This is a genomic window from Pedobacter sp. PF22-3 (assembly GCF_026239555.1).
Classification (GTDB): Bacteria; Bacteroidota; Bacteroidia; order Sphingobacteriales; family Sphingobacteriaceae; genus Pedobacter.
The window spans coordinates 57,672-148,474 of the sequence record NZ_JAPIVP010000014.1; the positions used below are offsets into that span (position 1 = coordinate 57,672).

The 90,803-nt window shown below is 39.1% G+C and carries 75 protein-coding genes and 1 tRNA gene (1 of these 76 only partly in view); 36 read left to right on the forward strand and 40 right to left on the reverse strand.

The annotated features are described in order from the left end of the window. On the forward strand, window positions 1-89 hold the final stretch of the coding sequence (locus tag OQX63_RS17120) for a tetratricopeptide repeat protein (RefSeq protein WP_265852039.1). It extends 2,005 nt beyond the left edge of the window; 89 of the gene's 2,094 nt are visible here — the last part of the coding sequence; its start codon lies off the left edge, out of view; the stop codon is at window positions 87-89. A gap of 1 nt (window position 90) precedes the next feature. Here OQX63_RS17120 and OQX63_RS17125 read toward each other — a convergent pair whose 3' ends face one another. From OQX63_RS17125 to OQX63_RS17165, 9 genes are all read right to left on the reverse strand, one after another. Then, window positions 91-846: a LytR/AlgR family response regulator transcription factor gene (locus tag OQX63_RS17125; RefSeq protein WP_265852040.1), complete on the reverse strand. Its 756-nt coding sequence runs from the start codon at window positions 844-846 to the stop codon at window positions 91-93. A 115-nt stretch (window positions 847-961) separates the two neighbouring features. Beyond that, window positions 962-1,570 carry a DUF1684 domain-containing protein gene (locus OQX63_RS17130; RefSeq protein ID WP_265852041.1) on the reverse strand — a complete coding sequence of 203 codons (609 nt, stop codon included), beginning with the start codon at window positions 1,568-1,570 and terminating at the stop codon, window positions 962-964. A gap of 10 nt (window positions 1,571-1,580) precedes the next feature. Next, complete coding sequence (gene aroC / locus OQX63_RS17135; protein ID WP_265852042.1) at window positions 1,581-2,678, reverse strand: chorismate synthase; 1,098 nt, start codon at window positions 2,676-2,678, stop codon at window positions 1,581-1,583. Between the two features lie 149 nt (window positions 2,679-2,827). Continuing rightward, window positions 2,828-4,117, reverse strand: coding sequence for a 3-phosphoshikimate 1-carboxyvinyltransferase (gene aroA, locus OQX63_RS17140; protein WP_265852043.1), 1,290 nt, complete (start codon window positions 4,115-4,117; stop codon window positions 2,828-2,830). A 134-nt stretch (window positions 4,118-4,251) separates the two neighbouring features. Next, the gene (locus OQX63_RS17145) at window positions 4,252-5,391 is read right to left on the reverse strand and encodes a chorismate mutase (RefSeq protein WP_265852044.1); all 1,140 of its coding nucleotides are present in this window, start codon (window positions 5,389-5,391) and stop codon (window positions 4,252-4,254) included. Window positions 5,392-5,510: 119 nt separating this feature from the next. Then, complete coding sequence (locus OQX63_RS17150) at window positions 5,511-6,344, reverse strand: prephenate dehydratase (protein WP_265852045.1); 834 nt, start codon at window positions 6,342-6,344, stop codon at window positions 5,511-5,513. A 556-nt stretch (window positions 6,345-6,900) separates the two neighbouring features. Then, window positions 6,901-7,863: a sterol desaturase family protein gene (locus tag OQX63_RS17155; protein ID WP_265852046.1), complete on the reverse strand. Its 963-nt coding sequence runs from the start codon at window positions 7,861-7,863 to the stop codon at window positions 6,901-6,903. A 1-nt stretch (window position 7,864) separates the two neighbouring features. After that, entirely contained in the window at window positions 7,865-8,920 is a 1,056-nt protein-coding gene (aroB, locus tag OQX63_RS17160) for a 3-dehydroquinate synthase (RefSeq protein WP_265852047.1), read from the reverse strand. Further along, window positions 8,920-9,126 (reverse strand): RNA-binding S4 domain-containing protein, encoded by a 207-nt coding sequence (locus OQX63_RS17165; RefSeq protein WP_265852048.1) that lies wholly within the window; start codon window positions 9,124-9,126, stop codon window positions 8,920-8,922. The genes aroB and OQX63_RS17165 overlap by 1 nt, the downstream gene beginning before the upstream one ends. 94 nt (window positions 9,127-9,220) lie before the next feature. Here OQX63_RS17165 and OQX63_RS17170 point away from each other — a divergent pair, with 94 nt between their 5' ends. Beyond that, complete coding sequence (locus tag OQX63_RS17170) at window positions 9,221-10,405, forward strand: proline dehydrogenase family protein (protein ID WP_265852049.1); 1,185 nt, start codon at window positions 9,221-9,223, stop codon at window positions 10,403-10,405. A gap of 355 nt (window positions 10,406-10,760) precedes the next feature. Here OQX63_RS17170 and OQX63_RS17175 read toward each other — a convergent pair whose 3' ends face one another. From OQX63_RS17175 to OQX63_RS17185, 3 genes are all read right to left on the reverse strand, one after another. Next, the gene (locus OQX63_RS17175) at window positions 10,761-11,081 is read right to left on the reverse strand and encodes a DUF962 domain-containing protein (RefSeq protein ID WP_265852050.1); all 321 of its coding nucleotides are present in this window, start codon (window positions 11,079-11,081) and stop codon (window positions 10,761-10,763) included. A gap of 8 nt (window positions 11,082-11,089) precedes the next feature. After that, window positions 11,090-11,725 carry an HAD family hydrolase gene (locus OQX63_RS17180; RefSeq protein ID WP_265852051.1) on the reverse strand — a complete coding sequence of 212 codons (636 nt, stop codon included), beginning with the start codon at window positions 11,723-11,725 and terminating at the stop codon, window positions 11,090-11,092. A gap of 731 nt (window positions 11,726-12,456) precedes the next feature. Beyond that, window positions 12,457-15,165, reverse strand: coding sequence for a PQQ-dependent sugar dehydrogenase (locus OQX63_RS17185; RefSeq protein ID WP_265852052.1), 2,709 nt, complete (start codon window positions 15,163-15,165; stop codon window positions 12,457-12,459). Between the two features lie 678 nt (window positions 15,166-15,843). Between OQX63_RS17185 and OQX63_RS17190 the strand changes: the two genes are divergently transcribed. The 3 genes from OQX63_RS17190 (at window position 15,844) to OQX63_RS17200 (ending at window position 17,289) form a co-directional block, all read left to right on the forward strand. Further along, the gene (locus OQX63_RS17190) at window positions 15,844-16,032 is read left to right on the forward strand and encodes a cold-shock protein (protein ID WP_265852053.1); all 189 of its coding nucleotides are present in this window, start codon (window positions 15,844-15,846) and stop codon (window positions 16,030-16,032) included. Further along, on the forward strand, window positions 16,013-16,234 hold the full coding sequence (locus OQX63_RS17195; protein ID WP_265852054.1) for a cold shock domain-containing protein: 222 nt from the start codon (window positions 16,013-16,015) through the stop codon (window positions 16,232-16,234). The genes OQX63_RS17190 and OQX63_RS17195 overlap by 20 nt, the downstream gene beginning before the upstream one ends. Before the next feature lie 278 nt (window positions 16,235-16,512). After that, complete coding sequence (locus OQX63_RS17200; RefSeq protein WP_265852055.1) at window positions 16,513-17,289, forward strand: helix-turn-helix domain-containing protein; 777 nt, start codon at window positions 16,513-16,515, stop codon at window positions 17,287-17,289. A gap of 702 nt (window positions 17,290-17,991) precedes the next feature. Here OQX63_RS17200 and OQX63_RS17205 read toward each other — a convergent pair. Then, complete coding sequence (locus tag OQX63_RS17205) at window positions 17,992-19,260, reverse strand: Hsp70 family protein (RefSeq protein ID WP_265852056.1); 1,269 nt, start codon at window positions 19,258-19,260, stop codon at window positions 17,992-17,994. 77 nt (window positions 19,261-19,337) lie between these two features. Next, a complete protein-coding gene (locus OQX63_RS17210; protein ID WP_265852057.1) occupies window positions 19,338-21,431 on the reverse strand; it encodes an HRDC domain-containing protein in 2,094 nt (697 codons plus the stop codon). Between the two features lie 226 nt (window positions 21,432-21,657). Here OQX63_RS17210 and OQX63_RS17215 point away from each other — a divergent pair. Beyond that, window positions 21,658-21,731 (forward strand) — tRNA-Ile (locus tag OQX63_RS17215). Window positions 21,732-21,856: 125 nt separating this feature from the next. Here the strand turns inward: OQX63_RS17215 and OQX63_RS17220 are convergent. Further along, window positions 21,857-22,993, reverse strand: a complete 1,137-nt coding sequence (locus OQX63_RS17220) for a hypothetical protein (RefSeq protein WP_265852058.1) — start codon at window positions 22,991-22,993, stop codon at window positions 21,857-21,859. A gap of 165 nt (window positions 22,994-23,158) precedes the next feature. Beyond that, a complete protein-coding gene (locus tag OQX63_RS17225) occupies window positions 23,159-23,470 on the reverse strand; it encodes a hypothetical protein (protein ID WP_265852059.1) in 312 nt (103 codons plus the stop codon). A gap of 269 nt (window positions 23,471-23,739) precedes the next feature. Here OQX63_RS17225 and OQX63_RS17230 point away from each other — a divergent pair, with 269 nt between their 5' ends. From OQX63_RS17230 to OQX63_RS17255, 6 genes are all read left to right on the forward strand, one after another. After that, window positions 23,740-24,024 (forward strand): DNA-binding protein, encoded by a 285-nt coding sequence (locus OQX63_RS17230; protein WP_265852060.1) that lies wholly within the window; start codon window positions 23,740-23,742, stop codon window positions 24,022-24,024. 257 nt (window positions 24,025-24,281) lie between these two features. Continuing rightward, the gene (locus OQX63_RS17235) at window positions 24,282-25,790 is read left to right on the forward strand and encodes a hypothetical protein (protein WP_265852061.1); all 1,509 of its coding nucleotides are present in this window, start codon (window positions 24,282-24,284) and stop codon (window positions 25,788-25,790) included. 42 nt (window positions 25,791-25,832) lie between these two features. After that, window positions 25,833-26,597 (forward strand): hypothetical protein, encoded by a 765-nt coding sequence (locus OQX63_RS17240; RefSeq protein ID WP_265852062.1) that lies wholly within the window; start codon window positions 25,833-25,835, stop codon window positions 26,595-26,597. 127 nt (window positions 26,598-26,724) lie between these two features. Then, window positions 26,725-27,093, forward strand: coding sequence for a hypothetical protein (locus OQX63_RS17245; protein WP_265852063.1), 369 nt, complete (start codon window positions 26,725-26,727; stop codon window positions 27,091-27,093). Between the two features lie 67 nt (window positions 27,094-27,160). Further along, complete coding sequence (gene mobF, locus OQX63_RS17250; RefSeq protein ID WP_265852064.1) at window positions 27,161-29,875, forward strand: MobF family relaxase; 2,715 nt, start codon at window positions 27,161-27,163, stop codon at window positions 29,873-29,875. Next, window positions 29,859-30,236, forward strand: coding sequence for a hypothetical protein (locus OQX63_RS17255; RefSeq protein WP_265852065.1), 378 nt, complete (start codon window positions 29,859-29,861; stop codon window positions 30,234-30,236). Before mobF ends, OQX63_RS17255 begins: the two co-directional genes overlap by 17 nt. 143 nt (window positions 30,237-30,379) lie before the next feature. Here OQX63_RS17255 and OQX63_RS17260 read toward each other — a convergent pair whose 3' ends face one another. From OQX63_RS17260 to OQX63_RS17280, 5 genes are all read right to left on the reverse strand, one after another. After that, window positions 30,380-30,931 (reverse strand): JAB domain-containing protein, encoded by a 552-nt coding sequence (locus OQX63_RS17260; protein WP_265852066.1) that lies wholly within the window; start codon window positions 30,929-30,931, stop codon window positions 30,380-30,382. 44 nt (window positions 30,932-30,975) lie between these two features. Then, window positions 30,976-33,114 (reverse strand): hypothetical protein, encoded by a 2,139-nt coding sequence (locus tag OQX63_RS17265; RefSeq protein WP_265852067.1) that lies wholly within the window; start codon window positions 33,112-33,114, stop codon window positions 30,976-30,978. Window positions 33,115-33,261: 147 nt separating this feature from the next. Continuing rightward, window positions 33,262-33,630 (reverse strand): DUF2958 domain-containing protein, encoded by a 369-nt coding sequence (locus OQX63_RS17270; RefSeq protein ID WP_265852068.1) that lies wholly within the window; start codon window positions 33,628-33,630, stop codon window positions 33,262-33,264. Window positions 33,631-33,877: 247 nt separating this feature from the next. Then, on the reverse strand, window positions 33,878-34,339 hold the full coding sequence (locus tag OQX63_RS17275; RefSeq protein WP_265852069.1) for a JAB domain-containing protein: 462 nt from the start codon (window positions 34,337-34,339) through the stop codon (window positions 33,878-33,880). Further along, window positions 34,339-35,268 carry a toprim domain-containing protein gene (locus OQX63_RS17280; protein ID WP_265852070.1) on the reverse strand — a complete coding sequence of 310 codons (930 nt, stop codon included), beginning with the start codon at window positions 35,266-35,268 and terminating at the stop codon, window positions 34,339-34,341. Before OQX63_RS17280 ends, OQX63_RS17275 begins: the two co-directional genes overlap by 1 nt. Window positions 35,269-36,289: 1,021 nt before the next feature. On the opposite strand from OQX63_RS17280, the gene OQX63_RS17285 reads away from it, so the two are divergent. Continuing rightward, entirely contained in the window at window positions 36,290-37,588 is a 1,299-nt protein-coding gene (locus OQX63_RS17285) for a DUF6538 domain-containing protein (protein WP_265852071.1), read from the forward strand. Between the two features lie 126 nt (window positions 37,589-37,714). On the opposite strand, the gene OQX63_RS17290 is transcribed toward OQX63_RS17285, so the two are convergent. The 5 genes from OQX63_RS17290 to OQX63_RS17310 all read right to left on the reverse strand — a co-directional run bounded on the left by OQX63_RS17290 (window position 37,715) and on the right by OQX63_RS17310 (window position 41,710). Next, the gene (locus OQX63_RS17290) at window positions 37,715-38,059 is read right to left on the reverse strand and encodes a hypothetical protein (RefSeq protein WP_265852072.1); all 345 of its coding nucleotides are present in this window, start codon (window positions 38,057-38,059) and stop codon (window positions 37,715-37,717) included. Next, window positions 38,056-38,433 carry a hypothetical protein gene (locus OQX63_RS17295; RefSeq protein WP_265852073.1) on the reverse strand — a complete coding sequence of 126 codons (378 nt, stop codon included), beginning with the start codon at window positions 38,431-38,433 and terminating at the stop codon, window positions 38,056-38,058. The genes OQX63_RS17290 and OQX63_RS17295 overlap by 4 nt, the downstream gene beginning before the upstream one ends. 9 nt (window positions 38,434-38,442) lie before the next feature. Next, window positions 38,443-39,813 (reverse strand): hypothetical protein, encoded by a 1,371-nt coding sequence (locus tag OQX63_RS17300; protein WP_265852074.1) that lies wholly within the window; start codon window positions 39,811-39,813, stop codon window positions 38,443-38,445. After that, window positions 39,800-40,276, reverse strand: a complete 477-nt coding sequence (locus OQX63_RS17305; RefSeq protein ID WP_265852075.1) for a hypothetical protein — start codon at window positions 40,274-40,276, stop codon at window positions 39,800-39,802. Before OQX63_RS17305 ends, OQX63_RS17300 begins: the two co-directional genes overlap by 14 nt. 408 nt (window positions 40,277-40,684) lie before the next feature. After that, entirely contained in the window at window positions 40,685-41,710 is a 1,026-nt protein-coding gene (locus tag OQX63_RS17310) for a PIN domain-containing protein (RefSeq protein WP_265852076.1), read from the reverse strand. Window positions 41,711-41,981: 271 nt separating this feature from the next. On the opposite strand from OQX63_RS17310, the gene OQX63_RS17315 reads away from it, so the two are divergent. Then, the gene (locus OQX63_RS17315; protein WP_265852112.1) at window positions 41,982-42,656 is read left to right on the forward strand and encodes an SOS response-associated peptidase; all 675 of its coding nucleotides are present in this window, start codon (window positions 41,982-41,984) and stop codon (window positions 42,654-42,656) included. Window positions 42,657-42,658: 2 nt separating this feature from the next. Here the strand turns inward: OQX63_RS17315 and OQX63_RS17320 are convergent, their stop codons facing one another. From OQX63_RS17320 to OQX63_RS17335, 4 genes are all read right to left on the reverse strand, one after another. Continuing rightward, window positions 42,659-45,844 (reverse strand): error-prone DNA polymerase, encoded by a 3,186-nt coding sequence (locus OQX63_RS17320; RefSeq protein ID WP_265852077.1) that lies wholly within the window; start codon window positions 45,842-45,844, stop codon window positions 42,659-42,661. Between the two features lie 5 nt (window positions 45,845-45,849). After that, entirely contained in the window at window positions 45,850-47,313 is a 1,464-nt protein-coding gene (locus OQX63_RS17325; protein ID WP_265852078.1) for a Y-family DNA polymerase, read from the reverse strand. Between the two features lie 25 nt (window positions 47,314-47,338). Next, window positions 47,339-48,076 carry an ImuA family protein gene (locus OQX63_RS17330; RefSeq protein ID WP_265852079.1) on the reverse strand — a complete coding sequence of 246 codons (738 nt, stop codon included), beginning with the start codon at window positions 48,074-48,076 and terminating at the stop codon, window positions 47,339-47,341. Window positions 48,077-48,500: 424 nt separating this feature from the next. Then, window positions 48,501-48,776, reverse strand: a complete 276-nt coding sequence (locus OQX63_RS17335; RefSeq protein ID WP_265852080.1) for a hypothetical protein — start codon at window positions 48,774-48,776, stop codon at window positions 48,501-48,503. A 772-nt stretch (window positions 48,777-49,548) separates the two neighbouring features. Between OQX63_RS17335 and OQX63_RS17340 the strand changes: the two genes are divergently transcribed. From OQX63_RS17340 to OQX63_RS17390, 11 genes are all read left to right on the forward strand, one after another. Next, window positions 49,549-50,304 carry a hypothetical protein gene (locus tag OQX63_RS17340; protein WP_265852081.1) on the forward strand — a complete coding sequence of 252 codons (756 nt, stop codon included), beginning with the start codon at window positions 49,549-49,551 and terminating at the stop codon, window positions 50,302-50,304. A 37-nt stretch (window positions 50,305-50,341) separates the two neighbouring features. Then, on the forward strand, window positions 50,342-50,701 hold the full coding sequence (locus OQX63_RS17345; protein WP_265852082.1) for a DUF6804 family protein: 360 nt from the start codon (window positions 50,342-50,344) through the stop codon (window positions 50,699-50,701). Between the two features lie 165 nt (window positions 50,702-50,866). Then, window positions 50,867-51,088: a hypothetical protein gene (locus OQX63_RS17350; protein ID WP_265852083.1), complete on the forward strand. Its 222-nt coding sequence runs from the start codon at window positions 50,867-50,869 to the stop codon at window positions 51,086-51,088. A gap of 10 nt (window positions 51,089-51,098) precedes the next feature. Next, window positions 51,099-51,773, forward strand: a complete 675-nt coding sequence (locus OQX63_RS17355; protein ID WP_265852084.1) for a hypothetical protein — start codon at window positions 51,099-51,101, stop codon at window positions 51,771-51,773. 672 nt (window positions 51,774-52,445) lie between these two features. Then, window positions 52,446-52,841 (forward strand): type VI secretion system tube protein TssD, encoded by a 396-nt coding sequence (gene tssD, locus OQX63_RS17360; RefSeq protein WP_121288057.1) that lies wholly within the window; start codon window positions 52,446-52,448, stop codon window positions 52,839-52,841. Window positions 52,842-52,903: 62 nt separating this feature from the next. Next, complete coding sequence (gene tssD, locus OQX63_RS17365) at window positions 52,904-53,299, forward strand: type VI secretion system tube protein TssD (RefSeq protein WP_265852085.1); 396 nt, start codon at window positions 52,904-52,906, stop codon at window positions 53,297-53,299. A gap of 154 nt (window positions 53,300-53,453) precedes the next feature. Further along, on the forward strand, window positions 53,454-55,337 hold the full coding sequence (locus OQX63_RS17370) for a type VI secretion system Vgr family protein (RefSeq protein WP_265852086.1): 1,884 nt from the start codon (window positions 53,454-53,456) through the stop codon (window positions 55,335-55,337). Between the two features lie 2 nt (window positions 55,338-55,339). Further along, window positions 55,340-56,200 carry a hypothetical protein gene (locus OQX63_RS17375; protein WP_265852087.1) on the forward strand — a complete coding sequence of 287 codons (861 nt, stop codon included), beginning with the start codon at window positions 55,340-55,342 and terminating at the stop codon, window positions 56,198-56,200. A gap of 2 nt (window positions 56,201-56,202) precedes the next feature. Further along, window positions 56,203-57,798 carry a DNA/RNA non-specific endonuclease gene (locus tag OQX63_RS17380; protein ID WP_265852088.1) on the forward strand — a complete coding sequence of 532 codons (1,596 nt, stop codon included), beginning with the start codon at window positions 56,203-56,205 and terminating at the stop codon, window positions 57,796-57,798. Window positions 57,799-57,810: 12 nt separating this feature from the next. Then, window positions 57,811-58,239 carry an immunity protein YezG family protein gene (locus OQX63_RS17385; RefSeq protein ID WP_265852089.1) on the forward strand — a complete coding sequence of 143 codons (429 nt, stop codon included), beginning with the start codon at window positions 57,811-57,813 and terminating at the stop codon, window positions 58,237-58,239. A gap of 37 nt (window positions 58,240-58,276) precedes the next feature. Next, a complete protein-coding gene (locus OQX63_RS17390; protein WP_265852090.1) occupies window positions 58,277-58,618 on the forward strand; it encodes an immunity protein YezG family protein in 342 nt (113 codons plus the stop codon). Between the two features lie 89 nt (window positions 58,619-58,707). On the opposite strand, the gene OQX63_RS17395 is transcribed toward OQX63_RS17390, so the two are convergent. Next, window positions 58,708-59,976, reverse strand: a complete 1,269-nt coding sequence (locus OQX63_RS17395) for a site-specific integrase (protein WP_265852091.1) — start codon at window positions 59,974-59,976, stop codon at window positions 58,708-58,710. 619 nt (window positions 59,977-60,595) lie between these two features. Here OQX63_RS17395 and OQX63_RS17400 point away from each other — a divergent pair. The 3 genes from OQX63_RS17400 to OQX63_RS17410 are packed head-to-tail and all read left to right on the forward strand — an operon-like array spanning window position 60,596 to window position 62,110. Then, window positions 60,596-61,099: an RNA polymerase sigma factor gene (locus OQX63_RS17400; RefSeq protein ID WP_265852092.1), complete on the forward strand. Its 504-nt coding sequence runs from the start codon at window positions 60,596-60,598 to the stop codon at window positions 61,097-61,099. Next, entirely contained in the window at window positions 61,099-61,701 is a 603-nt protein-coding gene (locus OQX63_RS17405; RefSeq protein ID WP_265852093.1) for a hypothetical protein, read from the forward strand. The genes OQX63_RS17400 and OQX63_RS17405 overlap by 1 nt, the downstream gene beginning before the upstream one ends. Window positions 61,702-61,723: 22 nt before the next feature. Further along, a complete protein-coding gene (locus OQX63_RS17410) occupies window positions 61,724-62,110 on the forward strand; it encodes a hypothetical protein (RefSeq protein WP_265852094.1) in 387 nt (128 codons plus the stop codon). Window positions 62,111-62,937: 827 nt separating this feature from the next. Here OQX63_RS17410 and galB read toward each other — a convergent pair. Beyond that, window positions 62,938-65,358 carry a beta-galactosidase GalB gene (galB, locus tag OQX63_RS17415; RefSeq protein ID WP_265852095.1) on the reverse strand — a complete coding sequence of 807 codons (2,421 nt, stop codon included), beginning with the start codon at window positions 65,356-65,358 and terminating at the stop codon, window positions 62,938-62,940. A gap of 341 nt (window positions 65,359-65,699) precedes the next feature. On the opposite strand from galB, the gene OQX63_RS17420 reads away from it, so the two are divergent. Together OQX63_RS17420 and OQX63_RS17425 are read left to right on the forward strand one after the other, a co-directional pair. After that, the gene (locus tag OQX63_RS17420) at window positions 65,700-66,494 is read left to right on the forward strand and encodes an AraC family transcriptional regulator (protein ID WP_265852096.1); all 795 of its coding nucleotides are present in this window, start codon (window positions 65,700-65,702) and stop codon (window positions 66,492-66,494) included. 59 nt (window positions 66,495-66,553) lie between these two features. Next, window positions 66,554-67,660: a serine hydrolase domain-containing protein gene (locus tag OQX63_RS17425; protein WP_265852097.1), complete on the forward strand. Its 1,107-nt coding sequence runs from the start codon at window positions 66,554-66,556 to the stop codon at window positions 67,658-67,660. A 404-nt stretch (window positions 67,661-68,064) separates the two neighbouring features. On the opposite strand, the gene OQX63_RS17430 is transcribed toward OQX63_RS17425, so the two are convergent. The 8 genes from OQX63_RS17430 to OQX63_RS17465 all read right to left on the reverse strand — a co-directional run bounded on the left by OQX63_RS17430 (window position 68,065) and on the right by OQX63_RS17465 (window position 79,649). Then, the gene (locus OQX63_RS17430; RefSeq protein WP_265852098.1) at window positions 68,065-69,171 is read right to left on the reverse strand and encodes a TlpA disulfide reductase family protein; all 1,107 of its coding nucleotides are present in this window, start codon (window positions 69,169-69,171) and stop codon (window positions 68,065-68,067) included. A 14-nt stretch (window positions 69,172-69,185) separates the two neighbouring features. Further along, complete coding sequence (locus OQX63_RS17435) at window positions 69,186-70,304, reverse strand: TlpA disulfide reductase family protein (protein WP_265852099.1); 1,119 nt, start codon at window positions 70,302-70,304, stop codon at window positions 69,186-69,188. A 28-nt stretch (window positions 70,305-70,332) separates the two neighbouring features. After that, window positions 70,333-70,878 (reverse strand): TlpA family protein disulfide reductase, encoded by a 546-nt coding sequence (locus OQX63_RS17440; protein ID WP_265852100.1) that lies wholly within the window; start codon window positions 70,876-70,878, stop codon window positions 70,333-70,335. A gap of 40 nt (window positions 70,879-70,918) precedes the next feature. Continuing rightward, the gene (locus OQX63_RS17445) at window positions 70,919-71,929 is read right to left on the reverse strand and encodes a DUF1735 domain-containing protein (protein WP_265852101.1); all 1,011 of its coding nucleotides are present in this window, start codon (window positions 71,927-71,929) and stop codon (window positions 70,919-70,921) included. A gap of 34 nt (window positions 71,930-71,963) precedes the next feature. Further along, window positions 71,964-73,370 carry a RagB/SusD family nutrient uptake outer membrane protein gene (locus OQX63_RS17450; RefSeq protein ID WP_265852102.1) on the reverse strand — a complete coding sequence of 469 codons (1,407 nt, stop codon included), beginning with the start codon at window positions 73,368-73,370 and terminating at the stop codon, window positions 71,964-71,966. Window positions 73,371-73,373: 3 nt separating this feature from the next. Continuing rightward, window positions 73,374-77,444: a SusC/RagA family TonB-linked outer membrane protein gene (locus tag OQX63_RS17455; RefSeq protein WP_265852103.1), complete on the reverse strand. Its 4,071-nt coding sequence runs from the start codon at window positions 77,442-77,444 to the stop codon at window positions 73,374-73,376. Between the two features lie 329 nt (window positions 77,445-77,773). Continuing rightward, the gene (locus OQX63_RS17460) at window positions 77,774-78,967 is read right to left on the reverse strand and encodes a FecR family protein (protein ID WP_265852104.1); all 1,194 of its coding nucleotides are present in this window, start codon (window positions 78,965-78,967) and stop codon (window positions 77,774-77,776) included. 88 nt (window positions 78,968-79,055) lie between these two features. Continuing rightward, the gene (locus tag OQX63_RS17465) at window positions 79,056-79,649 is read right to left on the reverse strand and encodes an RNA polymerase sigma-70 factor (RefSeq protein WP_265852105.1); all 594 of its coding nucleotides are present in this window, start codon (window positions 79,647-79,649) and stop codon (window positions 79,056-79,058) included. 445 nt (window positions 79,650-80,094) lie between these two features. On the opposite strand from OQX63_RS17465, the gene OQX63_RS17470 reads away from it, so the two are divergent. The 6 genes from OQX63_RS17470 to OQX63_RS17495 form a co-directional block, all read left to right on the forward strand. After that, window positions 80,095-80,685, forward strand: a complete 591-nt coding sequence (locus OQX63_RS17470) for a Crp/Fnr family transcriptional regulator (RefSeq protein ID WP_265852106.1) — start codon at window positions 80,095-80,097, stop codon at window positions 80,683-80,685. 92 nt (window positions 80,686-80,777) lie between these two features. Then, the gene (locus OQX63_RS17475; protein WP_265852107.1) at window positions 80,778-81,512 is read left to right on the forward strand and encodes an SDR family oxidoreductase; all 735 of its coding nucleotides are present in this window, start codon (window positions 80,778-80,780) and stop codon (window positions 81,510-81,512) included. A gap of 683 nt (window positions 81,513-82,195) precedes the next feature. After that, a complete protein-coding gene (locus OQX63_RS17480; RefSeq protein ID WP_265852108.1) occupies window positions 82,196-83,020 on the forward strand; it encodes a transporter in 825 nt (274 codons plus the stop codon). A gap of 289 nt (window positions 83,021-83,309) precedes the next feature. After that, window positions 83,310-84,314, forward strand: coding sequence for a helix-turn-helix domain-containing protein (locus tag OQX63_RS17485; protein WP_265852109.1), 1,005 nt, complete (start codon window positions 83,310-83,312; stop codon window positions 84,312-84,314). A 5-nt stretch (window positions 84,315-84,319) separates the two neighbouring features. Continuing rightward, entirely contained in the window at window positions 84,320-85,441 is a 1,122-nt protein-coding gene (locus OQX63_RS17490) for an AraC family transcriptional regulator (protein WP_265852110.1), read from the forward strand. 118 nt (window positions 85,442-85,559) lie between these two features. Further along, window positions 85,560-90,803, forward strand: a 5,244-nt coding sequence (locus tag OQX63_RS17495; RefSeq protein WP_265852111.1) for a CshA/CshB family fibrillar adhesin-related protein, incomplete at its 3' end; no start/stop codon positions are given.

The window sequence follows — 90,803 nt, forward strand, 5'->3', positions numbered from 1 at the left end:
GAACCTTTACCAGCTTAATGGATGGAGAAATTAGTGCAGGCAGTAATCCAGCAGCTGGCAGTTATTTTAAAATAATCCTGAAGAAATAACTTATTTTAAAAATCTCGACAGAATTTTCTTATCGATTGATTTTTCCAATAATTCCTGCCGGTTGGAAGCGCTTATGGGAACCAAAAAGTTATTTTCTAAATGAACTTCGTGATTAGTTAAAGTTACAATATGGTTTACATTAATGATGTACTGTTTATGTACCCTGGAGAAAATTTTAGAAGGTAATTGTTTTTCTAAATTTTTTAAGCTTACTAAAATAATATGTTTATCTATACGGGTAAACAGTTTTGAGAAATCGCCCATGCTTTCGATATAAATCACATCATTATATTTCAGCTTCGTTATACCTTTAGTCTCTCTAAAAAAGAAATAATCGTCATCTGTTTTATCGTCAATGTTTAAGTTTTCTACAGGAAGTTTATTGACCTGTTTCCTTAACACAATATATTCTATTGCTTTGTTGGTGGCCTTTAATATACGTTCAAAAGTCGCGGGCTTAACAATAAAATCCAGGGCATCCAGGTTAAAGCTTTCTGCTGCGTACTCGCTAAATGAAGTAATAAAGATAAATAAAGGTTGTTTTTTTAAGCTCTTTAATAAATCCATACCAGAAAGTTCTGGCATATCAATATCAGAATAAACAATATCTATGGCAGTGGTTGATAAAATTTGTGAGGCCTCTATGCCATTACTACAAACAGCAACAATATTTAATGATGGAATTTTTTTTAGATGCATTTCTACGGCATCTCTTTCAATTTCATTATCATCAACAATTAAGCAGCTGTATGTCATTTAGATATTAGGATATGTAATTTATTTACAGAACAGTATTTCCAGTTAAAGTTACATTAAAATATGGATTATAATATAATTTGGCTAGTGCTCTATTGAAAACGTAAAGTTAACTTTAATTTTGGTGTTTTTTTTCTCCCGTATATAATTTCTCCCCAGCTTTTACAGGCAATTGTAAGTCGTTTTCTTCTGGTGGTACAGGGCAGCGGTAGCCGTCACTATAAGCGCAGTAAGGGTTATAGGCTTTATTAAAATCGATTTCGATATGATTATCCACAATTTCTTTCGTATCCAGATCAATGTACCTGCCACCGCCGTAAGTTTCCTTGTTGTTGGTTTCGTCTGTAAAGGGCAAAAAGAGGTGGTCTTTATAAATAGGATTAGTAGATAAAGAAACACTTTTATACAAAGTCATCTGGATTTTCTCGTTATGGAGAACGAAGTTTACATGAGCATATTTATAGTAATCGCTGCTAGTGCCATTAAATGTAGGCATTTTGAAAACTTTTTCGTTTTTTAATAATTCTACAGCAGCCAAAATTTTATAAGTACTGTCTGCATCATAAAAGTGTAGATTTTGCAGGTCGCTATTCTTAAGCGGCGACCGATTATCTTTAATGAAATCCTGTTTATAAGCTTCACGGTGTTTAGCAATCTGTTTAGCGTAACTTTGGGCAAAGCTATTCATGCTGAACAATAGTAATAAGAAGGTGATGGTTTTCATTGGCGGAATATTAAATAACACAGGCTTTGTTCCTTAAAAACTGATCGGCTAAAACCAGGGCAGCCATAGCCTCAACAATGACTACTGCTCTTGGTACCACACAAGGATCATGTCGGCCTTTGCCTTTAATCTCCGAAGCTTCGCCAGCTGCATTGATGGTTTGTTGGTTATGCATAATGGTTGCTACTGGTTTAAACGCTACTTTAAAGGTAATATCCATTCCATTAGAAATGCCTCCTAAAATACCACCTGCATAATTGGTGGTGGTTTTAAATACTTTAGAATCTGCAGCTTTGGGTTGAGGGATATCATTGTGCTGCGATCCGCGTAATTCGCTTCCGGCAAAACCCGAGCCATATTCGAAACCATGAACGGCATTAATGCTGAGCATGGCCTTGCCTAAATCTGCATGCAGTTTATCAAAAACAGGTTCGCCTAAGCCTGCAGGACAGCCTTTTACGATGCAGCCAATTTTTCCGCCAACGGTATCGCCATCTTTTCTAACTGCATCAATAAATTCGATCATTTCATGAGCGGTTGCGGGGTCTGCACAGCGCACAATATTCTCTTCTCTGATTTGCAATAAGGCAGATAAATCATTGCTTTCTAAATTAGGCGCTTCAATTGTTCCTACTGAAGTTACATGGGCAAAAATTTCGATACCTTGTTGTTTTAAAAACAATTTTGCAATTGCTCCGGCTGCTACACGGGCTGCAGTTTCGCGTGCTGAAGAACGCCCTCCACCTCGGTGATCACGGATCCCATACTTTGCATCGTAAACATAATCAGCATGGCTCGGACGGTAAACATCAACATTATGTCCATAATCTTTTGAACGCTGATCTTCATTAGGGATTAAAAGCGCAATCGGTGTACCGGTACTTTTTCCTTCAAATACACCCGATAAAATTTGAACGGTATCGCTTTCTTTTCTTTGCGTGGTGATCTTGGATTGGCCTGGTTTACGTTTGTCTAGTTCTGATTGGATAAAATCCAGATCAATATCCAATTGCGCCGGACAGCCATCAATAATTACCCCAATGGCTACGCCATGAGATTCGCCAAAAGTAGTGATGCGAAAAAGTTGTCCGAATGAGTTGCCTGCCATATTTGATTTTAGATGTGAGAAGCCAGATATGAGATTTGAGCAGTACCCATTCTATCTAAACTTCAGATTTTAATTTTAATTATTTTACGTTAAGAGGTTAGCATTGAGCTATGTGATTTGAGAATTTCAGCTGTCTCAAATCTAGTGTATCAAATCTCACTGACCTCAAACCCTGCTTTTTTCAAATCTTCCCAATAATAAGGATAAGATTTTTCTACTACCTGCATTTCTTCAATTTCAACTTCGTTAATCAATAGTGCAAGAGGAGCAAAAGCCATTGCCATACGGTGGTCCTCGTAGGTTGCAAAAGTAACTTTATCAGGAAAATGAAGGTTATCTGTATTTAAAGTATAAACGAGATTATTTTCAGTTAAAGTAACGCCAATTTTGGCCAATTCGTTCTGAAGGGCTGCAATACGGTCTGTTTCTTTAATTTTTAAGGTTTCTAAACCTGTAAAAGCCATATTTTTACCTAAGGCTGCAGCAATAACGATAATTGTTTGTGCTAAATCCGGACAGGTTTTTAAGTCTAAAACTTGCTTTGTATCTAAAGAAAGGCCTAAGTTGCTAACCGCTATTCCATTATCGGTTTTGCTGGTGGCTATACCAAAAATCTTCATGATATTTTTGATCTGGCTATCACCCTGTAAACTTTTTTCTTTTAAGGCAGGCAAACTAATTTCTGCCTCATCAGCTAAAGCTGCAATGCTATACCAATAGGAAGCTGCACTCCAATCGGGCTCAACAACTAAGGTACCTGGTTTAAAAGCCTGCGGTTTAATGGAAATTGAATTTCCATCCCAGTGATGTTCGATACCAACTTCTGCAAGCATATCCAGGGTCATATCTACATATGGCTTAGAGGTAAGCTCCCCCTCAATTTCTAAAGTTAAACCTTGAGGTAGGATAGGGGCAATCATCAGCAAGGCTGAAATATATTGACTACTGATATCACCTTTAATTTTTACCTGGTTCGTTTTCTGGTCCAACGGGCCATTAATGTTTAGTGGTGGAAAACCTTCAGCCTCCGCATAGGAAATGTCAGCGCCTATGGTTTTTAATGCTTCAGCCAGAATACCGATAGGGCGTTGTTTCATACGCTCGGTTCCGGTAAGTAAGAAATTCCCGTTTTTGGCCGAAAGATAAGCAGATAAGAAGCGCATAGCGGTTCCTGCAGGACCAACGTCAACCAGTTCGGAGTTTTCAGTTTTCAGTTTGGAGTCTGCTCCCAACTCACTGGTTTCAATTCCCAACTTGTTTAGGATACCATTTAATGTTATTGTATCAGCTGCATTGGAGAGATTTTCAACTTTAACCAATTTCTTGCTTAAAGCGCTAATAATAAGTGCTCTGTTGCATTCGCTTTTCGAGCCTGTTAATTGGATTTCCGTATTAATATTCTTGGTTCCTTTAAAAGAAACTAAGGCATTTTTAGACATTTTATTCTGTTTTATGCTTAAATGTAAGTGTCAGATGGAAACATCTGACACCACATCAATAATGTTATATGTAGAGGATTTCTTTTTTAGGATTTTGTTTTTACCCTCCACCTTAAACCCCTCAACCCTTTACCTTATTTACTAACTTCAGTATGTTGTTCAGCAGCAATGCCTTTTTCAGCTTTGCCAGCATTCATAATTTCAGTTTGCTTACGGATAGATTCACCGTGCATTAATTCTAAGAATTTCTCTGTAAAGTTTAAATCTAATTTTAAAGCTTTTGCAAAAGCATGACCTTTTTTGATGATGGCATCCCAACGGTTAACCTGTAAAATCGTTACCTGGTTATCACGCTTAAATTCACCGATTTTCTCTACAATAGCCATACGCTCACCCAATTTTTGTAATAAGATATCATCAATTTTATCGATTGATTTACGTAGTTCAGCTAATTTATCGGCAGATGCTTCGTTTGGTGCTTCTGGTTCACGCACAGTTAAACGCTCTACCAATTCTGCTAAAGCAGCTGGTGTAACTTGTTGTTTAGCATCTGTCCAGGCAACTGAAGGATCTACGTGAGATTCGATCATTAAACCTTGCATATCTAAATCTAGTGCTTTTTGAGAAACATAAGGGATCAACTCACGGTTACCGCAGATATGGCTTGGATCGTTGATGATTGGAAGTTCAGGGCATAAAGTTTTTAACTGGATAGCCATTTCCCACATCGGTTCGTTACGGAAAGAACTTTTTTCGAACGAGGAGAAACCGCGGTGGATAGCACCGATTTTAGTAATGCCCGCACCATTGATCCGCTCAATTGCACCGATCCATAACTGTAAATCCGGGTTTACCGGGTTTTTGATCAATACCGGAACATCATGGCCTTTTAAAGCATCAGCAATTTCCTGAACAGTGAAAGGATTTACCGTAGAACGTGCGCCGATCCAAAGGATATCAACACCAGCTGCTAAAGCCTCTTCAACATGTTTTGCATTGGCAACCTCAACAGCCGTTGGCAAACCTGTTTCTGCTTTAGCGCGCTTTAACCATTCTAAACCAATACTTCCGATTCCTTCAAATTCTCCCGGACGGGTACGTGGTTTCCAGATACCTGCTCTCAATACAGATACTTTACCGGTAGCGGCTAATAAATGCGCTGTAGTTAATAATTGTTCTTCAGTTTCTGCACTGCAAGGACCAGAAATGATTAATGGTTCGTTGTTTACGTTTAACCAGGTGTTTAAAGGCTGAATGTTTAAATTAAGTTTCATGATGACGGGTTTATTTAAAGTCCAGAGTCCCTTGGCGGAAGTCCGGTTTATATTTTATATTGTTTATTTGTGATGTTGTTGGATTGAATTGCCAACTGAAAATTGTTTACTGCTGGCTGTTACACTTTATCGTTCTTTTGATACTCGCCTAATATGTTAAAGTTCGATGTATATTTTAGTGCCTTTCTAATGGCTTTATCATACTTTTCGGTACTTGGCCATTCTAAATCAACGTAAAAGTAATATTCGTTTCTTTTACCTAGAACAGGCATAGATTGTATTTTTGTTAAGCTTACCTCTTGTTCAGCAAAAATATTTAACACAGTTGCCAATGAGCCGGCTTTGTGTCCAACCTGAAAGCAAATGGAGGCTTTATTTATTTTCTTTCCTTCGTCTGTTTTGTCTTTTTTAAGAATCAAAAAACGCGTGTAATTTTTTTTGTTTGATTCTACACGGCGTTCTAAAATATTTAAGCCGTAAAGTTCTGCAGCTAAGTTATTTGCGATAGCCATGGTGTCTGTTAGTTGCTCTTGCTGGATGCGTTTTGCACATGCAGCAGTATCGTTGCTTTCTACAATTTTAATGTGTGGATAATCGTAAAAGAAATCGATGCATTGACGAATGGCAATAGGGTGTGAAGTAACTACTTTAATATCTTCAAACTTTACGCCTGGTAGCGCCATTAAGTGCAATTGGATAGCTAAATAGACCTCGCCCACAACAGAAAAACCAAAATCCCTGATCAGTGTATAGTTTGGCAACAAACTGCCGGCAATAGAGTTTTCTATAGCCATTACTACGAAATCGGCTTCGTTTTTCTCTAGCTTATCGCAAGTCTCTTTAAAAGAATTACACTCCACAGTTTCAATGTCTTTACCAAAGAATTTGTATGCAGCTTCTTCGTGGAAAGATGCTTTAATACCCTGAATTGCTACTCGTTTTGTCGTTTCCATTTTTGCGTTAAAACAAAAAAGTCCCGGCTGTTTGCCGGGACTTTTTTATACATTTTAATATTGTTATATATCTTTTTGCATATTAGCCCCGGCTCTCACTAAAATAGTAAAAGTAACCAAAGTAATATGTGTTTGTATTTTGCATTTCTTTTTTTGTTGAGCCAAATGTAATAACAAAATTTAATTTGTCAATAGGAAATTGAAAATATTTTTAATAAAATTTAATTTTGTTAAAAATGGGCTGGTTTGTTTATTGGTCTTTTTGTGCTTTAAAATGGCTTAAAAGCGGATTTTTATTTGGTTGGAGGCCGGTTACTATCGAAAGCGTTCAATAAAGTCGTCGTCATCTCGATCCGATAGCTATCGGATCGAGATGACGGTAGCTAGTAAGTAAACTTCTTATTTGAATTATTTCTATGAAATCATTGATCCACCGAATATCCGTCTTTTCGAATGCGAAAACATCATCTGTGAGCATCTGTGACTAAAAAGATAGCTAAGTTGTATAGTAAAAAAGGTCTGAGGAAGCACAGATCTTTAGTGAATAATTATTTTCTTACCCTGTAGAACTTAACTCTCCCCGATCGTTAAGACCTTTTACTTTTTGGTATTGCAGTTCTTCGTATTTTCTTTTTTCCTCGTCACGTAACTCCTGCTGCATAATTTTTGCAATCTTAGTGCTTCCATCATGGCTCCATCCCGGCGGATTGAAAATGTATTTTACTTTATCCATAAATGTCGGGGCCTTTTTAACGTCTGCTGTTAGCGCAATAAATTCGTGGAAAACAATGTTTACAGGTCCGGTATCGGTAGGTTGGGTGGTTAATCCATATTTAACTTCATCTTCTGGTAATTCGGCTTGGAAGGTTCCGAACCACCTATCCCAAAGAATTAATACCATACCCATATTTTTATCAAGGTAGCGCACATTGCTGGCATGGTGTACCCGGTGATGAGATGGCGTTACAAAAATATACTCATACCATTTCGGGAATTTAATGTTGTATTGGGTATGAACCAGATTGCCATAAATTTGAGTAACCAGATAGGCAAAAAGAATATCAACTGCTGTAAAGCCCATAAAGGCCAGGGGCAGGTAAAAGAAAACACGGTACAACGGCTCGAAAACAGTTGAACGGAAACCCGTGGTTAAGTTAAAGTGTTCAGAGGAGTGATGTGTAACATGCATGGCCCAGAAAAAGCGTACGTAATGCCCCACGGTGTGCAAAAACCAGTATAAAAAATCCTGCGCTAAAATAAGCACTATCCAATAGATCCAAACATTTGAAATCTGGAACAAGCGGAACTGATAACAATAGGCTAATAAGAAGAAAGTAAATGTTTTGGTGCCTAAATTAATCACCACGGCTGCAGTCATCAGGTAGATGTTCGTCCAGGTATCACGTTTTGTGTATAATTTTCTGTCATGCTGATAGCTAAAATACATTTCAACCAGGGTTAAAACGATTACGAAGCTAAATAGCCCGATAACAGAAATATCACTTCCGGTATATTTCATTTTATAAACTGTTATAATAATCTAAACTGCTTAAAATATCTGTTGTACTTACACGGCAGTTAAACGTGCATTTACCTATGCTTTCCAAAAGTGAGAAAAGGATGTTTCCATCTTCGTTCTTTTTATCACTTTTCATTAAATCCAAAAGGGTATTGTAGCTTTCTTTTTTGATTTGATATTTAGGATATAACAATAAGATATATCTGCTGATATCTTCCAGCTCCTCTGTGCTCAGCGTACTGTTGTTGATTGAAAGTGCTGCTTCGCATACAAAACCAATGGCAATAGCTTCACCGTGTGTTAACGGATTTTCGTCATTTGCCAAAGAATAACCTTCAATGGCATGACCAATGGTATGCCCGAAGTTTAAAATCTTACGCAGGTTTTTCTCTTGTGGATCGATGGTGACCACCTCATTTTTAATTTCTACCGAGCGGTAAATATCTTCTGCCGCTGGCGTTAAATAGTTGCTCACCTTTAATTTTTCATAATATGGTTTGTCGTAAATTAAACCATGTTTAATCATTTCGGCAAAACCCGACAAAAGTTCGCGCTCTGGCAGCGTTTTTAAAAATGCAGTTTCAATAAAAACCATTTGTGGGAGGGTAAAGGTGCCTACCATGTTTTTTACATTGTCGATATCAATTCCTGTTTTACCGCCTACAGAGGCATCAACCTGCGAAAGGAGGCTAGTAGGAATATTAATAAAATCGATTCCACGTTTATAGGTAGAAGCAATAAAACCACCCATATCGGTAATTACACCTCCGCCCAAATTGATCATCAGGCTTTTACGGTCGGCTTCAAAATCCAGTAAGGTTTTCCAGATGCCGATACAGAAATCGATGTTTTTATTTTCTTCGCCTGCTGAAGTTTCAATCAGGTCAAATTCAGAAAAATCTAAGATGGATTGAAAAAGCGGTAAGCATATTTCACTTGTATGTTCATCAGCCAATACAAAAACTTTGCTGTATTTGTTGCTGGCTAAAAGTGCTTTTAAAGCGGCTAAATTGCTTTCGAAATAAAGGGTGTGGCCTGCGCTGGTAAGTGGTTCCATTAAATAATTTCTATTTTATTTTCCCCAAAAGTAATAATATCACCAACTCTAACCTTGTAGCGTTTGCGAAATTCGACCTCGCCGTTGGCTTTTACTAAACCATCTTCAACAACGGTTTGGGCATCACCGCCACTGCCAACCAATCCGCTTGCTTTTAGCAGTTGGATCAATGGAATAAATTCGCCCTCTAATTTGAATTGTATCATTTTATGCAAAAATACGATTATTTAGAGGTTTTTAGTTTTAACAACCAATGCTTTTTATAATTTTGCACCAATCTGACTTATTATATCGTAAAAAATGGATTTATCCACTAAGAAACAGCCAAATTTCGATAACACGGAAATTGCTTTCCGTCAAAAATCTAATCATGAGCTGAAAAAGGCGTACTGGCTTTTTAAAATGATCGGAAATAATTTCCTGACCAAAGTCGGTCCGGCTATTACAAATTTCTTTTTAAATATCGGTTTGCCTATTCAGGGCGCTATCAAAGCAACCATCTTTCAGCAGTTTTGTGGCGGCGAAACCATTGCAGAATGTAATAAAGCTATTGAGCAATTAGATAAAGGTGGGGTAGGTACCATTTTAGATTATTCTGTAGAGGGAGAAGAAGAAGAGCTGGTGTTTGACGAAACCTGTGCCGAAATTATCCGCACCATCGTAAGGGCAGATGGCGATGCTAAAATTCCGATTACAGTTTTCAAAATAACGGGTATAGGCCGCTTTGCATTATTACAGAAGCTGGATGCAAAAGAAACTTTAACTGCAGCAGAACAGGCAGAATATGAAAAAGTGAAACTGCGTTGCGAAATGATCTGCAAAACAGCTTATGATAAAGGTGTGCCCATCATGATTGATGCAGAAGAAACCTGGATTCAGGATACCATTGATGAGTTGGCGCTGGATATGATGCGTAAATTTAACCGTGAGCGGATTATTGTATACAATACTTACCAGATGTACCGTCATGATAAACTAGCTGATATGAAAGCTGACCATTTAATAGCTAAAGCAGATGGCTTTATTTTGGGCGTAAAAATGGTTCGTGGCGCTTATATGGAAAAGGAACGTAAACGTGCCGCTGAAATGGGCTATCCTTCGCCTATTCAGCCTGATAAAGCAGCTTCAGACCGTGATTACAATGAGTCTTTACGCTATTGTGTAGATCACATTAACGATATTGCCATTGTTGCTGGAACACATAATGAAGACAGCAGTCGTTTATTGACTTACCTTTTAGACGAAAAAAATATCACGCACAATCATCCTCATGTATATTTCGCCCAGTTATTGGGCATGAGTGATAACTTAAGTTTTAATCTTGCCGATTCGAATTATAATGTAGCAAAATATGTTCCTTATGGACCAATTAAAGCGGTAATGCCTTATCTGTTCAGAAGAGCCCAGGAAAATACGTCGGTGGCAGGGCAAACAGGGCGTGAGTTAGGTTTGATTGAAAGAGAATTGAAAAGAAGAAAACTGTAGTTCGGTTTTCAGTTGGCAATTCGCAGTTTTCAGTTAAGCAAGATCGTCATTTCGAGCGGAGTGCAACGCAGTCGAGAACCCGAAGGCTCAGCGAAGCTAAATCTATCTCGAGATAGATCTCTCCATTCCGCGGTGCTTCAGTCGAGATGACGATTTTCTTTTAGTTCAGCATCTTTCATTTCATTTCTTATAGTTTTTTCATTGTTTTTGGAAATGAGCGTGCAGTAGTCCTTCGTAACATGCAGCCTCGCTTTGCGCTGTATCTTTTTGGCTGCCCTTCGACTTCGCTCAGGGTGACAGCCAAAAAGGATGCCGCTTCAATCGAGTTTAAGTTGAAAGGCTTTCCAGAACCAAATTACTTCCTTACTACAAAAGATTGTTTGCCCGTTAGCAAATCATAAAAAAGGATAAAATCGCTGGCTAAACTATAAAGCGGGTATTGAAAAGTAGCAGGTTTATTTTTCTCAAAAAAGAAATGTCCAATCCATGCAAATCCATAACCCAGCACAGGCATGGCCAAAAAGAAATGCCAATTGTGAAAAAGAAATCCGGTAAAGAACGCGAGGCAAACCAATCCGGTGCCGATAAAATGTAAAATACGCGATGTGGTATTAAGATGTTCTGATAAATAAAATGGGTAGAACGCTTTTAGCGACTTATACTTTTTTTCTGACATCTGTTAATTTACAAAATTCCGTTCGCTTTTAGGAAGGCACCTAACTGTGCCGGTTTTTCGGTCATTAATAATGCGTTTAATCCCACTTTTTTAGCGCCTTCAATATGTTGTGGACTATCGTCAATAAATAGGGTTTCGGCAGGATCGAGGTTATTTTCTTTTAATACCTGTTCAAAAATATTGGTATTGGGCTTACGCAATTTCATGTGTTGTGAGAAATAAGCTTTCTCAAAATAAGCATCATAATTATTAATCTGAAAGGTTGTTTTCAGGTAATTGATAATCCAATCGTAGTGGATTTCATTGTTGTTACTTAAAAGAAAAGTACGGTACTTTTCTTTTACCTCCAGTAGTAAATCGTGGTTTTCCTGTATGGTTCCAATTAGCAGGCTATTCCATGCCTCATCAATCTGTTCGTCAGTTAATTCTGGCTTGCCTGCAGCATTTCTAATTCCTTCCCTAAATTCGGATGGCGAAATGGCACCCGTTTCAAAATCATCAAATAACTGGTTGTGCGCTTTGTGTGCAAAGAAATTTTCGATATCTGTAATGCCCAATTTTTGAAAAGAAGCCTGGGCAATTCTGAAATCGATATCAAATATTACGTTTCCGTAATCAAAAATAATGTTTTTAATATTTTGCATGGTATCTTCTGAATTTGGTGCAAAGATATTATTGCTGATTTAACAGGAGGTATTAAACGATATTTTTTTTGAAATAATCGAATTACAATAGTTTAATTGTTGAGTAATGTTTTGAAGATGCGTCATTCCCGTGCAGACCCTATCGTGTGGACACATTTCTATTAGCTGCATTTGTTTTTTATAGCACATATCCCTAAGGCGATCGTCATGCTGAATTTATTTCAGCATCTTTCCCGCCATTAACTGGTCCTCATTCCTTAAGAAGCATAGTTTTGGGGACAAATGTTAATTTTTTCCGCTCTTTGCCGCGGGGCATGGTACTTTGGAGCGCAAAAGTACCCCAAGCGCTTTGTCAATCCAGCAATGTGGCTTCTCACCGCCCACGCTCATCAAAAAAACAGTGGCACTTCGTTTTGTGTTCAATTTATATTAAATTTTGAATTCAACGCTAATGAACACAAAACCACTGCGTTTCAGGTTTGGCAATGCTATTTGGGCCATTGTGCACCTGTTTTTTTGATTCTCCCGCCACTTGGGATTGACGGCGTCCTTCGGTAAAGACTGTGGTTTATTAAGGTCAGCTAGCATGCTACCCAAAACATTCTTAAAAAAGATGTGTCCACACGATAGGTGCAGACCGGAATCTTAAAACACATACAAATAACCTCATTGTGCATTAAGATTCCCATCTCGGATCAAGTTGGGAATGACGCCAAATTTTATCTCCAGGCCTATTTAGGCTCCACCGTAATTGATTGGATGATGGTCCGTTTCTTTTTATCGCCCGTTTTTAGGGTTTTAAACACAAAATAAATATCGTGGGTCTTCCCGTCAGAAATCATTTGTATTGGTACACTTTTCCTGAACCCTGACTTTCCAATCATGATCCCTTTACTATCGTCCAATCTGATTTCGATTTCTCCATCCGATTCAGGATCAAGATTCAGGAACGAATAGCTAAAACCCGAGATGCCAGTTAAATCAACATGTTTTAGAGCGATCCAACCGTTGTCTTTGGTGAGTATGAGTTTTTCGCCACCATAAATATCTTTACGTTCAAAACCGTCAAAGTCTTTAATGTCTTCAGCATCAATGATATTGCTTTTCAGGTTGATTACGTTTGTAGTGGTTAAAGGTTTTAAACCTGCAGCTCCTGCATCGGTATATGTTGCTTTTAAAGTAAATACCGTTTTCTTTTTATCTGCAGTTGCTGCAGGAACGATTTTTCCTGAGGTTGGCAAAGAAGCTTTAACTGCCTCTTTGTTACCTAAAGTCATAATCCATTCTGTAATTTTTTTCACTTCAGCTTCTTTCATCGCAGGATGCGCCGGCATTGGTACTTCTCCCCAAACACCATGGCTACCACCAATTACTTTTGAGGCCAGGTAATCAACTGCTTTACTGTCATTTTTATATTTTGCTGCAATTTTTTCAAAAGCCGGTCCAATGGAAACGGCTGATTCTTTGTGGCAGGTGCTGCAATCAGATTTCAGCATGAGCGATTTGCCAACTAGCGTTTGTGCTGCCTGTTGGTGCCCTAATTGTGCGCCGGCTAAATCAGTTCCTTCTGTATAAGTATTTGAAATATAAATTCGGTTAGTGTTCACTTTCGCGCCTTTATCACTCACTAAAACTTTATAATCAATTGCTTTATTTGGGAAATAAAAGCTCTTGTTACCAGCTAAGTTTATGGCTACAGTTGGGTATTCATTGCCTGCATAAACAGGTATCACCTGGCTTTTTGCCGAAGCTTTGCTGTTATCGATCACGGTAACGCTTACCAGATATTCGCCTTTTTTAGTAAAAGTATAAGTTAATGTTGGTGTATTGGTAGTTTTTGTAATCCCTTTCCCTAAATTCCATACATATTTTAGTGGGTCGCCATCTGGATCTTTAGCTGCAACGGTTGCCGTCATTTTATAAGGTAATAAACCACTGGGTTTTTCAATAATAAGGCGTTCAATAGCTGGTGGACGGTTGCCTTTCAGGTAATCAATTCTGGTAATTGCAGCATCAGGGTTTTTGGTAAACCAGCCTTTGCCATATTCGAGGATGTATAGTTTTCCATCAGGTCCTAATTCCATATCAATAGGTGCGGCTAAAGAAACTTTAGCCATAAGCGGCTCCATACTTACGTAATCTCCCTGGGCATTCATGGTTACCGCTTTAACCCATCCCCGTACCCATTCATAAATGATGAGCTTTCCGTTATAATAAGCTGGGTATGGTGAGTTTGCTGTGGCATAATACACGGGACCGGCCATTGCTGTTCGGCCACCTGCACCAACCTGTGGAAATTCTTTTGATTCACCGTAAGGATACCAGATATAGGCTGGCTGTGCGGGTGGAAGTTTTTCTAAACCGGTATTGTTTGGCGAGTTGTTTATTGGCGATTCAGGATCGAACGCATTCCCGTTTGCACCATTGGTATAATCATAGGCCTTGTAAGGGTAGTTATTGCCTATAAATAGTGGCCAGCCAAAATTACCTGCTTTACGGGCTTGATTTACTTCATCATAACCCCTAGGGCCCCTTAGCGGATCATCGTTGGGGGCATCGGGGCCAACTTCACCCCAGTATAAAAAGTTGGTTTTCTGATCAACCGAAATGCGATAAGGATTTCTATTGCCCATTACATAAATTTCAGGTCTGGTTTTCGGATTGTCTTTAGAGAAAAGGTTACCTTCAGGTATGCTGTAGGTACCATCTTCATTCACCTTAATCCTCAGTATCTTTCCCCTTAAATCGTTGGTGTTGCCAGCCGATCTTCTGGAGTCATATTGTTCAAATCCTTTCCTGTTATCAAGCGGGGCATAACCTTTGTTTACATATTGCTGTTTCGGCGCATCAAACGGGGTAGAGTTATCGCCTGTTGATACATAGAGCAGGTTATCTGATCCGAAAGCAATGGATCCGCCGGTATGGCAGCATATTTCGCGCTGAGAATAGAATTCGAGCACAATTTTTTCTGATTCTTTAACAATCTGATCGTTAACCAGCTTAAATCTCGAAAGTCGGTTAACAGATTTGTCAAATGGACTATAAAAAAGATAAATGTATTTATTTACAGCAAATTTTGGGTCTGCGGCCATACCCAATAAGCCTTCTTCTGCATTTACATTTGGGGTATTGGTTTTAAAATAAACATCAAGTTTACCAGCTTCTTTAATTTTTTTAGTCTGGTTTTTATAGATCAACACTTCGCCTCTGCGTTGGGCAACCAAAATATCCAGGTTTGGGAGTATTGTCATTTCGGTAGGCTCTGTAAATTCTCCCTGCGCTAGGGTAACTTTAACAAAGCGGTCTTGGTCTGGCGTATCTATTTTATGTTTTGGAAAAAAATTGAAAGCTTTGCTTTCATAAACTTTTTTGTTTAGTGTAGTTGCCGATATAAATATAAGCGCAATGGCAGATAACAATAGGGTAAATGTTGTTTTCATCTATTTGGTTGAATGATTTCCAATAAATATAGGCTATACTTTTATAGATTGGGGTATTGTATCAAAATTTATGCGAAGCTTAATAGATTAAATTTTGATGAATTATGGAAGGATACATTTAGGTGTATTTATTTTAATTTATAATAAATTAACAGTCAACTTGTTGTGTTTTGTAATTCTTCTTTTATTCTTCAAAAAGAACTAATTACATTTTAAAATCGTACAACTAATAGTTGTTTTTTTAGTTTGTTTTATGTCAGCCTATTGTCATTGTGATTTTAATCTGTAAATTACGGTATGAACGATAAAGTAAATTTGATTCTTGGAATAGTTTTCCTCTTAGGTGGTTTTAGTGTTTTCTTTGTGATTTTTAGCGGGAAAAAGAGTTAGTCAATTTTGAAAAATATCCTTCTCCTTTAATAAGTCGTTAATTCGGTACGCAATAAAATTGGATTCATTTTCTGGCCATGCAGTATTCTATATATGTAGGATTACTGAATAATGTCGAAATGAATACCAACACTCTTTTATATACCAATTATTGGCGCTAGCTTGGTAAAGTCTTATCGCTAAATCATCATCATTTATTGCTTGATCTATTGATCTGGTATGAAAATCTATTTAATGGCTAAACCTTTTTTGCTTTTTGTATGTTTATGGATTAAATTCTAAATAAAAATGCAAGGAACAGTAAAATTTTATAATGAATCTAAAGGATTTGGTTTCATCATAACAGAAAACGGAGAGGAAATTTTTGTTCACGTTACTGGCTTAGTTGGTAAAATAGGCCAGAATGATCGGGTAGAATTTGAGGTAGCGCAAGGCAAAAAAGGTCCTAATGCTGTTAATGTTAAAAAGATTCAGTAATTCGATGAGATTAGGTACAGTAAAGTTTTATAATCAGGAAGAAGGGATTGGGAGTATCATACCTTCAAATGGAGGGAGAGAAGTGAGCGTTTTTGCGCATGGTGTGGTTGACCCCATAAAAACCAGCAACATTGTTCAGTTTGATCTTGAATTTACATCACATGGCATTGAAGCCACCAAGGTAATTGTGTTATCTGCCTAAATAGCAATTGAGGAATATTTTTTCTATTTTATTTGTAAGGTATATTATCTAATAATAAGCGGCTTTAAAGTCTCATAAAATAGGATGACTAAGGAAGTGGCTTAGGAAATAAAAGGCGATCTTGGTGAATAAGTTTTGACCTGACTAAACCACTTAATAATTGGATGTAGTTTAACCGTCACAACTCAAGATTGTTAGCTCACAATAATAATTTATTTTAGCAACTTGTAACCAAATCGGATAAATTTGGTCTCACGGTTGTTTATCCTTAAATTTTTATGATACAGCTAGAATCAATTAAAGGTTTTTTTCGCAGAGAGCGTGCGTTACAGGCAATATATCCCATGCGAATGCTTATTTTGGGTGAGGGAAAGGGCTTTTTATGTATGAATTCTGGCGATTATGCGCTGCTAAAAGGTCGGATTTTTTTTATTCCTGAAGAAGGTTTGGTTAGGCTAGATGGCGAAATAACTTCAGGCTATTGGCTGAGTTTTAGTAGTTTGTTATATGCAGAATTTTTATTGCAACATTTGGATCCCCAAGCTAAAAATCTTTTTTTAAATTTATCTTTCAGGGATCTTGATCCGCAAAAATCAATAAAAACTTATAGTTTACTCGATCAGCTAAAAAAAGAAATTGATCATAAAAAAGATATGTCTTTTTTGTCACAATATTTATCACTCTTTTTGGGTTTTACGGCTGGTTTAGATGGCTATCTTGCAGCATTAACTTTGGATGATTTACAGCAGGTATTGAGATTTCGGGCAATTTTAGAACAATTTTATAAGCGGGAAAGATCCATTCAGTTCTATGCTGAGGGTATGGGTATCAGTCCGGGCAGATTGAATAAATTTTTAGGCCGGGCGCTTGGTAAAAGCTTAACCGTGCTCATTAAAGATCGTATTATGCGCGAAGCGGAAGAATTATTGCTTCATAGTGATTATACGATTGATGAAATAGCAGAATTATTGGGTTTTGAACAGACTACAAATTTTAGCACCAGTTTTAAAAGGCATAAAGGCGTGTCGGTATTGCAATTTAGCCGTCTAAGCTAAAATTCAACGAAAAAAATTGGTGCGTCTGCCAAAGAAATGTTCACCAAGTTGATTTCATCCCTTCTAGAAAACAGCTATTCCAGACCTCACCACATTAATTGTTTCTCGCCTAACGCGTAAAGCTTTGCTCACTGTTTCTATTTTATCAGCCGCACCAATTTTATGGCTGCTAAATTATGAAATCTTCATCTAAAGAAAAAGAATATTCCTAAATATATTACATATTTGTATTTTAGTATTTACAATTGAGGATGCTGCTATTTTACAAGGCTAAAAATATGGATTTAGTTAACTGCAGTCTGTTAAAAAACGGCTATTCAGTTTGGACCCGTAGAAATATTCTGAGAAGTTATAACACGAAGTACCGTGATAGGCCGAAATGAAAATTCTATTTTAACTACAAAATAAAATTTGTTTTAGCCTAAATGCTGCTTTGGCAAATTGGCCCATGTTGAAGCGTTACCCAAATGTTATAAAGTTAAGCGTCACAGTTGTCAGTCTGAGCGTACTCGAAGACTTCCTGGCTTGATAAATTGCAAGTAAATACCCTCCGACTCCGCTACCATTGACAGACTCCACCAGGTTGGGCGTCATCCGATAGTTATCAGATCTCGCACATGCGGGAACCACGAAGTGCTCAGCGAAGCTAATCTTAAAGCGCTTGCATTAAGATTATTCATAAGAGTTTGCTTTAGCCTGTAATTAATTTTCAAACAGATAACCGCTGTAAGCCAGTCCTTTGGCTACACTTTTAAAATTATCGCCAGAATTTAACGGAATGTGCGGAAATTTCGATTTAAATAAATTTTGTACGGCCGATACCATTGATGTTCCTCCGGTTAAAAACAAACAGTCTATGTCTGCCGGATTGATTTTGTATGTTTCCATAAACTGATCCAGATAAGCATCTATTTTATTAATATCTTTTTCGATGATGGAATTATACTGTTCCAGCGAAATGTTTTCATCGATTTCGATTTCCATATTATTATAGGCGAAGGTAGAATTAAGTTGATCGGAAAGTTCAATCTTGGTTTTCTCTATCGATCTGAATAGCGAATAACCCAGGTTATTTTCGATCAAGGTAATCAGGTTTTTGAACTTGGGATCGTTTCCAGAGTAATAATAATATTCTTCAATCTCTTTCTGGATTTTTAAACCGTTAAAGAAATTCATTTTATCCCAGGTGCAGATATTTGCAAAAAGCGATTTGGGCACATTTAAAACCTTACCTGGTGTGGCCTCGTAAAGCGTGTTTTTTCCAAAATATGGTGTGCCTCTATCCCACATAAATGCCGAATCCAGACTATCTCCACCAATATAGATGCCACCAGAAGCAATCATGTCGTTTTTGCGGTCCTTGCTGCCAACCTTATCGGGATCGAGAATAAGGTAGGTGAAATCTGTTGTTCCGCCACCCAGATCGGCTACCAAAACACGTTCTTTTTTGGTAATGGTTTTTTCGTATGCAAAAGCAGCGCCAATCGGTTCAAACTGAAAACGTACATCGGTAAAACCTGTACTTTCTGCTGCCTTTTTTAACCTGGTTTGCGCCAGGGTATCTTTCATGGTATTATCATCATCAAAAAACACCGGTCGACCTATAATGGCCTTGTGGCAGTTTTCACCAATAATCTCATCCGCCTTCGCTTTTAAATTTTTAAGAATTAAAGTAACCAGATCAGAAGCGGTATATCTTTTATTATGGATCCGTGTTTCTGTAAAAGTAGTTCTGGAGAGGATCTGTTTGATGGATTTGATAAAACGGCCTTTCATGCCATCGCTTAAATAAGCATCTATTGCTTTTTCGCCAACGATATGACTTTCGCCATCAACAAGACTTTTTACTTCTGTAAAATAAATTAATGAAGGGATAGAAATGGTGTCTATAATTTCCTTCTTGTCTTCATCATAAATAGAAAGTGCCGAATTGGTTGTTCCAAAATCGATTCCGTATAAAAACTTACTCATGGCTTGCTATGCTGTGGTTGGCGGGCTAAAATGGGGTTGCGAAAGTATTAAAAAAAGTGTTTAAGAACTAAATTTTTTTAAAATAACTCGCTGGTGCCCAAATGGGCATTAACAATACGTGTAATCTGTTGGCCGAGTTCTTTTGCATTACCAATGCCTACGCTTTTGAGTGCAGCCAACTGATCGGTAGTTCTGGGCATTTTTTCGGCAATAGAAAGTAATGCTAAATCAGACAGTACAGCATAATCCTGCGTACCGCGTTGCTGCGCAATTGTTTTACGCCATTCGACCAGGTTTTTATAAACCTGGGGATTGGAAATCTCTTTTGGTTTAATGCTCGATTTAACCGGTTTTTTTTCTGGTTGTTTATTGCCGGCGGCGTGCAAGGTATTGATATAATCTTTGATCGAAAAGGGGTTCCATGAAATCTTGAATAAAGCCAGCTTGATCTGGAGTGCATCTTTACAGTCGTTTAAAACTGTAAGGAGTTTGTCAGAGTGGGTATCGTTATAAAAGTTAATGGCTATAATTTTTGCCATTAAGGTAATGAGCTGTTCCAGTTTTGGAATAAAATAAGCTGATGCTTTCTGCAAACGTTCCATAAAAGCACTCTCATTGGCAGGATTTTCATTGGTGCTTATTTTTGAGAATTCCTTTGTGATGAAATTTCTGGCTACTTTAAAGATCTCATGTTGAAAGATCTGGTTTCCCTGTTCGTAAATAGATAAAAAAGCATTCTTCTCGTCTTTATCGATCAGTTTGGAGCGCCCGAGTTTTTCCCAATCTTTGGCCATCAGCGAGAAATCCAACAGTTCATGAATCAAGCCCCAGGTATATTGTTGCGTATAACGTGCCAGCAGATCAGTGGTAGGTTTATCCTGGTGAGCTGCTTTTGTGAAACTGATTACTTTGGCATCGGTAATGATATTTTCGTTAACCACAGGCGATTTCAGGATAAGCCCTTCCAGGCTTCTGCATCGGCTCAGTGCCACGTAGGCCTGTCCGTGGGTAAATGCAGTACTCACATCTACTATTGCCTGATCAAAAGTTAATCCCTGGCTTTTGTGTACGGTAATGGCCCAGGCCAATTTAAAAGGATATTGTGAGAAAGATCCGGTACTGGTTTCGTCTATTTTATTTTCTTCGTTGCTCAGGCTATATTTAACATTTTGCCAAATTTCTTTTTCAACTTCGATTTCCCTGCCACCATTGGTGAATGTTACTTTGATCGAATCTTGACCGATTGCGGTAATTTTTGCTGCTTTTCCGTTGTAGAATTGTTTTTTACCCGAAGAATCGTTTTTAATGAAGATGACCTGCGCCCCCAGCTTTAACTGAAGTTTTTCGTCGGTAGGGTAGGCATCTTTAGGAAAATCGCCACTTACATCTGCATTGAATTCGAAAATTTCTCTGGGCAATTTTTCTAAACACCCCTGGTTAATTTCATTAACCAGTTGGTTGTGTGTAGTGAGCGTGATGTAATCATCTTTCCATTCCTGATCTAAAGATGGATCGTAGCGTTCATTCAGTTTGGCAAGAAGGCTGGCATCAAGACTGTTTTCCCGCATCCCGTTCAAAATATCAAGAAATACTGGGTCTGATTGACGGTAAACTTTATCTAAAGTAAACGTAAGCATTGGTGTAGACCTGAAAATCAGGCTATCGAAAAAGTAGGGGCTAGAGTAATAACTGCCCAGAATATGCCAGGCATCATGAAAAATAGGAGAGAGCTGGTAAAGATCGCCAATCATCAACACCTGAACGCCACCAAAAGGACGGTTAGAGCCTTTAACACGTTTTAAAGTACGGTCTATAAAATCGATCAGATCAACCCTAACCATACTGATTTCATCAATGATCAATAAATCAAGGCAGCGTAAGAGTCTGGTTTTTTCGTCTGAATATTTAAAATTAGTTTCAGCATTTTCATCAACAACCGGAACCAAAGGGCCGAAAGGAATCTGAAAAAAGGAGTGGAGCGTTACACCACCAGCATTTATGGCTGCAACTGCGGTAGGTGCAACAATAGCGAAATTCTTTTTTGTGGTATCCCTGATTTTTCGAAGCAGGGTAGTTTTGCCCGTTCCGGCTTTACCGGTTAAAAAAACAGGCTGATTGGTAGTGGCTAAAAAATCCAGAAGGAGTTGGTTGTCCGGGTCGGGCGTATTCATATCAATTACAAAATTAACCTATTCGAAATTGATTTAAGGGTAGGTGAACAGGCGTTTTATCCACATTTTTTTATTATAGAGAAGCCCTTGTAAGATGAAAATTAAATTTAAGCGATTGAAAATGAGTTTATATCCGTTCTTTTTATGAAAAAATGCCGAAAACATTTTCCTAATTTCAATTCAAATTTGTAACATTGCACTCGCAAAAAAGGAATACTTTTTTTCAGGGCCTATAGCTCAGCTGGTTAGAGTAGAAGACTCATAATCTTTTGGTCCCTGGTTCGAGCCCAGGTGGGCCCACTGACAATCAAGCACTTAGATGAAAATCTAGGTGCTTTTTTGGTTTTGGTACGAAATAGGTGCGAAAAGAATTACTCTATTTATGTTTGTAGTATTAGGTAACCTCTAAAATTGCGAATCAATATTTAATTCCTTATTTCAATGTTATGCATTCCCGAAATCTGCCATGGCTGGTCAGCTTCTTGTTCGAGGTCAAATTTAAATTGCTTTCGGACAACTTGTCTTCTATTCCAGAACCTAAATGATTTTATCCGTTCACGCTCGTAACCGACCTCATTGAGCCAAAACATAAATTCACGCCCTTCTTGGATGAATTCATACATAGTATGAAAGTCATACTTTTCACTATCTTCGAACCATTTTTTTAGATCGTCTAATGTAAGTACCTCCATAATGCGTTTTTCGTCAGGAGGCCAAGTGACCTTGGTATCTTTATCGATTGGCCAAAGTAACCTTCTAAACATTTGGGGAGTTTTTATCAAGATTTCAGTTTGCTCTACTGTGACGACAATATAAGCTGTTGATTTTTTTCGTGCTGGTTTTATTTTTACTTCCTCTGGTATTATCTTATTAGTAAACAAATGAAAACGGTAGAATTCCGAAAAAATATTTATATCATTTGACCAGAATATCTTTCTTCCCATTTTAGACCAGGAATTAAACGCCTCACTAAAATTGGAGAGATTAATTTCGGAAAAATATGATTCTATTGCACTGCATACATTTTCTTGGCAAAATGCTCTTCTGCGAGGCAAAACTTTTTGAAAACCTGATTTTCGCTTTTCTATCTCATAGAATGTTTGAATTGTTATTTCGTCAAAAATGCGATTATTGAAGCAGGTTTTCTTAGGTTTTAAAATTTTCTCAAATGGGATTTTATAGAATTTAGCTTTTACAAACACATCAAGAAGAATTTCAGCCCTTATCTTCAGAACTGTTTCGGAATCCAATAACTTGCAACCTTTATCGACGCTGTGTTTGATATATTGTGGGATATCGAAGTCTAAATATTCTAGTGCTGATAAAATGTAAAATTCGTCGATGTCCTGAAATTTCTCTAAAACATCCCTGTGGTCAGGAGAGTCATAATTGGTTAAAAATCGATAGTAAATCCAGTATGAGGTCAAAGGATTTTTTGTAACGAGAGAAACGATGTAAAATTTTTCCCCTGTTTTTTCATTTACCCTAACTACGTTCCAAATATTTTGAGATTTTCTTTTATAAAATTTGCCTCTTCTGTTCTGCCCTTCTTTGCCCTTCAATTTGGACATAACCTTTTCAACTAGCAAAAAGTACAACTTTGTATATACGCTCTTGTGAATCCACATTTTAAAGTGAGTTGATTTTTAGATTATCAAATTCTCACAAATAAAAATAATTAAAATGTGACAAAAGCCAAAGATCAATTTTGAAGCGTGATACACTACTCAGGGCTTTAAGGTGGAGCTTTGATTTTGTTTCATCTTACTTAAAAATTTTGTGTTATGATCAACAAATTCGCAGAGATACTTCCTGACCATATGGCCAGTTTCCGCTACGCCATTTCGACAATAGCCACCCCCGAGGATAACCTCCAAATGGGCGTTGAAATCTTTCATTGCTTCCAAGTAGCCGAGTGTTCGCTCATTGCCAAACTTATCTGTGAACTTCTTAAAATCATCTTCCTGAATCAAACGACCTTGCTCTCCAACTGTCATCTCCCGTTTGAACTCAATATAACCGTCGAAAAATTCCACCATCTGTCTCCATAAAATGAAATGATATTATGAATAAGACAGTTCAAAGTCAATAGAAAATAAATAAGAACCAAGAATATGAGACCAAAAATCAATATCGACAAGGGTGTCAGATCAATCGTTAACGAGTTGCGGACCTGTAAGGGGACCTTTGAAACGGAAAATGTTAAGACCAAACCATAATCTAAAAAGATTAAAAAAGACAGAGGTTAACCCACTGTGAAGTAGCATAAAAATGAAAAAAAGACTTGAAAAGACAAATAACGATGGGAATGGAAAATAAACTAAATACCAAACTAATCTGCTTCGGGGAGCAGGAGTTTTACGAACTGATAGAGGCACTGTTCGTCAGGCTTAAAGCCAGTCATAAGCCGGAAAAGGTCTGGCTGACAAATAAGGAGGTGATGGCTCAACTCGACATTAAAAGCCCTACCACGTTGCAAAAGCTAAGAGATCAGGATGCTTTTGTGGTTTCAGAGATTACGAGGAAAAATTTCCTGTACCTGAAAAGCTCGGTTGATGCTTACCTCGAAAAAAAAGCACGCAAACGACTTTAACGCGAAGATAAAAGCGGATGTCCACCCGCCGAATTGTGGATTTACTTTAATACCTGCTACAATGAGTTACGCTGATGACGCTCGAAGGAGAGCGATTAGAGAAGCCTGAGAGGCTCGCAAAGTGGCCAAACGTACCGAAGAAGCGGCTGACCGTGCAAGACCTGCGGCTGAAGGAAGCGAGAAGGAAATCTCGCTAATTAAAAATCATCCTCCTTGCTTTTTGCAGGGAGGATTTTCAAACTTAAATCAAATCTATTATGAATTGGGATGACGATAATCTACCACTGGTAGAATTTATAACAGGTGAGAATAGCACTTATTTCACCCAGAAACACGCTTTTACGTCAGTAAGTATAATGGGTTCTACTGGTAGTGGCAAAAGTTCAACGAGCTTTTGCAAGTACCTGACTAGTTATTTAAAGGCTGGATATGGCGGAATCTTGCTTACTACAAAGATAACAGACACATCGGATTACAGAGCAATTTGTGAAGAAGCAGAGCGTGGCAATGATGTTCGAATTATTAGCGTCGGCGGGAACGAAAAGTTTGATTTCCTCGAATACGAATTTGGCCAGGGCGACAATTCCGAAGGTACAACCGATAACATTGTGGACTTACTGAAAACAGTAATTGAGGCTGGGCAAGGAAAAGATACAGGCTCACAAAATGATCCTTTTTGGTCTGAGACCATGTTAGTGATGCTATCAAATACAATTGACCTGATACGGCTCGCCTACGGCAAGTTAAGCATTCAATTGATTAATGATGTCATCCAGAGTTTACCAAGAAGCAAGGGAAATGAAGGAATGCCCGAAGAAAAGAATGCGTTTGAACTTGCCTATGATCTGGTTAAAGAACGCATTATGGCCAAGGTAGAACATTGGGAACAGTCGTTTGAAGTGGCGGAACTGGAAATGCTACAAACCCTCGGAATGTATGAAAATAATTTATTTAAAGCAATTCCCGAGGCACGGACTTTTAAAGCGATTGATCAGTTCACGATTATAACGCTTGGCAACCTGGCGGAAAAAACCAGAAGCATAGTAGATATGAAGATATCCGGTTTCCTGTACAGATTGCTCCGCGAGCCTATCTACTCGCTTTTTTGTGATGGGAGTACATTAACACCTGACATGTGTGCAGATGGTGCGATCATTATAATTGATCTACCAGTTAAAAAATACGAAAAAGTTGGCAGGGATGTACAGCTTCTTTTTAAGCTGATCTTTCAACGATATGCAGAAAAGCGTGATCTTATGATTAATAATAGGCCATTATTTATAGCTTGTGATGAGGCGCAAAGCTTCATTATACCAAAAGACCTTTCGTTCCAACTAACAGCGAGGGGTGGCCGCATTGCCTGTTTGTATAGCTCACAATCGCTAATCAACTTTTACAGTTTTGTTGAGGGGCGTAGCCCTGAACATATTGTCAAAGCGTGGCAGGCAAACATTGGTTGTAAGATATGGCACCTAAATACGTGCCAAGAGACAAACGAATGGGCGGCAAATATAATCGGAGAAGATTATTTTTTGGAGCAAACCTACAGCAACACCCTTGCCGAGAATGTATCGCAGACGAGCGGGTCATCATACAAATTGCGGAAAATAGTGTTGCCATCCGATTTTTCGAAATTAAAGAATGGTTCTGCTGAAAATGATTTTGAAGTGGAAGCGTACATCCATATCCAAGGCAAACCATTATTCGGAAGGGATAATCATTTCAAGGCAGTATTTCTTCAAAGTCCACTGCCCCCAAAATCATAATCTTAAAATTCACACAATTATTAACAATAAAAATTCAAAAAAATGAGAAAGCAACTTTTTTTCAAAACATCAATTAAAAGAACTAATCCAATTAAGGCTATCTTTCTGTCGATGTTTAATATAGGCGTAGGAATGCCTGTAACAATTTGTGAAACTTTTACCCGTAAGGATTTCGGTATAAGGCACTGGAATATTGGATGGCCGATACTTTATAGTATTCTACTCATTTTAATACCTATCTATGGTCTCTCCCCTGCCCAGATTTTTCAGACAGGAGCAGCAGAGTTCGATAATTTTATCTGGTATTTGTTCGTTGCCGCATTCGTTTACAAATCGGTTATGCACTGGCTTGACCAAAGACACAATCCCTCAACCTTTGATTTCGGAAAACATAGCTATTACGGCGGAAAACTGGATAAAAGGCTTTTGGAATTTAAGTTTGACGGAAAAAAGCTTGATATCCGTACCATTGAAACAATCATAGAGCCTGCATTCTTTTTTTGTATTGGCCTTATACTTTTCTTTCTGCATCTAAGCGTTGGCTTCCTGCTATTATTTGCAAGTATAGGTTATTCTGCAAGCCGTTTCATGGATTATCATTTAGGCGATGAAAAGGTTTTGGACATCATCGATTCAATAATCATTAAAGAGGATTATGAAGACGCGTTTATGAACGAGATATCCGAAGATAATTCACGGGGCTTGAACATTCCCAGCCGTCGTCCAAAGAGCATGGAAAACCGCAGAAAAGTGGTAGAGGAAATGTTTTTACAGGATGATGAGGAACTGCGCACGTACGTTGCCTAACAGCTTCAAGCATGGATAGGGAAGATGCCTGAAAGAAAACAAGATTATATTACATAGTTCGAAATGCCTTATGGACTTAGCCCAGCTTTACAAGAAACAAGATCAAGATAAGCAAACATACAATGATTTGAGGGATAAGATTTGGTCAGATATTAAGCAAAGACATGATCAAGTTATATCAGCTTTCAGGACTAAAGAAAATTTACCAGAAAGCTATTCAAGGCAGATTGATAAAGAGCTTAAAGATTTTTCAAAAGACTGGGCTATTCCAGAGGGCATACGCTATAAAGCCATGGCAATCCAGCATCAAAAGCAGTTTGAGGATATAGCAGGTAAGCCCTCATCTCTGGATAAATCGGGCATGACTAAATCCAGTTTCGAACAATCGCTTGCCAGTACAAAAGCCAAACAAAAAAGTGCGCAACGTGAGAAACATCCTGAAAAGTTTGCCGATCTCGATTGCAACAAAGAAAGCATGGATTTGGAAAAAGATTAGGCGCGCAAAGTTTTGTAAAAAGCAGAAACATTACAATGATGGATTAGTCCTTCTTATAACCACTTACATGTTGAGATTTACCCAAAGCAAATCCTCGGAGCAGGCTAAAAATTATTTTAGCCAGGCGTTACAAACTTCAGACTATTTTATAAATGATGTCGAACTTCCTGGCCAATTTCACGGTGAGTTGGCCAGGAAGTTAGGCATTAGTGGCATTGCAACAAAAGAAGCATTTTTTGCATTGTGTGAGAATAAATCGCCCGTAACAGGGGAAATGCTCACACAACGCACGAGAGCGGATCGAACAGTTGCTTATGACATCACCTTTTCTGTGCCAAAGAGCGTTTCGATTGTTAATGCCCTGCATACCAATTCAGGTATACAGGATGCATTTCAAAAATCCGTTAATGAAACGATGAAGCTTATTGAAGCTGATATCATGACCCGTGTTCGGGTTGGCGGCAAAGATGAAAACAGAAAAGGTAATGGCTTAATCTGGGCTGAATTTACCCACCTCACCGCCCGTTCGATTAATGAAAAAACTGCACCTGATCCATTTTTGCATTGTCATGCATTTGCCTTTAATGCCACTTACGATGATGTTGAAGGCAGAATAAAAGCTGCTCAATGGCAATTTTCAAAGCGTGATGCGCCATTTTATCAGGCAATATTTTACAAAAAATTAAGCGATGAATTGATTGATCTCGGTTATGCAGTACAGAAACACGGTAAATCCTTTGAGATTAAAGGCGTGCCACCCAGTGTCATCCCCTTAATGTCGAAACGGACACAGCAAGTTGAAGATTTTGCCTTAGATCACGGTATTACAGGCGAAAAAGAAAAATCCGAACTAGGCGCAAGGACTAGAACGGCAAAGCAGAAGGGATTAAGCCTTAAACAGCTTAAAACAGAATGGCGAAGGCAAATTAAAGAGCATACCGGAAATGAAAGCGCCCTCAATGAGGCCACTGTTCGTTATGCGCCTTTTATAGAGCCAGCTAAAACATCAGTGAAGGATTGCCTTGAAACAACTATCAGCCATAGCTTTGAACGGGCATCGGTGATGCCAAAAAGACGTATGCTTGCGCAAGCATACATGCACGGTGTTGGCAATAGATCAACAGGTATTCAGGAAATTGATCAGGCTTTTGAAAACGATAAACGGATAATCAATGTAACAGATAACGATCAACTTGTCTGCACCACTGTAGAGGTTCTTAAAGAAGAACAACGCATGGTTAACCTTGCAAGACAAGGTATAAACAAAATGAAACCACTATATAAAAAAATGCCCAAAACAAAATTGGAGGGTCAACAATTACAGGTTGCTGAACATATTCTAACAACTTCGGATATGGTCAGCATCTATTTAGGTGCAGCCGGAAGCGGCAAATCTACGTTGATGAAAGAGGTAGTTAACCATATTGAGGCAACTGGAACAATAGTAACTATCGTGGCACCTACTGCCCAGGCATCGCGCATTGTTTTGGGTGAAGATTTCAAAGACGCACAAACAGTTTCAAAATTGCTAATTGATGAAAATATGCAACGCAATTTACATGATGGTGTTTTGTGGATGGATGAAGCAGGTCTGGCAGATAATAAACAGATGACGGCCTGCCTCGAATTGGCAAAACGTTATAATGCGAAATTAGTGTTAGGCGGTGATACCAGGCAGCATTCGGCAGTTACAAGGGGTCAGGCACTTTTGGTACTGAACAAGGTTGGTGGAATTAAAGCGGCAGAGGTCAACAAAATTTATCGTCAACGTAATTTGGTTTATAAGCAAGCCATTGAAGATTTAGCCAAAGGGAACGTCAAACATGCTCTTTCTAAATTAGAGCGTATAGATGCAATTAAGGAAACCGATCCGCTAAGACCAAACGAACAACTGGTTAATGATTATACGACAGCAATTAAAAAAGGAAAGTCTGCACTAATTGTCTCACCAACCCACGAACAAATTAGGAAAGTCACCGAACAGGTTCGCATCGAACTACAAAAAATGAAAGTTATCGGAGAACAGGAAATAGCATTTACAAAACTAAAAAACCTGAACCTTACACAAGCTGAAAAATTGGACTGGCGCAACTATCAAAAAGGGCAAGTTGTACAATTCAACCAGAATACGCAAAAGATTAAAAGGGGAAACCGATATTCTATTCAAGACATAAAGAACGGAAAAATTATCATCGAAGATAAACAGGGTCAAAAGCTTGACCTGCCCTTGGAAAATGCAGATCGGTTCAATCTTTACCAGCCAATTGAAATAGCTCTGGCGAAGGGTGATAAGATGCGTGTTACACAAAATGGCTACGATAATCAAGGCAAACGACTGAATAACGGTCAATCATTGCAACTGAAAAGAATAAGCAAATCCGGAAATGCAGTTTATGGGAGCGAAAAAAGCGATGTGGAATATAAGCTTGATAAAGATTTTGGTCATTTAGACTATAACTATTGCACAACATCGCATTCATCGCAGGGGCATACTGTTGATGAAGTCTTTGTATCAATGCCTGCAAGTACCCTTATCGCTTCTGATAGTAAACAATTTTATGTTTCCACCAGTCGTGGGCGTGATGCTGTGCATATCTATACGGATGATAAAACAGAGCTATTTAAGGCTGTAGAGCTGACGAAAAATAAGCAATCTGCAATCGAATTAACGCGAAATAATCAGCAGAAAAATTATGCTTTGGGTATTCAAAAAGATAATACCCCAAAAGCTACAAAAACATTAAAAAAAGAAAAGCAGTTGAATTATGAGCCAGAGCTTTAGACTTAAATCAGATGAATTGCGCCAAAATAACCCTGCCAGAGATGTTCGGCAACAGGATGATCCCTCTTACAAAATATATCCTGATAACGGGCAGATCAGAAATTTCATGCTTACTTGGCCGGATGGCAGCAGTACAACCATTCCCTACTATACGGTAGGCAGGATTGAGTATAGTAGCGCTGATGGATCTATAACGGTAGTTATCGGAAATGAAAACATTGTGTTTGCAGGTGTGGATTTAAAATCTCTTTATAATGATTTCTTTTTTCAGTTGCCATTAGAAATTATCGTTACGGATGAAAGATATAATGAGGTAAATAAATCATCGCATTTTATTGTGAACAAAATTAACAAACTATAATAAACTAGCATTAAGTTTATTCTTTGAAATCATATCAGAAAAAAGTCATCAAATGAACAACCAACAGATCACCTTGCTTTATTAAGCAGTATAAGTAAGTAAATAGTGCTATCCACTTTGCATGTAAATATCAAAAGGATGGGCTAGAATGCTACAAACTTGTCATTTTGTTTTCCAGCGTTTGTTAAAGTAGCATAATCCTGCTCCTTGAACTTGTACATACCTAGAGGAGAAACAACAAATTGATCTGCTACTGGAAGTCCTATACTTTGCCCGTAATTTTTAAACTTTGATGCGGTCTCTTTTTCTGTCTGATCTGGCTCCATAGCTTTACCTGCATGATTTCTGGCTATCATGACCGATTTTGCATCAGAGAAGTTTTCAAGAATGATAGTGAATAGCATTTTTATATGCTCGTCTCTAAGAGGGGCATTAGGCTCAAAATAGATATTACAAATTGGCTTATTATCGCTATCTAGAACTGTCGTTTTATATCCTTGTACCCAATCCATAATAGGATGAGACCAATTCTGCTTGAAAGTTACAAATACGTCTGAAAGTGAGTCGATTTCTTTCGGATGTTCGACCTGTTGTATTTTATAACGATTGCGTAAACGTCTTTCCTCTTGAGATAGGCGTTTTTTTGTAGCCATTGAAAATTCTCCTGAAGTTCGATCATCTATGAACATAGCCATTGTATTACCTTTTTAAAGCGTTGCAAATATAATTATATAGATTGTCAATTTTTGTCATAAGATAGTGAATAGTATTCATTGAAAACTAACATCTTATCCTTTTCTTTCAACATTGTTTTAAACGTTTCATAAGGCTTAAAATTATCTCCAAAGAGATTGCCCTCCCCAATATTCTTGAATGATTTCTTATCTTCAGAATTAAGAACTGTATACGGATTTAGCGTTTTATCCACTGTAATCTGACGTTTCTTTATCAAACTTTCAAAGGCTTCGACAAAAGAGATAGTTGCACCTAAAATTACCTCAAAAACCTTTTCATGAGAAAAAAAATCTTCATCCTCCGAATCTAGATATAAAACAAAGTTTGTATGCTTTTGTGTTGTCGTCTTATTACCTTTAGTATCTTTTTCAACACGCCCCAGTATAGGAAATGTAAAAAATGATTTCTTTTTGCTTTTAAGCAAATCCTCGGTTCTGGCATCCAAATTTAAATCTGCCAAAATTTCTTCATACTTTTCATCGTTGTTCTTTCTTAGAATCAACAAAGGCTCAGATTTAAGAATTGAATAGCCAACACTTCCGACATCCCATCCGAATATACGTCCATAACCACCGTGTCGTCTTGCGAGTTCGGAGCCGTAGTAAGGAGTTATTTGCTGATAATATAGTATGCCAGCATCTTCGTATATCTTATGCATGGTCAATCGAAAATTCGTCTTCTCTGGGACTGTTTGCTTTAAAGTAGTTGCAAGAAGACGTGTATAGGTTTCTAAGCACTGCAATGCATTCCCTGAAATCTTGGGAATATCATCGTACCAGGCACTTTTAAAAATAACCTCGTAGTCTTCTCCATCATTTTCCCAGAGTTTTTGGACGTTGCCATCGTGAATACTTTTTTCTTGTTTCTCTTTTATCCCAGCTTTTTTCACTCTTTCATCCAGGCCATCTACCAAAGTCAAAAGTTCCTCTTTATTGGTTCCGTAGCGGAAATATTTTGTATGACTTGAATGATTTTCTTTATCTCCAATTATTTTAAAAGTGCGTTTATCCTTATCATATTTGAACTTTCCGTGCTTATATCCAATCGCTTGCTTACTACCAGTTCTTTTTTTAACAAGAATGTATAAAAGAAATGAGTTCAATAAAGAGACTTTCCCAACCTTGAAAATTTGCTCAAAGGCAACTTTACCGTGCAAAACTACCTTAAAATTTTTAAACTCAAGCTTGTCTAAAATGTGTTGGTAATATCTTTTGTTAATTTTCTCAAATTCGTTATAAATATATGAAGGATCTATTGCTGTACCTGAATTGGAATGTTCTAACAACTCTTTGAAATATTCCTGGCGGATATCGTTAAGTAGGGTTATCAAAGTTTCGGATTTGGCATCAGAATTTATTATATCTATAAGTTTGTCATAGTCAAAATCCCGAACTTGGGATGTGATAACATCCATGAAAGCACCATCTCCTAATCCAGAGATCAGAAATTCTTCATCTCCAATATTTTCTTGAGTCAATTTTGTACACAACCAGTAACTATCGGTTTTCTCATATTCTGTAGATTTTTCTACACCAAAACCAATAGCATAAATGATCATATCACAATTTACGACATTACTCTTATCGTCAGAAATAATATATCCGTTTATATCATCGAAGGTTATACTAGTGATTTTTCCTGCGTTTAGAATTTCTCGATAGTATTTTCCAATCTTTTCTTTCCTATCGCTAAAAAGCTTTGAAATATCTGAAAACTGTTTCTTAACCTTCGTAGAAACATCTTCAGCTTTGCCCCACTTCCAGTTAAGGACTGGGAGATCAGTTTTAGGATCAGTAGAACCTTTACTTGGGAAATTATAAATATTTGGATGTATTACCCGATTGCAACCAGATTGAAGTGGAAGAAGTACACCATGTTTTTCGAAAAGAGAAACATATACTTTACTATTCAGAGCAGCAGCGGCAAATGTCAGACCTGCAAAACCTCCGCCGATGATTCCGATTCTTGTGCCTTTTTTAATTTTTCCTAGTAAGTGTAAACAATAGAAAATATTTAATGCCCTAATTTGTTGGTCATGGATAGTCACCCCTTTTTGATAAATTCCAATAATATATTGGTTGTCACCCAGATCAAACAGGTCTAAATATTTTTCTGCACTTTTGATTTTTTCTTCTTCGGTCAACAAAATATGAGAGTGTTATTTAACATTAAAATCAAATGTAAAGATATTATAAATTTAATATTATCAAAATCAATCGATTAAGATTATATATTACAGGAAGAAACAAAATTAAGTAGCCCTAGCTATAAGCCAGGGCTACTTAATAAATTATTGTGGAAGGAATTTTTTCACAATCCCTGCTTCGGTTACGATATGCTCGCAGTAACGCGCAGCTCTTGCATAAGCACTCATCGGAAAATCTGCATCAAAGTGTTGATCGCGCTCTAGAAAACGAAATGCACCTTCAGCAGCTTTTATTTCTGATAGGCTGACATAGCCAAGCTCTGGAAATCCCATGCCTAGGTCACATAATCCGAATGCGATATCTTGTGTTTCGGGATCAAGTTCGGATAGCAACCATGTACAGTTTGTTCCGGTCATGAATAGTTTTACGACTGGTGGGTGATCCTTATCTGGATTTATATCCTGACTGTTTTCAAGAAGCTTTTTCAATTGTGGTTTGGTAAAGAGTTTCATTTTGTACCTTTCTGATTGAGTTAATGTTACAGGAATGGCAAAAACTTCGTTCTAGTGAACGAACCAACTGTTATTTTGCTTCGCGAGGAAGCCATTTTTGGCGGGGGAAATAATATTTGGAGATGAGAGTGAACAAGTTAATGACTGGAATAAACATTAATTCTTTCAGGACGCTGAGACTCCTTTAACAATCAAAAGAAAAGGATTATCTAACCAGTAATATTGCCCTATATTCCTTCCGCCTTCATCATCGAGGTATTAGCAGGTTTTCGGCCATTGAGAAAAATCCGGATGAGGTCAATATTATGTGGTCAAATACTGGCATGGTTAGCATTTTACCTCCTTCCACAAGTTTTTTAGTAGTTTTAATATCATCCTCACTTGGATTGAGATCTCCTGAAGGATGGTTGTGGGCCAGAATTATACTGCTGGAATTTGCTTTTAATGCTGTCGCAAACACAATTTTAGGGTCAACGATACAGGTTGAGATGCCTCCTGTTGAAATACTGGAAACGCCAAGTACACAACTTTTAACGTCAAGCAGGATGATTTTGAACTCCTCCAGTAAATCAATCCTGTTTTCATCCCAAACTGATTTTAAAACATCATAAGCATCATCTGCCGTGATCACTTGAATATCTCTATCTGGTCGAGTTCGTTTGTATTTTAAGCTGATTTCTTGGATTTTCGCATTTCTGAAGTTTTGCATTACTCTGCTCCTGGTTTTTTAATTGCAGTCTTCTTTTCGCTGACAAGCTTATCGTTCGGGTCTTTGTGACCCTCATATTCTTTATGGTGCGAAATATGCTTTAACGGCCTGTTATCTGCGATGAAGTCATTAAGTATTTCACGGTGCCTCGCCCCTGAGTTGTCATTATCAAACCAGGAGTGTACTTCTTGGTAAGTGTAGTTGGTGATATAGGGAATAGCTTTTTTGAGGCGAGATAAAGAATTTAGGATAATAACATCATCTTCAAATTGTGTTGTATCACTGAAAACAAGTATAGAAATAAAATCCATCATGCCCTCAAAGACATGTATTTTAGTTCTGTTCTCATCACTTCCCCGGATGAATGAAATATCTTTTTCCCCAACACTCGCTTTCAAAAGCTTGTTTCTAATTTCATATCCACCAGCTTCATTCTTTAAGCCTATTGCCTTAAAAAACTTACCTGTGTTGGTATTTCGAACCTGAACTTCTTTAAAATATTTTTTAGCAAATTCCTTTGGAATGCAACGATCAAGAAGATAGTTCAATAGCGCCGAATGTTTCAGCGTAGAAACTATCTCTATTTTTAATTTGTACTTTTCCTGTTCGTCCGGCTGTATTTCAGCGACAAATGGCGTAATTGTAGCGTTCTTCCAGATGAGATTTATAAAGCGTAACGCATCACCAGCGGAATGATCTACATTTTGTGATTTCAGATAACCTATCGCGAATTGTAGAATGCCACCGCCTTTCTCTATGCCGTGGTCATACCAAGCATTTTTAACTCTGCAGAGCCAGAAGCTGGCAGTTTTTTCAATTCTGAAAGGTGACTTGTATAGTGCTTTGTTTGGATAGTTTTTTTCTGGGATGTAACCTAGTTTTTCGAGAAATTCAGCCATAGGAATAGCTTTGGCTTCTTCAATGTTCATTGAGCCTCACAGTAAGAATAGATTTTAAGAGAGTGTAAAAAATTGTGATCCTGCCTGGTTATGCAGGATCACAATTTTTAGCGTTGTTATAATTGTCTAGGTCATTTTTTTTGTAATAGGTATTGCGGCCTTCCTTGCTGAAAGGCAGCAGGTCTTTTTGGCGGGTAGCCATTGTATTTAATGCAGAGATTGTTTTATCGAGGTATTGAGCGGCCTCCGCCCGATTATATCTGTGCTTGATTGGCATTAGTTCTCCTTGCTTTTGATGACGGCGAATTGATACCCGATGTCATTACATGAGAGCAAGAAAACTATTTTGTACAAAGGTTTGTAATATCTGTGCTAATCCAGACTTTGGAATATAATTAAAGCATAAATACTCATTAAGGGTGTATTTATTGTTTCGCGAATACATTTGTATTTTGTAAAGTTTTTCTTTTTCATCGGCTTTTTCTGCAAGGCGAGTCGCCAATCATACAAAGATTTGTGAAACCGAAAATTTTTACAAACTTTCATGCTTCCTCAATATACAAGCTTCCTGCATTATTTTGAAAGGAAGCGCACATGCTTAAAATAGAAGATCACGAGCGCGCGTGCAGAACAGCCGCAAAACTGGTTGAGAAATTTGGAGATAAATATTTGCCAATTTTTGAGCGAACCTATAAAGAGCTAAGACATGCACAGGAAACTGACAGCCTTAAATCAATCGCGATACAACTTGCTAGCCATTAATTATACTTGTATCGCGTTGTGAATGTGCTACAATCTGTTTAGTGGAAATGTCATCCAAGCTGTAACACATTTTTTTGGATTTCTGTAGATTGGAACAGATATTTTCTTGTTAAAACAACCACTAACAGTTTTTCCAGTTTTGGGATAAAAGACTTCCTCTCCGCCATTTTTGGCCTGATTTTGAACCCATTCTCTGTTGCAAACCTTTGCAAAGATGAGATTTTTTATCATTCAGCCCGACTTACGGTCATAGTCCCCCCAAAACTGTAACACAAAACTGTTACACATTTTGGGAGTCAGTCCATTGCATAATATCATTTGTCGCGAAAATACCTGGTACTTCAATCGTCGCGTTCCTGTCGAAGTTAAGGAATATGACCCGCGTAAGCTTATTCGCTATTCCCTCAAAACAGACAGCAAAAAAATAGCCAAACGGCTTGCAAGCAAGGAGAACCAAAAACTCGAACAGTATTGGTCAAGCCTTATCGAAACAGGAGCAAAACATTGCCACCACCGATATAAAAGCCTCGTGGAACGCGCCAGTTTATTCGGCTTTAAATACCAACATGTAAACCAAATCGCGATTGGTGACTTCCTTGATTTATTCAATCGTCTGAAATTCGTGGAAAATGATTTATCAGAAAAAAGGGTTGAGGCTGTTTTCGGTACTGAAACGCCGCCAGAAATAGCACTTAGCGAGATTTTCCCAATCTTTCTAGGTTTGACAAAAAGCGTGGAAGTGGAGAAATCAGATAAGCAATATATCAAATGGAAAAATCCTCGTGATTTAGCCATGAGAAACGTAATCTTGGCACTTGGCAATAAAACGATAAATAGCTTTACAAAGGATGATGCTAATAAAATTAAAGATTGGTATCTGGGTAGAATTAAAGCAAAGGAGATAAGCTTTGGAACTGCCGATAAACTTCTGGTTTATACCAAAACGATGATTTCGACAGTTTGTGAAGACCGCAAAATAAAATTTGATGTAAGCCATGTTTTTAACAAGTTTCTTTTTAACGTTGATGACAAGAAACAACGTCCGCCGTTTTCAACAAACCATATTATCAATGTTTTATTGAACCCGATTAAACTTGCAGGAATGTCGCATATAAACCAGGCACTATTGAAAATTTTTGCCGAGACTGGTGCTTGTGTTGATGAAATAGTTGGCGTTCGTCCAAACGAAATTTTTCTCGACGGGAAAATACCGTATTTTTTAATCAAATCGCATGATAGAGATAAATTGAAAACCAAACACCGTGAAAGATTAATGCCGTTAACAGGATATGCATTAGAAGCATTTCAAGAATTTCCACAAGGCTTTTCACAGTTGGTGAGTGATATTGATTCTACAAATTCAGCAATTGCGAAATATCTTCGCCAAAATAATCTACTGGAAACACCTGAACATAGCGCCTACTCGCTTCGTCATAGTTTTCAGGATAGATTGACAAACCTTGATTGTAACGACCGTATTCAGACTGATTTGATGGGTCATGCGTTTAAAGATCGTACAAAATATGGAACTGGTGCAACTTTAGAAAAGAAATATGAGTGGATGAAGAAAATTCAATTGAAGAGTTGATTTTTGCAATGTCAAATCCAACTCAAAACAATGAAGAGCCAGCCAGATAGGGAAACAATCAATTAGCATTGGTACGGAAATCATTTAGGAATATAATCTAATCACTTTAGAGATAAAGTTTTAAACCTAATCAAAGTCCCAAACCTCGTCTTCAGTATCATAATACTTATCCTTAAAATGTTTCATGGCAGTCGTGTATTGCGCAATGATAAGTGTTGCATCACTATTACTTGGAAGAGCATCATCGTCTAATAAATCTAATAACTCTATCATCGGCTCATTTCTCAAAACATTTTGAACTTTAACCAATAGCCTATTTATAATTTTTACTTTGGCAGAATTTAACGAGCCGTCCTGCTTTTTTTTTGAAAGCTCGCTAATTTCAACGTAAACCGATTTGAGCATCGGCTGCAACATATCGAACTCTTCGATATCGGCTTCAGATATTTGTTTCTTATTGTTTTTCATCATTTGCTTAACCTATTTGGCGCTTTAGTTCTTACAGTAGAAATTTCTCCGTCAATACGCCAATACCAATAACCATGATTTTGCACAATGCTATCATCTCTTAATTTTTCTAGGCAGTTTAAATATTGCCCTAATAGCATAGTAACGTCGCTATTACTGGGAACATCGTCTTCTTCGAATTGATCAAAGTCTCCAAACGGCTTGTACTTATCCTCTAATATAGTATTGGCTGTTGCTATCGTCTGATTGATAAACTTTAATTTAAATTTATTAATCGCTTCGTTTTGTGCCTTTTTTGATAAAGCTCCTATTTCTACATGCAGACTTTCTAACTGCGCTCTTGTTTTTTCAAATGTATCAATTTCTTCGCGTGTCATGGTTCCTCCTTAAGCTGGGCAGCTTCTTGTAAATTCTATATATTTTTTCTTTATAATTTCAATTGGGTGGCGTTGTTTACTATCATATACTCCACACATCAGTTTCAAATCTTCATCATCTAATATCAAAATACAACGGCGCTGGCCGGCCCATAAATCAATAGTATTTTGATAAAGTGCTTTACTGGGTTTATTTCTAGTAAACAAGATACCAAATTTACCAAATTCTTCACTTAGATATCTATTAAGTTGATTAATGTGTTCCCTTTCTATACTTGCTACATTTTTAAGCTCAATCACCAACTGTCTTGACTGATAATTATCGTAAATGTCTGCCAAGAAATCGTAAGAGCGATTGTTATAAAATATGATATCACGTATTTGGGAACCTGATACGGTGCGACTTTGTTCTTTAGCGAAATCTAAATGTGGATATAACATTGACGATAATAATTGCACCATATTATCCTCATATTTTATATCCGCATTGTTTGTCTTTCCTGTTGGAAGTTCTAAAACAGTTTTTAATTTCCTATTTGATGATAATACGGGTATCTGCGAAAATAGTGGATCATTTGTACAATCATTAGAAAATGCCTCTTTTTGATTTATATAACTCTCAACTAAATTATAATTGTTACGATTAAAATTTAAAATTCCTACTCGTTTTAACTTACCGTCATATTCTTTCTCAATATCCTTAATGTAATAATCGCTGAAATAATCATCATAGTTAATCCATGGAGAAAATCTCAACCATCTTTTAGGAACTAACAATATAGGTTTTGAATTTAATGGATTTATTGGCAAAAAGGTATCTTCATTATCAACCTTACTCTTTTTATAGTTATATAGAGGGATATTTACTTTATGATATGGTATTTTATGCTTATCACATTGATCTAAAGTAAAATCAATCAAAAAAGATTTAACGAGACAACAAGCAATGTCGCTAATGCGATCCTTTGATATATTGTCAACTAGCAATTGTATTTCTTCAAAGTGCTGAAACCCCTGTTTATTTATTTGAGGTATATTTTTATAAAGCGACAGTATATCGTCCGCTAAATTTTTCCCTATCTTTTTTCCTTGTCGAGTTTTTGAGCTTCCAAAACCTACTTCTTCGCATTCAGATAATTCAATTAATATGTTTTTTGCTTCAACTTCCTTACCTGATACAAACATGCGACCTAACTGATTAAATGAATTAACCAAAGAGGTATGTAATGCATTATCTTGCTGAGAGGTAATTTTCCAGAGCAAGAAAGGGTCTAGATATAATGGTATATCCTCATCCAAAAAGGGTATGGCAAAATCTACTTCAGCTTGTGTGAAAGGTAGACTATGATAATCATTCAAACGGGGTCTAATTAGCGCCATATGATTTATTCTCGTAACTAGTAATTAGGTGAATGCATTTCCAACAAAGAAACAGTGTTGCAATCATTACTGCATCTTCTACGCCCTTGTTCGAGGCCTCGTTAAACGCCTTATATTGAATTGGTTCCCACTCGAATTTCAAGGCGTTCAATTCACCTATGTTGACTTGATAACTGCTATCATGTGCATACTTATTTCGAATTTTATTTAAGGCTTTTATTGGACCCATAAGTTTTTCGGGTAAAACATCTAAACAAACTGCGAGATCGACTTTGAAATTAAATGATAGCTGATGTTTTGCAAGATTATCAAATTTCGAAATCTTTTTACGAATTAACGCTTCCAAGATACGCTCAACATAAAGATGCCCCTTTAATATATAGGCTAATTCCTTCGTGTCGAAAACTAGGTATTGTACAGCTAAGTTGTCGAGTTCTTCAAAATTTAAGTTATCAAAATTCATTTGCTTGTCGATCTCTATTTACGCACTACAAAAACACCGATTTGACAGTTATAATCTGTCGGATCAGTGATACCATAAATGTTTATACCGTATCTACTATCCATCTCGTAAAGCTCTTTATATAATTTAAAGTTTACTTTCTTGATTTCGAATTGTTCGTTATTATACGTGATCGTTTGGCCGACCTCTATAAGTAAAGATCCATCACTAAACTTATTCAACCCTAATAATTCCAAGGATTGTCTATTATAGGCATAACAAATTTCGCTACCATTTTCGAACATTACGAGTATCCTCGCATACAATCTTTCCAAATTTTCATCATTCATTATTATAAAGTATTAGTTATTCTTATTATTGCAACGAATGCAACTTTCGTCTAAATAATTTGCAAATCAGAAATCGAAGTTAGGTATCGAGATTATCCCACTCGTCACCGAGTACCCAACGCAGCGCTGAAAGTTTTCCATTTATCATACCCCATTCGAAGTCAGTAAGCGTTAGGTTTTCTACACCATACTGCTCTTCCACTTTCTTTGCGGATGCAAGTGCTCCTTCCCAAATATCTTTAATTATTGTCAGCTGACTGCTAGCTATTTTGAAATCTTCGCGATTTATCAATTTAATTTTGCCTTTTTTGATTAAATACTCTCGGTTCTTATGCCTATTGTACCAGACTTTCTGTTCAAGTTCATTTTGAGCATACAGCACCTCCGATAGATTTCGAAATCCAAAATCCCAATCATTCTCATACTGTATTTCTTCAACCAAATTTGGATTGATCGAATTTAGAGCTTCAGGCAAACTGATAAAATATTGCGAGTTCGGACTATCAAATATATCAATTAAATCTTCATGGGGTTGTTTTTGATTTCCATTTTTGAGGCTAAAATCGCTAACATTATGGGTGACAAAAATTAAACCGAATTCTTGTGGTGAATTTCTGGCTTTATAATCATTATAGCATTCAATTATTATAGCATCTCCAATACTATTTTTTGAAAGGTGAAACGGAGCTTTTTTCTCAATAGCACGTTGTGTAGCTCTAAGTTTTATTTCGTCAGTTACAGTAATCACTTCGGCATGCCTAGCCAATTGCTCAATTCGAGCTATCGTGTTGAAAGCAGCTCCGCTCATCGTTGGTATTTTTTTATCAATATCATCTAAATGCGATAAGAGGTCAGTTTTTATGCTGTCGCTACCATGCCTAGACACCATTTCTTTGACTTTTTTGAATTGACTGGATAAGCTTTTTCCTGCATCCGCTATTACCCGATCTTTATTTCGCTCAAATTCAGAAAAAAAAATTTCTGGTAATATAAGGCTAACTTCTTCTTCATCAATAAAACTTAAGAGCAAGTTTAAAGTTTGCTCACCTTTTGAAGTTTTCGCAATATCCAACCAAACGCAAGTGTCAATAAATATTTTAACCATTACGAAATGTACTTAAAAGAGTTAGAATGTACAATGAACTTTTTTTATTCCCGTTTGATGGTAGTGACCACGTCCAGTTTATATAGTTAGCTAATTTAAATAAAAAGAAATCTATAGTTAAAAAGTTGGACTTAATATTTGCCTTCAATTAGTTCTATAAAATATAACCTAGGTTTACCATTGTTAATTCACATACATAATATCACATAATTAACCTACTCCTAGAGCGAATATTACTAACTATTTTAGTAAAATCATGATATCTTTGGATATGTGTACAAAAGCAATATCCGTGAATATTAGGGCGTTGTCTGAAAAGCTTAACGTGCCAATGACTGCACCAAAGGGGTCGAAAACCTATAAAGGTGCAGATGATGTTTTACCAACTGATCTTACACCAGTGATCACTCACGCTAGGCCACGAGAAATTCAATTTATGCGCTGGGGCCTTATCCCTTCAACTGCCATGGACATCAAGTCTGTGCAGCCAATGTTTAATGCGCGGGCGGAAACCCTAGATGAAAAAGTCTCTTTTAAAAATTTAATCATGAATTCGAGATGCCTCATACTAGATGCAGGCTTTTATGAAAGAGAAACGCAGGGTAATGAGAAAGTTGAATGGAAAATTACGCCTAGCGAAGACGAGTTTTTCTATAAAGCTGGTCTATGGACAACTTGGCAAGATCGCGTAAGTGGTGAGATCACCGAAAGTTTCACGATGATCACCTGTGATCCATCCAATCATCCTTTTGCAAAAATTCACGACAGGATGCCGATTATTATGAATCAGGCAGAGAGAAGGTTATGGATGAACCCGAATGCAAACAAAGAGCAATTGCTTAGCTTGCTAAAACCATGCTCTGAAGATTGTTATCGAATTACTGAAAACTCGCGCAAGCCAGTTTCCGGCAAAGGCAGGCAGTCGCCGCCACCGATGTTTAATTAATCCTATCTGAAGTTCCTCGCTTTCGGAATAACATCTGTATTAGCGTTCTCCCTTACCTGTGTTTTCTTATTCTGCGATTGAAACGGCATTTCGTTTCTTTGCATACTTACACTTTCGTTTATAAGCCTCGTTAAGTCATGGCAGCTTTTCACGATGACGTGCAATACTTGCCCTTCCCGTTGTACCCAACCTTCCACCATCAATAATTTAGCACCCAGAATTTCCTTGCGGTAGGTTTCAAAAAGCTTTTCAAATACAACCAGATTGACTGTACCCGTTTCATCTTCAATTGTGATGAAACAAACCCCGCCCGCAGTGCCAGGTCTTTGTCTTGACAGGACAAGTCCAGCCACGCGGACTTTACTACCAGCAACTACGCCGAAAACCTGCTTTGAAGAACAAACGCGCAAGCGGTTCAGTTCAGTGCGGGCAAAACTTAAAGGATGTGCTTTAAGTGATAATGACGTTGAGGCATAATCCTGTATCACATGTTCGGCGGCACTCATAAATGGCAATTCAATCTGCTGTTCTTTTTCAGAAGGTGATGCATGGCCTTTAAACAAGCCTATGGGGGTATCTGCTAACGCTGCCACTTGCCAAAGGGCTTGTCTGCGGTCTAAGCCTAAAGATTGGAACGCGTCTGCATCTGCCAAGCGTTCAAGTGCCGCTTGCGATACGCCAGCTGTATAGATTTCACTAATGGTTTTATAGGGGCGTTCACGTTTTGCAACAAGTATCAAAACGTCTTCTTCACGAATGCCTTTGATCATTCTGAAACCTAGCCGTAAAGGAAATAACCGCTTTGTACGGCTTTCAAGAATACTATCCCATTCGGAATAATTTACATCGACTGGCCTGACTTCGACATGGTGGTTCTTCGCATCGGTTACAATCTGTGCAGGGGCATAGAACCCCATCGGCTGGCTATTGAGCAAAGCGGCTGCAAACACATCAGGGTAATAGCATTTCATCCACAATGAGATATAGACCAATAACGCGAAACTTGCAGCGTGGCTTTCAGGAAAACCATAACTGCCGAAGCCTTCCAGTTGTTTGAAGATTCTTTGGGCAAACTCCAAAGTATAACCTTTGGCAGTCATTCCTTTAATCAGCTTTTCCTCATATTCATTAACTAAACCCTTAAACTTGAATGTTGCCATACTTCGCCTTAATCCATCTGCATCAGAGGGAGAAAAGCCAGCCGCAACCATTGCAATTTTCATCGCCTGTTCCTGAAACAACGGCACCCCTAAAGTCCTGCCCAAAATTTCTTCAAGTTCTTTTGAAGGGTAGGTTACGGGTTCTTCGCCGTTCCTGCGCCTTAGGTAGGGGTGAACCATGTCCCCTTGTATCGGACCTGGTCTCACGATAGCTACCTCAATCACCAGATCGTAAAAACACTTAGGCCGCAGTCTTGGTAACATGGACTGCTGCGCACGGCTTTCAATCTGGAATACGCCAATAGTATCAGCACGGCTGGCCATTTCAAAAACTCTTGGGTCATTTTGCGGAATATTCGCAAGTGTCCACTCTCTACCGTGATGCTGTTTGCACAAATCAAACCCTTTACGTATGCAGGTAAGCATTCCCAAAGCCAGTACATCCACTTTCAAAAATCCGAGTGCGTCAATATCATCCTTGTTCCATTCGATATTGGTGCGGGCTTCCATCCTTGCATTCATAATTGGGCAAAGGTCACGTAGCTTACCATTTGTAACGACAAAGCCGCCCGTATGCTGTCCAAGCTGCCGAGGAAAACCCATCATTTCTCCGGTAAGCTTTAAAACCTTAAGTAGGTGGGGGTCATGGGGATTTAATCCTTGTTCAATTAAACGCTGTGGTTCAAACCATTCATCCGTAAATTCCCAGATCGCCGCTGATAACCTATCAATCGTATCTTGCGACAATCCCATTACTTTACCGACATCGCGAATAGCCCCCTTTTGCCGCTGCTGGGTAACTGTGGCAACAATCGCCGCCCTGTCGCGCCCGTATTTATCGTAGATATACTGGATGATTTCTTCGCGGCGTTCATGCTCGAAATCAACATCAATGTCGGGCGGTTCGTTCCGCGCACTGGAGATAAAACGCTCGAATAATAAATCAAATTCATCAGGGTTTACCGAAGTAATACCCAACACATAGCACACAGACGAGTTAGCAGCAGAACCCCTGCCTTGGCAAAGGATTTGGCGTTTTCGCGCTTCCTTTACGATATCATACACAAACAGAAAGTAGTTAGAGTACTCCATCTTTTCGATAAAGGTTAGCTCATGCTTGATGTTTTTAACAACCTTTTCGGGCGGGTTTTCACCAAACCGTTCTTTAACCCCTTCCCATGTCAGGTAGGTTAATTCTTCAAACGGTTTGCGTCCGCTCTGGTTTATTTCTTCGGGATAATCATGAACCAGTTCGTCCAATGAAAAATTACAGGCATCGGCTATAGCAGTCGTATTTGCAATTGCATCAGGATAAAGACGAAAAAGCCTTTCCATCTCTTTGCCTTCTTTCAAAAAACGTTCTGCGTTGCTGTGGAGTAGAAAACCTGCCTGATCAATCGTACATTTTTCGCGTACACAGGTTAAAACATCCTGTAATTCGCGGCGCATTGCGCAATGATAATGAACATCATTTGTTGCAACCATCGGAACGCGGTAAAGTTCTGCCAGTTTCTGGATGCGAAACAGCCGCTTGTTATCGTTAGCCTTATAATTCCTGTTTGCCGCAATATAAAGATGCTTGATCGCCCTGCTATATTCTTCAACATCTTTTTCAAATGAGGCTTCAAAATTAAATAGCTGGTCAAGTTTTTCCGGTGGGATAATGATATAAATTATGCCTTCGGTACAATCGAACACATCTTTTCTATACAGGTGGCATTCCCCTTTTTCTGCTCGTAGATTTCCCATTGTAAGCAAACCCGATAATCTTGCGTAAGCAGGCTTATCGGTAGGATATGCCAACAAGCTTGGCCCGTCTATCAAATCTAAGCGGCAAGCCGGTATAATCTGTATTCCCTTTTTCTTTGCCGCGTCATGACCGCGTACAATTCCTGCAAATGTATTCCGGTCGGTAATTGCAATTTTTGTATAGCCTAATTCAGCAGCATAGTTAACCAGCTCGTCCGGATGTGAACCGCCGCGCAGGAAGCTAAAATTAGTTGTTGTTTGTAATTCTATGTAAGCCATACCAATTAAGCGAAAAATCCATGTAAAAACCATTGCGTCTGATCTGCGCCATAGTGGCCGGATCGATAAAGCCAGTATCGTTTGCCGTGCTGATCTTCAACAATGTAATAGTCGCGGTGTTCCCCTTTATCCAACCACCACTCGCGCTCTATCCGTTCTGGGCCGTCTGCCCGCTTTACGATATGCAGGTCATCCTTATAACGGAAATTCATTGGCGGATAATCCGGTATGGGGGCTGTCACTAAAATTACTTCCGGCTTGCTAAGCAGCTGTGTCGGGCGTAGCGCATCTGTAGACCAGTACGTTTGTGGGATTTCTTTTAAATCATTCGTCTGCTTGATTGACCTTTCAGGCCAATAGCGTTCCTGTGGCAAGTACCGCTTGATAGCCTTGCTGCCTATTTTGCCAGCCAGTTTGTCCAACAGTTCCAATACACCATTATCTGCCAATCCTGTTTTGCCTGTCCATAAAGATTTCTGGCTGGTATCAGCCTCTCCAATTAGTGTTACTTCCAGAACAAATAATTCTATGCCTAACGCTGGCCTTATTGTTTCGATTTTCTGCTCAAACAATTTAAACAGGTGGTCAACGTTGCATGTTGCCTGATTGGTTCCAATATCAACAGCTTGTTGTTTGCCATCAATACGAAACGTTTTTAATAGGGCATTCCTTATGCCTTTTCCTTCCCCTACAAGACGGTTGCACATCATATTTAAAAGCTCCCTGATCGCTATTTCTATGCCGACCCTTGTACGGATTGGCTCAAGCGCAGCAAGCCTCTCCTGATATGGTTCAGGAACATCCAGGGGTCTAAAATTTTCCTCAATCTCGCCATAAGCTTGCATCAGCCGCAGCAATAATAAATCACCGAAACGGCGCCGCAGGTTTGAATTAGGGATTGCCGAAAATGAATGGATTGTCCTAAATCCCAGCTTCCGCAATTTCTCTAACGTCACATCATCCAACCTTAGCGCAGATGGTGGTAAATTCGACATTGCCAACTTTTGGGAATTGGCTTCAATAACAGTGTTTTTAGAAAATCTTGCCATTGCCCATGCTGTACCAATCGTATCGGCAATGGCCGCCCTGACTGTATAGCCTTTACTTTTAAAACGGGTTTTGATTTCCCTGATATAGTTTTCTTCGCCCCCCCAAAGATGGGTGCAGCCCGTACAATCGAAGATTAGCCCATCTGGCAGGTCTAGCGAAACGAGCGGTGTATAACGAATACACCATTCGCCAATAGCCTTCAGTAGTTTTAATTCCCTGTCTTCGCTATCCTGCTGTACACATAAATCTGGCAGGATTGCTTTTGCATCAGCCAAGCGCATACCTATATGCAACCCACTGGAACGGGCAACACTGTTACACGCAGAAATAATCAATCGGTTTTTCTCGGAAGTTGAGAATACAAAAGGAACTTTCGCCAGTTCAGGCTGACGAATTGTTTTCCAATCCGTTTTAAGCATTGGAAACCAGAGGGACATATACCGTTTATGCACGTAACCTCCCTAGTTTTTCATAATTGATTGCCTTTTTCGCTTCTTCTTGGGCGATCTGGAACTGATTGCCATGCCATCCAACTTCCCATTTACCCGGTTGCCCGTTACGCACCCTAAGAAGTTCAACATTCCACTTTGGAAATCCAACGCCGGGCATTCCGTCATTTGTCTCACTTGGAAGTGCTGAAATCTGCCATCTGGACACACAGGTCGTTGTACTTAGTTTGGTGGCATCCGTGCGCAATACAAAGCCTGTCACATGGCTTTCTTCAATTGCCAGTTGCAGCCTTTTGGACTGACTAAACGAAAGTTCACGTAGTTCGGCGACGACGGCGGTTATGCCCTGGCATTTTAAGCCCTCTTCCAAAGCCCACAAAACCTGCTTTTCCTGTGTAGCATCAACAAAAACAATTTGATGGGGTTCTATCCCAAAGATTTTTATTGATGGTGGAAAAAGATTACGGCCTACGCTTATCCATAAAATGATACTTTCGGGAACAGTAAGCGATGAAAGCAATGCACCAAGAAATCCGCTGCAAGCTGCTGCTTCTTCTCCTTCATGAAAAAGCATTTCATGGATCATTCCGGTTGGAAATACACCATTTGGAAACGCAGCCTCTATCTCTGATAAACCTTTGATATGCGAAGTGCTTGCCAGATCTGGTTTAAAACCTTGCTTGGCGAGGATTTCTTTTCTCAAACGGTTGATGATATCCTGTTTTGTTTCCATTGTTACAATCTCATTAGGGATAGAATGTGGATGGAAACCAAAGAAACAGCGGGATATACTAATAGTTATAAGTTAGGAAACAGCTACAACGGCACCAATCAACATTCAATGAAAATAGTCCTATACGTAGAACTATATTATGATTATAGTCCTATACCAACGTATTTTCAATAACAAAATTGCTAATATTTTTAGTAATTTAAAAATATAGTTTTTAACACATTTTATATATAAATTAAGTTTAATAAAAAAGGGTCGCCTGACTGATTCCGCTTTATTTTATACTGGCTCGAGTGTTTGAAGTGAGTGTTCCAGCAATGACGTATAGACTATCGGACTTGAATATTTATCAATATTGATATCCAATATTTAATTGAAATAATCACGAAACTTCCACTAGTTCTTTTACTAAATTTAGAAAAACCTAATCACCAAAAAATGCTTCCCAAATTAGGACTCCTGCTATCACAGGAGCAGCAACAACAGATGCTGCACAAATAGCGATATCAAGTCCAACACTTGTCACGACTTCTGCAACTGGCTTGCTATGTGATCGTGAAAGCCCACTTGTAACTGCACCTGCAGCGTCTCCTATTGCCGGGTATCCGGTTGCTAGAGTGACCCCTTTCCGAACTATTGCTGGTGCTACACCACTAACAAATTTCTCTACTTTTTCATCTTTACAAATTTCTTTGGCCATCTCATTTGAGGTATTGGCCCAGTCTGAATACACTGACATAATCTTTAGTTTTTGTATTGAAATTTACAAAAAAGAAAATGAAATATTACTATAAATTAGTGTTATGTTATTGTTAAGAGTTTTTACTAAGAATAAATCAAAAATGGTAATTTCAATTTAGGATTTTAAAAACAAAACAGCCCTAGATAAATCCTAGGGCTGTTTGCTTTGCGGCGCCTCTGAAGCAGATATTTAAATCATTTAACTGACAATCAATTGTATATACTCAAAGATAACATTTATTACATTAAATGATAAAATATTGTTTCAGGTTATAAAACTCTGCAATAAATGTTATCTTAGCTTTTGAGAGCGTTAATTTAGATAAGGGATAGTAAGAAATTGCTATTCCTTTTTCTTTTCATGGCCGTTTTCTAAAATGGAAATTATGCTTTAAAACTGATGTAGTTTGAATAGCTGCGTTTATCCGCTCATGGTTCCATTCTATCCTTCTTAGGAGACCTGGGAAATATTTTCATTCAGTTTTAGGCGGGTATCAGTTTTGTTCGTACCTTAGATTGTATTTTTACTATAAGCGAACTCGTTTTAAGCTTCCGAACCTAGGAAATTCACCAAGCAAAAAAACGCACGAGTTAGGGGTATCGTCACGTCATAGCGTGGGGTAGTTTTCATTCGTGCGTACGCTTTCCTAGGGCGTGGAAGCTAATGATGCCCCGCGCTTGTTATTTATAACCGTCTGAAAGGGGCTAAAGACACTATTTAGCTCATTTTAATGAAAAAATTTCTTTTAACACCCGTGCTGCTGATCGTATTGGCATGCGCAAACGGTTTTGCCCAGACGAAAACCGAAGTAATTACGAATGCCAATGTTGTTGCACTGACAAAGGCTGGTTTATCTGAATCGATCATCATCAGGACGATTGAAAATTCCGATACAAAATTTGATACTTCAACAAGTGCTATTCTGGCCCTAAAGAAGCAGGGCGTAACAAATGGTGTCATTTCAAAGATGGCTGGAAAAACTACAGCCAATCCTGCGCCTGCCAATAAACCGGATGGCAATCTTGCAGCTGTTAAATCGCTTATGCACCCGTATTACTTCGAAAGCAGTTCTAAAAGCTACAAACCATTGGAAAAAGGTAGCGCAGAACTGAAAACAAAACTAAAAGCACTAGGTTACGGGGGAAGTGAAACCAATCTGGAACTGGAGGGCGAAACTTCGAATACCGTTTTCACAAAAGGTTCTCCAATATCCTTTGTAGCGTATGTTGGCGAAGGACAAACACCAATCTTAAATCTGTACAAAGCGGAAGTAAAAAAAGGCAAACGACTTGGCAAATTATCATCTGCAAAGATTTTTAACAAAAACAATGTTTCGAAATATTCAATCGCCATAAATCCTGTGGCACTCAATTCCAGTGTATATAAACTGGAAGTCGCAACAGAACTAGAAACCGGAGAATATTTCTTTACTGGGCGTTCAGCTACCGGGCAGATATTCGAAGCTTTCCCATTTACAGTCAGATAATTCTAGAAAATTTCTAAACCTCTTTAAACGTACAAAAATGGATCATAAATCACTTAAAAAGATCATGGTTTTCAAAATACTGATTGCCTTGATGTTATTTTCAGGAATTTTAAATGTTTCCTTTATCCCATATCAAACGGTGCACTTTGCAAGCGGTATCTCGTTTATTGTTCTGTGTTACTTCTACTGGAAAGCCAAGAAAAAAATCTTTGCCGCTCTTTGCATCATTGGGGTTATTTTTTACAATCCTACTTTCAAGATGCCGATAGGGGCGAAATATTATCTACTGACTATTGATAAATGGATGCTGTTTGCCCTTATCGTTTGGCTAATAACGGATATTATTTTGCTTAAAAAACTTAATTCAGATAAGCATACAGAAAACATTACCGCTTAAAGAGCCCTCCAAATTCATTTTGTAACCAATCAATCAAACGTCGTGAAAAAATATCTTTTAATAATTGTATTGTTTATTTCCATTACAAACTGTTTTGCGCAAACTGGAAAAAAGTTCCTCGGGATTTGGCAACCCGTTGATAACAGGATTTTACCAAAAAACTTTATGCTGTTTATCTCATACGAGAAAGGCGGCTACCAGATCAGCAGCAATAAATCCGCCAAGGCAGTTAATTTCGAATACTCTAACAGTGATCATACGCTGATCGGTAAGATTGATGGCTCATTTGCCATTATCAGATATCTTGAAAAAGGCGGTAATATTCTGATGATACCCCAGACCAGAGCGGATGCTGTAGAATTTAAAAAAGCCAGTTTTTCAAAATAACCTCAAAACAATGAAATTATCCAGTAAACCAATTTTGTACAAACAGGGTTTGTACAGATTGATAGCATCAATCCTTATTGTAATGTCGGTAACTGAACTATCCTCCTGCGGTAAAGGTAATGATCCGGTGCCTAATCCTCTATCTACTGTAACACCGCCGCCACCTGATAATGGAAATACCGGAGGTAATACAGGCGGAACAGGCAGCACAAACAAAGGCTACGTATTCAGGAACAAGATTGCTTGGGCGGCTGGTGTGGATTTGGATGCCAACAACGATAAAATAATACAGTTAGGTGTTGATTTTATGTTTGATAATTCAGTCAAATATTCCACAAAAGGCAACACGGTAAAGATCATCCCCAAAAGATTTGAAGTTGCAAAGCCAATCTATCAGCTGATTGACCTTGATCCATATTCATACTTCATAGAAATAGAAAACGTAGTGCCAAGGGAATACAAGGAATCCGATTTGGATTCTACCAAAGCGGTGTTTCAGGTAATAGATCCGGCGCAAAAAGACAAAGACGGCAAACAGATTATTGACCTGATTTACCTTTATAATATAAGCCCAGGAAGTACGAACGGTTTTTTTGTTGGCGGTGGCAAAAAGCTGAACGGTCAGCCTATCCCGATTAAAACCATTTTGGATAAGATTTCCAACAGTTCCTATAAGCGTTTATAGAAAAATATAAGCACAAGCCCTGATATTATTTTCGGGGCTTTGCTATTCTCTGCACCCTGCGCGTGAGGGATTGTCGTGGAAATCCTTTTATGAGGCACGAATAAAAGATTGCAGCAAAAGCCCGACCCTTTAGGGGCACGCCCAAAAGATTATTATCGCACGCAACAATAACCCACGAGATTTAAATTTCCGGCTCGTGCCCCTGGTGCTTTTGTGTGATTTTCATTACCCAATTGTTGTTCCTTGGAATTATGAAAGTATAATCCATAAACAACGACTATATAATTTTTCCAAAAAACAGGATATCTGGTATCAAGATATCTTTCTCTGACACACCCCAATGTGCGGAAATTTTCCCCAATCGCGTGTGGAGTAAAATACACATTTTATAGAATTACGACCTCTTAGAACTAATCGTTTAATCAAATTAATATAGTTGATAAAAAAATATCTTTTCTTCATCTTTTGATTTCTGCTGATTATCGTATAAAAAATAGCGATTTTCTACTACGTAAAAGCATTTACCTCTTACATGAGAAATAAGATACAATTTTATTTAACTCTGGTAATTAGCTATTTACAAAATAATTGGTTTGGTTTTTGTATTATTTGTTAGAAGCGGATGCTACTAAATAAAATAATTAATTTTTACACCTTTTAAATTTTAAACTTATGGCTTTCAAAGCTAGATTAAATTTTTCAGGCAAGGAGTACGATGTGCTTCACTGTGCCTATGCATTAAACCGTGATGTAGATGCAAAAGGGAGACCTTCTTCCGGAGTTTACGGCGGTACCATCGATATTGAGATCGAGTCAACCGAAGATACCTCAATTATCGAAGCGATGGTAAACAACCAGTACAAACCTATTACAGGAACACTTCTGATCAAGAAAACAGAAGAGGATGCCAAAATGAAAGAAGTAGAGTTTCAGGACGGCTACATTGTTAAGTATTCCGAGGGGATCAACATTGTGGGTGATCATCCGATGACACTGAAGTTCCAGATTTCTGCACGCAAGCTGAAATTAGGAAATGCGGAGCACCTTAACGACTGGCCAAAAGCTTAATCTGTAATTTACAGTTTAAGGCATACCAGAATTATTCATCTTTCAACTTAAAAAGAATTATCATGGCATTTAAAACCCGTTTAAATTTAGGATCAAAAGAATTTGATGTATTACAATGCAGCTTTTCATTAAACAGAGATGTTGACGCAAAAGGCCGTCCTTCCTCTGGCGTTTATGGTGGAACGATCAACATCGAAATTGAATCGACCGAAGACACATCGGTAATCGAATCAATGGTCAACAATCAATATAAACCACAATCCGGCACCATTACCTTTAAAAAAGGCGAAGAAGATGCGAAGATGAAAGAATTGTCTTTTGAGGATGGTTATATTATCCAGTACAATGAAGGCATTGCGGTAAATGATAACACCCCGATGACTTTAAGCTTTGTGGTATCTGCACGTAAGCTGAAATTAGGCAATGCAGAACACGAAAACGACTGGCCTAAAGCTTAAAATATCTCCCCCTAATATCTTACAACTACAAGAGCAGACAGGCTGCTAATAGCTCCCTGTCTGCTTAATTAAAGTCTTTCCACCATTACCCCAGTATTAAAAGACGAAAGCTTGCATAGTTATTTAATAACGGCTTTTACTAAAGAAACCTCTTATGGAACACGGACTAATCGCCGAAATTAATATCGAAGGTAAATCCATCACACACTTTGATTCCTTCGATCTCAAACAGCAATTTAACAACCATCATTATTTTGAACTTCGGTTTAAGCATGATCAACTCGCACTCCCTGGTCTGATACGTCTTGACGACAGCAGGAATTTTGTCGGTAAAACACTTACCGCATCATTTGGACACCAAGCTGATAGAATGCAAGAATTTGCAGGCCTGGTAACCAAAGTGGAACTAGCGCAGGAACATGGCTATCATGGAGTAATTGTTGTGAGTGGCTACAGCCCTACCATTTTGATAGATCGTGGCCCAGATTTGGGTTCATATCTGGCTAAAGACCTGAATGAAATTGTCAAATTGGCTACAAAGGACACTCCTGCAAACGATTTAAAAATAGTGAGCAATGCCAGCCGTAAAGAACCGATAGATTATCTGATCCAGTATAAAGAAAGTGATTTTGAGTTTTTGAACCGCCTCTCCGGTGAATATCACGAATGGTTTTATTACGATGGCACACAACTTAACTTCGGCAAGCCCGATAAACAGAAAGACGTGGCACTATTCTACGGGCGCGATGTACAGAGCCTGGAATATTCCATAGGCGTTGCACCCATAAAGCATAAACGTTTTGCCTATAATCCAAAGCAGGACGAAATGCTGGAAAATGAAAGCAGCGGAGCCACAAGTGGAAGCCCCGATCTTGCACATGCGATACAGGCTTCCAATTCCATGTATAGCAAAACATTTAACCAGCCCTCGATGATCAGGGTTGACAACAGCAATGATATTAAAAGCCATGTTGAAAACGAAGAAAAAGCCAATATCTCTGAACTGTTAAAGATCAGTGCCAAAGGTGATAATGCAGAGCTTGCCCTCGGCAGCATTGCCGAAATCACCATGAGCGTCAGACAGGAAATTGCTTTTATGACTGAAAGCCTGGGCAAATTCCTGATCACTGGCATTAACCACCATATCGATGTTGCTGGTAAGTATACCAATACTTTTGAAGGATTGGAGGCTACTACCGAGCGTATTTTAGTAAAAAATTATAAGAAGCCACAACCAGACATGCAACTGGCCGACGTAATTGATAATGACGATCCACAAGGACAAGGCCGTATCAAAGTAAAATTCAAATGGGAATGTTTAACAAATGATCTTACTGAATGGCTGAGGGTTGTTAGCCCCAATGCAGGAAGTGGCGACACAGGCAAAAACCGAGGTTTTCACGTAATCCCTGAAAAAGGCGATCAGGTGGTCATCGCTTTTGAAGAAGGCAATGTTGCCCGTCCTGTCGTAATGGGGAGTGTCTACCACGGCAAAAGTGGCGATAGTAGCGGCTTTAAAAACAGCAATACCAAAGGCCTCACTTCAAGGAAAGGCAGTGCTTTAACTTTCGATGATTTAAACCACGCCCTTAATATGGGCACCAATGCGGCGAACTTCATCAATATTAAAAACGGACAGGCTTTGCTTACGGCACAGGCAGGAAGCAAAATTGTTATCCATACAGGTCTAAGTACGATAACAATGGATAAAGACGGACATGTTTCTATTACAGGTAAATCACTAAGTGTTGATTTTTCCGAAAGCATCGATATCCAGTCGCCAAAAATAACGATGGGCAATCTTGCTCCGGCTGGAGGTGCCACACCTGAACAGGCGGCTGCTGCAACAAAAACCATCGATATAAAGGGAGAAACCATTACCATTGAGGCAAAGGATCTGATAGATGCCGAGGCCAAGGCGATGAACCTTGCCGCGTCAGAAAACGATTTTACGATTGACGGACAAAAGAACCTGACTATAGGCGCTGCTGCTACTGCTTCTTTAAATGGTGGAAAGGTAGAAATCAATAAAAGTTAGCCATGCTGTATAAAGAAACCTATCCAGTAAATGTTGGATTAAAAGAAGGTACTTCGGCGAATTACAGAATAGAGCAACAGATTAGCTATACAGTTGATGATTATCATTATCATAATGTAATAAAAACCGATGTGCGGCTTTTGGTTGAAAAAAAGACAGGAGTAAGCAACCTGTTTTCTGTTCAAATATTAAAGCAATGGCAGCTTAAAAATGATGGAACGGATGCAGTTGATCTAAGCATGGCCAGATTGAGAAAAAACATTGTTGTGGAGACTGATATTCAGGGCAAAATATTACAAGTAACCAACCTGCCTCAGATTAAAGATGAATGGCTTAAAATAAGGCCGGAGCTGGCTAAAAAATATGCAGATAATGAGCAGAATAAAGAATTGGTGAATAATGCCGTTTTACTGCTCTATATGGATGATGGATTAAGTGGCGCGATACGGTCATCTTATCTTTACCATGCTTTGTTACCGGGGCTATTAGGACAAAATTTTAGTAAGAGTGAAAATTATTCCTTTAGCGGCCAGCGTGAAATACCTAATGCCTTTGGCCCAATAGCATTACCTTTTAAAACAGCGGTTACGTTGACTGAATACGATGAAGAACAGAACAGTTGCGTCATAAAAATAGATGGAGAAATAGACAGGGAAAATTTTGATCAGGACGGCGTGACCGAATTGTTCAGCCAATTACTGGATATCTATAACCTCAACGGACATGTAGAAGGCTTTCATTTAGAAAGTTATGAGTTCGATAGAAATAGTTTACCTGTACAATCTTCCCAGTTAACGCAATACGCAATTGAAGGCGTGCTGATGTACCGGAGCAGTTGTATTCTTACACCATTAAACAATTAGTCATGGCAAAAAAATACGTTCCAAACGGTGCATATTTAGTATGCGATAAAGGGTTGGGCTACGGAAACCTGAAGGTAACCAACCATAAAAATGTAAGCCTCTATGGCAAGCAATCAGCCACGGAAGGGGATAAGATACCGATGGTGAACATTCCCTGCCTTGGCATTTGTTCCATCACCAAAACGAAATGCCAACCCATACCATTATTGTGGCAAGGGGTGCAGGAGAGTATCACCATCGGTCCATATCGCAAGCTGCTTGAAGATTCCAAGCTACCGTGTGCATTGGGTGGTAAAATTGGAATTCATTTTACTGTAGCGGCGGCCTTGGCGGCTATTGATGCAAATGTATCGGCAATGAAAAGCAGACAGGTTAAAAGCCTTGGCGCAAAGGTTGATGACTGGTTCCAGAAAGGTTTTGATGCACAGGAAAAAGCCAACAATAAAATTGGTGGTATTTACGGTAAATACGAAAATTTTAAACTCGGTATTAACGAAGGTATTTATGGTGGAGTAAAAGGCATTGGTGAAGGACTTTTATTCCTGGGCGAAATGGGTGACAAAGCCAGAGGAGCCGCGTTACATGCTGTAACCCATCCAACCGAAACCGCAGGCAAAATAAAAGATGCTGCCGTTGCGACCAAAAACGCTGTAAGCAGTGCGGCAGACTGGGTTACCACTGACGGGAATGTCGAAAAAGTAGTAAAAGATTTTGGGCAAGCACACGTAAATGCCTATAATTGGGTAACCACACCCGGAAATGTGCAAAAGGCAGCTGGTACTGCCCTGAATAAAACTGGCGAAGCGCTGAAAGATGCCAAAGATTGGGCAGTAAAACAAAGTCCGCGTGATTGGGGTAGATACACCGGACGCGGTGGCTTTGAAGCTGCACTGATGTTTACGGGCGTTGGTGAAGCGAAAGCCGTGGTAAGTGGGGCAGAAGCGGCAAACGTACTTTCTAAGACAGGTGAAGCGGCTAATGTATTATCCAAAACAGCTGAAGCGGCAAGATTAGCAAAAATGGCCGAAGAAGCCAATGCTGCTGCAAAAGCAGCTGAAGCAGCCAGCGCGGCAGAAAAAGCAAAGAGTGCCCGGACACTTGGTGAGGTGGTTTCTGCTACAAAGAAGGCACAATTTGAAACCGTTATTTTAGAAGACGGTTCAAAAGTTAAGCGATTAAAACCAAATCAGGATTATGAAGTTAATGGGTATAAATATAAAACAGACAAAAGTGGTCGAATAAATGAAGTTGAAGGAGAATTAAAATTAGAAAAAGGCGGTAGAAATCCCTACGCACAAAGAACTGTTGGTAAGGCAGATGGTAGATTGACGGAAGATCAAGGCGGTCACTTAATAGGTGATCAGTTTGGAGGCGCTGGTGGAAAAGAAAATTTAGTGCCAATGGATGGGGCGGTAAATAATTATCATAAGGGAGAATGGGGCCAAATGGAGAAAAACTGGGCTGAACAATTAAAGAACGGAAAGTCTGTCAAAGTTAAAATCGAGCCGATATATTCAGATAATACAATACGACCTTCAGCGTTCAAAATAACAGAAACAATAGACGGAATTACAGAAAAATTAACTATTTTTAATTAACATTTAAAGTCCATGGATACTACAAATAATCTTATAAATCAGATAATACAAATTTCAAATTCCAATATCTCATCCGATAATTGGGATAGTTTCACTATAAATATTTTTGCCATAAATAAAATGATATCCATTAAAGCGTTTTATGAGGAAAATGGACAAATAGTTTCATTTGATCCTGAAGCGAACGGAGAAGACATTACTCTTAAAGTTAAAAAGTTAAGAGAAGAAATGTACAAGTTATCGCCTGATAAAGGGGCATGGTATAGTAGTATCATATCTGTTAATGGTGACGGAAAATTTAACATAAATTTTGATTATGATGAGAAACCTGAATTTAAATACGAGCCTAGCCCAGATAAGTTTATTGATGACTTAAATACGTTCCCTCGCGAGAAAGGTTTAATACCAGATTGGTTGAATAATATCATTTCAACAAAATAACTTCCAATTCCTACAGCAGACAAAGCAGAGATTCTATATGACGGTTGATAAAATATATGAAGCCATTGGCAGCAATATCAACACAGTTATCAAAGAAGATTGGCAAAAAGCGATATTGAATATAGAGGTATTGGGAGGAATGACGAGCAATACCGGAACATATATTAATGACCAAAATAACGAGAAACAAATTGATGTTGATGAATTCGATTTTCAATTAACATTTGATTTAATCGAACTCCACGAAATTACAACAGAGGGAGGCAATAACAAATGGAACCGGGCTGTGTTCACTTTATTCTCGACAGGTAAATTCGACATGGAGTTTATTTGGGATCAGGAATTACAGGATGAAGTTGAGAAATTAGGCAAGGAATAATAATAATAAGGATTGCTGGTTGTTATTATTAAAGGAACCAGATAAATAGTATCAGGTTCCTTTAAATTATATTTTCAATCTTACCTACGCTACATAGCGCGTAATCTTTTGGCCTGTTTTACTCTACCGTTATCATTTGCAGAATTTTTGAAATTGACTACAGCGTCCAACGCTTCATCTTCATCTTTGTGGATGAAGTTATTCATATAGCCCATTGTCGTCGTGATATCTGAATGACGAAACAACTTTTGTGCTGTTGTTAGTGCAATAGTGTCGCCCGCTATTCTTCCAAAACTATGACGAGCGATATGCATTGTTATTTTAGCCGTTATCTTTGCCTTAGCTGCAACCTTCTTTGTCAGTATTTTATCTAGGCGACAAATAGCGTTCATTATTTTGCGTTGAACTTCAAACGTATCATCCAAATTTTTTAAATCTTTTAATTCTGGAAATATCAAATCGTCAAAATTTGTTCGGTTCGATTTATAATTTTCAAGGATGATCATTGCTTTTTCGGGAACTTTAAAATTAACCGTTTTTGAGTTTTTACCCATTGTATAATATAGACGGCCATTTTCGAAATCTGACCATCTTAAACGGAGTATATCGGAGCCACGCATTCCGCCCATATAAAAGGAAAACAACCAAAGGTTACGTACATGGTTCTGTACCGGATATTTTAATTCGAGCTGTTCAAGCTTTTGAATGTCCTCAATTGATAAACCAACCTTTTTTGTTTCAGGAAACTTGATAACAATTTTACCTCTTCCAAAAGGGTAATGTTTAGCATCTGCAACGCCGTTTTTTATTGCTTGGCTAAAGATAGATCGAACAAAGACCCAATGATTGATCGCAGTTCTCTCACTTACCTCTAATTTAGTCATTAAATAATGCTTAAAGCGCTCAAGCAGAGCAACGGTAACCTCTGAGAAAGGTAAATCATGGCCAACAAAATCTTTGAAGTGTTGAGATTTTGATTTATCCGCTGTGTATCGATTAAATTTACCTGCTTCTTTTAGCGTTTCTAAATACAGATCGGCTTGTGCATAGAATTTTTGCCCGCCTGTCGGCTTTACTTTTTGCTTCATTAAACTGGCAGATGCATTCTCAACAGAGGCGTCTACTTCAAGGACTTTTTCCATTGCCTCGGCAACTCTTTGAGCAATGAGATTATTAAATCTAGTGATATTACTGTGAGGTTTTTTTACTCTCTGGGCTTTAGCATCCCAATGCTCGGGATCAAGATAATATCCTAAATAGATATAAGACTCTTTCCCATCTTTATAAATTCGAATTGCGAGAGGGCGTGTGCCATCTGCTTTTGGCTTGTTTCTTAGAACGACTTTGATTACAGACATATTGGTACGAAATAGGTACGACAATATCCGGTTTTAAATGGTTTTTTGCAAATTTATTTGAATTTAAAATGCTGTTAATGAGTACATTGGTCTTATTTGATAGCATTTAATTACATTGTCAAAAGACTCATAATCTTTTGGTCCCTGGTTCGAGCCCAGGTGGGCCCACTGCTTAGAAAGCCGTTTTTCGATAAGAAAAACGGCTTTTTTTGTATCTGTTTCTAGTTCCAAGTACACAATTTTTATATTAATTCTTTAGAAAAACCAATAAGGCATTCTATGCGGCTTTGTTTTGTTACAAACTATAAGCAAATTTGGGTTTGTTTTATTACAAACATAAAAGCTAATCCCGACCAAAGTATTTTCTTATTCTTACCGTTCCTAGCCTTTCGGAGTTGGATTTAAAACATTTGGAAAAGGTAGGATTCAAAGCGGATCTTAATATTTTCTCAAAAAATAATTGAACTTATACTGTAAGTAATTTCCCTTTATGCTTACTAAATAGAAAACACTAAAGTTATGACAATGAATTATTCATCATTTTGGCAATGTATGCACGGTGTGACTAGGTGGTTTTTTAATCAGATGATCGTTTCATTAAAACAGGTTAAAATTTAAAATGCCGGATAAACAGGAAAAAGATTTTAATCAGTTAGTAAAGGATAACCATGCCAGTATCTATAGGATTTGCAGGGCTTATCTCTATGATATTTCTCACGCAAATGATCTTTACCAGGAAATACTATATCAGATCTGGATAAGCATGCACAATTTTTCGGGCAAGGCGAAAGTAAGTACCTGGATCTATCGGGTGGCAGTGAATACGGCTATAAGTTATAATTTAAAGAATAAAAAGCACGACCATCCTTCCCTGCCTGAGGAAGTTCAATTTCCTTATGAGGATACTATGCCCCAAAAAATTGAACAGGAAATTCAGTTGGACCATCTGCGATATTGTATTAGCCAACTTGAATCTGAAAACAAGCTCATCATCTCCTTGGTCCTGGAAAACAAAAGCTATAAAGAAATTGCAGAAATAACGGGAACCAACGTCAACCAGGTAGGCGTAAAAATTAATCGTATTAAAGCACGTTTACTTAAACTCATGCAAATCAGAAGATAATGGAATTCGAAGATATTCAAAAAAGCTGGCAGGCACAGCGCGTCGGGGTTCAGCCTAATCCTAAATTATTTGAGGTTCAAAAGAACAGATGGGCAAGGAATCAACAAAAGCTTTTAAAAAGTAATATCAGGATGAGCCTGGGCTTTATTACTGCGATGGTGGCAATAGGATGGGTATATTTTACCTTCCATGAACAATACGGAATGCCTTTCAAAGTGAGTATAGCTTGTATGTATATGCTGATGCTATTGTTTTCAGTAGTCAGCTGGAGAAGTTATAATTTTAGAAAAGTAGGCCTGGACGATAGCAGTCAAGAATATATACAGCAACAGATTAAAAGGCTAAGCTGGCAAAAGAATATACTCGAAAGATATACATTCATTTATGTTGTGCTACTATGGATGGCATTGATTATGTACATATGGGAGATCACCGAAACTGCAAGCGCAACTTTTAGATTTACAGCTTTTGGTATAACGACGATATATTTATTTGGAATAACACTTTGGAACAAAGTGAAGAAGCAGAAAAATCAATTAGAGGAGCTAAATTTACTTATATCAGGCCTGGAAAATATTAAGGACAGTCTGGACAAGGCATAGATGGTAATAAATTAAACTACATATGAATACAAAATTGATAATGACATTAACAGCTATTCTGTTAGCAATTATAGGGATATTCCTAAGTTTTGCACCTGACCTAGTGATGAGTTCATTAGGTATAAGTAGTTCAGCAATTATAACGCTTATCCTGCAATTATTAGGTGCTGCATACTGCGCTTTTGCATTGTTGAACTGGATGGCGAAAGGCGCATTAATAGGTGGTATTTATAACAAGCCAATTGCAATCGGAAATTTAACCCACTTTCTTATAGCTGGTCTAGCGTTAACGAAAGCTGTATTGCATAACCCACAATTACCTGTTGTTTTATCCATTTTGGCAGGGTGTTTTTTAATATTAGCTTGTGTTTTTGGGATTATTAGCTCACGCCACCCAGTTAAGGCTTAAGGTATATTCGTTTCTTTTTTTCTGTTTTACGACTAAGCACCCGCGTGGGGCGAGCGTTATCACATTCATACAGGAGTTTTTTAATGTGCGAAATTTGCGATGCTGGCCATTATCAGTCTGATGCCAATGATTTCTCAGAGAAACAAAATCAGGAGAAACTTTTTTTTGTTTCTCGTAAAATTGTTTCTCCAATCCGAAACATTTTTTGACAATAGTTTCTCACTCAAAGGTTCTGAATTGACGGTTAAAATAATAGTTGTAAAGGAATTGACACCATTAATCGGATGAGAATTAGTGAACCGCAAACATTTACGATGGGTGTCAATTTCATACACTATGGCTTTTTTAAATATTTTATCCAAATGAAATTAAATCCCCATCTAGCGCAAGTCTTAGAGCCCCGGCCTAAGCAAAGGACTGACTTGTGCTTTCGTTAAATTAATAGCTCTAAGTATTATGCGGCACAAGTCAGACAGCCCACATTCCCCTACCCACTAAGACTTGCGCTAGTGAGGGTTAAATTTCGGTTGGCAAGCATTGTTTTATGTTTTACATGAATACTCTAAGAGCACAAGGTGTTTTTTAAATACATAATTTATAATTTAAATCACTCCAATGAGATAAAATTTACCTAAGCAAACTTAGTAAAGACCCTTAGATTGTCCGTAAAATCTCAAGCAATTTTTTTTAGCTAAATCAGTGATTAAAGCTGAATCAGACAACAAGTGGTTCGAGAAGCGCCCAGGTGGGCCCACTAAAAAAAAAACCGTCAAACGAAGAAATTCGGCGACGGTTTTTTGTTTTTCTGATGCTGATTACCAATTGGTTTATTTAATGGTAATTGGCAACGATGCAGAAGTTAAGCCATCGGCGGTTGCTGTTATGGTTACTGTACCCGGTTTATTTTTAGCGCCAATAATTGCCAGGGCCAAGCCATTGAATGCTTTACGATGATCGGCTTTGAACGATTCATGGCTGGTTTGACTTCCATTATCAACACCTGCCAGGAAGCTATCGGCTCCTGATAATTTGAATTTGACATCATTATCTGCATTCGGCACCATTATGCCATTCTTATCTACAATTTTAACCGTGATAAAAGAAAGGTCATGATCGTTTGAACGTATGATGCTCCTGTCTGCACTTAATTCTATCCTGGCAGGTGGACCTGCAGTTTTAACTTCGGTAGTTAAAACCACCTTGCCATTTTTACGCGATATGGCCTTTAAGGTACCCGGCGCATAGTTTACTTTCCAGGCAATGTGCAGATCGTCGCCCTGTTTTGATTTTGTACCTAATGATTTGCCGTTCAAAAACAGTTCAACCTCATCGGCATTACTATAATAGGCCCAAACATCAACTATTTTACCAGCTTCCCAGTTCCAGTGTGGTAATAAGTGGAGCACTGTTTTATTAGTCCATTCGCCTTGGTACATATAATAAACATCCTTAGGGAAGCCCGCCAGATCTACTATCCCGAAGTATGAACTGCGGGATGGCCATTGGTAAGGCCATGGTTCGCCTATATAATCGAACCCAGTCCAGATGAACTGGCCGGACAGAAAAGCATATTTTTTATATATTTTCCAGGTTTCCTCGTGGGTATGACCCCAGGGTGCCGAAATATTATCATAAGCGTTAACGGTATGATCAGCATTCATGGCCCATCTTACCTTTTTGCCATTAACAACCCCGCCTCCCGGCCATCGTTTAATGGTATCGGGCGAAGTATTGTAAACACCACGGCTTTCCAGCGCCGAAGCAGTTTCGGTACCAATGAATTTTTTACCGGGGTAATCCTTCTGGAAATTGGCCAGTTTATCGTTATGGTAATTGTAGCCTAACAGGTCAACAGCGCCCGATTCAACAATTTTATTGCCAGGGCCGGGTTCGTTATTTCCGGTAGTGATTGGCCTTGTGGTATCCAGTTCGTGGATAATACCGGCAAGCTCGCGGGCTATACGTGTCGCGCTGGTATCTCTTTGCTCGGGTATTTCATTACCAATACTCCATATCATCACCGAAGGGTGGTTCCTGTCGCGCAGTATCTGATCGGTCAGGTCGCGTTTGTGCCATTCATTAAAGAAAAGATGAGAATCGAACTGAGGCCTCTTATGAATCTGCCATACATCAAATGCTTCGTCCATAATAATCAGGCCCATGCGGTCTGCAAGGTCTAAAAACGCTGGTGCAGGTGGGTTGTGCGAGGTGCGTATCGCATTTACGCCCATTTCCTTTAATATTTTAAACTGCCTTTCCAGCGCGTGCACATTAAATGCGGTGCCCAATGCGCCCAGGTCATGGTGTTGGCAAACGCCGTTTATTTTCATGTAAACACCATTCAGGCTAAAGCCCTTATCCACATCAAAATTGAAATAACGGATACCCAACGGCGTTTCATACTGATCAACCACCACATTATTCACCAATATTTTAGTTTGTACTTTATACAGGAACGGTTTGTTAACCGACCATAATACCGGGTTATTAACACCGAAATTTTGGCTTACAGTAGTAACCGTATCCTTTAAGCTAACGCCTTTAAGGGTTTTGCTTGCTACTACTTTACCATTGGCATAAATGCTGCTGATAACAGTAGCAGTTTTAGTATTGCCTTCCGCGTTTTTTATGCTAACGCTCAGGTTAACATCGGCATGGCTGGCGCTTACCTTTGGTGTGGTTACAAAAGTACCCCAGTGGTTAACGGCAATTTTGTTGGTACTGATCAGCCAAACATTGCGGTAAATGCCTGAACCGGAGTACCAGCGTGAATTTGGCTGTAAAGAATTATCAGCCTTTACAGCGATCACATTTTTACCGCCATAATTTAAATATGGCGTAAGTTCATATCTGAAACTGATATAACCATTTGGTCTATAACCTAAATGATGGCCGTTTATCCACACATCGCTTTTTTGATAAACACCGTCAAAAGCAATGTAGATCAATTTGTCTTTATCAGTTTGCGGGACGGTAAAGGTTTTACGGTACCAGCCAATACCGCCTGGTAAAGCGCCTCCTTCCACAGTGGCCGGGTTTTCCTTTTTAAATTCGCCCTCTATGCTCCAGTCATGAGGTAAATTTAATTTTCGCCAGCTGGCATTATTAAAATCAACATTTTGACCGTTAGGTACGTCGCCCAGGTTAAACGTCCAGTTTTGATCAAAATCCAAAACCGACCGGCCACTTTGCGCATGAACAGCAGCTGATAAACTGATCAGGATAAACAAGTAAAATAATTTTTTCATTTTGGTTAGAATAATTATTAAATGTATCTATAACGTTTATTTATAGCAAGTCATTTAGCGTAAATTATGTGTTATATTGGATATTGTGGTCCTTTGATTTTTTAACTGTCAGTAAACGCTAAATGTTGTGTTGCAGATATGGTTTTCCAGGTTGTAAATTAAATGCATTGCCCCTGGTTATATACAAAAAGAGTTACCTTTTTAATTATGTGGGGCAAGGCAATGAAACCAATTAAAAATGCTGGAGATTGAGACAGCGACATACTGATGATCAGTTTTGAACATTCAGTTGTAACATTTTGTCCAAAACAACATCTTATTTAAAGCGAAAAAGCGTGTTTATGCAGGAACTTAATAAAGGCTGTTATTCTGGTAACGTTATTGATCAATATATAGGTGATGGCCTAATTTGTTGCCGTACATCTTATCCTGAACAGCGTTTTAATGGTGTCCGGCACTTTCATGAGAATGCTCACCTAAGTTTGGTGCTGTCAGGTAACTGCACTGAAAAGAAAAGAGAAGCGTATTATCGTCAACCCGGCCACGTCACCTTTTACCATGCTGGAGAAGCCCATCAGGTATTGAATGTTTCCCGTTTTTCGAGGCACATTAATTTGGAGATAGAACCCATGATTTTCGATCATTTCGACCTCAGGGAACAAAACATTAACCTGGCTATTCAAAACAGCCCGGATACAGGTTTCCTGCTTTTGCAGCTACATCGTGAAATGCAGGTAAACGATGATTGCACTGGCTTGTCCATTCAATCCGCTTTTCTACAACTGGTCTGTGGAACGGCAGGTAATATCAATAGAAATGATTTACCGGTATGGGTAAAAAGGACCGGGGAGTATTTACGGGACAATGTGAGCACAAAAATCACGCTATCTGCGTTAGCATTAGCAGCAGGTGCACATCCGGTTACGATATCTAAGTATTTCAAAAAATACTGGGGATGTACACTTGGTCAGTATATCAGGAAGCTAAAAATAGAACACTCACTACCTCTTATCAAATCCGAAAAGCATACACTTGCCGAAGTTGCCTTTACCTGTGGATTTGCCGACCAAAGCCATTTTATTCGTGCATTTAAAGAGTGCACAGGTGTGCTACCTACCTTTTACCAGGAAATTTAAATACGCTAAATCCATTCTATACAAGCCGGGTTCAGGTTGTTAATTTTGATTAAAAACTTATGTTCAACCAAAATTTTTTCAGAGGTATTTCCGTCGTTATTTTTTTAAGTTTTAGTCTTTCGGCTCACGCGCAAACAAAAAAGTTTGCGAAAGCCATTGTACAAGCCCGCAAATTCGTGGACAGTCTGATGACGGACCAGCACATACCTGGTCTATCAGTAGCCGTAGCCATCAAAGGTGATATCATCTGGAAAGAAGCGTTCGGCTATGCAGATCTTGACAATAAAGTAAAAGTGACCATCGATTCGCGTTTCCGTGTAGGAAGCGTGTCCAAATCCATTACCTCAGTTGCCCTTGCCAGGATGAAGGATGAGGGCAAGATCGATTTAGACCAGACCGTCCAACACTATTTGCCTTTGTTCCCACAAAAAAAATATACCATTACCTTAAAACAGCTGGCAGGGCACCTGGGCGGTATCCGTCATTATAAAGAGAATGATTCTACTGATTATATACATAAGGAGCATTATACCGATGTTACTTCAAGTCTGATGGTTTTTAAGAATGACAGCCTGCTGTTTGAGCCAGGCACCCGTTATAACTATTCTTCCTACGGTTTTGTGCTTTTAAGTGCTGCAATGGAAAAGGCATCTGGCAAAAGTTTTGTCGAATTGATGCAGCAGGAACTATTTAACCCACTGAAAATGACTAAAACCGTACCAGACTATCAGGATAGCATAATCAGTGGAAGAACAAGTTATTACCAGTGGAGCAAAAAGAACCAGCAAGTCATACGCTCACCATTTGAAGATGTAAGCTATAAATGGGCTGGCGGCGGCTTCCTTTCTACACCAACTGATATGGTTCTGATGGGATCGGCGTTAATTACCGGGAAATTCATCAAGCCTTCCACGGCCGCACTACTAATGACGAGTCAGAAATTATCAAATGGCAAGGATACCGGGTACGGATTAGGTTTTAGGAGCGGTACTGACAGTAAGGGAAGAAAGATCGTTCATCATGGCGGTGTAGCGTATGGTGGGCGGGCCTTTTTATTGATTTACTCTGATCAGGGTATGGTGATTGCTGTAACCACTAATCTGGGTAATGCACAGTTTGGTGAAAAGACGCTGGAAAAATTGGCAGATCTTTTTATTAAAATTTAGGTACCCGTTGAGCAATTGCGTCACGTGGCATTATCAATAGTCTATTGAATAATCTCTCATGATTCCCTGGGGTCTGAAGAAGCGAACTCAAAAAAACGTAATGTTTACTATAACAGAGGTTAATGCGGCCATGCTATATTCTTATGAGTAGAAGAGTTGTGTTTTGTACCAGCGATGATGAGAGGGCAATATCAGAGATCGGTGAGCTTGCAGAAGATCATGGGCTTTCTGAAAGCGGACTATTCGTGCAAGCGCACGGAAACACCTGGGTAAACTCATCTTTCAAGACCTGGCAAGTTCAGGTAATAAATTTGTGATCACTGATTTTTTCAATGTGATACGTTTTTAGTATTAGAGGCCGTTTCAAAAATTAATGATCCAGCCTCTTTATACTGAGCGCATATTTAATGTATATCTAAGCCGTGGTTCACCTGGTTGTGATCACTTATTAATTCAGTAAGCTTTTTAGTTAACTCTATACCTCTTAAATCTTTCGCAACGATGTTTCCCTTGGGATCAATCAATAAAGAACTTGGAATTGCCAGTATTCCGTAATATGTAGCAAGTTCTCCATTCCAGGCTTTCAGGTCAACAAGCTGCGTCCAGGGCATTTTTAGCGCGGCTAATGCATGCAGCCATTCATCACGACTGTCGTCAAGGGAAATGCTTAAAATGGTAAAATTTTGATCTTTAAAAGCACTATAGTTTTTAATCAGATTGGGGATTTCTTTGCGGCAAGGAGAACACCAGCTTGCCCAAAAATCAATCAGCACATACTTACCTTTATACGTCGTGATATCAATTGGCTTACCCTCATGATCACTCAGGGTAAAATCCTTCACCTTTTCACCGATCGCACTACGCTTAAGTATCACCAGGCGCTCAGCGATGCGCTTTCCTTCTGAGGTTGACTGCATTTTTTTATTTAGCAAGTCGTACATCTTTAGCACGCTTTCGTAAGTGCCTATTCTGCAATGTTCTGTAGCCAGGTTTAAACTGTACGCACTTCCACTATGGGTACTGATATACTGAATGGCCATTTCCATTTTCTTTTTCGCAATGTCTGAATACCTTTTCTGGCGTTCCAACTCCTCAATCTCACTTACCTTTCCATATTGTGAAGCAACCATGTTAGCCTCATCTGTTAGAGAACTCGACATTTGCGCATAGGCAACAGCTTCGTCATTTGTTTTCGAACCACTTACCTGAAGGTTATCTACTGAATCCCTGCTTCCCTTTATAGTCATTTCTCCCGGATCAACGAAAATAGAAATTGCCCTGCCTGGAAAGATCAGGGTGATTTTTTGCGATTCGGTTACTGGTGCGCGCCAGACAAATTTTCCATCAGTAATTTTCAATGAAGTATCTTTTTTGGTAGATCTTTCATAATATTTGATCATTAGTTTCGAATTTCCTATGGCTTTGATGTCACCGCTTAAGCGCAACTGAGCAAACAAATTTGTGGTTAAGCATAAGAGTGCGGCTGTGCTAAGGGTTAAAAAACGTTTCATAAATCCCATCGCGGTTAAAGTAAAGTTGCTAGTTTTTTATTAAGCTCATCGCCACGCAAATCTCTTCCAATGATCTTCCCTGTTGGGTCCAGCAAAAAATTGGCGGGTACGGCATTGATGTGGTAGAGTTGAGCGGCATAACTTGCCCATCCTTTAAGATCAGATACTTGCGTCCAGTTCAGGCCGTCTTTAACGATGGCATCCATCCATTTCGCTTTAGCATTTTCGCCCCCGTCTAAGGATACGCCAAGGACCGTGAAGTTTTTTGACTTATACTTTTCATACGCTTTAACCAGGTTTGGGTTCTCCTTTCTGCAAGGTCCGCACCAGCTTGCCCAAAAATCTACCAACACATATTTACCTTTGAATGAGGATAAACTTACATCCTGATCTTTGGTGTTCTTTAATATAAAATCGGGTGCCATGTTGCCAACGGTTAGCGCTTTCGCTTTTCCAATTTTACTTAAAAAGGATTGTCCGGCAACAGAAGCCTTTAAATCAGCGTTTAAACTGTTGAATAAGACAGTGGCTTTTTCCGGGTATTGGTTCGGATCTATAGTGCTGCGCAGCAAGTTTAAACTCACCAACGAATTGGGGTGTTTCCTGATATAGCTTTCCTGCACCTGCATTCTGCTGTCTGCCAGGCGCTCAAGTAATGCTTGTAATTTTGCTTTCTCCTTATTGTTGTCGGCTAGTTTTTTATAGTCCGCATTCATTTGGGCTTCTGTGTGCTTAATTGACATTAATGAAGAGATAAGCTCCTGCTGGTCCTGATTTAAAGGTGTACCAGAAATTTTTGCCCTGATTAATGAATCAGGCGTATTTATTTCAATAATGCCATTTTCCAGGTAAATTGCGATCTGATCCGGGTTAGGCCTCGACTTTAAATTTTCACCATTCTGCCCCAGCAATACAAAGGCTTTCATTGGCATAGATACGGTGCCTTTAATCATAAACTTACCATCCGGCTGAACGGCAGCAGAGTCATATTTCATACGTCCCTGCTCTTGATATGCCAAATAAGCCGTAGCTGGAAGTTTAATTTTACTTATTGTTGCATTGATGGTGTACTGTTGCTGGGCTAAAGCTGCAAAAGGTACTAATGCTAACAAGGTGATCAATCTTTTTTTCATGTATTTCATTTTTAATAGTATAACTGTTTTAAATTCCCTTAAGCTTTATCAGTTCTTGCTCAAGTTCCGGCTTTGATGGTTTAGTCATGTTCAGGCTTAATATGATACCATTTTTATCCAATAATATATATCTGGGAATGGTATTGATGCCAAAGGCCTTTTCGAATGTTTCATCCCTTACCTTCCATTGGAGGCCACCCATCTGGTTAAGTACCGGGCCTTTCCATCGCCAAACCTGAGTATCTAAAGAGATGCTTAAAAAAGTGATTTCCTTGTCTTTCATTTTTTTTGCAAGTAAAGAGAAATGCGGATATTCGGAGCGGCATGGTGCACACCACGATGCCCATACATCGATGAGTACATATTTACCTTTCAGCTCACTAAGCTTTACATTATTCCCTTGATCTCCGGTTGTATCCTGGAATATAATATCCGGGCATTTATCGCCTACTTTAAGCCTTATGGTATCCGTAACGACATTGAAATAGCTATATTTATCTGATAAAACTGGTTGGGCTGGTATCATTTTACTGAGCAAAGTGATCATCGTTGCCACGGCCCAAAAGCTTGTCATTTTTACCATAATCTTGAATTAGGTTGTGAAATAGAAATCATTAATTATTTTTAAAAAATCGGATATAGGCCCTGCAGGAGTCATTGGCTACGGGCGGAACCCCGTATATTGAATTGGTATACGTGATGATTTTTATTCCGGTCAAGTACCATCCGGATTTCAATGTCGCCCTATTAATAAAGCCTACGCTAATACTGTCTTTGCTTAATAGGGCCCTGGCGGGTATGGTAACGATACCTTTTTTAAGTACCGTATTGGCATCGGGAACATTTGTTGTGGTAACAAATTTCTCTTTAGCGATTGCTGCAGTGATCTCACTTTGTGTGAGGATAGTAGCCTGCACACTAACATCGTTGGCAGGAAATACCTTATTCAGCGTTATTCTTAACTTCATCGAATCACGAAGAACACCAGTATTGTTTACTTGTAAAGCACCACTTGATAACCTGGTGAGACTCACTCCGGTGCCTACGGTGGCACCATATATTTTCGCTTGCAAATCGCCTTTAGTGACCAATACTTTGAAGAAGAAGAGTGAGTATTTTAAATTGGCGCCTTGTTTTGAAGATAAGGTAACAGGTACAAGGTAAATGGTGCTGTCTTTTAACTGACTGCCGTCCTTCAATAACACATACAACGAATCTTTCGCCTCTACATCACCTGGAGCGAATGAGAATTTTCCTTTATGAGAAACCTCGAAAGCACCCCCGGATATTGCTGGATTTTTTTCCTGATACAGTTGATTGTACTGTGCAACCATCAACGGATCGACAACTGCGGTTATCGTATCCACAGAATTCACCGCCTCTTTCAGTCGCACGGGCACGCCAACATAATATGGCGTAAAATTATATTCGTTGCCATTTAACCTAACTACATTGCTGCCTTGTACATAAGAAACCATTCCCCTGTCAAATCGGGATTGTAGCCCATCGGCATCGCTCGTGTTTTTTTTGCAGGCGGCGATCCCTAAAAACAGCAGGATAAACAGCAATGCTCCTTTAAAACTTAACATTGAGCCGGGTATATTATAATATGTTTTGTACGACATGATCTTATTGATTAGATAATAAAATTCACCCACGTTATCTTGGGTTTTGACTGATGTTTGGATTAGCGGCTAATACTGTAGTGCTAAAAGGTACCAGGTAACGCCCTGAGCCTGCGGGTAAGGTTGCGAGCGTGGTGTTGCCGGCATAATTAAGACGACTAAGGTCTCTCTTTAAACTTGTTTCCTTATTTAACCTCTTCAGATCAAATAAACGAAGCCCGCCGTGGTAGAACAATTCACGTCTCCGCTCATCCAATACATAACCTAAAATATTTGTTGCCGTATAGGTGCGCTTTTCTGCCGAAAATGTCGCAGGCGATAATCTGGCTTCTCTAAGTTTACTGATCAGTGCGCCTGCTTCGGAAAATGACCCGTTACGGGCTAAACATTCTGCTTTAATCAACATCACTTCTGGTACACCGATGCTATTGTCAAATACCATGGTGTTACCATTCGCAGAGTTGTAATATGCAGGTTGAAATCTGCTCGGTGAAACGAATTTTTTAGAATACCTTAAATCAGAAGTTGTTAAGGTGTTCGTAAGCGTTGTGCTGGGCAAAACCGTAGCGTTATTAAAAGAATAAAATGCAAGATCCGTAGTGATCCGTCCCAGCAATATTTCCGGATTGCCTACCATGTCTGGTAACTGGGACAGGCTTTTATAGTCGATTGAATTATAATTTAACAAAGTACGTTCCTTCGCTAATGTAGAATCTGCATAGTTTGAGGCCAAAACATAATCTCCTTTATATAAATAAGCCCTTGCCAACAAAGCATAAGCCGACGATTTTCCGGGATGAATCACATCTGTTCCTTTACTGCTTAGATGCGAATTGTTTACCGCCGCTTTCAGGTCAGAAATCACCAGGTCATATACCTGTCCAACGCTTGCCCTAGGTGGCAAGGCATTGCCCTTTGCGGTGAGCACAAGTGGTACACCAGGATCGCTGAAAGCTGTTGTTGGATCGTAAGCGCCACCATAAGCATTTACCAGCTGCAGGTAGTAAAATGCCCTGTTTATAAGGGCTTGTGAAATGACAACGCTTTTATTTTCTGGTGTATTATACCCGTCTGCAGGCGCAGCATTAATCCGGTCCAGAATGATATTCATTTGCAATATTCTCGAATACGTAGAATTGTACATCTCGTCTTGATCAGAAGGGTTCCAAACGGTGTTCTGCCATAAATAGGCCCGCAGATAATAATTGGAGGCCGCTGTAATTTGTACATCCGAATACTGAAGGTCATCACTCATCACATCCAATAGAAAAAAATGGCATTTGCTTAGTGAATCGTTGTTGAGCATCTCCTGAAAATCCTTCACCGTAGTTGGGTTCACATTAGTGGAAGAGGGTGAAATATCAAGAAATTTTTTACAGCCTTGAAATGACCATAAACTATAGGCAGCAAAGACAAAAAATAGTGCGCGTTTATACATCATATTTTAAAAATTTACACTTATGTTACATGAATAGATTTTTGCCAGTGGACTTCCAATTCTCCCGTCCTGGCTCACCGTTGCGGGATCTATATTATATTTATTCTTTGCCCAATAGGCAAGGTTTTGTACCTGAAAGGTCATTACAAAATAACTTAACCCATATTTTTTCAGATAGCTGTTTGGTAAGCTAAAGCCTACCATTACCTCTTGCAATCGAATATTATCTGCGGGCAATATGCTGTTGCTTGAATAGCGGGTAACAAAGTCTCTGTACGGGCTAACATCAGCGATTTTTGGTACATCAGTCCAGTTCTCATCGCCTGGAACCCGCCATCTGTCGGCAATCAGACTGCTGTTTTCCCGATCGTATCCAGGATACGGCCTGTAATAACGCATTACATACCCTAAATTAAAGGTAAGTGCTACACGCGCAAAAAATTGTTTTACCCTGATCTCCTGGATAAATCCACCGGTAAAAGGTGCCTTGGTTACACCCTGGTTGATTAAGGCCGAAGCAACCGTAGTACTGTCCAGCTTAGCGGTGACATTTCCATTCTTATCATACATCTGAGGATCTCCGGATGAATTAAGTCCTGCCCATTTTGGCGCCCATATATTACTGATATCATAACCTTCCCTTGCTACTGTTGTGTAGCTATTTGTTGCGGTAAAGCGTGTTACAGGTACATTTTTCGCGATGTTCTTGTTGTGTGCACCATTTAAGGTAATGGTGTAATTAAAATTATTGGATTTGATCAGATTTGCACTCATGAAAAGCTCTATTCCCTTATTGGTAATGCTGCTGTAGCTAACCTGGGAAGAAAGTCCTGTACTTGGATCTGTTAATACAAACAGGTTATTATTTACACCGCCGGAATTTTGATTATAATACCGTACATCCACATTGTATCTACTGTCAATCAACCCAATTTTGCCATGAACTTCAAACATCTTATTGGCCGCAGGTAAAAGGCCAAAGTTGCTGTTTGTGGCCTGGCTAAAAGATCCGCCTGTTGCAATATTGGTTGATGTCATCAGCGAAAATCCCTGATACGGGCTGATGTCCTGTAGGATTGCGTTAACTTCAAGATCGGTTATCGTGTTAGATTTAAAGTAACTTTCCCTAACCATGTTATAGTAAAAGCTACCATTGTATTGTGCTTTTCCTTCTGGTGATTTTCCATAGTTAAAGTGAAGATTAAGCAGCTTCTTTCTCAGAAACATATCTATTCCACCACTCAGGAAATTTAATTCTTTAGTCGCATTGCTTTTCGCATTGTACGTGTTGTTTGTTTCCAGGTTTCCGGTGTTGGTTTGCGTATTGTAAGCCCCGTTTACAACAACAGTACTATCGGCAAAAGCAAGCGATAGTTTTTGATAGAGCAACTTAGAGCTTTGGCCTTGCTGCTGGGTGGGTGTGGCTCCATCTACCCAAATGGTATAGTTTTTAAAATAGGGCTGCAAATACCTGCTATTACTATATTGGGTAGGCAAATCCGGCATTTTAATGTTGGTGGTTCCAACAGATAATAAAACATCCTTCAAAATGCTGTTCCAGTTTTTAATCACTCGTCCTGTCACATCGCCACTATAAGAAGTTTGCGTGGAGTACGTCGCTGCCTGTCCGTAAAGTGGGTTTAATACGTTGATATAGGTTCCCACCGCTTTTATTCTATCCGAAAATCCATATATAAGGGATGCATTCCCATTGAGGTTACGGTTTCTGGTGGTGTCGCCTGACAGGCGATGTGTCAAAATACCCGGGTAAGCACTAGAGGTGGCACCTGCAAACAAAGAATAAAAGTTCGTTATAGCGGCATCAGTTGAAGGAAATGTTGGTAAATAAACAGGTGTACTGGTTTTTGTTGATGAATTATAACCATATAATGCAGCATTGGCGGGACTACTGCTAAGGGTACTTGCAGCACCCACACCTAAGGTAGCGCTAATGTTATGTTTACCAATTACCCGCGAGTAGGTGAGGGCGGATCTTAAGTTTAGTTCTTCAGAAACGCGGTTGCTCTCCTGCAGTATGTCACCGTATGGAAGATAAAAGTTAACACCCTTACTGCTTAACTGTCCATATTTATCTACCAGTTGTCTTGAATAGCTTGATTCTGCACCGTAAAGCGTCTGGTTATTTGTATTTCTACCGGTATACAAAAAAGAGGTAACCCATGACAGGCCAGGTAGCAACTGCCAATTCATATTTAAGTTGGAACGTTTGATCGTTTCCTTAGACAAATTTTTATTGACTCTGGCGTCTTGAAGCAAATTTACGCCATAATTCTTATAACCAAGTCCTACAATCTTATTGTTTGCATCTTCAGAAAGTAACGTATAATCATAAGCATAATTTCCCTGGTCATCCAAAAGCATCTGATAAGGGTCTAATCCCAGGTTTGCTGGAGAAAAAGAATTCCCGGCAGTATTTTTTGCATCTGAAAAATTAACAAGCCACCGGATATGAAGTTTATCTTTTAAAAGACTAAAATTATTGTTCAGGTTGAAAGTATACTCGTTTTTCTTACTTCCCAGGCCATTGTCATGTCCGGTGATGTAATTACCTATAGCCGTAAACTTATATGCTTTTGTACCCCCGCTAACGGTTAGGGTATGGTTTTGATTAAAGGAACTTTGCTGAAGCATGTTAACCTGGTCTTCGTTATCAAGCCTCCCCAAAGAATCCCATCGCGATTGAAACTGCGTCTCGGTAATCTGTTTTAATTTTCTTTTACTAAGCAGCTGCCTTGCAGGAGATAATCCAAATGGCGTACCATCATTATTTAAAAGTAAAGCCGGATCTTTAAGGTATTCTAAATAAGTAGCTGTATTGGCCAGGTTTAATTTTTGCCTGTTATATTTGGGTGCCGGCGAGTAATATAAATTAGTTGAATAATTGATCTGCAATTGTCCGGCCCTTGCCATTTTTGACTTGATCAGGATAGCCCCCCCGGCAGCTCTTGAGCCCCATTTAATTAATTCTTTGGGATCCTTAATGACTTCAATAGACTCTACGTTAGTCATCGGGTAATTGGCCGGAAATCCATCTTGCGGAAAACCATCAATTACCACGAGCATATTAGAGGCATTGCTTGCAAAATTGCTTGCCCCTCTGATCTCGGGGACTAAAGTATTCGTTACGGTTGTGATTGTATTGATATGGTAAATAAGGCTGATCTCGGCAGGAACATTCGTTCCCTTCAATAGCAGGTCAATAATCTGCTGTCCTTTTATTTTGCCGTAAGCGGCCAGGAAATCTTCGACAGAATAGCGTGTGAATCGCCTGGATTCCTGCCCACCTACCGTATGGGAATAGGCGTCAATACTGGTTACTGTTTTAGTACTTGTGTTTACAATTTGCAAACTCAATCCAGGAATAGTACCCTGCAGTACCTGTGCAAGGTTCATATAACTCCGGTTCTCCATGTTAATAAATCTTGTAGGATTAGCTTTTGCCTCATTCAGCCGGTGGATTTGTACTTCCGACAAATCAATACTTTCCAAATCACCTTTCTTTAAATTAATTTCTATTAATGTAGTATCAGAATAGCTGATACTCTGTTTGGCAAAACCGGGAGCTGATACTACAAGAGTGCCGGAAGCGCCAGCCAGGATCCTAAACTCACCCCTGGCATTCGAAAGCGTTTTAAAACCAAGATTGAGCTCTTTGATCATTACATCTTTTAAAGGCAGTTGATTTTCGTCCATTACGATGCCTTTGAGACGTAGTGCCGGCTTTTTTCCGGGATCTGCTTTGGAGGCTATATTTTCCGTTTTTTTCTGTTTCACCAATATGGTCTGGGCTATAATGGTGTAGGTTAGCGGTAAACCTTTAAAAGCCTGGCCGAGTGCCTCCTCAACAGAACCGTTATTTATATCAACGGTTACTTTGGATATACTCTTGATATCCTGGCTGTCGTATAGAAAGGTGAATTTAGATTGTAACTCAATTGATTTAAAGATGGTTTGAACTTCTACATTTTTTTCATGAATGGTAATTTGACTATAACTTTTGGTATTGACCAATAAGAATAATATAGTACTGAAGAATGCTGTTAAACTAATCCGCATAGTAGATCTGCTTTTTAGTTAACAGGTTATTAGTAGACGTTATGGGGAAATTGCAAAGCAAACTTGTTTTTTTAATTAGCAGCAATACCTGCTGCAAAGGCTTATATAAACCATTTAAATACATACTTTTGTAAGGTTTGGGTTAAACGTTGATATTCAATTGCTAATTTTTTTGATGGTTAACCTTAATCATGATTGAGCCGGGGAGTGCGTCAACACTTTCCGGTTTTATATTAACCGACTTAGATGCTAGATGCGGTGTAGCTCTTTCTTCATTTTGTGTGGTTTAGGTGAGTAGTTAGGTTGGTTGGTTAATTGTTGTTCTATTCTTAGTTTTTTACAATAATTGTTCGTCCTTCAATGCTGAAATGCACATTAAAAAAAGCAAGCATTTGTAAAAATTCGGAAGCATTGACATTACGTTTGATTTTTCCGGAAAATTTCCTTTCTGGTATTTTTCCCTGGTATACAACATCCACATCATACCATCTGGATGCCTGGCGCATGATCGTTTCTAAACTGACGTCGTTAACCTGAAACAGACCATTTTTCCAGGCTACAGCCTGTTCCAGATCTGCTTTTTTTACCAGGATTGGCCCGGATGATTTATTGATAGCTAGTTGGCCCGGTTTAAGAAGTGCCGTAAATCCGGTGTTCAGTTGAAGGATCTTAACAGCCCCCTCCAGTAATGTTGTTTTAATGTCCGGTTCATCATCATAACTGTTGATGTTGAAATGGGTGCCCAATACTTCAACGAGTTGGTTGCCAGATTGAATTATAAAAGGTTTTGCTTTATTTTTAGCTATTTCAAAATAAACTTCTCCGTTAATTTTTACTTTTCGTTCCTTACCGGTGAATGTGGCAGGAAAACTGATAGAAGAAGCTGAATTTAACCACACTTTACTACCATCAGACAAAATAACATGATATTGACCGCCCCTTGGCGTTTTAATATTATTAATATTTGACCTTGTGCCCGATGCTGTATTTGAACCAACGGCAGCATGGTAGCTGATTTCACCATCCTTAGGCTTATTCACTTCCATGTTATCTTCACTGGCTAATTTCCCATTATGCACATCATCCAGATTTATGGTAGAGCCATCGCTAAGGGTCAGGGTAGCTTTGTTGCTACCTGGCCTAAAATCCGCTTTTACGTTTTGTGTATCAGCGGTGTGCCTGTGTGTAAAGAGATAACCGCTAATGGTCATCAAAATCAATAGAGAGGCAGCAACTGAATATTTAAACCATCTAGTTTTGAAATAGATTTTGTTCACGGCTTTTTTCCGCTCTGCACCATCGATGCCAGACAAAATGTTCTGCAAAATTTTGTCTCGCTGATCTTCAATAAACGGACTTTGCTGTGGCTTATAACTTATATAAAGATCTTCTATTAATGCGCTTAAATCTTTATCAGAATCAGTTTCACTGATTAAAAGCATTAGCTCATTCCGTTCTTCGGCAGTATCCGTTCTATCAAAATATTTTTGAAATAAATCAGCGATACGGTTTTTTTGCGTCATAATCTTCAGTAAAGCATTTTTTAATTAATGCTATTTTAATACTAAAGACACATGCTCTTAAAAAAAGGGGTAACAGAAATTATTTTTTTTAAAAAAATAATGGAGTAACTAATATTGATATAATAACTATATCGCTTTGAGAAGATACCTCGCTTTTAATGAAACGCAAGGCCAACTTAATATGCTTTTTAACTGTTTCCGGAGATAAGTTTAAGATTTTAGCGATCTCTTCGTGTTTTAATCTTTGTTCCCGGCTCAGTTTGTAAACTTTCTTTTGCTGGGGAGGTAATTTTTCTACTGCTGCATCTAAAATTTGGCGGTATTGTTCACTTACACTAGAATCATCAGGTAAATCATCCTCATCCCACTGCTTTGACCATTCCAATTGCCTAACTTTGTTATTAGCCTCTTTTCGTAAATGATTTAAAGCCTGATTTCTGGAAAGAATAAACAAGTAGTAACAGAAATTATCTAATTCGGGAAGCGTTTCTCTTTTAAGCCACACTTTTATAAAAACATCCTGAACGATCTCTTCCGTAACTTCGATTGAGTCAGTAAGTTTATAAATATACTCTCCAAGTTGTTTATAATAAGCATCAAAAAGCTCGGTAAATGCACGCTGATTTCCTTTCGCAACTAATGCGAGTAAATTAGCTTCATTTTTTACAGGTTTCAGAGCCATTTTTTTGAATAATTTTTAAAGTTATGTAAAATTTTGGCTATATTCTGTAATGGTCTAACGATTGGAGCGTGATAGACAGTCTTTGCATCTAAGAAAATTATAGATTTAATAAAATAGCTTACAAAAACTGGCAGATAACAATGGACAATTATAAAATAAGTGGGTATCCAAAAATAAACCTTGATCTTTAGCGAAATTAGTTAACATTAGTATATAAGATAAGATAAATCCGATGTCTTGTGTTCCTGAATTTCTCTAATTTAAAGCTAATCGCTAAAATTAAGTAACATGCCTGATGTTTTTGTTGAAATGCAACTGTCCAATCTCCTATATTGTTGATGCTTTCTGCACCGGCCATATAAAACTTGTAACGATTGCTTATTTTCACATTACTTAATTTAAATTTTGCTGAAATTAGTTTTTTTAAGCCAGAACGTTAATTACAATGGAGCGAACAACGACTCAAGAGGATGCCTTGATAGCATACCTTTCTTCCTTTCACCCGCTGACTGAGGAAGATAGCAAAGCAATTGTCTCGGTTTTTTATCCTAAGCGCCTGGAAGAAGGTGACTTTCTTTTCAAAGGCAACAAGGTTTGCAAAGAATTATTTTTCATCGTTTCGGGGATTGTCAGGATCATCTCCACGAATCATAAAGGAGATGAAGTAACATACTTCTTCATAGGAGCGGGCCAGATATGTACCATATTAGACAGTTTCCTTTATGAAACCATAACCGATAATGCCATCCAGGTTAGCAATAATGCTGAGGTACTGGTCATCAACGTGAATAACTTTAAAACCTTGTGTAAAAAACTGCCATTTTTTACCAGGATAATTGACCAGATCAATCAAAACAGGCTGCTCGAAAAAGTCAGGTTAAAAAATGCCTATTCAGGTCTGAATGCTACAGAAAGATATAAGCAATTCTTAAAGCTACAGGCAGACATTGCTTATCAGGTTCCTTTGAATCATATCGCAACTTACCTGAATGTCACACCACAGTCGCTTAGCAGGATAAGGAAAGCTATCCTATAAATTTAAAACTTCGTTGATTTAGCGCTTTTTACCATTTGGTAAGTGTTTTCGAAATCTACTTTTGGAATTTTGACCATTCAAATCATTGTAATATGTCAGACCAAAAGAAATCATTAACAGGAAAAAGAGTCGTCCTTTTAGGCGCAAGTTCGGGAATTGGCCTTGAAACCGCACGCATGGTGGCAGCTGAAGGCGCACAGGTTGTTATTGTATCCAGTAAACTCTCAAAAATTGAAAATGCACTGAAATCACTCCCTTCTGATGCGGAAGGCTTTGCGGTCGATCTTTCTGTTGAGCAGAACATCAGAGACTTTTTTAAGCAGATCGGTTCGCTTGATCATCTGGTGTTTTCTGCCGGAGAAAATCTAACTTTAAATAACATTGAATCAACAGATATTACCCAGGCCCGTGATTTTTTTACTATTCGTTTTTGGGCGGCTGTTGCCGCCGTTAAATACAGCGCCCCGCTAATCAGGCCTGGGGGATCGATATCTCTAACCAGCGGTACCGCCAGTACAAGGCCTGGTTCAGGCTGGTCAATTGCATCTGCTATATGTGGGGCTATGGAAGGGTTTGTCCGTGCCATGGCAGTAGAACTTTCTCCTATTAGGGTTAACTGCGTAATGCCGGGAGTCATCAAAACCCCACTATGGGATAGTTTGCCGGAAGCCGACCGTGAAGCACTCTATGCGCATACTGCCGACAGCCTGTTGGTGAAAAGGGTTGGAGAGTGTGCAGATGTCGCAAGCGGATTTCTTTACCTGATCAATCAAAGCTATGCTACCGGACAAACATTGGCAATTGATGGAGGAGCGCTTTTAGTCTGATAGTGTATAATTGTTCCTAAACCACAAAAAGTAATGAGCCCAGAATGCTGGATGGCTCATAATCTTTTGGTTCCTGGTTCAAGCCCATTTGGGTCCATTAACGAAATCGCCGTTCTGAATAACCTGAAGGTTTTTTTTGTGATTTTTAAGACTGTTTTAAGGCCTTTTAAATGGATTAGCCAACCCATCTCCGTTAGGTCTACAATAATTTCAATTAATTTAGAACAAAACACTTAAGGAATACTAAAGGAATTGAAAGAAAAAATTAATATAACCAATATTTTATGATTACAATTTTTTACCAGTTTGCAGAAATTGGTTAAATACTATGTTGTTTTCCAATAGCTTTTTAAGTCTGCTGTTTTGATCTAAGCTACCCCCTGCAGACTGATCCTAAAGCTTAAATTACCTATGAATCTGAGTTCGATTGATATTTATGCATTTTGATTAGTTTTAACTTTCTTTCTCTAAAGCTATCGTCACGACTTTGAGTTAAAAAAATTAGCAGTACACCTTTCAAACAGATATTAATAATCGAACTCAGGTTATGAATAAGATTTTCGCAAACTTTTTTAAAGAGTCGCGGGGGTAGAAAAAGATAAACTCCTCACGAAAGATAGATTTCAGCTTATCGGTTAAACAATGCAGCAAAAAATAATGTTCTGCTTTTAAACACCAGCTATATGAAGAAATTTTTAATACTATCTGCAATTTTTCCGGCTTTGTTTTCCACTTTGCAGGCACAGGAGACAGAAGTTTATCATCTCTTCCATCCAGTGCCGAAAGAAAAGCTTCGGGAAATGGAAACTGACCGGCCCAATATAACCGAATCTCCGATTACGACAGATGCAGGCCACCTTCAGGTAGAGACTGATCTGTTCCGTTTGGAAAAAACGAATGGGGAGGGCCTGCTTAAAACAACAAGGCTTTTTAACCAAGCCAACCTCAAACTGGGAATAAGTGGATCTACTGCCATACAGCTGGTAGTGCAAAGCTACGTTTCGCAAAAAGAATTCACTGATGGATCATCAGAGAGGAGTAATGGATTTGGTGATTTGACTCTGCGCATAAAGCAAAACCTGTTAGGGAATGATAAAGGGGATTTTGCCGTTGCGCTATTGCCCTACCTAAAATTTCCCACCGCATCTGCCCTTCAGGATGATAGGTATGAAGGTGGTGTAATTGTTCCGATGTCTTTGAAATTGGGGGGCGAATGGAAGCTGGGTATGCAGGTAGAATTCGACAGGTTACAGAATGAGGATGGTGAAGGTCATTATACCCAGCTGCTTGAATCATTGACGGCCAGCCATCCGCTGTTTAAAAAACTCGATGCGGTAGCTGAAACTTATTATACCTATGATATCCAGGCACATCAGTGGAACAATTTTCTAAATGCCGCCCTGCAGCTGGAGGTGGCTAAAGATATTAAAATAGATGGAGGGCTGAATTATGGCATTCAGCATGAAGCGATGAGAAGTTATTTTCTGGGACTTTCTTTTAGATTATAATTATAAAACAATTTAATATTTTACAGGTTAGATAAGCAGGGACACGTTCAAAGCACACCGCTTTTCAATGTCCCGCTCTGCTGGCGTATCAAATACGCCAGCATTTTTTTTGTTATTTGCGTAATCTGCAGCCATTTTAGTTGACAAAAATCAAGTCTTTCCCCGTAAAATCGTTCAAAATGCGCAGGCTGGGTGCATTAACAAAACTGAACAATCAAAGTCACCAAAAAAATATTTAGAAAAGGGTAACTTTGCCGAACGTTCGACTATCCTTGATGATTAATAAATAATGCTCTTAAAGCTAACCAGTATCTTTAATAAATTAATTTTGCTCTCAGCCTGCCTGGGAATTTATGTTGTCTTTTATAAATTTCAATGGACCATAAATGAAATAAGCCTTACTGAGCGTCTATGGAACCCCGCATGGATGTTATTTGGTCCACTGCTCCATCTTGCTTTACGATCTCTATCCGGTGCCCGAATAACGGGTAAAGATGGCTTACATCTAGTACCGGCAGCGATTATCACAGTTATCTATGCATATGTATGGTTTGCCGAAATCTTTCATTATACATGGGCCGGTAGCGCATTTGCATTTTACCAAAGTTCCTATTTGGTGATCTCAATATCATTAATAACATACAGCTGTCTGACGCTCAATAGACTGTATTCGGCACAGAATACACCTGCTACCGACCTGCTGGTGATGTGTGCTGCTATATATATCATCATTGCCACACTAATGATCCTGATGTATCTATGCTGGAACGTATTTAAAATTGACATGGGGATTGACTACCGTTTCTTTAGTTATTTTCTTCTGTTGAGCATGTGTTTCCTGGGTTTTCGATACCTGTTGAGTATACCAAAAGCGCTTCCGGCGAAGCTGGAAGATGCCGTAACACCTATGTATGCTAATTCGCAACTGAGTACTGAGATGGCAGAGCGCTACAAAAAAATGATCACCGACTGCTTTGAAAACACAAATATCTATCTCAAATCGGATTTGTCATTAGAACTCCTTTCTAAAACATTGGACATTCCAAAACACATCCTTTCTCAAATATTTACGGTGCACATGAAGCTCACATTTTATAAGTTCGTAGCTCAGTACAGGATCAATTATGCTATTGAACAAATGAAATCCAGCAACGGCATGCTTACCATTGAATCTTTAGCTTATGAATGTGGTTTCAACTCAAAAACGTCTTTCAATAAATATTTTAAGCAAATTACCAATTTAACACCACAAGAATATCAACGAACTCACTTAGATCCTCAGCGTACTCCTTAACACCTATGAATGAACCTACAATATTCCCACTGATTCCCTATCTTCTGTTATTGACCGGAACTATCAGTGCGATAAACATCTATATCGGATTTGAATACAACAGAAAAGATTTGTTTGGAAAAGTCATCAACGCATTTTCCATATTTGTGTTTTTCCATGCATTTTATGTCTTTTATCTGGAGAATTTCTACATACACCAGCGGTGGTTGGATAGGATGATGCCTTTCATATTTGTCTACGGTCCTTTTCTTTACTTTGCGCTTCGGGCAATGAAAGGAAAGACGATTTCTACGGTTAGGGTATTGATTCATTTAATCCCATTCGCAATCTTCTTTATTATCTTTATCCATTCGGCAATCTACGGTTGGCATAAGGATCCCCATATTTTCAAGCCAGTGATGCGAATAAGTGCATTGTGCTCGGTATGCTCTCTTTTAGGTTATACCTTTACCGGCATCTTTAGCAACGGAAGCAATGCAATCCTGCACATGAAGCGGAAACGTAATATCGTCTTAGTGGGCGGAATTATGATGCTGTTTGTCAGTATGTTCTTTATCGCTGTAAGCATCTCCATAGCTAAACACGGTACTGCCGCACAAAGCAGCTATGTGTTTCGAACAACTATTTATACATTCATGCTGATTATCTCAGTCCTGATTCTTGGTTATCTAAAAAATATGTTCCTTAAGGTTCACCGCGCTGATGGCGAGCGGCCTTTAGAGGAAGCTCTTGATAAAGATGCAACCCCTTTATATGCTAAGTCGAAATTATCGGATTTTCAGTTGCAGGAGTATACTTCTAAACTTAATGATCTCATGGATGCGCAAAAACCTTATCTTGATCCTGCTCTTTCCCTGGAAAATCTTGCACTCCAACTTAAAATTCCAGCCCACCACCTTACGCAAACATTCAATTTGCAGTTGCAGACCAATTTTACCAGCTTCGTTAACAAGCACCGCATAACATATGCTTGCCATATGCTCGATAACAAATCAGGGAGCAAGCTAACTATAGAGCAACTTGCTCTCGCAAGTGGCTTTAATTCAAAGATTTCGTTTAATAGAAACTTCAAATTGATAGTCGGCCTCACGCCTTCAGAGTACCTGCAAGAGGTCACCTCAACATAGATCATCCATGTGGGAAGTACGCCTGCCCATATGGATGATCCGTTACTAATGCCAGCATAAGTCATCTTTGCGCCCACTTAACGCTCCCCTATGTGTAAGGGGAAGATAAACTTATCGCATGGAAAAATTTTTACTGTATTTAAAACGAAACTTACGATTTCGGTACGCAATTGGATTGCTCGTTGCCCTAACTTTTTTCGTAAACAACGCCAGGGCGCAATATGCCATTGGCGGAACAGCTGGCGATCTTACCAACGCTGTATACTGGCTTACCTGGGATAATGCTACCCTGACTGAAAAGCCAGCTACTTTTACCAGTAACAATGTGGTAAATGGTACGTACCGCTGGATGTTCTCCCCAACAGTCCGCATTACGGCCATCATTTCTAACCGCACTACTAATGCTGGCGGAAATATGGTAGCCTATACGCCTGGTCAATATTCCGGTGATGGGCTCGACTTGATTTATTCTGGAAACGGACTTACTAAGCCAAATTCCAGGGGTGTGGTAAATTCGGGGCTTGCCACCACAACCGGCGCAACAATCAAGTTCGATATCGACGTAAAAGTTGATATTTTGATTAATGGGGTCTGGACAAACATTACTTACCCGGGTATGGTGATCGGCGATGCCGAATCTATTGATGCGAGTGGTGAATATATCCAGGGAACATCGCCTTCTTCTATTGCCTGGCAGTTGTTAAACAAGCGTACCAATGGTAATGCTAATGATGACCACTATAGAATGTTGCTTTCTAATGCAGGTAAGAAATTTAAACTTTCTGCTAACCTTCAACCCGGCAATTTTGGTATCCAGGCGGTTATGTTTGCCCATAATGCAAGCAACCTGCTGGATGTAGAGATGAAAGGTTCTGGTATTACCGCCATGGCCATCGGTTTTGTCTTGCCTTTTGATCTTGGAGATGCCCCGATCTCTTACGGTGATAAAGTTGGCCATTATATTGATAAATTTTTGATCACCGATTATTTTCCTGGTGATGGCGACTATGCCACTGTTAATTACCCTACTACACCGTTAACGCCTGAGGCTACGGTATATATCGGTTCGCCCAATGTAGATGCGGATGGTCTGGGTGCTCATGGACCCTTAGCTAATGCGGATAATAATACGCAGAATAATGATGAAAACACGATTGATGCTTCGGCCTTAGCCGAAATTAAGGTAAATCAGGCTGGGGATTATGTTCTGAGCTTTCCGGTTACTAATACTAAAAACGTGCCTGCTGTGGTACGCGGATGGATTGACTTTGATGGGGATGGTATTTTTTCTCCCAATGAAATGATCAGTGTTACTGTTCCGGCCAATGCTTCCAATTATACAGTAACGCTTACTTATCCTAATGCGTCTTTTATTAATGACATCAAAACTGGCCCGCTCTATGCACGGATCAGAATAACAACAAGTAATCTGATCGATGACCCTGCTACTCCGGTAGATGAGCGAAGCACGTCGTTCGCTGCCGATGGTGAAACAGAAGATTACAGGTTGAAAGATATTATTGGTCCGTCAATTTCTGGAAATGTGATTAACGACGGAAACGGTTTGAGTGATAATCAAATCTCCGGAACCGGAATCAACACGCTCAGCGGATCTCTATTATACGCTTACTTATTAGATAACACGAATAAAATTATTGCTAAAACGCCTGTTGCCGCTAATGGCAGCTATGAATTTGCCAACCTGAATAAGGGGACATATAGTGTGGCTATTTCTACTATTAATGTACCGGTGAACGGAACCAATACGCTAGCGAATATCCCGCCAACGATTCCCGCTGGCTGGAGTGCTGTAGGTGATTCGTTTGGCGTTAACAATAGTCAGACCGGATTTGAAGCTGGTGTACCTGATATGCGGGTTACTGTAGTGATACCTGGTTTAAGTATGGATGTAACAGCGGTAAACTTTGCCGTTGATCAAGTTCCGGTTGCTGTAAACGATGAAGTATCTACTACTATAGACACTGATTTGATTATTGACGTTCTTGCGAACGATACGGATCCAAACGGTAACGCAACAATTAATAAAACAACAGTTTTACTATTTAACCCAACAACAAATACCTATGGTACCAGCCTTACGGTAGCCAACCAGGGTATTTATACCGTCGATCAGGCAACTGGAAAAGTTACCTTTAACCCTGAGCCTGCCTTTATCGGTATTGCAACGCCGGTTAAATACACGGTAAAAGACAATGCAGGTATTGTAAGTAATCAGGGTACAATTACTGTCCGAATTAAACCGGTTGGGGTTAATGATGCCAGTTTAACTGCATTGAACACGCCGGTTACAACAGTTGTAAAATCCAATGATGGTGTCAGTGCATCGGGTACCACTGTTAGTAAAGTGGCTAATCCAACGCACGGTTCTGTTGTGGTTAATGGTGATGGCACAATTACCTATACGCCAACAAATGGTTATATCGGTACGGATACATACACCTACAAACTTACTACTGGCGATCTGGTAGATTCTGACCCGATTACGGTAACGATCACCATTGGTACCAATCCGAAAATATCTTTAGTTAAATCGATAACGAATACGGGTAGCGGTGCTGATGGCACTTTCAAACTTGGTGATGTGATTAATTACAGCTTTAAAGTCAAAAACGAAGGGGATGTAATATTGAACACGGTCGCTTTAGCTGAAAGTCTGCCTTTTGTTACCTTAACTGGCCCTACAGGCGATACTGGTAACGATCAGCTGCTTAGTGTTAGCGAAGTATGGACTTATTCAGGTACATATACGGTTACCCAGGCTAATGTTGATGCTGGTAAGGTAACAAACCAGGCTACTGTTACTGCTAAGGACCCAATCAATACACCTGTAAGTGATATTTCGGGATCTACTGCTTTAAATGATACGCCAACTGAAACGATCATCACACAAACCCCGGTTATTAAATTAACTAAAACCGGAACTTACGCAGATACCAATGGCGACGGTAAGGTAAACCTTGGCGACAAGATCAGCTATACTTTCAAAGTTGAAAACACGGGTAACGTAACGGTGAGCGGTATCGTTATTACCGACCCTAAAGTAACCGTAACCGGTGGTCCGGTAACATTACTTCCTGGCGCTGCAGACTTAACTACATTTACTGCTTCTTACACGGTAACACAGGCCGATATTGATAAAGGCGCGGTGTACAACATTGCAACCGCAACGGGTAAAGATCCTAAAGGCAACAACGTTATCGATCAGTCAGAAAGTGGTAACCCTTCAGGTCCTGGTACACCTCCTGTTGATCCTGCCTGTCCGGATTGTACCATTACGCCACTTCCGCAGACCCCGGTAATCAGATTAACCAAAACCGGAACATACGCAGATACGAACGGCGACGGTAAAGTAAACCTTGGCGACAAGATCAGCTATACTTTCAAAGTTGAAAACACTGGAAACGTAACGGTGAGCGGCATCGTTATTACCGACCCTAAAGTAACCGTAACCGGTGGACCGGTGACTTTGCTTCCCGGTGCAGCCGACCTATCAAGCTTCACTGCTTCTTACACGGTAACACAGGCCGATATTGATAAAGGCGCTGTTTACAACATCGCAACAGCGACTGGTAAAGATCCTAAAGGAAACAACGTTACCGATCAGTCTGAGAGCGGTAACCCTTCAGGTCCTGGTGCGCCTCCTGTTGATCCTGCCTGTCCGGATTGCACGGTTACGCCACTTCCGCAGACCCCGGTGATCAGATTAACCAAAACCGGAACATACGCAGATACGAACGGCGACGGTAAAGTAAACCTTGGCGATAAGATCAGCTATACTTTCAAAGTTGAAAACACGGGTAACGTAACGGTGAGCGGCATCGTTATTACCGACCCTAAAGTAACCGTAACCGGCGGACCGGTAACTTTACTTCCTGGTGCAGCAAACTTATCAAGCTTCACTGCTTCTTACACGGTAACACAGGCCGATATTGATAAAGGTGCTGTTTACAACATTGCAACAGCCACTGGTAAAGATCCTAAAGGAAACAACGTTACCGATCAGTCAGAAAGCGGTAACCCTTCAGGTCCTGGTACACCTCCTGTTGATCCTGCCTGTCCGGATTGCACGGTTACGCCACTTCCACAGACCCCGGTGATCAGATTAACCAAAACCGGAACTTACGCAGATACGAACGGCGACGGCAAGGTGAACCTTGGCGACAAGATCAGCTATACTTTCAAAGTTGAAAATACTGGTAACGTAACGGTGAGCGGCATCGTTATTACCGACCCTAAAGTAACCGTAACCGGTGGTCCGGTAACTTTACTTCCTGGTGCTGCCGACCTATCAAGCTTCACTGCTTCTTATACTGTAACACAGGCCGATATTGATAAAGGTGCGGTTTACAACATTGCAACAGCGACTGGTAAAGATCCTAAAGGAAACAACGTTAGCGACCAGTCTGAAAGCGGTAATCCTTCAGGTCCTGGTACACCTCCTGTTGATCCTGGCTGTCCGGATTGCACGGTTACGCCACTTCCACAAACTCCGGTTATTAAATTAACTAAAACCGGAACTTACGCAGATACCAATGGCGACGGTAAAGTAAACCTTGGCGACAAGATCAGCTATACCTTCAAAGTTGAAAACACTGGAAACGTAACGGTAAGTGATATCGTTATTAATGACCCTAAAGTTACTGTTGTTGGTGGACCGGTAACATTACTTCCTGGCGCAGCAGACCTATCGAGCTTCACAGCTTCTTATACTGTAACACAGGCCGATATTGATAAAGGCGCTGTTTACAACATTGCAACCGCAACGGGTAAAGATCCTAAAGGAAACAACGTTACCGATCAATCTGAAAGTGGTAACCCTTCAGGTCCTGGTACACCTCCTGTTGATCCTGCCTGTCCGGATTGCACGGTTACTCCACTTCCGCAGACCCCGGTTATTAAATTAACCAAAACCGGAACATACGCAGATACCAACGGCGATGGTAAAGTAAACCTTGGCGATAAGATCAGCTATACTTTCAAAGTTGAAAACACGGGTAACGTTACGGTGAGCGGCATCGTTATTACCGACCTTAAAGTAACCGTAACTGGTGGACCGGTAACATTACTTCCTGGCGCAGCGGACTTAAATACATTCACTGCTTCTTATACAGTAACACAGGTCGATATTGATAAAGGTGCTGTTTACAACATTGCAACAGCAACGGGTAAAGATCCTAAAGGAAACAACGTTAGCGATCAGTCTGAGAGTGGCAACCCTTCAGGTCCTGGTACACCTCCTGTTGATCCTGCCTGTCCGGATTGCACGGTTACGCCACTTCCGCAGACCCCGGTAATCAGATTAACCAAAACCGGAACATACGCAGATACCAATGGCGACGGC

Bases quoted from the DNA above. Each gene is read 5' to 3' on its own strand.
- OQX63_RS17330 (WP_265852079.1), bottom strand. From the start codon at position 48,076: ATGGAAACAAAACAGGATATCATCAACCGTTTGAGAAAAGAAATCCTC.
- OQX63_RS17200 (WP_265852055.1), top strand. From the start codon at position 16,513: ATGATACAGCTAGAATCAATTAAAGGTTTTTTTCGCAGAGAGCGTGCG.
- OQX63_RS17235 (WP_265852061.1), top strand. From the start codon at position 24,282: ATGAATTGGGATGACGATAATCTACCACTGGTAGAATTTATAACAGGT.
- OQX63_RS17225 (WP_265852059.1), bottom strand. From the start codon at position 23,470: ATGGTGGAATTTTTCGACGGTTATATTGAGTTCAAACGGGAGATGACA.
- OQX63_RS17205 (WP_265852056.1), bottom strand. From the start codon at position 19,260: ATGAGTAAGTTTTTATACGGAATCGATTTTGGAACAACCAATTCGGCA.
- OQX63_RS17385 (WP_265852089.1), top strand. From the start codon at position 57,811: ATGGATACTACAAATAATCTTATAAATCAGATAATACAAATTTCAAAT.
- OQX63_RS17460 (WP_265852104.1), bottom strand. From the start codon at position 78,967: ATGACGCAAAAAAACCGTATCGCTGATTTATTTCAAAAATATTTTGAT.
- tssD (WP_265852085.1), top strand. From the start codon at position 52,904: ATGGCATTTAAAACCCGTTTAAATTTAGGATCAAAAGAATTTGATGTA.
- OQX63_RS17435 (WP_265852099.1), bottom strand. From the start codon at position 70,304: ATGAAAAAAAGATTGATCACCTTGTTAGCATTAGTACCTTTTGCAGCT.
- OQX63_RS17275 (WP_265852069.1), bottom strand. From the start codon at position 34,339: ATGCAAAACTTCAGAAATGCGAAAATCCAAGAAATCAGCTTAAAATAC.
- OQX63_RS17445 (WP_265852101.1), bottom strand. From the start codon at position 71,929: ATGTCGTACAAAACATATTATAATATACCCGGCTCAATGTTAAGTTTT.
- OQX63_RS17280 (WP_265852070.1), bottom strand. From the start codon at position 35,268: ATGAACATTGAAGAAGCCAAAGCTATTCCTATGGCTGAATTTCTCGAA.
- OQX63_RS17440 (WP_265852100.1), bottom strand. From the start codon at position 70,878: ATGACAAGCTTTTGGGCCGTGGCAACGATGATCACTTTGCTCAGTAAA.
- OQX63_RS17410 (WP_265852094.1), top strand. From the start codon at position 61,724: ATGAATACAAAATTGATAATGACATTAACAGCTATTCTGTTAGCAATT.
- OQX63_RS17345 (WP_265852082.1), top strand. From the start codon at position 50,342: ATGGATCATAAATCACTTAAAAAGATCATGGTTTTCAAAATACTGATT.
- OQX63_RS17130 (WP_265852041.1), bottom strand. From the start codon at position 1,570: ATGAAAACCATCACCTTCTTATTACTATTGTTCAGCATGAATAGCTTT.
- tssD (WP_121288057.1), top strand. From the start codon at position 52,446: ATGGCTTTCAAAGCTAGATTAAATTTTTCAGGCAAGGAGTACGATGTG.
- OQX63_RS17325 (WP_265852078.1), bottom strand. From the start codon at position 47,313: ATGCTTAAAACGGATTGGAAAACAATTCGTCAGCCTGAACTGGCGAAA.
- OQX63_RS17470 (WP_265852106.1), top strand. From the start codon at position 80,095: ATGGAGCGAACAACGACTCAAGAGGATGCCTTGATAGCATACCTTTCT.
- OQX63_RS17150 (WP_265852045.1), bottom strand. From the start codon at position 6,344: ATGGAAACGACAAAACGAGTAGCAATTCAGGGTATTAAAGCATCTTTC.
- OQX63_RS17485 (WP_265852109.1), top strand. From the start codon at position 83,310: ATGCTCTTAAAGCTAACCAGTATCTTTAATAAATTAATTTTGCTCTCA.
- OQX63_RS17420 (WP_265852096.1), top strand. From the start codon at position 65,700: ATGCAGGAACTTAATAAAGGCTGTTATTCTGGTAACGTTATTGATCAA.
- OQX63_RS17240 (WP_265852062.1), top strand. From the start codon at position 25,833: ATGAGAAAGCAACTTTTTTTCAAAACATCAATTAAAAGAACTAATCCA.
- OQX63_RS17180 (WP_265852051.1), bottom strand. From the start codon at position 11,725: ATGCAAAATATTAAAAACATTATTTTTGATTACGGAAACGTAATATTT.
- OQX63_RS17350 (WP_265852083.1), top strand. From the start codon at position 50,867: ATGCTGTTTATCTCATACGAGAAAGGCGGCTACCAGATCAGCAGCAAT.
- OQX63_RS17370 (WP_265852086.1), top strand. From the start codon at position 53,454: ATGGAACACGGACTAATCGCCGAAATTAATATCGAAGGTAAATCCATC.
- OQX63_RS17465 (WP_265852105.1), bottom strand. From the start codon at position 79,649: ATGGCTCTGAAACCTGTAAAAAATGAAGCTAATTTACTCGCATTAGTT.
- OQX63_RS17390 (WP_265852090.1), top strand. From the start codon at position 58,277: ATGACGGTTGATAAAATATATGAAGCCATTGGCAGCAATATCAACACA.
- OQX63_RS17145 (WP_265852044.1), bottom strand. From the start codon at position 5,391: ATGAAACTTAATTTAAACATTCAGCCTTTAAACACCTGGTTAAACGTA.
- aroB (WP_265852047.1), bottom strand. From the start codon at position 8,920: ATGGAACCACTTACCAGCGCAGGCCACACCCTTTATTTCGAAAGCAAT.
- OQX63_RS17395 (WP_265852091.1), bottom strand. From the start codon at position 59,976: ATGTCTGTAATCAAAGTCGTTCTAAGAAACAAGCCAAAAGCAGATGGC.
- OQX63_RS17230 (WP_265852060.1), top strand. From the start codon at position 23,740: ATGGAAAATAAACTAAATACCAAACTAATCTGCTTCGGGGAGCAGGAG.
- mobF (WP_265852064.1), top strand. From the start codon at position 27,161: ATGTTGAGATTTACCCAAAGCAAATCCTCGGAGCAGGCTAAAAATTAT.
- OQX63_RS17335 (WP_265852080.1), bottom strand. From the start codon at position 48,776: ATGGCCAAAGAAATTTGTAAAGATGAAAAAGTAGAGAAATTTGTTAGT.
- OQX63_RS17300 (WP_265852074.1), bottom strand. From the start codon at position 39,813: ATGGCGCTAATTAGACCCCGTTTGAATGATTATCATAGTCTACCTTTC.
- OQX63_RS17340 (WP_265852081.1), top strand. From the start codon at position 49,549: ATGAAAAAATTTCTTTTAACACCCGTGCTGCTGATCGTATTGGCATGC.
- OQX63_RS17480 (WP_265852108.1), top strand. From the start codon at position 82,196: ATGAAGAAATTTTTAATACTATCTGCAATTTTTCCGGCTTTGTTTTCC.
- OQX63_RS17295 (WP_265852073.1), bottom strand. From the start codon at position 38,433: ATGACACGCGAAGAAATTGATACATTTGAAAAAACAAGAGCGCAGTTA.
- OQX63_RS17455 (WP_265852103.1), bottom strand. From the start codon at position 77,444: ATGCGGATTAGTTTAACAGCATTCTTCAGTACTATATTATTCTTATTG.
- OQX63_RS17185 (WP_265852052.1), bottom strand. From the start codon at position 15,165: ATGAAAACAACATTTACCCTATTGTTATCTGCCATTGCGCTTATATTT.
- OQX63_RS17450 (WP_265852102.1), bottom strand. From the start codon at position 73,370: ATGATGTATAAACGCGCACTATTTTTTGTCTTTGCTGCCTATAGTTTA.
- galB (WP_265852095.1), bottom strand. From the start codon at position 65,358: ATGAAAAAATTATTTTACTTGTTTATCCTGATCAGTTTATCAGCTGCT.
- aroC (WP_265852042.1), bottom strand. From the start codon at position 2,678: ATGGCAGGCAACTCATTCGGACAACTTTTTCGCATCACTACTTTTGGC.
- OQX63_RS17125 (WP_265852040.1), bottom strand. From the start codon at position 846: ATGACATACAGCTGCTTAATTGTTGATGATAATGAAATTGAAAGAGAT.
- OQX63_RS17430 (WP_265852098.1), bottom strand. From the start codon at position 69,171: ATGAAACGTTTTTTAACCCTTAGCACAGCCGCACTCTTATGCTTAACC.
- OQX63_RS17210 (WP_265852057.1), bottom strand. From the start codon at position 21,431: ATGAATACGCCCGACCCGGACAACCAACTCCTTCTGGATTTTTTAGCC.
- OQX63_RS17425 (WP_265852097.1), top strand. From the start codon at position 66,554: ATGTTCAACCAAAATTTTTTCAGAGGTATTTCCGTCGTTATTTTTTTA.
- OQX63_RS17305 (WP_265852075.1), bottom strand. From the start codon at position 40,276: ATGAATTTTGATAACTTAAATTTTGAAGAACTCGACAACTTAGCTGTA.
- OQX63_RS17380 (WP_265852088.1), top strand. From the start codon at position 56,203: ATGGCAAAAAAATACGTTCCAAACGGTGCATATTTAGTATGCGATAAA.
- OQX63_RS17195 (WP_265852054.1), top strand. From the start codon at position 16,013: ATGTTAAAAAGATTCAGTAATTCGATGAGATTAGGTACAGTAAAGTTT.
- OQX63_RS17260 (WP_265852066.1), bottom strand. From the start codon at position 30,931: ATGGCTATGTTCATAGATGATCGAACTTCAGGAGAATTTTCAATGGCT.
- OQX63_RS17400 (WP_265852092.1), top strand. From the start codon at position 60,596: ATGCCGGATAAACAGGAAAAAGATTTTAATCAGTTAGTAAAGGATAAC.
- OQX63_RS17190 (WP_265852053.1), top strand. From the start codon at position 15,844: ATGCAAGGAACAGTAAAATTTTATAATGAATCTAAAGGATTTGGTTTC.
- OQX63_RS17255 (WP_265852065.1), top strand. From the start codon at position 29,859: ATGAGCCAGAGCTTTAGACTTAAATCAGATGAATTGCGCCAAAATAAC.
- OQX63_RS17405 (WP_265852093.1), top strand. From the start codon at position 61,099: ATGGAATTCGAAGATATTCAAAAAAGCTGGCAGGCACAGCGCGTCGGG.
- OQX63_RS17490 (WP_265852110.1), top strand. From the start codon at position 84,320: ATGAATGAACCTACAATATTCCCACTGATTCCCTATCTTCTGTTATTG.
- OQX63_RS17170 (WP_265852049.1), top strand. From the start codon at position 9,221: ATGGATTTATCCACTAAGAAACAGCCAAATTTCGATAACACGGAAATT.
- OQX63_RS17175 (WP_265852050.1), bottom strand. From the start codon at position 11,081: ATGTCAGAAAAAAAGTATAAGTCGCTAAAAGCGTTCTACCCATTTTAT.
- OQX63_RS17375 (WP_265852087.1), top strand. From the start codon at position 55,340: ATGCTGTATAAAGAAACCTATCCAGTAAATGTTGGATTAAAAGAAGGT.
- OQX63_RS17315 (WP_265852112.1), top strand. From the start codon at position 41,982: ATGTGTACAAAAGCAATATCCGTGAATATTAGGGCGTTGTCTGAAAAG.
- OQX63_RS17270 (WP_265852068.1), bottom strand. From the start codon at position 33,630: ATGAAACTCTTTACCAAACCACAATTGAAAAAGCTTCTTGAAAACAGT.
- OQX63_RS17355 (WP_265852084.1), top strand. From the start codon at position 51,099: ATGAAATTATCCAGTAAACCAATTTTGTACAAACAGGGTTTGTACAGA.
- OQX63_RS17165 (WP_265852048.1), bottom strand. From the start codon at position 9,126: ATGATACAATTCAAATTAGAGGGCGAATTTATTCCATTGATCCAACTG.
- aroA (WP_265852043.1), bottom strand. From the start codon at position 4,117: ATGTCTAAAAATGCCTTAGTTTCTTTTAAAGGAACCAAGAATATTAAT.
- OQX63_RS17320 (WP_265852077.1), bottom strand. From the start codon at position 45,844: ATGGCTTACATAGAATTACAAACAACAACTAATTTTAGCTTCCTGCGC.
- OQX63_RS17475 (WP_265852107.1), top strand. From the start codon at position 80,778: ATGTCAGACCAAAAGAAATCATTAACAGGAAAAAGAGTCGTCCTTTTA.
- OQX63_RS17310 (WP_265852076.1), bottom strand. From the start codon at position 41,710: ATGGTTAAAATATTTATTGACACTTGCGTTTGGTTGGATATTGCGAAA.
- OQX63_RS17290 (WP_265852072.1), bottom strand. From the start codon at position 38,059: ATGATGAAAAACAATAAGAAACAAATATCTGAAGCCGATATCGAAGAG.
- OQX63_RS17155 (WP_265852046.1), bottom strand. From the start codon at position 7,863: ATGAAATATACCGGAAGTGATATTTCTGTTATCGGGCTATTTAGCTTC.